This is a genomic window from Salmonella sp. SJTUF15591, from assembly GCF_043356435.1.
GTDB classification, from domain to species: Bacteria; Pseudomonadota; Gammaproteobacteria; order Enterobacterales; family Enterobacteriaceae; genus Salmonella; species Salmonella enterica.
This window is the reverse complement of sequence record NZ_JBEUJO010000013.1, coordinates 1-90517: the sequence shown is the minus strand read 5'-3', so window position 1 is coordinate 90517 and position 90517 is coordinate 1. Positions and strand designations below refer to the sequence as shown.

Genomic DNA, 90517 nt, shown 5'->3' with positions numbered 1-90517 from the left:
ACCTCCTGCCTGTACACTGACCAGGATAACCAGCCAGAACGCGTTGCTTACTTCGGTCAGATGATGAAAACCGCGCGTATCCTGATCAACACCCCGGCCTCTCAGGGTGGTATCGGTGACCTGTACAACTTCAAACTCGCACCTTCCCTGACGTTGGGTTGTGGTTCCTGGGGTGGTAACTCCATCTCTGAAAACGTTGGTCCGAAACACCTGATCAACAAGAAAACCGTTGCTAAGCGAGCTGAAAACATGTTGTGGCACAAACTTCCGAAATCTATCTACTTCCGCCGTGGCTCTCTGCCCATCGCGCTGGATGAAGTGATTACTGATGGCCACAAACGTGCGCTCATCGTGACTGACCGCTTCCTGTTCAACAACGGCTATGCAGACCAGATCACCTCTGTGCTGAAAGCGGCTGGCGTTGAAACCGAAGTCTTCTTCGAAGTTGAAGCCGACCCGACGCTTTCCGTTGTTCGCAAAGGCGCTGAGCTGGCGAACTCCTTCAAACCGGACGTGATTATCGCGCTGGGCGGCGGTTCCCCGATGGACGCCGCGAAAATCATGTGGGTCATGTACGAACATCCGGAAACTCACTTTGAAGAACTGGCGCTGCGCTTTATGGACATCCGTAAACGTATCTACAAGTTCCCGAAAATGGGCGTGAAAGCGAAAATGATCGCCGTCACCACCACTTCCGGTACCGGTTCTGAAGTCACACCGTTTGCGGTTGTGACCGACGATGCAACCGGTCAGAAATATCCGCTGGCTGACTATGCCCTGACCCCGGATATGGCGATTGTCGACGCCAACCTGGTGATGGATATGCCGAAGTCCCTGTGTGCGTTCGGTGGTCTGGATGCGGTGACTCACGCCCTGGAAGCTTATGTTTCCGTACTGGCTTCTGAGTTCTCTGACGGTCAGGCTCTGCAGGCTCTGAAACTGCTGAAAGAAAACCTGCCGGCGTCTTACCACGAAGGGTCTAAAAACCCGGTTGCGCGTGAACGTGTTCACAGTGCAGCGACTATCGCCGGTATCGCGTTTGCCAACGCCTTCCTCGGTGTATGTCACTCCATGGCGCACAAACTGGGCTCTCAGTTCCACATTCCGCACGGTCTGGCGAACGCCCTGCTGATTTGTAACGTTATCCGCTACAACGCGAATGACAACCCGACCAAGCAGACCGCTTTCAGCCAGTACGATCGTCCGCAGGCACGCCGTCGTTACGCTGAAATTGCTGACCACCTGGGCCTGAGCGCGCCGGGCGACCGTACCGCCGCTAAGATTGAAAAACTGCTGGCATGGCTGGAAAGCATTAAAGCTGAGCTGGGCATTCCTAAGTCTATCCGTGAAGCTGGCGTGCAGGAAGCTGACTTCCTGGCACACGTTGACAAACTGTCTGAAGATGCCTTCGATGACCAGTGTACCGGCGCTAACCCGCGTTATCCGCTGGTATCGGAACTGCGCCAACTGCTGCTGGCAAGTTTCTACGGCGAGGCGTTTGCTGAACAATAACGCATGGATCTCCGTCGCGGGGCGTCATTTCCCCGCGGCTCACCGTAAGGATAATTTATGCGCCGCATCACAAAAACTGCTACACTCCGCCCCTTCATGACACTGTGGTTTTTGTCATTCCAAATTTGAGCATCTCCCTGAAAACTACACCGGCAACGGTCGGGGCGGTCCGGAGTAGTTATGTCTTTTGATTCCCTGGGATTAAACCCTGATATCCTGCGCGCCATTGCCGAGCAGGGTTACCGTGAACCTACCCCTATTCAGCAACAGGCGATTCCCGCCGTGCTGGAAGGCCGCGATCTGATGGCCAGCGCCCAGACCGGAACCGGTAAAACGGCGGGTTTTACCCTGCCATTGTTGCAGCATCTGATTACCCATCAGCCGCATGCTAAAGGTCGTCGCCCGGTGCGTGCGTTGATCCTCACGCCAACCCGCGAGCTGGCGGCGCAAATTGGCGAAAACGTCAGAGATTACAGTAAATATCTCAATATTCGCTCGCTGGTGGTATTTGGCGGCGTAAGCATCAATCCGCAGATGATGAAACTGCGCGGCGGCGTGGATGTGCTGGTGGCGACGCCGGGACGTCTGCTCGACCTGGAACATCAAAATGCCGTGAAGCTGGATCAGATTGAGATTCTGGTACTGGATGAAGCCGACCGTATGCTGGATATGGGCTTCATTCACGACATTCGTCGCGTGCTGGCGAAACTGCCGGCGAAGCGTCAGAATCTGCTGTTCTCCGCCACGTTCTCCGACGACATCAAAGCGCTTGCCGAAAAGCTGTTGCGCAACCCGCTGGAAATCGAAGTGGCGCGCCGCAACACGGCCTCAGAGCAGGTGACGCAGCACGTGCACTTTGTCGATAAAAAACGCAAACGTGAACTGTTGTCGCAGATGATTGGCCAGGGCAACTGGCAGCAGGTGTTGGTCTTCACCCGCACCAAGCATGGCGCGAACCATCTGGCGGAACAGCTTAATAAAGACGGTATTCGCAGCGCGGCGATCCACGGTAATAAATCGCAGGGCGCACGTACCCGCGCGCTGGCCGATTTTAAATCCGGCGATATTCGCGTGCTGGTGGCGACGGATATTGCGGCGCGTGGTCTGGATATTGAAGAACTGCCGCACGTGGTCAACTATGAACTGCCGAACGTGCCGGAAGATTATGTACACCGTATTGGCCGTACCGGTCGCGCGGCGGCAACTGGCGAGGCGCTGTCGCTGGTCTGTGTTGACGAACATAAATTGTTGCGTGATATCGAAAAGTTGCTGAAAAAAGAGATCCCACGCATTACGACGCCGGGCTATGAGCCGGACCCGTCGATTAAAGCGGAGCCGATTCAGAATGGTCGTCAGCAGCGCGGCGGCGGCGGTCGTGGACGCGGACAAAATCAGGGGGGAGCGGGGCGCAGTCAGCAGCCGCGACGTCAGGATAGCGGGGCGGCGAAGGCGAAACCAAAACCGCGCACAGGCGAGGGGAAACCCGCTGGCGACAAAGCACGTCCGCCGCGTCGCCCGCGCAGAATCACGCCTGCCCAGTAAATTTTATCCGGCAACATGCCCGGTAGCGCGACGCTTACCGGGCCTACGGACTATGCAAATACGTAGGCCGGATAAGGTGCTTGCACCGCCATCCGGCAAAATACACATCGCGTTGCGAGCCGCCTTCCAGAACCGGTAAAAAAGGTACTTCCCGCCCCTGAAATGTGACACAATAGTGGCTGTTTATACAGTACTTCAGGTTTTCTCATGGCATTGACCGCTGCGCTGAAAGCGCAAATCGCCGCCTGGTATAAGGCGCTTCAGGACCAGATTCCCGACTTTATTCCCCGTGCGCCGCAGCGGCAGATGATTGCTGACGTCGCCAGAACGCTGGCCGGGGAAGAAGGGAGACATCTGGCTATTGAAGCGCCGACCGGCGTCGGGAAAACCCTCTCCTATCTTATTCCCGGTATCGCCATTGCCCGGGAAGAGCAAAAAACACTGGTGGTCAGTACCGCTAACGTGGCGTTACAGGATCAGATCTTTAGCAAAGATTTGCCGCTGCTACGAAAAATCATCCCCGATCTGCGCTTTACCGCCGCCTTTGGCCGCGGGCGTTACGTGTGTCCGCGAAACCTGGCGGCGCTCGCCAGTAGCGAGCCTACGCAGCAGGATCTGCTCGCCTTTCTTGATGACGAACTGACGCCTAACAACCAGGAAGAGCAAAAGCGTTGCGCCAGGCTGAAAGGGGATCTTGACGGTTACAAATGGGATGGTCTGCGGGATCATACCGACATTGCTATTGACGACGATCTGTGGCGGCGATTAAGTACCGATAAAGCCAGTTGTCTGAACCGCAACTGTCACTATTACCGCGAATGTCCATTCTTTGTCGCCCGACGTGAAATACAGGAAGCGGAAGTCGTGGTGGCGAATCACGCGCTGGTAATGGCGGCGATGGAAAGTGAAGCCGTACTGCCGGAACCAAAGCATCTGCTGTTGGTACTGGATGAAGGTCATCATCTGCCCGATGTCGCGCGCGATGCGCTGGAGATGAGCGCGGAAATTACCGCCTCCTGGTATCGCTTGCAACTGGATCTGTTCAGCAAACTGGTGGCGACCTGCATGGAGCAGTTTCGCCCTAAAACCACGCCGCCGTTAGCGAACCCTGAGCGACTTAACGCCCATTGCGAGGAGGTATACGAACTGATCGCCTCGCTCAATGCCATTCTTAATCTGTATATGCCCGCAGCGCAGGAGGCGGAGCACCGTTTTGCAATGGGCGAGTTGCCTGATGAGGTCATGGAAATCTGCCAGCGACTGGCGAAGCTGACCGAGACGCTGCGTGGGCTGGCGGAGTCCTTTCTCAACGATCTCAGCGAAAAAACCGGGTCGCACGATATTGTGCGTTTGCATCGGGTGATTTTACAGATGAACCGGGCGCTGGGAATGTTCGAGGCGCAAAGTAAATTATGGCGGCTGGCTTCGATGGCGCAGTCTTCAGGCGCGCCGGTGTCCAAATGGGCGACGCGTGAAATACGCGAAGGGCAACTCCACGTCTGGTTCCATTGTGTCGGTATCCGCGTCAGCGATCAGCTGGAAAGATTGTTATGGCGCAGCGTACCGCACATTATTGTCACCTCGGCGACACTGCGCTCGCTCAATAGCTTTTCGCGCCTGCAGGAAATGAGCGGCTTAAAAGAAAAAGCCGGCGACCGCTTTGTGGCGCTGGATTCGCCGTTTAATCATGTGGAACAGGGGAAACTGGTGATTCCTCAAATGCGCTACGAACCCACTATTGATAACGAAGAGCAGCATATTGCCGAAATGGCGGCCTATTTTCGCGAGCAACTGGAGAGCAAAAAACATCATGGTATGCTGGTACTGTTCGCCAGCGGGCGGGCGATGCAGCGTTTTCTGGAGCATGTCGCTGATGTACGCTTACTCCTCCTGGTCCAGGGCGACCAGCCGCGTTACCGGCTGGTGGAGCTGCACCGTAAACGGGTGGAGAGCGGCGAACGTAGCGTGCTGGTTGGGCTTCAGTCTTTTGCCGAAGGGCTGGATCTTAAAGGCGAGCTGCTGACGCAAGTCCATATCCATAAAATTGCCTTTCCGCCGATCGACAGCCCGGTCGTGATCACCGAAGGCGAATGGCTAAAAAGCCTGAATCGTTATCCGTTTGAGGTACAAAGCTTACCAAGCGCGTCTTTTAATTTAATTCAGCAGGTAGGGCGATTGATCCGTAGCCACGCCTGTCGGGGAGAAGTGGTCATTTATGATAAGCGTTTGTTGACCAAAAACTACGGACAGCGTTTACTGAATGCCTTACCTGTTTTTCCGATAGAGCAGCCTGCCGTGCCAGACGTTATAGTAAAACCAAAAGCAAAACCTGCACGCCGCCGACGGCGTTAATGCTGTGAGCACACTTCAAGGAGCTTTCAATGGATTATCGCAAGATCATCAAAGAGATCGGGCGAGGTAAAAATCACGCCCGCGATCTGGATCTGGATACCGCGCGCGGTTTGTATACCCGAATGCTGAATGGCGACATCCCCGACCTGGAAATGGGCAGTATATTGATGGCGCTGCGTATTAAAGGCGAAGGCGAAGCCGAAATGCTGGGCTTTTATGAGGCCATGCAGAATCATACCATCAAACTGACACCGCCCGCAGATAGGCCGTTGCCGGTCGTTATTCCCAGCTATAACGGCGCGCGTAAACAGGCGAATTTAACGCCGCTGCTGGCTATCCTGCTGCATAAATTGGGCTTCCCAGTCGTAGTACACGGCGTCAGTGAAGATCCGACCCGTGTACTGACGGAAACTATATTTGAGCTGATGGGGATTATCCCCACCCTACACGGTGGACAAGCGCAGGCCAAACTGGACGGGCGCCAGCCGGTGTTTATCCCGGTGAGCGCGCTCTGCCCGCCGCTGGAAAAACAGCTGGCGATGCGCTGGCGGATGGGCGTGCGTAACAGCGCGCATTCACTGGCCAAGCTGGCGACGCCATTTGCTGAGGATGCCGCGCTGCGCTTATCAAGCGTTTCTCATCCTGAATATGTTCCGCGTGTGGCGACCTTTTTTAGCCGCATTGGCGGGCGGGCTTTGCTGATGCATGGTACCGAAGGCGAAGTCTATGCCAACCCGCAACGCTGTCCGCAAATTAGCCTGATTGATAGCCGCGGCGTGCAGGTACTGCATGAGCGCCAGAGCGACACGTACGACGAGCCGCTTTCACTGCCTGCGACTAAAGATCCTGAAATCACCGCGCGCTGGATTGAGCGCTGCCTTGCCGGCCACGAGCCGGTGCCGCAATCATTAAAAACGCAAATGGCCTGTTGTCTGGTTGCGACGAGAGAGGCGGCGACGTTAGAAGACGGGCTTGCGCGCGTCGAACAGGCTTTTAGCGAATAAAAAAAACCCGTCCAGTGACGGACGGGCAAATAAGGGTAACAAACAGGGTTAATGAGGGTTGGAGCAGTGGGTCTGTTGGCAAACAGACGAGGGTAATACCCGTCAGAATTCAAACAACAGCGATGTTACAGCCTGAAATCTGGCGGACAGGTAAATTATTTATAAATCACCGCAGTGCCGCTCATTTTGTCATTACCCACGGCGGAGGTGATGTTATAAGCGCTTGCGCCAGCAGCGGCGGCTTTTTCAGCCAGTTTAGCTTCCAGGCCATCCAGCGTGGTGGCGCCATCGGCAGACACTACGCCGATTTTATGCAGGTTTTGCGTCTGAGACGCGCTAACCGGTTCTGCGGCAAAAGCGCCAAAAGAAAGGGTGGAAAGCGCGATGGCTGCAACAGCATATTTAATGGTTTTCATGATTAATCTCTCGCAGGTTATTCTGTTTATGGGACGATGTTCCGTCGATGTGATGAGTATCACGGTTTTTTGCGAAAGATAAAATCGAATAGAATTGACGGCCTTGCTCAAAATTTTTGAATGACAAATAACCTATTGATTATTAATTAATTCAACAGTGGAATTTACCGTTCTTGTCATCTGGCTTTACAGAGTCGAGGTTAACGGCACATTCTGCGACGCAGAACGCTAAAAAGCATGAGCGTAAAGGAATGGATGATACTGGCGGTTTCGGTAAAGAAAAGTCAGCGTAACTGGCTGTCTTTTGAACCTCTGCGATTATATCCTGAAAATGTTGCGTTATGTAAATCTTTCTCCTGTTGGCAGGATATGCATAACCGAACGCCCGGTACGGCTTTACGCCGCGCTTCAGGGATAGGGTCGCCGCAAGATTCGCATTCATCGCGACTTTCGCCGTGAGGAAGTTCGCCGCGAGCGCGGGCAACGGCATCTTCAATGGTATTGTTGATTTGTTCATTCACTGCGTCGTCATTTGCCCAGCCGGATGCCATCACGCTCTCCTGATTTTAGGGTACCTGAGGTTAAGTGTAGCGCCGTCAGGTGAAAAAATCGCATCGCGCGATCTTTTCAGACCATGAGCAGAACCAATGTCATTCAGATATCCGATCAAACGAGCGAGGCAGGGAATTCGCGGTGGTATATTTACCCCGTGGCGTTATACGGGTATCTTACGCCGCTGCTAAAAGGAGAATGCCATGTCCGCCCAGAAACCGGGGTTACACCCGCGCAACCGCCACCAACACCGTTATGATCTCGCCGCACTGTGTCAGACCACGCCGGAATTGACGTCCTTTCTTATCCGCACGCCCGCCGGTGAACAGAGCGTTGATTTTGCTAATCCGCAAGCGGTAAAAGCGCTCAATAAGGCGTTGCTGGCGCATTTTTATGCCGTCACACACTGGGACATTCCGCCAGGGTTTTTATGTCCGCCAGTGCCTGGTCGTGCGGATTATATCCATCATCTGGCGGATCTGCTTGGCGAAACGACAGGGAGTATTCCGGCGCAGGCAACTATTCTGGACGTGGGCGTGGGCGCCAATTGTATTTATCCGCTTATCGGCGTCCATGAATATGGCTGGCGATTTACCGGTAGTGAAGTCAGCGACGCAGCGATGTCCAGCGCGCAGGCTATCATTCAGGCTAATACGGGGTTAAGCCGCGCCATTCGTCTGCGTCGGCAAAAAGATCCGGCGGCCATTTTTACCGGTATCATTCATAAAAATGAATTTTATGACGCAACGCTTTGTAACCCACCTTTTCACGACTCCGCCGCCGCAGCCCGCGCGGGCAGCGAGCGTAAGCGCCGCAATTTGGGGCAGAATAAAGATGATGCGCTGAACTTTGGCGGTCAACAGCAGGAGCTATGGTGTGAAGGCGGCGAAGTCGCCTTTATTAAAAAAATGATTGCTGAAAGCCAAACCTTCCGCCGTCAGGTGTTGTGGTTTACGACGTTGGTGTCGCACGGCGAGAATTTACCGCCGCTTTACCGGGCGTTGACGGAGGCTGGCGCGGTGAAAGTGGTGAAAAAAGAGATGGCCCAGGGGCAAAAGCAAAGCCGCTTTATTGCCTGGACCTTTATGGATGGCGACCAGCGTCGCCGTTTTATCACCCGTAAACGCTAAATCGTCGGTTCGCGCGGCGGCAGTGAATCAGGCGACGGGCCGCCGGCGGGGGCGGGTAGAACCTGATACGTTTGCACCGGCGCGCGCACATTGGCCAGATCAAAATGCTTTTTCACCTGGCTATCAAGGGCAAAACGCACCGTCCACTGCTTGAGCGGTAGGGTGGTGAACGATACGCGTAAAGTAAACGCCGTGTTCGTTAAACCGACAATACCGGCGAACGTGGGTTCGCCGATAATCAGCCCGCGAATATCCTCCGTCTCCATCAGCGCCGTTACCGCGTCTTTCAGCGCCTGATTCGCTTTATCCGCATCCTCATGGCGATCCACGTCATAGTTGGCGACAACAGAGCCGATACCGCGCACAAAGTTGGCGAAAGTGGTGATCGAGGACCACGGGATAATATGGTATGCCCCGGTATCCTGCCGCACGCCGACGGAACGAATCGACATTCTTTCGACCGTCCCCGTCAGCGGGCCTATGGTGACTAAGTCGCCGGTATTCATCCCGTTTTCAAACTGAATAAAGACGCCGGTAATAATATCTTTCACCAGGGTTTGCGAACCGAAAGAGATAGCCAGACCTAACGCCCCCGCGCCAGCCAGCAATGGCGCGATATTGACGCCGATTTCCGATAACACGATCATGATGGTTATGGTACTGATAATCACTGCCAGCGCATTGCGGAACAGCGTCAGCAGCGTGCGCGTGCGGGCGCTGGGTAGCGGGCGACCATGAATATCGGAGGCCAGGCGATTCTCAATCAGACTGGCGAGAATCGTCCATCCCACGGCGGAGAAGAATAAGATTAACGCGATACGGATGAGGATATCGACCATCTTTTCCCCCGCGCCATAATGTAGCCAGTGCCAGAAATCGAATAATCCCCAGGCGTTGAGCAACAGCATGACGGCGACGCAGACGGTCAAAAAGCGTGCGACTTTTAGCGCCGAGGAGAGCCAGCCGTTAAGCCGCTTTTGTAATTCCGGGTAATTGCGCTGCGTATGGGGCGACAGGGTGATGGTTTTCGCTATCCAGCGGGTAAACATACCGGAGATAAACGCCGCGATGCCAATAATCGCCAGACTGCGCACGGTCGCGCCCATCATAAACTTCAGACTATTGCCTGGGTCGAATAACGAGAAGAAAAACAGCACGATAAAGTAGGCGCTGGCCAGCCAGTGCCACACCAGCGCAAAGGCGCGGATAAACAGGCTAAAAAAGGCTAATGATCGTTCCGCCAGACTTAATAAATGTTGCGTAATCTCCGCTTTGTTTTTAAAGATTAGGTACAGCGCCCAGATGGTGATGCAGAGCATGATCGCCACATTCGCCATCGCGCCAACCTGAACATTCACCTGGTTGGAAATAATCGGAACGGCAACAATCAGCCCGTAGCCAATCAAACTGCTAAGCGAACTCATACGGCGATTCCAGTAACGCGCTGTCGCATCCTGAATCGCGAATGGGCGTAACTCCGGTACATTAGGGCAAAAAATAAGCCGCAGAATCGCTTTAAAGAACTCTATCAGCGCGAAGGCATTCAGGAACAGGCTTTGCTGAAAAGCGATAGTTCGACTTCCCGCATGGAAATTATCACTGAGCATCTGACCGATAAATAAGGTGAGCGCCAGTAGCAGCAGGTCGATAATAAACGCGCCGACGATCATCGCCGGGAGCTGTAACCAGTTGCTGCGTTCACGGTTTTTCTTGCGCGCCCACAGGCCCATTTTTCGATATAACGGCAGGGCGCAAAGCCGTATCACGCTATAAAAACCAAATACCGCGACGGCCAGAAATAAAAAGTGGGTTAACGCGTTGGTGAAGGTTTGCGAGTTAAACGGCTTGTGCGGCGCATCGGTGATGTTGCGATAAAGCTGGGCGAAACGGGTAGCGAAAGCATCGCCGTACTGACGGGTAACGGTGGTGACGTTCTCCAGTACCGTTTTCTCATCTTTGGCCGCAGGCGGCGCAAGCGCTGGCGCCGGCTCGGTCGGCGGCGTGGTTGAGGCTTCGCGGAGTTGCGCTATCAATTCGTTACGTGAAGCCTCGTTCTCCAGTACGTCAGCCAGGGCCGCATAGGCCGCTTTTTTTTGTTCAGGACTGGGCTCTGGCGCTGCTTGCTGGCTGGTTGATGTCCCTGTGGTCACGCCGGGTATGGCGACCGCATGGGCAGGCGCGCCCAGTAGACAAAAAAGGATGAACAGGGTCCACCGCATGACTCCTCCAGTGAGAAAAGAGATGCAAAACACTAAGTATAGATGGCGCAGGGGAGGGAAAATGAAATGGGACTATTCCATGATGCCCTCCCTGCCGCAGGGCAGGAAGGGCGATATCTCAGGAGACGTGCTGTAAAAATTCCTGTAAACGTGGGCTTGGCGGATTTTCGATCAACGCCTGCGGACTGCCATCTTCGGCAATACGGCCTTTATCGATGAAAATCAGCCGTGAGGCGACTTTTTCGGCAAAGCCGATTTCGTGAGTGACAATGACCATGGTCATGCCTTCTTCCGCGAGATCCTGCATGACTTTCAGCACTTCATGGCGCAGTTCAGGGTCCAGAGCGGAGGTTGGCTCGTCAAAGAGCATCATTTTCGGCTTCACTGCCAGCGCTCGGGCAATGGCGACGCGCTGTTGTTGACCGCCGGAAAGCTCGGAGGGGTAGTGGTGCGCCCGTTCCGCCAGTCCAACTTTCGCTAATAGTGCTTTCGCCTGTTTTTCCGCTTCTTCTTTCTTTACGCCGCGCACGCGCAGAGGACCGAACATCACGTTTTCGAGCGCGGTCAGATGCGGGAACAGATAAAACTGTTGAAACACCATGCCGGCTTCCTGGCGAATCAGCCGTTCGTCTACTTTAGGATCGTTGACTTTCAGACCATCGACAATCAGATCGCCGGAAGTGATCTCTTCCAGTTTATTGATACAGCGTAATAACGTGGATTTACCCGAACCGGAAGGGCCGATAATCACAACCACTTCGCCCTGACGGATGTTTAAATCAATGTTATGCAGCACCTGGGTGGGGCCAAAGTGCTTGGAGACGTTTTTAAATTCAATCACAGGATTTTCATCCTTCTTTCAAGACGACGCAAAATAAAGCTCAGCACCAGCGTAATGATCAAATAGAAGACGGCCACGGCGCTCCAGATTTCCAGGGCGCGAAAGTTACCGGCAATAATTTCCTGGCCCTGACGGGTCAGCTCGGCTACGCCGATAACAATAAACAACGAGGTGTCTTTGATGCTAATGATCCACTGGTTGCCTAGCGGCGGCAGCATACGGCGCAGAGCAAGCGGTAAAATAACATGGCGGATGGTTTCCCGGCGCGAAAGACCCAGCGCCAGACCCGCTTCGCGAAAACCTTTGTGAATGGATAGTACTGCGCCGCGAGTAATTTCCGCGATATAAGCGCCGGAGTTAATCATAATTGTCACGACCGCTGCGCTGAACGGATCAATACGCAAATCATTAAATGCCATCGGCAGGGCAAAGTAGATAAACATGACCTGGACAACGATGGGCGTGCCGCGAATAATTTCAATGAAAACCAGGGCGATGTGGTTGGCGAACCAGCCGCCAAACGTACGGGCAAAACCTGCCGCCAGTCCAATAACCAGGCCGCCAGCCAGACCGAGGACCGAGATCCACAGGGTCATTTTAGCGCCCTCAAGCAAAAGCGGAATGGCGGGCCAGATGGCGCTCCAGTCAAACTGCATATGTCGTTCCTGTTACCGTGGTGTAAATAGTCAAATGCTCTATCCGGCGCGGAAATGGCGTGAAAGTGTCTTATCCGTCACGGAAAAGAGCTGTAGGCCCGGTGAGCGTCCTCACTACCGGGCCACAAGCCAACATCAGGTCGTTTTATTTAGGTTCTGTACCGAACCATTTTTTGTAGATTTCGTTATAGGTGCCATTCTCACGCAGCGTTTTTAGCGCGCCGTTGACTTTCTCGCGCAGTTCATCGCTGCCTTTCGGGAAGGCAACTCCGTATTGCTGTGCTTCCAGCGATTCGCCTACCGCCTTGAACTGGCCGTTGCCTGCGGTTTTGATAAAGTACAGGATGTTCGGCGTATCGTGCAGAACGGCGTCTGCGCGGTTAGTGCCTAATTCCATGTACGCGTTATCAATGTTCGGGAACTGACGCAGGTCTTTGGTTTTGATATTCGCTTTCGCGTAATCCACCGACCCGGTTCCGCTCTTCACGGCCACGACTTTGCCATCGAGGTCTTTCACGCTTTTAATGTCGTTATTGTTGGCTTTCACCATCACGAGCAGACCGCTTTTGTAATAGCCATCGGAAAAGTCGATCGCTTTTTTACGCTCGTCCGTAATCGTAATACCCGCCAGCGCCAGATCGATATTTTTGGTTTGTAATGCCGGAATAATGCCGCTGAAATCCATCGGTTTCAGGGTGTAGTCCAGCTTCAGTTCTTTCGCGATAGCGTCCCACAGATCAACATCAAAACCGACGTACTTGTCGCCCTGTTTAAATTCAAACGGAACGAACGCCGTATCGGTTGCCACCACGAGTTTCTTATCCGCAGCGTGCGAAGACACCGCAAAAGCCAGGGTAAGTGCAGCCAGTGAAACTTTTAATAGAGACTTCATAGCATTTCCTTTTCTATCCACGGGGCGATCCCCTGCGAGAACATGTAGCGTAATGAAAAAATCATGCCAATTATGTAACTCATTGTTTTAACAGAAGCGTCAATCATTCCTGTGCACAATAAGTCGGGCAAAACCAGTATGCCGCACCGTTTTGGGGCACTGATTTAGTGCATGAATAACAACGTAGAGATACAGGGTCTATTTAGCGTAAAAATTGTTGTTAAAACAATCTTTAATTAACGATTGTGTGATGTAATTATTACAAATGATTCACTTTTATCGGAGGGGAGTACAAGACGTGTGCACTATTTAAGTGCAAAACCCCTGTGACAGGCAGGGGTATAGGGATGACTTATATACCTGTGTACATCAAGTTGCAGGTGCGTTCGCTTCAGTGACCGACGGAAGTCAGGCTTCTGCGGATTCGCTGCGTTTGTACCTTCCTGCAACTCGAAGTATTCAGGGTAGAGATAGATTTATTCGATGTTGGATTCGATAAACCACAGGAATTTATCGAGGTCGCGTGATGCGGCGGTAAAGATATCGGCAGTGTCTTCATCTTTGGCTTCACCGATAGCTTTGCGAACATCATTAGCGACAACAGCGTAGCGATCGGCCAGTTCTTTTAAGTGATCCTGCACGTTATGGATATCGAGCGGATAGCTTTTCAGCGGTGTTTTGCTGTTGATAACTTGCGTGGTGCCTAACGCCACACCGCCAAGCTGTACGGCGCGCTCGGCCATAGTATCCAGATGATCGGTCAGTGCGGTACGGAAGCCATCCAGCATCTCATGAACGGCAATAAAGTTAGCACCGCGCATGTTCCAGTGGGCCTGTTTCGTGATCAGCGACAGGTCAATGAACTGGATCACCTGACGATTAAGCAACTCAACCGTCGCTTTTTTATCGCTCTCTGATACATCGTTACGGGTATAAAGCAGATTAGACGCTTTTGTTTTTACCAGTTTAGCGGTACTCATAATCTCATATCCTCTTGATGTTTGTGTCCCAGGTAATTAACGAAAATAAGTATAGCACCGGTTTTTAACTTTGCTTTTTTGAATTTACCTATCACTTTAATAGTACAGACAAGATTTAATATTTGTTTTTATTAAAAATCAATTGGTTAGGCGAGTTTGCTGTTTGGTGGGTAATAATTCTCATTTTAATGTAAAAAATGAGAAAAAATATGACAAAAAATGACGAAGTAATAGCGCAATAATAAAAGGTGAATAACGAGGTGATATTCTGCATGATTATGCACATCATGCAGAATAAGAAACTATTTTACGTCAACTTGTTTAATTTGCGGTTCGCGTCGAATCGTTAGGGTAGAACCCATTGAGGCGGCAATGATGGCGCACAGGGCCAGGATTTGTATGCCCGTAAGCGTTTCGCCCAGAAAAATCATCCCGGAAACGGCGGCCAGCGCGGGTTCCATGCTCATCAGCGTACCGAAGGTGCGGGTTGGCAGGCGCGTCAGCGCAATCATTTCCAGTGAATAAGGCAGCGCCGTAGAAAGCACAGCGACCGCTAACCCTAAGGGAAGAATCGACCAGTGCCATAGCGCGTCGCCAGCCTGAACTGCGCCAATCGGCACGAAAATGATGGCGGCAATCAGCGAGCCTACCGCCACCGTGGCCGGACCATGTTCCGCGCCTGCTCGCTGGCCGGTAAGAATATAGACAGCCCAACAGGCGCCAGCGCCGAGCGCTAACGCGGCCCCGGTAAGATCGACGTGAGACATATCTTGCCCTAATGGCAGCAGGAACCAGAGCCCAAGCACAGCCAGTACGACCCAAATAAAATCTACCGGCCGCCGGGATGAAAACAGCGCGACCGCCAGAGGACCGGTAAATTCCAGCGCGACCGCAATACCCAACGGCACCGTCTGAATCGACAGATAGAATAGATAGTTCATCCCGCCCAGCGACAGACCATAAAACAATAAAGGCAGCCGCTGCTCTTTGGCAAAACGCAAACGCCAGGGTTTGAAAAAGGCGATAAGGATAAGCGTTCCCAACGCCAGACGAAGCGCCGTTACGCCCGGCGCGCCGACAAGAGGAAATAACGATTTCGCCAGTGAAGCGCCACTCTGAATAGAGGACATGGCAATGAGCAAAACCAAAATGGGCAACCAGACTGGTAGTTTACGTGTTGACCCCGGCATCCTTTCTCCTGTCAAAAAATGTCAGTACGAGTAAAGGTGGCAGTGTAATGGAAATTCCCCGTGGCGGTTGAGGATTCGTTGAAAAAAAATTTCCAGGATTCCATAAAATGAACTTAAATTGATGGATAAATAGACTGTTAGTTTAGGAATAATCTGGATGAATGTATCGCGTCGCACGCGCATTATTGGTGCAATCAGCCGGAAAAGTGATGTTAATTGAATAAGATAGCGCGATATGGAAACGTTCTGTTACATGAAAGGCGCCCTTAGACACCGTGAATCGCAAAGAGTTTCCCATTAATTTTTGATATATTTAAAACTTAGGACTTACTTGAAGCACATTTGAGGTGGTTATGAAAAAAATTGCATGTCTTTCAGCACTGGCCGCTGTTCTGGCTTTTTCCGCAGGTACTGCAGTAGCTGCTACTTCTACCGTTACCGGTGGTTACGCTCAGAGCGACGCGCAGGGCGTAGCGAATAAAATGAGCGGTTTCAACCTGAAGTATCGTTACGAGCAGGACGACAACCCGCTGGGCGTAATCGGTTCCTTCACCTACACCGAAAAAGATCGTACTAACGGTGCGGGCGATTACAACAAAGGTCAGTACTACGGCATCACTGCCGGCCCGGCTTACCGTCTGAACGATTGGGCGAGCATCTACGGTGTAGTCGGTGTGGGTTACGGTAAATTCCAGACGACCGATTACCCAACCTACAAGCATGACACCAGCGATTATGGCTTCTCCTATGGCGCTGGTCTGCAATTCAACCCGATGGAAAATGTTGCTCTGGACTTCTCTTACGAGCAGAGCCGTATTCGTAGCGTTGACGTTGGCACCTGGATTGCTGGCGTGGGTTACCGCTTCTAATCACGTCGGTGAAAATGAAAAATCCGCCTTTCGGGGCGGATTTTTTTTGCCTGAAACATGCATTATTTTAGTGAAAAAATATCGCTGCCCAGATGGTTATAGTCCACTTTTTGTAATTTGAAATTGGTGATATAAACGGGCCCGGCTTTCTGTTCCGAAATAAATCGATAGCGATTTTTGATCTCTTTAGCGCTAATTCCTGTCCATTGCGAGAAAAAACTCAGGAAATCGTTCGCAGAACGGCGAGCTTTAATGATCCGATGCGCTTTACTGTCGCTGGATAGCACCATAAACGGCACCTGGAAGTTTTGCTGGAATTTGTCGTCATGCGCCAGGTACTGTACCGCTTTGCCGCGCTCTTTAAACGCCAGCCCGTGATCGGAGAAATAGACGAGCGAAAAACTGTCGCCGCTATGACGAAGCTGAGTATAGAGCTGACGGAGTAAATCATCGGTTTGCGTCATGGTGTATAAATAACAAGACGTCTCTTTCGACTGGACAAACGTCGCGTATTTTCCCTGAGTACGGTCGCAGGCCTGGGGATGCGACCCCATTAAATGCAACACAATCAACTGCGGTTGCGTGCGTTCTGTCGCCAATACCTGCGCCGTCATGGTTAACAGCGCGTCGTCGCGAGTATTTTTATCTGCTTCAAAATCGCCGTTTTTCAGGAAATGCGCTTCATCGGCGCGTTTGGCGATACTGGCGATGGCCGTGTCGTATTCGCCGATTTGCCCCTGATTGGAAAACCACCATGTCTGAAAACCGGCGCGGTTAGCCAGCGTGACGAAGTTATCCTGATACTGCGGTTTGTTATCCACCACGCGATTGAGCGTTAAACCGAGCGATTTTTGCGTTGAGCCGCTGGCGGCGATGCAATCCATAAAGAAGTCGCCATTCACATGGCTGGCGAAGGGGGTATTATCCCAGTGGCCGCCGAAAGCGCCCATGGCATCCCGTCGCGCGCTTTCACCAATCACCACGACATAGATGTGATATCTGGGTTTCACCGCAGTAACCGTCCAGCTATCTTTTATGCCGGATAGCTGCGCCATACGGTGCTGCTCTTCAATGACTTCGTTGTTATTGACGATAACGTCTTTGGCGAAGCGAAAAACCGGATAGCCGGTATCAATAACCTTAAAAACGCCGCCCCACGCCAGATTTTGTACCGGCGCGACGAAAAATGCCGCGACGCTGATCAGCAGGCACAGGCTGTCGAGGCTATTCCAGCGCGGCCTGACCTCTTCTTTTCGGCGACGAAGCGCAATAATACCCAGCGCAAAAATAAAAAGTCCGGTCAGGTAGCTATACCACGGGAAGATGGTCAGGATTTCGCTCGACTCTTCCATATTGGTGGAGTGCAGCGCCAGCAGCGTATTAAAGTTCGGCGCGCCGTAAGCCTGTCCAAAGGGAAAATAGCAAGCGGCTACCAGCGAACAGATGCCGAGCAGCGCTTTTTGTCCGCGGGGCAGGTAGCGCCAGAGCAGCAGCAGCAGGCAGGTAAACGCCGCGGTATAAAGCAGGCTAAAGGGGTAGCCGAGCGCGAGGTTAATCAGCAGCGACTGTAAAAAGTAGAGGCCCGCCCATGGGCTTACAGCCCGACGACGGGCCAGAAGTGAATCGATAAGGGTTGAATTCATATGCCACTATTGCAAAAACGCCATGTGCTAACCCTGGCGCGAAGGGTCATTACCTGCCTGATTATGCGTAAAAAAGGTATTGGGTTCGCAACGGCGAGTCGCAAAATATTCAGGGCTGCCAGAAGATAGAGCGTGCGGGTAAGAAGGTCAACCGCCGGAAAGAAAATGTTTTGCGAAGAGAATAGCAAAACCACAAAAAAACAGGGGAAATGGGCGCCATTTCCGTTGAGGATGCAAAATAAAGCGGCGTACCGCACCGCCGCGTTATTTCGTGGATGGGTTATCCTGCTCCGGTTTGCCGTTGATCATATCGCACAACATAGAGAGCAGCATTAACCGGACTTTAAAGGGAGAGTGACTGAACACGCGTATACACCTCTTAAATTCGTTCATATAAACCTCCTGATGTTTCTATCCCATCGATCCGTGAGGGATGTCTGCATTACATACAGATATAGCACAGGCTATGTTTTATAGCTATTGCTAAAACGTTAATTTTTTGTGCCCGGACAACTCTGGTTTACAATGAGCGCTCTGTCAGCTGACGCGTTAACGCGTCACAGAAACGAGGAAGCAAAATGGGTCGTCGCGCAGGTACGCCAACAACAAAAAAAGTGACGCAATTGGTGAACGTAGAAGAACACGTTGAAGGATTTCGTCAGGTCAGAGAGGCGCATCGCCGTGAGTTGATAGACGATTACGTTGAGCTGATTTCCGATTTAATTATTGAGGTAGGGGAAGCGCGTCAGGTGGATATGGCGGCGCGGCTCGGCGTCTCCCAGCCGACTGTGGCCAAAATGCTTAAACGCCTGGCATCGTTAGGATTTATTCAAATGATCCCCTGGCGCGGCGTTTTTCTGACGCCGGAAGGGGAGAAGCTGGCGCAGGAAAGCCGCGAGCGGCATCAAATTGTCGAAAATTTTTTACTGGTATTAGGCGTAAGCCCGGAAATCGCGCGTCGTGATGCGGAAGGGATGGAACACCATGTCAGCCAGGAGACATTGGATGCCTTTTTGGCCTTCACGCAACAGCATGGAACATCTGCAGAATGAATCTGGCCTTTTTACGGGCGCTGCGGCGTGACCGTTTTTTTCAGTTGTTGATCATTGTGGGGATGGCGTTAAGCCTGTTTGTTCCTTTTGCGCCTCGCGCCTGGCCTGGCGCGATTGACTGGCACACCATTATTACCCTCAGTGGGTTAATGTTGCTCACTAAAGGCGTTGAGCTGAGCGGCTATTTTGATGTGCTGGGACGCAAGATGACGCGCCGATTTCATACCGAGCGGCAACTGGCGATGTTCCTGGTGCTGGCTGCGGCGGTGCTGTCGACCTTTCTGACAAACGATGTCGCGCTGTTTATCGTTGTGCCGCTGACGATAACATTAAAAAAACTGTGCGCGATTCCGGTCAACCGATTGATTATTTTTGAAGCGTTGGCGGTGAACGCCGGTTCGCTGCTGACGCCTGTCGGTAATCCGCAAAATATTCTGTTATGGGGACGCTCCGGCTTAAGCTTTGCTGAATTTAGCGGGCAAATGGCGCCGCTTGCCGTCATGATGATGCTGACGTTACTGCTCCTGTGCTGGTTTTGTTTTCCGGGTAGGGCGTTACAGTATCATACCGGTACGCGTTCGCCGCAGTGGCAGCCCCGTCTGGTGTGGAGTTGCCTGGCATTATATGTCGTTTTTCTTACCGCGCTGGAGCTCAGGCAAGAGTTATGGGGACTGGTGTTGGTGGCGGCTGGGTTTATTGTGCTGGCGCGCAGGGTGATAGTCAGCGTGGACTGGACGCTGCTGCTGGTATTTATGGCGATGTTTATTGATGTCCATCTGCTAACGCAATTGCCGGCGTTGCAGGGCGTTTTCAACCAGGTTGGCGCACTGTCTCACCTGGGACTTTGGCTAACCGCTATCGGCCTGTCGCAGGTTATCAGTAATGTGCCCAGTACCATTCTCCTGCTGAACTATGTACCGGCCTCGACGCTGCTGGCGTGGGCGGTGAATATCGGCGGGTTTGGTCTGCTGCCGGGGTCGCTGGCAAATCTTATTGCTTTACGGATGGCGAACGATCGCCGAATCTGGTGGCGATTTCATTTCTATTCGCTGCCGATGCTGGCATGGGCGGCGCTGGTGGGATATGGATTATTGCAACTGATGCTGTAAGAGAAGCCCGATAGTATCTATCGGGCTTCGCAGGCAGAGTCTGTCAGTTCAGACGAACCGGCATCCCGGAACGATCCTGAACTGCCTGTTGTACGACGGTCTGATCAACGTCAGGCTCGTTGGTGACGGCCAGGATACTCTTATTAAGCGTGATCGGCACCGCTTCCTTACCTTCAAACTGCGCTTCCGTCGTTGACAGCGGGTTATGCACCTCAATGTAACGGCTACCGTCCGGTTCGGTGGTGGCTTTTACCGGTTCATCGATAAACTGCACGCGGGTACCGACCGGCACATTTTCAAACAGGAATTTGATATCGTCGTTGCGCAGACGTACGCAGCCGTGGCTCACGCGAAGCCCGATGCCGAAGTTGGCGTTGGTGCCGTGAATAGCATACAGGCGACCGATGTACAGTGCGTACAGGCCCATCGGGTTATCCGGGCCCGCAGGCACGACGGCAGGCAGCGGCTCGCCGGCGGCGCGATATTCAGCGTGCATTTTTGCCGTAGGCGTCCAGGTCGGACCGGCTTTTTTACGTTCAACTTTGGTCGTCCAGTTGATAGGCGTGTCTTTACCTAACTGACCGATCCCAATCGGCAGGACGATAACGGTGTTTGTGCCTTTCGGGTAGTAATAGAGGCGCATTTCCGCGCTATTGATGATAATGCCTTCGTGTACGGTATCCGGCAGGATCAGCTGCTGCGGAATATTCAGCACGGTACCGCCCTTCGGCAGGAAGGTATCCACGCCCGGGTTGGCTTCCAGCATGTTGGACAGCCCCATCTGATACTCCGCGGCAAAATACTCCAGCGGCTGGGTATTGCCCTCCGGAACGGTGATGACCTGATTTTGCCCAATTAAACGGCTACCATCGGTAGGCAGCGGGTAAGTGACTGCTGAGGCTGTTTTACAAAAACCAACTACAGCGAAAGCCGCCGCGAAAAGCGTTGTTAATTTCATATTCATGTTATGCGAGATTCTGTGCCAAGCAGGCTAGTAGGTTGAGAATTCTGTCATGTTGGGAGCGCATTATAGGTGCATTCCAGTAAACAGGGAATTCAGATGTGTACGAAATCACGTTTTTTTCCCTTACGGTTCAGTGTAGCCCTTTGTACAGGGCGCGATCTTATTTCAGACTTGTGGCATAATAAGCGGTTTGTCACATCTTTTTTCAGGATAAGCCTGTGTTAGTTTCCAGCAACGTTACCATGCAGTTCGGCAGTAAGCCGCTGTTCGAAAACATTTCCGTCAAATTTGGCGGCGGCAACCGTTACGGCCTGATCGGCGCCAACGGTAGCGGAAAGTCCACTTTTATGAAAATCCTCGGCGGCGACCTGGAGCCGACGCTGGGCAATGTTTCCCTCGATCCGAATGAGCGCATCGGTAAGCTGCGTCAGGACCAGTTCGCTTTTGAAACATTCACCGTTCTTGATACTGTCATTATGGGGCATGGCGAACTGTGGGAAGTCAAGCAGGAGCGCGACCGTATCTATGCCTTGCCGGAAATGAGCGAAGAAGACGGCTATAAAGTCGCCGATCTGGAAGTAAAATACGGCGAGATGGACGGTTATTCCGCTGAGGCGCGCGCGGGCGAACTGCTGTTGGGGGTGGGCATCCCGCTGGAGCAGCATTACGGTCTGATGAGTGAAGTCGCGCCAGGCTGGAAATTGCGTGTGCTGCTGGCGCAGGCGTTATTCTCTAACCCGGACATCCTGTTGCTCGACGAACCGACCAACAACCTGGATATTGATACTATCCGTTGGCTGGAGCAGGTGCTGAACGAGCGCGATAGCACGATGATTATCATTTCGCACGACCGTCACTTCCTGAACATGGTTTGTACGCATATGGCGGATCTGGATTACGGCGACTTGCGCGTCTATCCGGGTAACTATGATGAGTATATGACGGCGGCGACTCAGGCGCGTGAACGTCTGTTGGCCGATAATGCGAAGAAAAAAGCGCAAATTGCCGAGCTGCAATCTTTTGTTAGCCGTTTTAGCGCCAATGCCTCTAAATCGCGTCAGGCAACGTCGCGCGCGCGGCAGATTGATAAAATCAAGCTGGAAGAGGTGAAAGCCTCCAGCCGTCAGAACCCGTTCATCCGTTTTGAGCAGGATAAAAAACTGTTCCGTAACGCTCTGGAAGTGGAAGCGCTGACGAAAGGTTTTGATAACGGTCCGCTGTTTAAAAATGTCAATTTGCTGCTCGAAGTCGGCGAGAAGCTGGCGGTACTCGGCACCAATGGCGTGGGTAAATCTACGCTGCTGAAGACGCTGGTTGGCGATCTGGACGCCGATCACGGCACCGTTAAATGGTCGGAAAACGCGCGTATTGGTTACTACGCGCAGGACCACGAATATGAATTCGAAAATGACCTGACGGTGTTTGAATGGATGAGTCAGTGGAAGCAGGAAGGCGACGACGAGCAGGCAGTGCGCAGTATTCTGGGCCGCCTGCTATTTAGCCAGGATGATATCAAAAAGCCTGCGAAAGTCCTTTCCGGTGGCGAGAAGGGCCGTATGCTTTTCGGCAAACTGATGATGCAAAAGCCGAATATCCTGATTATGGACGAACCGACTAACCACCTGGATATGGAGTCGATCGAATCGCTGAATATGGCGCTGGAGCTGTATCAGGGCACGCTGATCTTTGTTTCGCACGACCGTGAGTTCGTCAGCTCGCTGGCAACCCGCGTCATTGAAATTACGCCGGAGAGCGTGGTGGACTTCAGCGGCAACTACGACGATTATTTGCGTAGTAAAGGGATCGAGTAAGTTATTGTCTGTAACCCCGATAGCGTCGGGGTTACAGAATGTTAACAAGGTAATTTTTATTTTTTCCGAATGCAATGTAAAAATTATATATATTCTTAATATTCGATTTTAAAATTAAATGAAAGAAGAGGATCTATCATAAAAATTGCGAATATATTTTGTGGTAAACATATTGTAATGTTATTTTCTTTATAAGAATTCAAGTGCTATTTTATATTCCTTTATTGTTCAACAAAAGGAATGAATATGAGCATTTTGGAACGCTTTTTTGGCCGTAAAGAAAAAAACGCATCTAATATACAAGGTGTTTTAGTAGCGAATGCTGAAATTGATAACCCACTAAGTTTAGTTGTTGTATTTGATACTCTCCCGGAAAATAATTCAAAAGAACTCACCCGCTTGTTGCGTAATTATCATTCCAGTATGAAACAAGCAACGTGTGAACTTGTCCCTGAACTGGATTTTTTTGGTTTAGCAGGATGGGGTAAGCATGTAATATCGATGGTTGGATTTAAAACGCCTTACCCTCAGGAATCAATCGAACAATGCGTCGCGCCAGCTCATTATCCCCAGGAAGTAAAAGAGCAAGTACGGGCAACCAGTGCAAATATTATTTTATATTATAAGGGGTATGATACTTCACCTTTAGAGCAATATGTTGCGTTGGCTGTGGTTGCAGGTGCATTAAGTAACATGGGGGCTGTCGCTGTATTAAATGAATCGGCTCACACTTCATTACCTGCGGGGGTATTTAAGTCTCAGGAGTTGGGTAAGCATAGTCTGGAAATGTTGCGTGAAGGTTTCCCGCTGACCTCTCTATTTTGTGGATTTGTGAAATATGAAGTTGAGGATATCGAAGGCGTATGGATGCGTACCTATGGTGCTGATTGCTTTGGGCTACCAGATTTCGCAGCACACGCACAAGGCCATCACGAAGGGCAAAAATATTCTGATATTTTCAATAATGTTCTGCGTTACCTGCTTGAAAGTGGAGCAGAAATGGCTGCCGGGCATACCATGCAAGTCGGTAAAACGACATTTATGAAACTGCGCGATCCCCTTGACGATGAATATTACTTACAGGGGCCTGGAACCACATTAGTGGTTGAACTGATTGAAGAAGATGAGTGTAATGCTCATTGAGAAATCGGGGCAATTGCCCCGACTCTCGTTAAAGTGTAAACGGCACTTTATTTTCCAGCACCGCCTGAATCACATTCAGTGCGCCTTCATGCTTATTATTATCGGTAGCGTAACGGGCGATTTGTTTAATGTTTTCTGCGGCATTGTCCATCGCAAAGGAATAATGCGCCATTTTAAGCATCTCTGCGTCATTGCCGCTGCCGCCAATCGCTACCACATTTTGTGGCGACAGATCCCAGCGTTTCAGTAACCGCGAAATACCGTTTGCTTTATGCAGGCCGGGAATAATCAGATCGATAAAGCCAAAACCACTTGTGACGGGCTTCATAATGCCATCGAGCGTAACGTGTAGTTTGTCGATCACTAACGGGATTTGTTCATCCGGTAGGTTGAGCGAAAACTTGAACAGTACGTCATCAATCTCCTGATAATCTTTTACAGGTTTCAGGCGATGGTAGTGTTTTGCCATCAGGGTAACGAATGCTTCTGGCGCATTTTCGCTGACATATGCACTTTGCAGACCGCAGGCGACAAAATTAAGTTGCTTATCTTTCAGCAACTCGCCAATAACAATCCGCGATTCATGTCAGGTCAGTTCGCCGTGGAACAGTTGCTTGCCATGTTCGTAAACCAGTGCGCCGTTTTCCGCGACAAAAGAGATCTCATCCTTTAGCTCAGGAAAGAATGAAATAAGCTGGTAATTACGAAGATCACCTGCGTAGTAAAGGGATTGAAAGCTAAACACTGACGCCCGGTGGCGCTGCGCTTACCGGGCCTACGTATCCTGGCGCGTAGATCCGGTAAGACGGGTGCGCCCAGACAAAGGGCACACCGCAGTTGAGCGGGCAGGGCGGTACGACCGTCAAACGTCCATACCTAATGCCCGTTTACCGTGAATATTCAGATCGCGCAGCGTGAAGCGCCCTTCCCAGGTGGTTTCATAGTCCTCGCGCGGGAAATCGCCCGGTGATGCGCCTGTCTCCAGCGCCGCTTTCACCTTACGCGCATAGGCCAGGTTTTTCTCACACATTGGCGCGGCAGGAATGTACATCACATTGCCCCAGCCCTGCTGATTTTCGACGGGGGCGACGGAGTGGATGACATCGCAATGCCACCACACGGAATCCCCGGCTTCCAGCGGCGGAATGCTGGTTAACGCCGCCATCAGTAAAGGATGCCACTGTTCAGAAATCGGTAGCACCCGGCCCGGCGCGACGCCGCATAATTCATCTTCCGGGACATCATCCAGCAGCGGGCGCAGCAGAATATACGCCATCGCCTCCGGGATAGGGACGACATGAAGCAACCCCTGACCGGGCAGCATATCGGAGAGCGCGGTCCAGCCCTGGAAGGTGCGAAATACCGAGCATTTTGTGGTGTTATCCACCGTGTACTCTTCAACGTCGGTACGGTGCGCCGCATTCCACGGATCGTACTGCTCGACGTTGCCGTTAAACACACTGGCGAATACCCGCTGATAGGCTGGCAGAAGCCAGCGCTCCAGCGCGCCGGAGTCGGTATGCGCTCCCAGTCCTTTGGATGTGGTGCCTGGCGGGCGGCGACGGATGCGATCCGGATAAATGATGCTGATATCCGGATTAAACCATCGCTTGCCGTCGTGCTCTACCTGCCACAGACGGTTGAGGAACGACTGCGCCAGCGCCATCTCTTCACTTTGGCGGGCCTGCATTTGCGCCTGCGACCAGTAGACAGGATAGATTTCAGGCCGGGAGGCGCTCAGCGTACCGAAAAAATTATCCCCCGGTCCTTTATACACCTCGTCAAAATGGTTCTTGTCCAGATAGTCGAGCATCGACTGGTCCCACGCCAGCGCCTGTTCGCGTGGAAAATGACCTTTAATCACCGCGCACCCACGGCGCTTAACCTCGGCGCGGGTGGCATCGCTAATGTTGCCCATCGCCAGTTCGCTAAAAGGGATAATTGGCCATACCGGCTGTCCCTGCGCTTTCAGAGCGTTAATTTCCGCCACCCGGGCTGCTATGGTGGCACTCAAACGGTCGAACACCGCCTGTACGTCGCCGATTTGCGCGCGTAGCGCCTGCTTCATCTGACGAATGGCCGCTTTTGGGTCGGTGGGCAGCGTTTCGTGGGTAAAAGGAGTCGTCATATCAACCTCATCGTCTTTCGTTCGAAAGTAAAATTAGTTATATGTGATACTTTAAGTTAAAATAAGGTTAATGCAAGTTTAAAATATTGCAGGGGAACACAAAGAGGGAAGCGAGAGGAAAACGTAAGGTGGCCAGGACGCCTTAATGTCTTATGCGGCTATTCCTTTCGTTCAGCCACTTTTCATTCGAAATAAATTTGTGGTTCTGCTCACATTGTTATTAAAATGTTTCTGGTCGCAGTTACAGCCAGGAGCTTAAGTATGACCGTTAACGTTGTCGTTACCGATATGGACGGCACTTTTCTCGACGATGCCAAGCAGTACGATCGTGTACGCTTCATGGCGCAATACCAGGAACTGAAAAAACGTAATATCGAATTTGTGGTCGCTAGCGGTAATCAGTACTACCAGTTGATCTCCTTCTTCCCCGAGCTGAAAGACGAAATTTCCTTCGTCGCAGAAAATGGCGCGCTGGTGTATGAACATGGCAAACAGTTGTTTCACGGGGAGCTAACCCGGCATGAATCGCGTATTGTGATTGGCGAACTGCTGAAGGATAAGCAGCTTAACTTCGTCGCCTGTGGTCTGAAAAGCGCTTATGTCAGCAAAAACGCTCCCGAGGCTTTCGTGGCGCTGATGGCCAAACATTATCACCGTCTGCAGCCGGTAAACGATTATCACGACATTGACGATATCCTGTTTAAGTTCTCCCTGAATTTGCCTGATGAACAAATTCCGCTGGTTATCGACAAACTGCACGTATCTCTGGATGGCATCATGAAGCCCGTCACCAGCGGCTTCGGTTTTATCGACCTGATTATCCCGGGACTGCATAAAGCGAATGGCATCAGTCGTCTGTTAAAGCGCTGGAACAGATCGCCACAGAATGTCGTCGCCATTGGCGACAGCGGTAATGATGCGGAAATGTTGAAAATGGCGCATTACTCTTTTGCCATGGGCAATGCCGCAGACAATATCAAAGCGCTTTCACGTTATCACACTGATGATAATAACCATCAAGGCGCGCTCAACGTCATTCAGGCCGTGCTTGACGGCACCGATCCCTTCTGATTAACAGGCCTGCGCAGGCCTGTTAAACGTAGCGCCATCAGGCAGTTCGGACATATTGCCGATGGCGCCAGGGCAAATTACAGCATATGTTCGGTACGGGCGATGATATCGTCCTGCGCATCCGGCGACAGCGCGGTGAAGAAGGCGGAGTAGCCTGCCACACGCACGACCAGATCGCGGTACTGGTCCGGATGTTTTTTCGCATCCAGCAGCGTTTCGCGTGACACGATGTTGTACTGGATATGCCAGCCTTTATGCACCTCAAAGAACGTCCGTAGCAGAACCATCAGTTTCTGTTTGTCGGATTCGTTTTCCAGCGTCGTTGGGTTCAGTTTCTGATTGAGCAGCACGCCGCCGAGAATGGAACCGGTAGGTAATTTGCCTACGGAACCAATCACCGCCGTTGGGCCGAGATGATCCGTACCCGATGCAGGGCTTGCGCCTTCCGCCAGCGGCGTATGCGCTTTGCGACCATCCGGGGTAGCCATAGTCGCGGCGCCAAATGGCACGTTTGCTGAGATAGAGGACGTACCGGCGTAATAGTTGCCGCCCACAGGGCCACGACCGTAGCGCGGGTTATGGTACTGCTTCAGCTCATCAATATAGGTCTGATAAGCGCGAGCCAGCAGGGTATCGACACTGTCATCGTCGTTGCCGTACTTCGGCGCGCCGTTAATCAGACGCTGGCGCAACTGCTCGTGAGTCAGCCCGTCAAAGTCATCGGCCAGCGCGGCGGCAAGCTGCTGTTGACCGATAACGCCCTGTTCGAAGACCAGTTTTTTCACGGCGGCGAGGCTGTTGCCCAGGTTGGCGATACCGACCTGCAGACCGGATACCCAGTCATATTTCGCGCCGCCTTGCTTGATACTCTTCGCTCGCTCAATACAGTCATCTACCAGCGCTGAGCAGAGAATATCGTGTACATTCTCTTCCAGCATGGTGTCGACCACATACTCAATTTCGATCGATTTGCGCGTGTAGTAGCGAATTTGGGTATCCCAGGCGGCCATCACTTCGTCAAAATTGTTAAAGTTGCCTGCGGAGAGCGCCTTTTCCTGCGGCAGAAATACTTTGCCGCTGGTGGCGTCGCGACCGCCTTCCAGCGCCGCCAGCATGACGCGGGCGAAGTTAATAAAGCTCATGCCGGTGCAGCGATAACCCCATTTCCCGCCGACGGCGGTTTCGATACAGCCGATCGCCGCGTAATCGTAAGCGTCCTGCGGTTCGATCCCCAACTTGATAAATTCCGGGATGACGATTTCATCATTGTTAAACGCCGGCATCCCAAAGCCGCAGCGGATGACCTGGACGCAGGCGTCAAGGAAATCGTTACTCATTCCGGCGTGATAACGCACACTGAGGTTGGGCTGGGTAGAACGCAGACGTCCACAGGACTCCAGAATGGCGTAAGACAGCGGATTCACTGCGTCCATTGGCTGACCGTTGATGAGATTCTGACCGCCAATGGTGACGTTTTGATACAGCGGGCTGCCTGCGGAAGCTTTAGAGTGCGAACCGGAGCGGATCTTGTTTACTTCCAGCAGTTTCAGCCAGCAGCTGTGCAGCAGTTCAATGGCGTGCTCACGATCCAGCGTCTGGTTTAGTTCGACATCGCGACGATAATAGGGGTAAAGATACTGGTCCATACGACCAAATGACACCGAGTGACCGTTAGACTCAATTTGTAGAATCAGCTGGATGAAGTAGCACAATTGCAGTGCTTGCCAGAAGGTCTGCGGCGGTTGGTGGGCGATCACCTCGCAGTTTTCCGCGATGGTAAGTAGCTCTTTACGACGGCTTTCACGGGACTCTTCGCCTGCCATCTGGCGCGCCAGAGCGGCAAAGCGCGTGATGTGCTGGCTTACCGCGTCCAGCACAATATCAATCGCCTTCAGGAACTGCTCGCCATGCAGATCTTCCAGCACGGTCAGGTTGATGCGTGAGCGGCGCTCGGCGACTTTATCGCGCAGGCCATCAAGCCCTTTTTCCAGCAGTAGCGGGAAGTTCACCGCCAGGTGCGCGTCACCGGAGGTCATATTGCCTTCGGCTTTGATAATGCCAGTCGCCAGAAGCCCTTTTTGTTCATCGGTAAACATGCCGTAGCAGCGATCCTGGACGGTTTGACCGCGCCACCACGGACAGACGTCGTGCAGAATACGTTTGTTTTCTTCACTTACGGAAAAACCTGCGCCGGGCCGGTCTGCCAGGTCGTCGATCTCTTTTTCAATCCATGAGACGGTATATTCCGGGAAAATCGGCGCGGCGCGGACTTCACTTGCCTGGTTGCCGACGATCAGTTCATCGTGTTTTATCCAGATAGTGCGTTCCGCCAGGTGATGGGCCAGCGCCAGCGCACGGCGTACCGGAATCGGTTTATCCAGATGCTGCTGATACATTTCGGTATAATGCTGCGCGCGTTCGGTACAGACCGGCGGTTTCACGATATGTACCAGCGCGGTTTTGTGCGCCTTAATGCGGTCACTGAGCGTGTCCAGTTTCAGTTGGGTCATGATAATTATCCTCGTAGGGTCGCGGTTAAACCTTTTTGGCAGGCGTACTTCTGGGCAAAATCAAGTAACGCCGGCGCATCCAGTGGTTTATCCGGGGCATGATAGGGTTGACTGAGTAAGTGGTATTTATTGATGCCCAGCGTGTGGTAGGGCAGAAAATGAATTTCCCCGACGTGCAGTTCGTCGGCGGCAAAGTCGGTAATGGCTTTAATGGCCTCCTCATCGGCATTAAATCCCTGAATCATCGGGACGCGAATCACCATTTTTTTGCCCGCGGCGGCGAGTTTCCTGAGATTTTCCAGCACCCGCGAGGCGCTGCCATCGGTCCACTGCTTAAACGGCCCGTCGGCGACATGTTTCAAATCAGCCAGAAACAGATCGATATAAGGCAGTGAGGGCGCAATGTATTTCCATGGAACATGCAGACAGGTCTCAACCGCTGTATGAATACCGGCGTCATGGCTGGCTTTAAACAGCTCTGCCGCCAGTTCCGGCTGCATAAACGGTTCGCCGCCGGAAAGCGTAAGACCGCCGCCGCTGCGATCGTAAAAAGGTTTATCGCGCAGTACCGTCGCCATGATCTCATCCACGCTTTTTATTTCGCCGCACACGGTTAACGCCTGTGTGGGGCAGCAATGCGCCAGGACTGAAAAATGGGCGTCGGTCAGTTTCTCGCGATGGATGAGCAGGCCGTTTAGCGCGCGCTCAATGACGTCCGGCGCGGCTTGCGCGCACAGGTCGCATCCTTCGAGACACAGCCGCGCGTCGTATAACAGATCCTGAGCGCGGGCGCGGCTTTCCGGGTTCTGGCACCAGCGACAGCCCAACGAACAGCCTTTGAGAAATACTACGGTACGGATACCGGGGCCATCGTGGGTAGAATAGCGCTGAATATTGAAGATCATAAACGGCCTCTCTTATTTCATATAAAGATTAAATTACTTTCGAATGAAAGTTATCTTGATGTGCGTCAACGAATGGAGAGGTTCTGACAAAGAGGCGTTAAATGAGGTACAACATCACGGTTTGAGGCTGTGATATGGCGTTTAAGATGATGCCGCGCTGCTTGAGCCGATCGTCAGTCGGAGCTTGGGTAAGCTGGCTTTGCGTCTGATGACAGTAATTATCTGTTGATACAGCACGGCCATAAACCGTGCTTCGGTATGTTTATTCGTAAAGTGGCTACTGTCCGCAGACTTCACAGCCGGGGTTGCGCATTAACTTCATTTCGCGGAACTGACAGGTCATCGCATCGTACATGACGATTTTTCCGCTGGCAGGCTGACCGTAATGCGCCAGTAGCTTAATGGCCTCCATTGCCTGTAGCGAACCGATCACGCCAATCAGCGGCGCCATCACCCCTGCCTCTACGCAGGTCAGAGCGTTTTCGCCAAACAGACGGCTCAGGCAGCGGTAACAGGGTTCGTTTTCCCGATACGTAAAGACGGTAACTTGTCCTTCCATACGAATTGCCGCGCCGGAGATTAGCGGCACTTTCGCGGTATAGCATCCGGCGTTAAGTTGATTACGTACGCTAACGTTATCGGTACAGTCCAGTACCAGCGAATGCCCGGCAATCAGGCTGGTCATAGCGTCGTCGTCCAGCCGCGCGTTAACGGGCGTAATGGTAATATGCGGGTTGATTCGCGCCAGCGCGTCGCGGGCGGACTCTACCTTTGGCTGCCCGACCGTCGCGTCGCTGTGCAAGATTTGACGCTGGAGATTGGAAACGGAAACGGTATCAAAATCGAGTAGCGTCAGTTGCCCGACGCCAGCGCCGGCCAGATACTGCGTTGCCGCGCAGCCGAGTCCGCCCAGCCCGACCACTAATACCCGCGCATCTTTTAACGCTTCCTGCCCTTCAAAATCGAAGCCGCGCAGAATAATTTGTCGGTTATAGCGCAGCATCTCCTGGTCGCTAAGTTCCGCCATTACAGGCCTCCGAACAGAGCATTAAACGGCTCGACTTCCACCCATTCTCCCGGCTCAACATTGCCGCGTTCACGCTCCAGCACAATAAAGCAGTTGCCCAGACTAAACGAGCTGAAAATATGTGAACCCTGGTGTCCGGTGGTCGTGACCTCCAGTTCGCCGTTGGCGCTACGTTGCAGAATGCCGCGCTGGAAATCGAGACGCCCCGGCGTTTTCTTTAGGCGAGATGTTGTGCGTACACGCTGGCGCGGCGGTACAGCGCTTGCCGTGTTGCCGCCAAGCTTCGCCAGTAAAGGCTGAACCAGTTGATAAAACGTGAGCGCCGCAGAGACTGGATTCCCCGGCAGGCCACAGAACCAGCTATTACGGAGCTTGCCGAAGGCAAACGGTTTGCCTGGCTTGATAGCCAGCTTCCAGAAGGCGATTTCGCCCAGCTCCTCAAGGATGGTTTTGGTATAGTCCGCTTCACCAACCGAGACGCCGCCGGAGCTTATCACTACATCGGCCTGGCTGTCGGCGTCGATAAATGCGGCGCGAAGCTTATCGGGATCGTCAGGAATAATGCCTAAATTGATCACTTCGCAGCCAAGCTGTTGCAGCATCAAATGTATAGTTAGACGGTTAGTGTCATAAATTTGTCCCGCCTCCAGCGGCTGGCCCGGAAGCTGGAGCTCGTCGCCGGTCGAGAACAGCGCTACGCGCACTTTACGTACAACCTGCGCATCGGCAATTCCCAGCGACGCCAGCACTGGCAGTTCGGCAGTAGTCAGGCGCGTACCGGCCGGAAAGACCACCGCATCCTGGCGAATATCCTCGCCGCGGCGGCGGATGTTTTGTCCGCAACGAACATCGGCGGTAAAACGCACGCCGTCATCGGTTTGTTCCGTCTGCTCTTGCATGACTACCGCCTCGCAACCTGCCGGTACCGGGGCGCCGGTCATAATGCGAATGCAGGTTCCCGCAGGCCACTCTCCCTGGTAGGGCTGACCGGCAAATGCTTTGCCGGCGACGGGCAGCGGCTTATCGGCGGACAAATCCGCCACGCGTACCGCATAACCATCCATAGCTGAATTATCAAAGCCGGGGACATCGAGGGGAGAAACGATATCGGTCGCCAGGATGCGGCCAAAGCAGTTCACTAGCGGCGACGTTTCTACAGCGGTGAGCGGGGTAATACGTGAAAGCATCTGGGTCAGCGCCGTTTCAAGCGGCATCAATCCGGCGGAAAATTCCATGAACATACTCCTGCGAGGCAAAATCGAATCCGGCTATTATGTCAGAAAACAGTGTCGGGCAGTATGCTACCTCGGTCTTAGAGACGGCCTTGCGCCTTTACATACCTTACGCATCTTTCTATATTCAAAAATCGAATGAATAACTCACAACAATTCTGATAGTTATAGTAAAAGTTGTGTGCCACCGTTAATGGACCCTAAAAATGAATAAAGCAGTGATTGCGATTCACGGCGGCGCAGGCGCGATTGCTCGCGCGCAAATGAGCCATGAGCAGGAGCTACGCTATATCCAGGCGCTGTCAGAGATTGTCGAAAGCGGGCAAAAGATGCTGGAAGCAGGTGACAGCGCGCTTGATGTAGTGACGGAAGCGGTGCGCCTGCTGGAAGCGTGTCCGCTCTTCAATGCGGGTATCGGCGCGGTCTATACCCGAGACGGAACTCATGAACTGGATGCCTGCGTGATGGACGGCAATACCCTGAAAGCCGGAGCCGTCGCGGGCGTGAGTCATGTTCGCCATCCTGTGCTCGCCGCCAGACTGGTGATGGAGCGTAGCCCGCATGTACTCATGGTGGGGGAAGGGGCGGAAAACTTTGCCTTTTCACAGGGGATGGCGCGCGTTTCGCCGGATATCTTTTCCACCCCGGCGCGTTACGAGCAATTGCTGGCGGCGCGTGCGGCGGGTGAAATGGCGCTCGATCACAGCGGCGCGCCGCTGGACGAAACGAAAAAAATGGGTACAGTCGGCGCGGTAGCGCGGGATAAATTCGGTAATCTGGCGGCGGCAACGTCTACCGGCGGGATGACCAATAAATTGCCCGGGCGCGTCGGCGACAGCCCGCTGGTCGGCGCCGGGTGTTATGCCAACAACGCCAGCGTCGCCGTTTCCTGTACCGGAACGGGAGAGGTCTTTATTCGCACGCTCGCGGCTTACGATATCGCCGCATTGATGGAATATGGCGGACTCAGCCTTGCCGACGCCTGTGAGCGCGTGGTGATGGAAAAATTACCGGCGCTGGGCGGCAGCGGTGGATTAATCGCCGTTGATCACGAAGGTAATGTCGCGTTGCCGTTTAACAGCGAAGGGATGTATCGCGCCTGGGGATATGCCGGGGATACGCCTACCACAGGAATTTACCGGGAATAAGGAGCCGCAGGTGCCGCACAGCGATGAACTGGATAGCCGCGATGTTCTGTCCGTCAGTGGCCTGAATATCGCGTTTCACCACGAAGGGCAACAGGTAGACGCCGTGCGTAATGTGTCATTACGCCTGAAGCGTGGAGAGACTCTGGCGATTGTCGGCGAGTCGGGATCGGGAAAATCGGTGACGGCGCTGGCGTTAATGCGGCTGATTGAGCAGTCGGGCGCGAACGTGCGCTGCGGCGAAATGCTGTTGCGTCGGCGTAATCGCCAGGTGATTGAGCTGTCTGAGCAGAGTGACGCGCAGATGCGGCGTGTGCGCGGCGCGGATATCGCCATGATTTTCCAGGAGCCAATGACCTCGCTCAACCCGGTATTTACCGTTGGCGAGCAAATTGCCGAATCTATTCGTTTGCATCAGGGGGCCAGCCACGAAGAGGCGCTGGCGGAAGCGAAACGTATGCTCGATCAGGTACGGATCCCGGAGTCGCAGGCGATTTTATCGCGTTATCCGCATCAGCTTTCCGGCGGGATGCGCCAGCGAGTCATGATCGCGATGGCGCTATCCTGCCGTCCGGCGGTATTGATTGCCGATGAACCCACCACGGCGCTGGATGTCACTATCCAGGCGCAAATTCTGCAACTTATCAAAGTGTTGCAGCAAGAGATGTCGATGGGTGTGATTTTTATCACCCACGACATGGGCGTCGTGGCGGATATTGCCGATCGCGTGCTGGTGATGTATCAGGGCGAGGCCGTGGAAACCGGCAGCGTAGAGCAGATTTTCCATGCGCCGACGCATCCTTATACCCAAACGTTACTGGCCGCCGTCCCTCAGCTTGGCGCGATGCGCGGCCACTCGCTGCCACGCCGTTTCCCGTTGATTTCCGCTGACGAACCGGCCCTTTATGAATCGCAGATTGAGCAAGACACGGTGGTGGAAGGCGAGCCTATTCTCCAGGTTCGGGGGCTGGTGACGCGATTCCCGCTGCGTAGCGGTCTCTTTAACCGCGTTACGCGTGAAGTTCATGCCGTTGAGAATATCAGTTTCGATCTCTGGCCGGGCGAAACGCTATCGCTGGTGGGCGAGTCCGGTAGCGGAAAATCGACGACCGGACGCGCGCTGCTGCGGTTGGTTGAATCACGGCAGGGGGAGATTATCTTTAACGGCCAGCGCATTGACACGCTGTCTGCGGGTAAACTCCAGCCGTTGCGCCGCGATATTCAATGTATTTTCCAGGACCCTTACGCCTCGCTCGACCCGCGCCAGACCGTGGGGTATTCCATTATGGAACCTTTACGGATTCATCGCCTGGGGCAGGGGGACGCTGCGGCAAAGCGCGTGGCCTGGTTGCTTGAGCGTGTCGGATTACGTCCTGAACATGCCTGGCGTTATCCGCATGAGTTTTCCGGTGGTCAACGTCAGCGCATCTGCATTGCTCGCGCGCTGGCATTGAATCCTAAAGTGATTATTGCTGATGAGGCGGTCTCCGCGCTGGATGTTTCCGTTCGCGGGCAGATCATTAATTTATTGCTCGATTTACAACGGGAAATGGGGATCGCCTACCTGTTTATTTCGCATGATATGGCGGTCGTGGAGCGAATTAGCCATCGCGTGGCGGTGATGTATCTTGGTCAAATTGTTGAGATGGGGCCGCGGCGCGCCGTTTTTGAAAATCCGCAGCATCCTTATACGCGTAAATTGATGGCGGCGGTGCCGGTTGCTGATCCCTCCAGACACCGGCCGCGGCGCGTTCTGCTATCAGATGATATACCCAGCAATATTCATAAACGTGGCGAAGAGACGCCCGCCGTTTCATTACAGTTGGTCGGGCCGGGACATTATGTCGCGCGGCCGCTGCAGGATAATGCGCTCTCGCGCTTATAACATTCAGACAGGCAGGGTTTCAGGAGAACAACATGACGCAATTTATTACGCATAAATGGCTGGCGGCGCTGGGACTGGCCTCATCCATTGCGGCTTTTCCGGCCCTGGCGGCCAAAGATGTGGTGGTGGCGGTAGGGTCTAATTTCACCACGCTCGATCCGTATGACGCCAACGATACACTCTCGCAGGCGGTGGCGAAGTCATTTTATCAGGGGCTGTTTGGCCTGGATAAAGACATGAAGGTAAAAAACGTCCTGGCGAAAGGCTATACCGTTTCTGATGACGGTCTGACCTACACCATTACCCTACGGCAGGGGGTGAAATTTCAGGACGGCGCGGATTTTGATGCGGCGGCGGTGAAAGCGAATCTCGATCGCGCCAGCAATCCGGATAACCACCTCAAGCGTTATAACCTGTATAAAAATATCGCAAAAACGGAGGTTGTCGACCCGGTAACGGTAAAAATTACCCTGAAACAGCCGTTCTCCGCTTTCATTAATATTCTGGCGCACCCGGCGACGGCGATGATCTCGCCGCAAGCGCTGGAAAAATATGGCAAGGATATTGGTTTTCATCCGGTCGGTACCGGTCCATACCAGCTTGAAACCTGGAATCAGACCGACTTTGTCAAAGTGAAAAAGTTCGCCGGTTACTGGCAGCAGGGCTTACCCAAGCTGGATTCTATTACCTGGCGTCCGGTTACTGACAACAATACCCGCGCGGCGATGCTGCAAACTGGCGAAGCGCAATTTGCTTTTCCTATCCCTTATGAGCAGGCCGCGTTACTGGCGAAAAATAAAAACCTCGAACTGGTCGCCAGCCCGTCCATTATGCAGCGTTACATCAGTATGAATGTGACGCAGAAGCCGTTTGATAATCCTAAGGTGCGTGAGGCGTTGAATTACGCTATCAATCGTCAGGCGCTGGTTAAAGTGGCGTTTGCCGGATACGCCACGCCGGCGACGGGCGTGGTGCCGCCGTCGATAGCCTATGCGCAAAGCTATCAGCCGTGGCCCTATGATCCGGCTAAAGCGCGCGAACTGTTGAAAGAGGCGGGGTATCCAGACGGTTTCAGTACCACGCTGTGGTCATCGCATAACCATAGCACCGCGCAAAAAGTGTTGCAGTTTACCCAACAGCAACTGGCGCAGATTGGCATTAAAGCCCGGATAACCGCGATGGACGCCGGCCAGCGCGCCGCGGAAGTTGAGGGCAAAGGGCAAAAAGAGAGCGGCGTGCGAATGTTCTATACCGGCTGGTCGGCGTCGACGGGCGAAGCTGACTGGGCGTTATCGCCGCTCTTCGCATCACAAAACTGGCCGCCGACGCAGTTTAATACCGCTTTTTACAGCAACAAGCAGGTCGACAGCGATTTAGCGGCGGCCTTAAAGACCAACGATCCGCAGGAGAAAACACGATTGTACAAAGAGGCGCAGGATATTATCTGGAAAGAGTCGCCCTGGATACCGTTGGTGGTGGAGAAATTGGTTTCTGCGCACAGTAAAAATTTGACCGGTTTCTGGATTATGCCGGATACCGGTTTCAGCTTTGACGATGCGGATTTGAAGTAAGTAATGCGATGGGGCTGGATGGCGCGCGCGTTGTCCGCCATCCGGTAAAAGGTTCGTGTGATGCTTAACTATGTTCTCAAGCGCCTGCTGGGATTAATTCCTACGCTGTTGATTGTGGCAGTGCTGGTGTTTTTATTTGTTCATTTGTTGCCCGGCGACCCGGCGCGGCTGATAGCCGGACCGGAAGCCGACGCGCAGGTGATCGCGCTGGTTCGTCAGCAGCTGGGGCTTGATCAGCCGCTTCATGTCCAGTTTTGGCGTTACATCACCCATGTTTTACAAGGCGATTTCGGGACGTCAATGGTTTCCCGCCGCCCGGTTTCTGAGGAGATCGCCAGCCGCTTTTTGCCGACGCTGTGGCTGACGATAACCAGTATGATATGGGCGGTGCTGTTTGGCATGGCGATCGGCATCGCCGCCGCCGTGTGGCGTAATCGCTGGCCTGACCGGTTAGGAATGACGCTTGCCGTGACCGGCATTTCTTTCCCGGCTTTTGCGCTGGGAATGTTGTTAATGCAGATTTTTTCCGTGGATCTGGGCTGGCTACCGACCGTGGGGGCGGATAGCTGGCAACATTATATTTTACCCTCCCTGACGCTTGGCGCGGCGGTGGCATCCGTCATGGCGCGTTTTACGCGCTCCTCGTTTGTCGATGTCCTGAGCGAGGATTACATGAGGACCGCGCGGGCGAAAGGCGTCAGTGAAACGTGGGTGGTGTTAAAACATGGCCTGCGCAATGCAATGATCCCGGTCGTCACCATGATGGGACTGCAATTTGGCTTTTTGCTTGGCGGCTCGATCGTCGTTGAAAAAGTGTTTAACTGGCCGGGGCTTGGGCGATTACTGGTCGACTCCGTCGACATGCGCGACTACCCCGTGATTCAGGCAGAAGTGCTGCTGTTTTCTCTGGAATTTATTCTTATCAACTTAGTGGTGGATGTCCTCTATGCCGCCATTAATCCGGCTATCAGGTATAAGTAAGGATGCGATTATTTAACTGGCGCCGTCAGGCGATTTTACATGCTATGCCGGTGGTAAAACCCGACCAGATACGCACGCCGTGGCGGGAGTTCTGGCGTCGTTTTCGCCGCCAGCATGTCGCGTTGGTCGCCGGGGGATTCGTACTGGCGTTAATTCTGGTGGCGATTTTTGCCCGTTGGCTGACGCCCTACGATGCGGAAAACTATTTTGACTACGATAGCCTGAACAATGGCCCCTCTTTGCAGCACTGGTTTGGCGTTGACTCGCTGGGAAGAGACATCTTTAGCCGGGTTCTCGTTGGGGCGCAGATCTCACTGGCGGCGGGCGTGTTCGCGGTATTTATCGGTGCGATAATTGGCACGGTGTTGGGATTACTGGCGGGATATTATGAAGGCTGGTGGGATCGTTTTATTATGCGCATTTGCGATGTGCTGTTCGCCTTCCCCGGCATTTTGCTGGCGATTGCCGTTGTGGCGGTGTTAGGCAGCGGTATTGCTAATGTGATCGTTGCGGTGGCGATTTTCTCTATTCCGGCGTTTGCTCGTCTGGTGCGCGGAAATACCCTGGTCTTAAAACAGCAGACGTTTATTGAGTCAGCCCGCAGTATCGGCGCCAGCGACACGACGATTTTGTTTAGCCATATCTTGCCGGGAACGGTCTCGTCAATTGTGGTTTTCTTTACGATGCGTATCGGTACGTCAATTATTTCCGCGGCAAGCCTGTCATTTCTCGGATTAGGCGCGCAGCCGCCAACGCCGGAGTGGGGAGCGATGCTCAATGAAGCGCGGGCGGATATGGTCATCGCGCCGCACGTAGCGCTCTTCCCGGCGGTGGCGATTTTCCTGACTGTGCTGGCGTTTAACCTGTTAGGCGACGGGTTGCGCGATGCGCTGGACCCGAAGATTAAGGGGTAAGCCAGCCCGGTGGCGTTGACGCCTGGCGGGCCTGGAACGGGCTCGTCAGGCGGGATAACACATCCGGCACCCGCGCCGGGGGAGGTGGCGTTAAACCCGACTGCCCCACAAATCATATTCGTCGGCGTTTTCCACTTTCACGCGCACGATATCGCCCGGCTTGACGTTGGTTTCGCCGTTCAAATAGACCGCGCCGTCAATTTCCGGCGCATCCGCCATGCTACGCCCGATAGCGCCTTCTTCGTCAACCTCATCGACGATCACCAGAATTTCGCGGCCCACTTTTTCCTGCAAGCGCTCAGCGGAGATTTGCTGTTGCAGTTGCATAAAGCGGTTCCAGCGCTCTTCTTTCACCTCTTCCGGCACCTGATCCGGCAGGTCATTCGCGCCTGCGCCTTCCACCGGGCTGTACTTGAAGCAGCCTACACGATCGAGGCGCGCCTCTTTCAGGAAGTCGAGCAGCATCTGGAAGTCTTCTTCCGTTTCGCCGGGGAAGCCGACAATAAAGGTGGAGCGTAGGGTCAGTTCCGGGCAGATTTCGCGCCACTGCTTAATGCGCGCCAGCTGGCGGTCAACGGAACCGGGACGTTTCATCAATTTAAGAATCCGCGGGCTGGCATGTTGCAGCGGAATGTCCAGATAAGGCAGGATTTTGCCTTCCGCCATTAGCGGAATCACATCATCAACGTGTGGGTAGGGGTAGACGTAGTGCAGACGTGTCCAGACGCCCAGTTTTGATAACTGCTCGCACAGGCTCACCATACTGGTTTTCACCGGTTCGCCATTATGGAATCCGGTGCGGTGCTTCACATCTACGCCGTAGGCGGAGGTATCTTGCGAAATCACCAGAATCTCTTTGACCCCGGCATCAACCAGACGTTTCGCTTCGCTTAATACGTCGCCAATCGGACGGCTGACCAGATCCCCGCGCATCGACGGGATGATGCAGAACGTGCAGCGGTGATTACAGCCTTCAGAAATTTTCAGATACGCATAATGGCGCGGCGTCAGTTTTACACCCTGTTCCGGTACGAGGCTTAAAAATGGATTGTGCTTCGGCTTCGGTACGTAATGATGTACGTGCTGCAGAACTTGCTCATAGCTATGCGGCCCGGTGATTTCCAGTACTTTCGGATGCACTTCGCGGATCTGATCTTCTTTTGCGCCCAGGCAGCCGGTGACGATTACCTTACCGTTTTCGTTTAGCGCTTCGCCAATGGCTTCCAGCGACTCTTGTACCGCGCTGTCAATAAAGCCACAGGTATTAACGATAACCATATCCGCATCGTCATAGCGTGGCACAACGTCATAGCCTTCGGTACGCAGCTCAGTCAGGATGCGTTCCGAATCAACGAGGTTTTTCGGACAGCCCAGGGAAACGAAGCCGATCTTTGGCTGGTGGGTTACATTACTCATAGCTTAAAAAGTGTTCATTTATTGGAATGGTCAGGGCAGGGATTCTACAGATATCCGAACAAAAATTGTATCGCAATCTCATCAGGAGCGGCGGCATCAACCGTTGTGGTTATCAGCAAAAGGTGAAAAAGGGCAATTCTAAGAAAATTCTTGATCTCTGACACCCCTTTGTCTAAAAAACGACCATACTATTAAGTTGAACCCTGGTAGAAAAGAGGAGGAAAAAAGGTATGGTCGTTGACAGACTGAGAACCGATCTTCTCAACAAGCTGATAAACGCGCGTATCGATCTTGCCGCTTATCTGCAATTGCGAAAAGCGAAGGGGTATATGTCAGTCAGCGAAAGTGACACTCTGCGTGACAATTTTTTTGAACTGAATCGCGAGCTCCACGATCACGCTTTACGGCAGGGACTGCATCTCGATCAGGAAGAGTGGAACGCGCTGCGCCGTGCCGAAGGCGCGCTTGCAGCCGCCGCCGTTTGTTTAATGAGCGGACACCATGATTGTCCGACCTTTATTGCCGTCAACGCAGATAAACTTGAAAACTGTCTGACAACTTTGACGCTGAGTATTCAGAGTCTGAAAGCACATTCACCGCTTACACAGGTCTGAATAAGGGGGAGGCGACTCCCCCTTTTTACCGGACCGCGCCGCTTAATGTTTTGTAAAAATAAACCGACCTCTTGCGATGCTGACTACGCTTTAACGCAGAGCCCTGAAGGAGGCGGTATGCGTCGAATACTTCTCGCGATAGTTTCATTCTCTCTTTTCTCGTCATGGGCGAACGCCAATCTTGCGCCGGTGAACGTTGAGGTGCTGCAAACCCGACTCGATCACCCGTGGTCGCTGGCTTTTTTGCCGGATAACCGTGGGATGCTCATTACCCTGAAAGGGGGACAACTGCGCCACTGGCAGGCGGGGAAGGGACTTTCCGATCCGCTGGCCGGCGTACCGAAAGTGTGGGCAAACGGGCAGGGAGGTTTGCTGGACGTCGTGCTGGCGCCTGACTTTGCCCAGTCGCGCCGCGTCTGGCTGAGCTATGCTGAAGCTGACCGCGAAGGAAATGCCGGTACGGCAGTCGGTTTTGGACGACTGAGCGACGATCTTCAGCGTCTGGAGCATTTTCGTACCGTGTTTCGCCAGATGCCTAAGCTGTCTACCGGCAACCATTTTGGCGGACGTATGGTATTCGATGCGCAAGGATCTCTTTTTATTGCCCTGGGTGAAAATAACCAGCGCGCTACCGCGCAGGATTTGGATAAATTACAGGGTAAGCTGGTGCGCCTGACCGGACAGGGCGAAATTCCGCCGGATAATCCGTTTGTGCATCAGGCGGGCGCGCGTCCGGGAATCTGGTCTTACGGTATTCGTAATCCGCAGGGGCTGGCCATCAATCCCTGGAGCGGCGCGCTATGGCTGCATGAACACGGTCCGCGCGGCGGCGATGAAATTAACATCCCGGAAAAAGGCAAAAATTATGGCTGGCCGCTGGCCACATGGGGCGTCAACTATAGTGGTCTAAAAGTGCCGGAAGCCAAAGGTGAAATTGTCGAGGGAACGGAGCAACCGGTTTACTACTGGAAGGATTCTCCGGCGATCAGCGGGATGGCTTTTTATGCCAGCGACGTTTTTGCGCCGTGGCGGCACAAACTGTTTATCGGCGCGCTAAAAGATAAAGAGGTCATTGTGATGCGCGTCGATGGCAATACGGTGACGGAAGAAGGCCGTATTCTGGGTGACAGAAAGCAGCGTATTCGGGATGTGCGTGTCGGACCTGACGGCTACTTATATGTGTTAACCGATGAGTCCGACGGGCAGTTACTCAAGGTAAGTCCTGCAGCCACGCGTTAGGTCACCGGGATCATCACCACTTTGCGAAAAGCAGGGCGCTCGGTAAGCTGCTGATACCAACGCTCCAGATTCGGGCGCGGCGTCCATTTCAGACCCACGTTCAGCAGGTTATAGACGAAAGGCGCAATAGCGATATCGCCGGTGCCAAAGTTATCCCCGGAAAACCACGGCTGGTGGGCCAGAGCATCATCAAGAAGCGCAAACAGGCCATCACACTTTTCGATACCGGCTTCAATTGCCGCCTGGTCGCGTTTTTCCGGCGGGGTTCTGACCAGTCCCATCAGGATCACACGGTGCGCCGGGCTTAACGTTTGATTCGCCCAGTCCATCCATTTTTCGCCCTCCGCACGCCGCGCCGGATTATCAACCCATAGCCGGTTCTGGCCGTATTGCGCCGCCAGATAGCGGACAATGGCATTGGATTCCCACAATAACAGGTCGGTTTCATCATCTTTAAGCAGCGGCACCAGCCCATTGGGATTCATCGCCAGATAGTCGGCATCCTGGTTAACGCCGAATTTTCCGCCTGCCAGAATTTGATCGTATGGCAGTTCCAGCTCTTCAAGCGTCCATAACACTTTTTTAACATTAGTCGAGTTGTTCCGGCCCCACAGCGTAATCATATTAACCCCTTCCGTTTTATCAGGATGATGACAGTAATCGGCCTACCGTGAGATAAACCTAACATTTACACAATGGTCTGTAAAAAAATCGTTATGAAGGAAGCGTAACGGGATGTTATTGCATAAACTTTAAAAACTTTACCAAGTTACGGTTTCTTTAACGTCGTGAGTGCGTTATTACTCACCGCACTTATTACACGGTGGTGTGACGTGTGTTTTTGGAATGGATACTCGGGTGGTACTATGACGCAATACGCTTCTTCCCTTCGTAGCCTCGCGGCAGGTTCGGTTCTCTTATTCCTTTTCGCTTCGCCTGTAAAGGCAGAGGAACAAACGATCGCGCCGCCGGGCGTTGATGCGCGAGCCTGGATCTTAATGGATTACGCCAGCGGTAAAGTACTGGCGGAAGGCAATGCCGATGAGAAACTCGACCCTGCCAGTTTGACAAAAATTATGACCAGCTACGTGGTGGGCCAGGCGCTGAAGGCAGGGAAAATCAAGCTGACCGATATGGTGACGGTGGGCAAAGATGCCTGGGCGACGGGGAACCCGGCGCTACGTGGGTCGTCGGTGATGTTTCTGAAGCCAGGCGATCAGGTGTCGGTGGCGGATCTTAATAAAGGCATCATCATTCAGTCAGGTAATGATGCCTGTATCGCGCTTGCCGACTACGTCGCCGGAAGCCAGGAGTCCTTTATCGGCCTGATGAACGCCTATGCGAAACGACTGGGATTAACGAATACAACCTTCCAGACGGTACACGGTCTTGATGCGCCAGGGCAGTTCAGTACCGCTCGCGATATGGCGTTGCTCGGCAAGGCCTTGATTCACGATGTGCCTGACGAATACGCCATTCATAAAGAGAAAGAATTTACTTTTAATAATATTCGTCAACCAAACCGCAACCGCCTGTTGTGGAGCACCAATCTGCATGTCGACGGCATGAAAACGGGGACAACGGCAGGCGCTGGGTATAACCTTGTCGCCTCCGCCACCCAGGGCGATATGCGCCTGATCTCTGTCGTGCTGGGGGCGAAAACGGACCGTATTCGTTTTAATGAGTCAGAAAAACTGTTGACCTGGGGTTTCCGTTTCTTTGAAACGGTCACGCCGATTAAACCTGACGCGACATTCGTGACGCAACGGGTCTGGTTTGGCGATAAGCGTGAGGTCAATTTAGGGGCGGGCGATGCGGGGTCAGTGACGATTCCACGTGGGCAGCTTAAAAACCTGAAGGCCAGCTTTACGTTGAACGAACCACAGCTCACGGCGCCGTTGAAGAAAGGGCAGGTTGTCGGCACCATCGATTTCCAGCTTAACGGAAAATCCATTGAGCAACGCCCGTTAATGGTGATGGAAAACGTCGAGGAGGGGGGATTTTTCAGCCGGATGTGGGATTTTGTGCTGATGAAACTCCATCAGTGGTTTGGCAGTTGGTTCTCGTAAAATAACCCCATTGCCGGGTGCGCGTCGCATCCGGCAACGGGCGGTTAATACATCAGAGTAATTTGTTGCGCTTTAGCGTAGGCCACAAAGGCCTCATCGGGACGGCGGTCGCTGATAATCGTATCAAAGCGTGATAATTCCCCCATCCGCGCCGGACGTACCTTGCCGAATTTACTGTGATCCACCACCAGTACATGGCTCTGTGCCATTGTCATTGCCCAATGTTTTACCGGCAGCTCTTCCAGATTAAAGCAGGTAGCGCCTTTACTGGTATGAACGCCGGCGGCGGAATAAAACGCGATATCCGGACAAATATTGTTTAACGTTTCATGGAAATCAAGCGGCTTGAAAATGGCGTTGCTGGCGTGAAACTCCCCGCCGCTCAGGATGGCGCGGCAATGGGGTTTGTCCTGCAGCGCCAGAAAGGTATTAAGTGAATAGCACACCGCCGTAAAGGGAAGGTCATTATCAATGGCTTCAATGATCCACGGCGTGGTGGTGCCGCAGTCAATAAATACTGTCTGATGCGCTTGTACCAGGCCCGCAGCCAACTGAGCGGCTCGGCGTTTTTCTTCCACCAGACGAGATTTTTGATCGCTTAACAGATAATGACTGGCGCTGCGGGGCTCCAGTACGATATAGCCGCCCAGCAATACGACAGGCGCGCTTTTATGGTTCAGGTCGCGACGAATGGTCATTTCAGAGACGCCCAACAGGGTCGCGGCTTCTTTTAGATGAAGTTTATCGCTGCGTTTTAAGGCCTGCAGCAATTGACCAATACGCTCGTCGCGTCGCGTTTCCATAGTTCCCCTGGAGAGTTAAATAAGCGCTCCGCACCATACAGAGCGCTTAATATTACTCTTTTTTTCGCTATTTAGTCACGTACCCAGCCTTTTCGAATGGGCAATGCGAAACAGAAACGGTGACAACGTTGCAGCGCCTGGTAGAGCGGCGCGCCGTACCATTGCCAGATCAGCTGTGCGCTCAGGCAGCCAAGCATCGCTACCAGCAGCGCGCCAATCATATCTAACGGCCAGTGTACGCCGAGATAGACGCGCGACCAGGCGATGGTCATGGCTATCGCCATCATCACGATGCCTGACCAGAGGCGGTGCCAGAACAAAAACGCCAGCGCAAAGGTAAAAATCACCGTACCGTGATCGCTGGGGAACGAGTCATCGGCGGCATGATGCAGGAAGTTATAGCCGATATGATCGACAAACGGACGGTCGTGCGGGAAAAGGTGTCCCATTGTCCAGGAGACCGCCAGACTGATAATCAGCGCGATGCCGATTTTAACGATCAGCTGACGCTGGGCGCAGACCCGATCGCGGGGACCCCACAGCCAGAGTACCACGGCTAAGAGCGGGACGATGTTGATGACATCTTTGGCGATAAAGATAGCGAGCGAAATCGTCCACTGCGCGGAATCAGGCGTGGCATTAATAAAATAAAACAGCGAGTTGTTAAGGTTTTCCAGCATAACATCCAGGCTCGGAGCAATGAAATCAAAAGGGATAGCCAGCTCATCCCCGTGCAAACTGAGCATAAATGCAGCGTAACAGGGAGGAAAAGCAGTATTGTCTTATTTGGCGGCAACATGAAGAGATTTAAGACAATGGCATAAAATAACGTTGATGATAACGGCGCAAACTTAAATTAACCTTAAAGTACGCAAGCGCTAAGCGGCTTTCTGTAAAAATGTGCGCTATTTCCCTTGCAGCCTCATAATTCGCTATCTCAGTTCCTCGACTTTCATTACACTCTGCGCGGTTTTTATTGGCGAAGAGATGGTATGCAGAATCGTTTACAATCAGGCGGCAGGCTGGGACGTCAGGCGCTGCTTTTTCCTCTCTGTCTGGTGCTGTACGAGTTTTCTACTTATATTGGCAACGACATGATCCAGCCGGGTATGCTGGCGGTGGTTGAGCAGTATCAGGCGGGCCTGGACTGGGTTCCGACGTCCATGACCGCTTATCTGGCGGGCGGTATGTTCTTACAATGGCTGCTTGGCCCGTTGTCTGACCGGATTGGCCGTCGTCCCGTGATGCTGGCGGGCGTCGTGTGGTTTATTGTCACCTGCCTGGCGACGTTACTGGCGAAAAACATCGAACAATTTACATTCCTGCGTTTTTTGCAAGGGATTAGCCTGTGTTTTATCGGCGCTGTAGGGTATGCCGCGATTCAGGAATCCTTTGAGGAAGCGGTGTGTATAAAAATTACCGCGCTGATGGCGAACGTGGCGTTAATCGCGCCGCTACTGGGACCACTGGTTGGGGCGGCATGGGTGCATGTTCTGCCGTGGGAGGGGATGTTTATTTTATTTGCCGCACTGGCCGCTATCGCCTTTTTCGGGCTACAGCGCGCAATGCCGGAGACCGCCACGCGGCGGGGCGAAACGTTGTCATTTAAGGCGCTGGGCCGTGACTATCGGCTGGTGATAAAAAATCGGCGGTTCGTCGCAGGGGCGTTAGCGCTGGGATTTGTCAGCCTGCCGCTGTTGGCCTGGATTGCGCAGTCGCCGATTATCATCATTAGCGGCGAACAGCTCAGCAGCTATGAATATGGTCTGCTGCAGGTGCCCGTTTTTGGCGCGCTCATTGCCGGTAATCTGGTGTTGGCGCGTTTAACCTCCCGGCGTACGGTTCGCTCGCTGATCGTGATGGGCGGCTGGCCTATCGTCGCGGGGCTGATCATCGCCGCGGCGGCGACGGTGGTTTCATCCCATGCTTATTTATGGATGACGGCGGGATTAAGCGTATACGCTTTTGGCATTGGGCTGGCGAATGCCGGACTGGTGCGTCTGACGCTCTTTTCCAGCGATATGAGTAAAGGAACGGTCTCGGCGGCGATGGGAATGCTACAAATGCTGATTTTTACCGTTGGCATTGAAGTCAGTAAACACGCTTGGTTAAGCGGCGGCAATGGGCTATTTAGCCTGTTTAATCTGGCAAACGGTATTCTTTGGCTACTGCTGATGCTGGTCTTCTTAAAAGATAAGCGGACGGGGAATTCGCAAACAGTCTGAGAGAGCGGCTACGCCTGATAAGCTTTCTGTTATCAGGCGTAGAGAGGCATCCGCTAGACGTTGAACGGCGGCTCGTTGTTTAATACGCTGTCGATAATATCCAGCACGCCTTCCTGGTTGTTCGATCCGGCGCGGTATTTCGCCGCCGCCGCGACCGCCTCGCTGGCGTGCGACATGGCAAAACTAAACCCGGCCTGACGCAGCATCTCAATATCGTTGCCGCCGTCGCCGAATACCACCACTTCACTATCATGAATGCCCCAGCGCTGCTGTAACAGACGCAGGCCGTTGGCTTTATGCACGCCGGGAATAATTAAATCAATACTGCCATAGCCGGTATGAACGGGGATCATGATATCGCCAATGGCGTCGTGCAGCGCCGCCTGTACTTCCGGTATCCGTTCATCGGTAATATTAAGGCCGAATTTGAAAAAAACATCGTTGATGTTGTTAAAATTATCCACAAACTCCAGACGATGATAATACATTGCCGCAACGGCTTTTAACGCATCGTTGTACCGTTTCAGCGTATAGGCGCTGTTTTTTCCACAGGCGATAATCTCCACATCGGCGCGTGTGAGCAGGTGTTCGACAACCGTCTGGAAGTCGGCTTTTGTCAGCTCGCCGTTAAAAATATCCTCTCCTTCGCTGACCACCCAACCGCCGTTTTCCGCGACAAAAGCGATTTCGTGCGCAATTTCCGGAAAGAACGAGATTAACTGGTAATACTGGTTGCCGCTGGCCACGACAAAGCGAATGCCTTGCCGCTTCATTTGTTGGTACTGCGCCATAAACCGGTCACGGTTATAGGTTTTTTGATCGCTCAGAAACGTGCCGTCCATGTCGACGGCGATTAATTTAATACTCATGCGTTATGCTCCATCACCGGTTGCGGAGTCGATACAGGTTTGGCGACGGCCTTCGCCACCAGCGCCGCCAGAATAACCAGCGCCAGCACAACCATCATGGCGCTGCGTAATCCATAATGTTCTCCCAGATAGCCCAACAGCGGCGGCCCGACCAAAAACGCCAGATAGCCGGTCGTGGCGACAACGCTCACGCGCGTCGGCGCGTCGGGACCGGTATCGCTGGCGGCGGAAATAGTCAGCGGGAAGCCGAGCGAAGCGCCTAAGCCCCAAAGAATGACCGAGACGCCGGCAACCCAGTCGCTATCGACAAAAATAATCAGGCCAATGCCCAGCGCTCCCATCAACGCGCTGGCGCGAACAACCGTCACCCGGCTATAGCGGTCAATAAACCAGCCGCCGGTAAAGCGGCCAACGGTCATACCAAGCGTGAAACCGGCGTAGATCAGAGAGCCGGAGGTTGGGCTAAAACCGTGTCCGTCTACCATCAGTAGCGGCAGCCAGTCATTCGCAGAGCCTTCGGCGAATGCCATTGCCAGCACCACCACGCCAATAAGCAAAAGCTGGATGTCCCGATAAAAAGGTAATCCTTTTTCCTGAAGGTGAGCATCTTCCGATGCGTTTTTACCCGTACCGTCAGGGATCGCCCGAATGGCGATAAAAATGGGCGCGATCGCCACGGCAGCCGCGAGGATGATATGGATGTTAGCCGGGACGCTTAATGCGGTTAACGCCATGCCGACACCAGCGCCCGCCAGCGTGCCGAAACTGTAAAAACCATGCATCATCGGCAGAACGGTTTTATTCAGCTCGCGTTCGACCGCCGCGCCTTCGACATTAATCGCCACTTCGGCGGCGCCAAAACTGGCGCCGAAAACGGCTAATCCAAGGGCAAAAATCAGCGGCGAGGCGCACCACAGCGCGACGCTAAGAATAACCATCCCGGTTACTGCGCAGGTCATCGTCGTGCGAATAACCTTCCGGGTGCCAAATCGTTTCACCAGCCAGGCGGAACAAAGAATACCGCTCATTGAACCGATAGAAAGCCCGAATAAGACCGCCCCCATTTCCGCGGTAGAGACGGAAAGAATATCCCGAATAGCAGGCGTTCGGGTTGCCCAGGAGGCCATCAGCAGTCCGGGTAAAAAGAAGAACATAAACAGCGCCCAGGTACGGCGTTTTAAGGCGTTACGTGAGGAGAGGACGGTCATAGCGTCAGGCCAGAAAATAGAAGCGAGAGGTAAACATTAGCAAGCTTGTGTACATTTGTACATATCGTCGTCATACTTCGTTGTGCAGACAGTTTTTACTGTCTGTTTTTTCAGCGTAAGCGGCAGGCTACTATCGCCTGCATCCTGAATGAGATGTGGAACTCATCATGAAAGAAAATGCCGTAAGACGCGCCAATGATCCTAAGCGACGGGAAAAAATAATTCAGGCCACACTGGAAGCGGTAAAGACCTATGGCGTTCATGCCGTGACGCACCGGAAAATCGCCGCTATCGCTCAGGTGCCGCTTGGCTCGATGACCTACTATTTTGCCGGTATGGATGCGTTATTGAGTGAAGCTTTTACACTTTTCACCGAGAATATGTCGCGTCAATACCAGGACTTTTTTGCGCAGGTGACGGATGCGGAGGGGGCGTGCCAGGCGATAACGGAAATGATTTACGGCTCGCAGGTTACGACGCCGGATAATATGGCGTTAATGTATCAGTTATATGCCTATGCCAGCGATAAGCCAGCGTTAAAAATAGTCATGCAAAACTGGATGCAGCGTAGCCAGAATACGCTGGCGCAGTGGTTTGACGCACAGACCGCCCGCGCGCTGGATGCGTTTATCGAGGGGATGACGCTGCATTTTGTAACGGATCGAACGCCGCTGGCGCGTGAAGCGATTTTACAGATGGTAAAGCGAATCGCCGGAGAGTCAATGTCGTGTCACTCTGCGTCAGGCAACAAAAAACCCACCAACCTTGAACCGAAATGGCGGGGTTGATGGGCTCCACAAAATGGGGACATCAAAGAAAAGCAGTGGCAATAGGTATGACTGATGCTTTAACGAAAAGTTCGACCTATTGGCAAAATTTTTTCACTTAAAGGCAAACTTCAGTTTTATCCTAACCCCGGCCAGATGATGACAATAAGCGTCCCCGCCAGCGTTAGCAGAACGTTGGCGATGGCGTAAGTCCCCGCATAACCCAGCGCTGGAATATTGCTGCGCGCCGTATCGCTAATGATTTCCATCGCCGGGGCGCAGGTACGCGCGCCCATCATGGCGCCGAACAGCAGCGCCCGGTTCATGCGCAGCACATAAGCGCCAAACAAGAAGCAGATCACCACCGGTACCAGGCTGACGACAAGCCCGGCGATCAGCATTTGTCCGCCGACCGCGCCCAGACCGTTGTTGATACCGCTGCCGGCGCTTAAACCAACGCCTGCCATAAATACCATCAAGCCGAATTCTTTCACCATGTTAAGCGCGCCCTGCGGAATATAACCAAAGGTAGGATGGTTAGCGCGCAGGAAACCGAGCATGATCCCGGCGAACAGCAATCCGGCCGCGTTGCCGATGCCGAAACTAAAATTGCTGAACTGGAAGGTAATCATCCCGATCATTAACCCGATGATAAAAAAAGCGCAGAAGGCGAGCAGGTCCGTCACCTGGCTATGGATCGAAATAAAACCAATGCGATCGGCGATGGTTTTTACGCGTCTGGCGTCGCCGCTCACCTGTAACACGTCGCCTTTATTCAGCACGACGTTATCGTCGATAGGCATTTCGATCTGGCTGCGGATGACGCGGTTAAGGAAGCAGCCATGATCGGTCAGCTTGAGCTGAGCGAGGCGGCGACCGACCGCATTGTGGTTTTTCACCACAATTTCTTCCGTCACGATGCGCATATCAAGCAGATCGCGATCAAACACTTCCTTACCATTACGGAAGCTGGGATCGAGCCTGGCGTGCGCGTCCGGATAGCCGACCAGCGCAATCTCATCGCCCATTTGCAGCACCGCATCGCCATCCGGGTTCGCCAGAATACCGTTACGGCGAATACGTTCGATATAGCAGCCTGTCTGGCGGTAAATACCCAGCTCGCGCAGGTTTTTGCCGTCAGTCCAGGCCACCAGTTCCGGACCAACCCGATAGGCGCGGATAACCGGCAAATAAACTTTGCGATTAGCATCGGTATCCAGACCGCGCTCGCGAGCAATTTGCTGGGCGCTGGTTTGCAAATCCTGATGCTGTAGTTTAGGCAAGTAGCGCGCGCCCACGATCAGACTGACTAGCCCAATCAGATAGGTCAGGGCATAACCCAGGCTCAGATTATCAAGAGCGGAGGAGAGTTGCGTGCTGGCGATGCCGGAATGTCGCAGGGTATCGCCTGCGCCAACCAGCACGGGCGTGGAAGTCATTGAGCCGGCCAACATACCGGCCGTCAGGCCGATATCCCAGCCGAATAGCTTACCAAGGCCTAAGGCGATTAGCAGAGCGCTACCGACCATGACCAGGGCAAGCATCAGATAATTTTTACCGTCGCGAAAAAAAATCGAAAAAAAGTTGGGGCCAGCCTCGACGCCGACACAAAAAATAAACAGCATAAATCCCAGATTTAGCGCGTCGGTGTTAATACTGAAGTGTTGCTGCCCTAATAATAGAGAGACCACTAAAACGCCAATGGAATTACCAAGTTGGACTGAACCCAGACGTAACTTGCCAAGACACAGGCCAAGAGCCAGGACCACAAATAATAACAGGATGTAATTCCCATTTAACAAATCTGCGACGTTTATATTCACGGAGACTAACTTCTTGTTTACGAGTAAGCTGTTGAAAGAAATGGTAATTTACGCTACTGTTTTTATCATGAATTAAGGGTGCAATCGTATTGCATACAGCATCCAAATAAAAACAACACAACAATATATCCTGCTAGTTTAATCTTATTGCGTACTAACGGCTATAAGAATCGTGCAGGTGTGTTTTTGGCATGGAATGCCACATGACTTTATCTGACTGGATGCCTCACGGCGGAAAGCGTGTTCGATAGAGAGTGTCAGGAGGAACGATTGAAACATAAACACGGGTGGGCAAGCGTTGTCTGCTGCTTTGTACTCTTTATTGTGGTGTGTCTTTCATTAACTATGCATGTACAAGGCGCTTTTCGCGCGGCAGGGCATCCTGAGATTGGACTGTTATTTTTTACGTTGCCTGGTGCGGTGGCCAGTTTTTGTTCTCACCGGCGCGAGGTGATCCGACCGCTGATCGGGGCGATGCTGGCGGCGCCGTTTTGCCTGGTGTTAATGCGCGTGGTATTTATGCCTACCCGATCGTTTTGGCAAGAACTGGCGTGGTTATTTAGCGCCGTATTCTGGTGTGCGTTAGGCGCGCTCTGTTATTTGTTTATTAGCAGCCTGTTTAGCCACCGGCGAAAAAAACGCCAATAGCGCCCTCCGGCAGAGGGCGTTGCCAGAGCAATCAGGCGAAAAGATTCAGATTTTCTTTTGCCCATGCTTCAAAATCCGTACAGCCGCCGATATGTTTTTGATCGACAAAAATCTGCGGTACGGTTTCTACAGGTTTACCTACGGTTTTTTCCAAATCCGCTTTAGTAATGCCTTCAGCATGGATATCAATATAGCGGTAGTTGAAATCGTCGCGTTCTTTGCTCAGTTTTTCCGCCAACTCTTTTGCACGCACGCAATAAGGGCACCCTGGGCGGCCAAAAATAACAGTAAACATATCTCTCCTCGAACATAAAGCCAGACGGCGAACAGGTGTTATCATGCCGCGATTTACGGCAGATGAAAAGCAGGTTACGCCTGTTCCTTTGATAACCCAGGGCTATATCTGTTAAGCACGCCGGACCAGAACGTTCTACACTGTGCGTCAGTTAACCGGGAGGCTTGATATGCGCACGATTGGCGTGTTACCCAAAAGCGTACTGATACTGGAATACCTCGGTATGATTTTGCTGGCGCTTGCTCTGCTATCGCTTAATCATTACCTTACGCTGCCCGCGCCGTTCAATACACCGCTGGCTGGCGTATTGATGGTTTTCCTCGGCGTCGTGTTGATCCTCCCCGCCGCGGTGGCGATGATGTGGCGTATTGCGCAGTTACTGGCGCCGCAGTTGATGAAACGTCCACCCGACATTTCTTCCCGTTCAGATAGAGAAAAGCATAATGAGTCCGACCATTGAACTTCTTTGTGGCCATCGTTCTATTCGCCATTTCACCGATGAACCCGTGACTGACGCGCAGCGAGAGGCCATTATTGCCGCCGCGCGCAGCACGTCCAGTTCCAGTTTTTTACAGTGCAGCTCTATTATCCGTATTACCGATCGGGCGCTGCGCGAGGCGTTAGTGCCCCTGACGGGCGGGCAAAAGCATGTGGCGCAGGCCGCTGAGTTCTGGGTATTTTGCGCCGATTTTAATCGTCATTTGCAGATCTGTCCTGACGCGCAGCTGGGGCTTGCCGAACAACTGCTGCTCGGTGTCGTCGATACGGCGATGATGGGGCAAAACGCGCTGACGGCGGCGGAGTCACTGGGGTTAGGCGGCGTGTATATCGGCGGCATCCGTAACAATATTGAGTCTGTTACCGAACTATTAAAATTGCCGAAGCATGTATTGCCGCTCTTTGGCCTGTGTTTGGGATGGCCTGCGGATAATCCGGATTTGAAACCGCGCCTGCCTGCCGAGCTTGTGGTTCATGAGAACCAGTATCAACCGCTTGATGAAAAGCTGCTGGCGCGCTATGACGAGCAGTTGGCTGAGTATTATCTGACCCGCGGCAGTAATACGCGACGCGATACCTGGAGCGATCATATCCGCCGCACCCTGATTAAAGAAAATCGCCCATTTATCCTTGAATATTTGCATAAACAGGGCTGGGCGACGCGCTAAAACCTGCGGGCCAGTGTATGATACGCGGGCTTTTCAGGGTTTTCAGCGAGGTGCAGGGTGAAAATTGCCATATTGTCCAGGGATGGAACGCTCTATTCTTGCAAACGTCTGCGCGAAGCGGCGATGCGGCGCGGCCATCTGGTCGAGATACTCGATCCTCTTTCCTGCTATATGAATATTAATCCGGCAGCGTCGTCGATCCATTACAAGGGGCGTCGTCTGCCCCATTTTGACGCCGTTATTCCCCGTATTGGTTCGGCCATTACCTTTTATGGTACCGCTGCGCTACGTCAGTTTGAGCTACTGGGTAGCTATCCGCTGAATGAATCCGTCGCTATTACCCGCGCGCGCGATAAGCTGCGATCGCTACAACTTCTGGCGCGCCAGGGGATCGATCTCCCCATTACCGGGATCGCCCATTCGCCGGATGATACCAGCGATCTTATTAAGATGGTTGGCGGGGCGCCGCTGGTCGTGAAGCTGGTAGAAGGCACGCAAGGGATCGGCGTGGTATTGGCGGAGACGCGTCAGGCTGCTGAAAGCGTTATTGATGCGTTTCGGGGGCTCAATGCCCATATCCTGGTTCAGGAATACATTGCCGAAGCTAAAGGATGCGATATTCGTTGTCTGGTCGTCGGCAATGAGGTTGTGGCGGCGATTGAGCGGTGCGCGAAAGCCGGTGATTTTCGCTCCAATCTTCATCGTGGCGGGGTGGCCAGCATCGCGACGATCACGCCTCGTGAACGGGATATCGCCATCAAAGCCGCACAAACGCTGGGGCTGGATGTGGCGGGCGTCGATATTTTACGCGCCGCGCGCGGGCCGCTGGTGATGGAGGTGAATGCCTCGCCGGGACTGGAAGGTATCGAAAAGACTACGGGCGTGGATATCGCGGGGCGAATGATTCAGTGGATAGAACGTCACGCTACGCCTGAATTTTGCCTTAAAATCGGCGGCTAATCGCAATCGTGGATTCCGCCGTAGTACGAAGCACGCTTTTTGCGTAAGCTGTGCCGGTAATTTTTTCATCGTCATCGTAAGAGGTAGCACATTATTATGATATCACTGGTCGTTCCCACTCTGGATACGTTGCGTCAATGGCTCGACGACCTGGGCATGAATTTCTTCGAATGTGATACCTGCCAGGCGCTGCATTTGCCGCATATGCAGAATTTTGACGGCGTCTACGATGCTAAAATCGATTTGGTGGACAACACCGTTCTTTTTTCCGCGATGGCGGAGGTCAGGCCTTCCGCGTTGCTGCCGCTGGCGGCCGATCTCTCTGCTATCAACGCCAGTTCGTTGACGGTAAAAGCCTTTCTCGATATGCAGGATGATAATCTGCCAAAACTGGTTGTGTGCCAGTCTTTATCCGTTATGCAAGGCGTCACCTACGAACAGTTCGAATGGTTTGTTCGCCAAAGTGAAGAGCAGATTTCTATGGTGATCCTTGAGGCCGGGGCGCATCAGCTTCTGTTTAACGCGGAAGAAGACGCGCAAAAAACCAGCGTGGTTGACCATTTTCTTCACTGATCCCTCCCGATAATCAGGCAGTCGCTGCCAGCGCGGCTGCTGTTTACGTTTTTTTATGCTACCGTTAACCTTTATTTAAAGAATTATTCACCTCCTTTCTGACCATTTCGCTTTATCACATAGACAAAACCTGCATAAAAAATTGATAAAAGGCGTTTTTTAATCTGGGCTATAGCCTCAAACCTTAGCTAAAGTTATTCTTGCGAAGCTTCTATAGCGAGCTTGATGGCAGGGAGGGCGACCTCTCTTCTTCATTTGTATCAAATGAAAAGGTATGCACATTTCAGGCATGTTTTAAACCACGCCTAATGGGTTCATTTGTTAACGGATTTCAGAAGGAAAGCGATGATGACCGCCTTAAAGAAAAAATGGCTATCGGGTCTGGTTGCGGGTGCTCTGATGGTCGTCTCTGTCGGCACGCTCGCTGCCGAACAAAAAACGCTGCACATTTATAACTGGTCAGATTATATCGCGCCGGACACGGTGGCGAACTTTGAAAAAGAGACCGGGATTAACGTTATCTATGATGTCTTTGACTCTAACGAAGTGCTGGAAGGCAAGTTAATGGCAGGCAGCACCGGGTTCGATCTGGTGGTGCCATCGGCCAGTTTTCTTGAGCGCCAGCTCACCGCGGGCGTTTTTCAGCCGCTGGATAAAAGCAAACTTCCCGGCTGGAAAAACCTCGATCCTGAACTGCTGAAACTGGTAGCGAAGCACGATCCTGACAACAAATACGCCATGCCCTATATGTGGGCCACGACGGGCATTGGCTATAACGTTGATAAAGTGAAAGCGGTGCTGGGGGATGATGCGCCAGTGAATAGCTGGGATTTAGTCCTCAAGCCGGAAAATCTGGAGAAGCTAAAAAGCTGCGGTGTCTCTTTCCTTGATGCGCCTGAAGAAGTTTTTGCCACCGTGCTGAACTATCTGGGTAAAGATCCGAATAGCAGCAAAGCGGATGACTACACCGGCCCGGCAACCGATCTGTTGTTGAAGCTACGGCCAAACATTCGCTATTTCCACTCCTCGCAATACATTAACGATCTGGCTAATGGCGATACCTGTGTAGCCATTGGCTGGGCGGGCGATGTCTGGCAGGCCGCTAACCGGGCGAAAGAGGCGAAAAATGGCGTCAATATCTCTTTCTCGATCCCCAAAGAGGGGGCAATGGCGTTTTTTGATGTGTTTGCCATGCCGGCTGACGCCAAAAATAAAGACGAGGCCTACCAGTTCCTTAATTATCTGCTGCGCCCTGATGTGATTGCCCATATTTCCGATCACGTTTTCTACGCCAATGCGAATAAAGAGGCGACGGCGCTGGTCAGCCAGCAGGTGCGCGATAACCCGGGAATTTATCCGCCGGCGGATGTGCGGGCCAAGTTGTTTACCCTGAAAGTGCAGGAGCCGAAGATTGATCGCGTCCGCACCCGCGCATGGACGAAGGTGAAAAGCGGTAAGTAATTTATTAACGGTATGGCCTGATAAGCGTGCGCTATCGGGCATTCCACCGTTTGTATCGTTTGATTGTGTTATGCCGGAGAGCGCCTTGTGAATGATGTCCCCCACCGCCCGCAGGTGAAAACCCGTAAAGCGCTGACGCCGCTTCTGGAAATTCGCAACCTGACGAAGTCATTCGACGGGCAACATGCTGTCGATGATGTCAGTCTGACTATCTATAAAGGCGAGATTTTTGCCCTGCTGGGCGCGTCAGGTTGTGGAAAATCGACTCTGCTACGGATGCTGGCAGGTTTTGAACCGCCGAGCAGCGGGCAAATTATGCTCGACGGCGTCGATCTGGCGCATGTTCCGCCGTATCAGCGTCCGATTAATATGATGTTTCAGTCCTATGCGTTGTTTCCGCATATGACGGTAGAGCAGAACATCGCTTTTGGTCTGAAGCAGGACAAACTGCCGAAGGCGGAGATTACCAGCCGCGTCAATGAGATGCTGGGTCTGGTGCACATGCAGGAGTTTGCAAAACGTAAGCCGCATCAGCTTTCCGGCGGTCAGCGCCAGCGCGTGGCCCTGGCGCGCAGCCTGGCGAAACGTCCTAAGCTGCTCTTGTTGGATGAACCGATGGGCGCGCTGGATAAAAAATTACGCGACCGGATGCAGCTTGAAGTGGTGGATATCCTTGAGCGCGTCGGCGTGACCTGCGTCATGGTGACGCACGATCAGGAAGAAGCGATGACGATGGCGGGGCGCATTGCCATCATGAACCGTGGAAAATTTGTGCAAATTGGCGAACCGGAGGAGATTTACGAGCATCCGACGACCCGCTACAGCGCCGAGTTTATCGGATCGGTAAATGTTTTTGAGGGCTTACTGAAAGCGCGTGAAGAGGACGGTCTGGTCATTGACGCGCCCGGTTTGGTTCATCCGTTAAAAGTCGATGCAGATGCCTCTGTCGTTGATAATGTGCCGGTATATGTGGCGCTACGTCCGGAAAAAATCATGCTCTGTGAGTCGCCGCCTGCCGATGGCTATAATTTCGCCGTCGGCGAAGTGGCGCATATTGCGTATCTCGGCGATCTGTCTATTTATCATGTGCGGCTAAAAAGCGGGCAGATGATCAGCGCTCAACTGCAGAATGCGCACCGTTACCGGAAAGGGTTACCGACCTGGGGCGATGAAGTGCGTTTGTGCTGGGAAGCGGATAGCTGCGTGGTCCTGACGGTATAAGGGGGAAACATGAGCACACTTGAACCTCCGGCACGCATCAGTAAACCTGGCGGCGCGGCGCTATGGTTGGCGCGAATGCAAATGAAACATGGGCGTAAGCTGGTTATTGCTTTGCCTTATATCTGGCTCATTCTGCTGTTTTTACTGCCGTTTCTTATCGTCTTTAAGATAAGCCTGGCGGAAATGGCGCGGGCGATCCCGCCGTATACCGATCTGCTGGAATGGGCTGACGGTCAGTTGTCGATTACGCTCAATCTCGGTAATTTTTTGCAACTGACCGACGATCCGCTTTATTTCGAAGCCTATCTGCAATCGTTACAAATTGCCGGTATTTCCACAATCTGCTGCCTGCTGCTGGGCTACCCGCTGGCGTGGGCGGTGGCGCACAGCAAGCCCTCCACGCGCAATATCCTGCTGCTGTTGGTGATCCTGCCCTCGTGGACGTCTTTTTTAATACGCGTCTATGCCTGGATGGGCATTTTGAAAAACAACGGTGTGCTGAACAATGTGTTGCTGTGGCTAGGGGTTATCGATCAGCCGCTGACGATCCTGCACACTAACCTGGCCGTCTATATCGGCATTGTTTATGCGTATCTGCCGTTTATGGTTCTGCCCATTTATACCGCATTAACGCGCATTGATTATTCGCTGGTGGAAGCGTCGCTGGATCTCGGCGCCCGACCGCTGAAAACATTTTTTAGCATCATTGTCCCGCTCACCAAAGGCGGAATCATCGCCGGCTCGATGCTGGTTTTTATCCCGGCGGTGGGAGAGTTCGTGATCCCGGAACTGCTTGGCGGGCCGGACAGTATCATGATTGGTCGCGTTCTGTGGCAGGAGTTTTTCAATAACCGCGACTGGCCGGTGGCTTCTGCGGTCGCCATTATTATGTTGCTGCTGCTGATCGTGCCGATCATGTGGTTCCATAAACATCAGCAAAAAAGTGTGGGGGAGCACGGATGAATAACTTACCGGTCGTTCGCTCGCCCTGGCGAATTCTGATTCTGGTGCTGGGGTTTACTTTTCTCTATGCGCCGATGTTAATGTTGGTGATTTACTCGTTTAACAGTTCGAAGCTGGTGACGGTGTGGGCGGGATGGTCGACGCGCTGGTATGGCGAGCTCTTTCGGGATACCGCCATGATGAGCGCAGTGGGACTAAGCCTGACAATTGCCGCCTGCGCGGCGACGATGGCGGTGGTGCTCGGCACTATCGCTGCGGTGGTGATGGTGCGATTTGGACGATTTCGCGGCGCAAACGGCTTTGCGTTTATGATCACCGCGCCGCTGGTGATGCCGGATGTGATTACCGGGCTGTCGCTGCTGTTGCTGTTTGTCGCGCTCGGTCATGCTATCGGCTGGCCCTCCGATCGCGGGATGCTGACCATCTGGTTGGCGCACGTCACGTTCTGTACCGCCTACGTGGCAGTGGTGATCGCTTCGCGATTACGCGAACTGGATCGTTCGATTGAAGAGGCGGCGATGGATCTTGGCGCGGCGCCGTTGAAGGTCTTTTTTGTCATTACGTTACCGATGATCATGCCCGCGGTGATCTCGGGCTGGCTGTTGGCCTTTACGCTTTCCCTTGACGATCTGGTGATTGCCAGCTTCGTTTCCGGTCCCGGCGCCACCACGCTACCGATGCTGGTTTTCTCCAGCGTGCGCATGGGCGTGAACCCGGAAATCAACGCGCTGGCGACGTTAATCCTCGGCGTGGTAGGAATCGTCGGATTTATTGCCTGGTACCTGATGGCGCGAGCGGAAAAACAGCGGATTCGCGATATCCAGCGTGCAAGACGCGGCTGAAGCCACTAAAATCTTCCACTATGGCAATGCGTTGCCGCGCGGGTCGCGGCATCATTTTCAGGGAAGACATTCATTGGGATTTATAAAGCAATCAACCTCATCACATGCCCGTTTAAATGTGCCTACGCTGGTGCAGGTTGCGGCTATGGCGATTATTTTGATTCGCGGTCTCGATGTGCTGATGATTATGAATACCCTCGGCATACGCGGGATGGGCGAGTTTATTCATCGCAGCGTGCAGACGTGGAGCTTAACCCTTGTCTTTCTGGCCAGCTTAGTGCTGGTCTTTGTTGAAATTTATTGTGCGTTTTCGCTGGTGAAAGGCCGTAGCTGGGCGCGCTGGGTGTACCTGGCGACACAAATTATTGTGAGCGGATATCTGTGGGCGGCGTCGTTAGGCTACGGGTATCCGGAGTTGTTTAGCATCGCGGGAGAATCGAAGCGTGATATCCTGCATTCCCTGGTCATGCAAAAACTCCCCGATCTTTTAATTCTGTTTCTGCTGTTTATTCCCGCTCCCAGCCGTCGGTTCTTCCGGCTGCAATAATGTGTATAATCGTCGCCCCGGATAATATGAAGGTTTTTTGGTATGCAGTGCGCACTCTATGACGCGGGTCGCTGCCGTTCCTGTCAATGGATTACGCAGTCGGTTAACGAACAACTTTCCGCAAAAACAGCCGATTTACATCGTTTGCTCGCCGGGCTGCCTGTTGAACAGTGGTGCGCGCCGATTGGCGGCCCGGAACAGCATTTCCGCAACAAAGCGAAAATGGTCGTGAGCGGTAGTGTAGAAAAACCGCTCTTCGGGATGCTGCATCGCGACGGTACGCCGGTCGATCTTTGCGGCTGCCCGCTGTATCCCGCCTCCTTTGCCCCCGTATTCAGCGCGCTAAAACCTTTTATTGCCCGTGCCGGACTCACGCCTTATAACGTGGCGCGAAAACGCGGCGAACTGAAATACCTGTTGCTGACGGAAAGCCAGTTCGATGGCGGTATGATGCTACGCTTCGTGTTGCGTTCAGAAACCAAACTTACGCAACTGCGCGCGGCGTTACCGTGGCTGCGCGCGCAACTGCCGCAGCTCAGAGTGATCACCGCAAATATCCAGCCGGTACATATGGCGATTATGGAAGGGGAGACGGAAATCTACCTGACGGATCAGCAGGCGCTGGCGGAACGTTTTAACGATGTGCCGCTGTGGATTCGCCCGCAAAGTTTCTTTCAGACCAACCCTACGGTCGCCAGCCGATTATATGCGACGGCGCGCGACTGGGTAGGGCAACTGCCGGTACGCCATATGTGGGATCTTTTTTGCGGAGTGGGCGGATTCGGCCTGCACTGCGCGACGCCGCAGATGCAATTAACCGGTATTGAGATCGCGCCGGAGGCGATTGCCTGCGCGAAGCAATCCGCTGCCGAGCTGGGATTGACCCGCCTTCATTTCCAGGCGTTGGATTCCACCCAATTCGCCACCGCACAAGGTGAAACGCCCGACCTGGTGTTGGTGAATCCTCCCCGCCGCGGCATTGGCAAGCCGTTGTGCGATTACCTTGCACAAATGGCGCCGCGTTTTATTATTTATTCAAGCTGTAACGCGCAGACGATGGCGCAGGATATTCGTCATCTGCCGAACTACCGTATTCAACGTGTTCAGCTTTTCGATATGTTCCCGCATACCGCGCATTATGAAGTGTTAACACTGCTTTGCAGGCTGTAGCGCCAAAAGCCAGACATACAAAATATCTATATTAACTATCTAATTATCCATAAATAATAATAACCATGATCGATCGATAAAAAACTCCGATCGATCGTGGTTATATATTACCCTATTTTTGCAAATCAAATCACAAATAATCACTTTAAATCTTTTAATGACTAATTTTGATTATTACAGTGCGTGTAAGGCAAAATTAGACAAGGTGGTTTATCGGGTAACTTTCAATAGCATCAGCGAAGCAATACGTAACGTCAGTAAAGGGGTCAATCATGACAACGAATAGGCACGCTTATGGAGGGCGTTCAGACGATGTTTGCCAAATTTATAGATGTTATTCAAACGTTTTTAACTGAACCGGCAATATTAATTGGGATATTAGTCGGTGTTGGCTATGCGCTGGATAAAAAGACGCCTATAAAAATTATCACCGGTATGATCAGCGCGATGGTCGGTTTGATGATGGTGTTATTTGGCGGCTTTCAATTTTCAGCCACTTTTAAACCGGTTGCAGAGGCAGTCAGCAAGGCTTATGGCGTGCATGGATACTTAATGGATTCATACGCCATGAAAGCCGCCACGCAAATAGCGCTGGGCGATAATTTCGGCTATGTAGGATACGTTTTTGTACTGGCGTTTTTTACTAACCTGTTATTAGTTTTATTTGGCCGTTATACCGGCGCAAAAGGTATATTTCTTACCGGTAATACCGGGGTCTCTCATTCACAGGCAGTACTGTGGTTAATCGTCTTCTGGCTGGGGTTCGGTTGGGTACAATCCATTGTAATTGCCGGGGTATTGACCGGGGTCTTTTGGGCGTTTTCAACTACACTTATTGTTAAACCCATCGCCAAAGTGACCAATAACGCCGGTTTTACCATTGCGCATAACCAGATGCTGGGACTGTGGTTTTTCTCGAAATTCGCGCATAAATTCGGCGATCCGGAAAAGCATGACGCCGAAAACCTGAAACTTCCCGGTTGGTTAGCCATTTTTAACCACAACGTGACGGCAATCGCCATTGTGATGACGCTCTTCGTTGGCGGTTTTCTATTGGCGACAGGGATCGATAACGTACAGTTAATGGCGAAAGGCAAACCCTGGTATATCTATATCATCAATCTGGGCCTGCAATTCTCTATGTATATGGTCATCTTGCTGCAGGGCGTGCGGATGATGGTAGGTGAAATTAACGGTTCGTTTAAAGGATGGCAGGATCGCTTTATTCCTAACGCTATACCGGCTGTGGATGTTGCTGCTTTATTACCTTTTTCGCCGAACGCGGCCACGCTGGGATTCGTCTTTTGTACCTTCGGCACGATTTTTTCCATGGGCATTCTGCTGCTCATCCATAGCCCTATTATGGTATTGCCTGGTTTTGTTCCGCTCTTCTTTTCCGGCGGTCCCATCGGCGTATTAGCCAACCGAATGGGGGGATATCGTTCCGTTATTATTTGTACTTTCCTGTTAGGGATTATTCAGACTTTCGGTACGGTATGGGCCATTCCTTTAACCGGGCTGGCAAAAGAAGGTGTGGGCTGGACGGGAATATTTGACTGGGCGACTCTGTGGCCTGCAATTTGTGAATTACTGAAATTTATTGCTTCAACGTTCCATCTTGGTCCTTATTCCATTTAATTGATTCGGTTTATATATAAAGGATTTTATTATGAAAGATTCTGTAAATATTTTATTCGTATGCGGTTATGGTGTAGGCAGTAGCGTAATGTTACAGACTGTTGTTAAAAAAGCGTTAGCAAAATATGACTTCTCTTTTGATATGGAGCATACGGCAGCGGGAGAGGTCGGTGGATTTACCGACTGGGCAGATATTTATGCGATTTCGAAAAAATTGCTTGATGTTGTTAGCCTCGATCCTAAACACGGACAATATCTCATTCCCATTGAAAATATCATGGATGGCGAATCAATAGGCAAACAGATTTACGATGTGGTAGAGAAAAATTTTCCGCACCTGCTCAACAAATGAGGGTGAGTCATGAAAGCGATTATTCTGCTGTTTGACAGTCTGAATAAAAACTATTTGCCGCCCTATGGTGATTTGCTAACGAAAGCGCCTAACTTTCAACGCCTGGCGGCACATGCCGCCACCTTTGACAATAGTTATGTCGGCAGTATGCCCTGTATGCCAGCCCGTCGGGAACTGCACACCGGGCGCTATAACTTTCTGCATCGTGAGTGGGGGCCGCTGGAACCCTTTGATGATTCCATGCCGGAATTATTGAAAAAAGCGGGGATCTACACCCATCTTATCAGCGATCATCTGCATTACTGGGAAGACGGCGGCGGTAACTACCATAACCGCTATAGCTCCTGGGACGTAGTACGCGGTCAGGAGGGCGATCACTGGAAGGCGAGCGTTGGCGAGCCGCCCATTCCGGAAGTACTGCGCGTTCCACAAAAACAAACCGGAGGCGGCGTTTCCGGGCTATGGCGTCATGACTGGGCGAACCGCGAATACATCCAGCAGGAAGCCGATTTTCCCCAGACAAAAGTTTTTGACGCCGGGTGCGATTTTATCCATAAAAATCATGCCGAAGATAACTGGTTATTGCAGGTTGAGACGTTCGATCCGCATGAGCCGTTTTATACCACCGAGGAATATTTATCGCTCTATGACGATGAGTGGCAAGGCCCGCATTATGACTGGCCGCGCGGCAAAGTCAGTGAAAGTGAGGAGGCGATAGCGCATATTCGCTGTCGTTATCGGGCCCTGGTTTCCATGTGCGACCGTAATCTTGGACGTATCCTTGATCTGATGGATGAACACGATCTCTGGCGCGATACGATGCTGATTGTCGGTACCGATCACGGCTTCTTGCTGGGGGAGCACGGTTGGTGGGCTAAAAATCAAATGCCCTATTATAACGAGGTGGCGAATAACCCGCTGTTTATCTGGGACCCGCGCAGCGCGGTATGCGGAGCGCGACGGCAGTCGCTGGTGCAGATGATTGACTGGGCGCCAACGCTACTGGATTATTTTCAGCAACCTATTCCCGCAGATATGCAGGGCCAGCCGCTGGCGAAAGTCATTGCCAGTGATGAACCCGTCAGGGAAGGCGCGCTGTTTGGCGTGTTTAGCGGACATGTTAATGTTACCGACGGACGCTATGTTTATATGCGGGCCGCGCAGCCGGGGCGTGAGCATGACATTGCGAACTACACGTTAATGCCGATCAAGATGAATGCGCGTTATGATGTGGATGAACTGGGAAAATTATCTCTGGCACCTCCGTTTAACTTTACTAAAGGGCTTCAGGTATTACGTATTCCGGCCAGGGAAAAATATAAAGGTGTGAATAGCTTTGGTCATCTCTTGTTTGATCTCAGAGACGATCCGCAGCAGCAACATCCTATTCATGATGAGGCCATCGAAGCAAGGATGATCAACTTACTTATCCGTTTGATGAAAGAAAATGATGCTCCGGCGGAGCAGTATCGCCGTCTGGGTCTGGATGTTATCTAAAAACGTAACAATGTTGTAAGCCGGGTACGCGTCAGCGTCACCCGGCAAGTATTAGTCCGAATCGCCTGTTGATGCAGGCGTTTGAGACTGATGACAAACTGTAGAATGCTCAATGGCGCTGCGCTTATCAGGCCAGGATGATTTCGTGGTCTGAATAAGGTATTTATACTGCCATTTCGCAACACGGTGGGCTAATCACATACGTCTTACTGCGGGAACCACTGATCGCTGATTTTCTGATAAGTGCCGTCCGCTTTAATGGCGGCCAGCGCATCATTCAGTTTTTCCAGCAACGCCTTATTGTCCGGGCGCACCGCGATGCCAAGTCCGGTACCGAAGTATTGCGGATCGGTCACTTTCTCTGTTGCCGGACCCAGTTGCGGATTCGTTTTCAGCCACTCATTGACCACTGCGGTATCGCCAAAGACGCCGTCAATACGGCCATTTTTCAGGTCGATAATCGCATTCTGGTAGCTGTCGTAGGCCACGGTTTTGACCTCCGGATGTTTATCCTGGAGATATTTTTGATGCGTGGTGCCATTTTCCATACCGATACGCTTACCTTTTAGATCGGTAAAGGTTTTATAGGTGTCTTTTTTGGCAATCACCAGCGCGGAGTTCGCATAATAGGGATTGCTAAAGGCGACCTGCTTACTGCGCTCCGGGGTAATGTCCATTCCGGAAATGACGGCATCATATTTTCTGAATTTCAGCGCCGGGATAAGACTATCGAAAGCATGATTGGTAAAAGTACATTCTGCCTGCATTTGCTTGCATAATGCGGTTGCCAGATCGATATCGAAGCCCACAATTTTATTACTCGCATCCAGGGATTCAAACGGGGGATAGGTGGCGGAAACCCCGAAATTGATTTTTTCAGCGGCGATGCTGCCAGTGGCGAAAGAGGCGAGTAATGCGGCCAGAACTAACTTTTTCATGATGTCACTCCCGTAATCTTATGATTATGCGCCGTGTCTGCGGCATAGATTTACAATGCCATTAATTGAATTTATATGCAATAAAAATGATTAAATATTTTAAAATGGATAAAAAAAGACGGACAAGTTAACCATTTGTCCGTCGGGTTTATTCAATATTATGCATCGTAGGCTTGATAAGCGCAGCGCCATCTGACCATTGTCGAACGGCGGCGAGAATGCCTTATCCTGCCTGGTTAATTGCGCCGCTCAAACGCCAGGGCTTTACGCTCAATCAAACGCATCATCAGCGTCAATAGACCGTTGACGACCAGATAAATTACGCCTGCCGCGCCAAATACCATCACATCGTAGGTACGACCATAGAGCAACTGACTGTACCCCATGACCTCCATCAAGGTGATGGTATAGGCCAGAGAGGTACTTTTGAAGACCAGTACTACCTCATTAGAATAGGAGGAGAGGGCGCGTTTAAACGCATAGGGCAACAAAATCGCCAGCGTATCTTTCTTACTCATCCCCAGCGCGCCGCAGGACTGCCACTGACCTTCCGGAATCGCGCGAATCGCGCCATAAAATAGCTGCGTGGTATAAGCGGCGCTGTTTAGCGACAACGCGATCAGTGCGCACAGCCACGGTTCAGACAGTAGATGCCAGAGTAGCGGATACTCTTGCAGTGTCGGGAATTGACCGGGTCCGTAGTAGATCAGGAAAATTTGCACCAACAACGGCGTACCGGTAAACAACGTGATATAGCCGCGCACCAGCCACACCACGAACGGCGTTTTTAGCGTCAGGATAATGGTAAAAACTAACGCCAGCACCAAAGCGACGGCAATAGAAGCCACGGTCAGCGTCAGGCTGGTGTGTAGCCCTTTTAGCAGTTCAGGTAAGTACTCAAGCATTAGTCTGGCCTCCGCTCAAAACGTGTCGCGCGCAGGTCTATGCGTTTGAGAATGTACTGACTGATCAGCGTAATGACCAGGTAAATAGCCGCCGCAATAATGTACCAGTTAAACGGTTCCTGGGTGCGTGTGGCAATACTTTTGGTCTGTAACATCAGATCGTTAACGCTGATAAGGCTGACCAGAGCCGTATCTTTTAGCAACACCAGCCACTGATTACCCAGCCCTGGCAGGGCGTGACGCCACATCTGCGGCATCACCAGACGGAAAAAAATCGCCGTCTTTGATAATCCCAGTGCCTGACCCGACTCCCACTGACCAGACGGAACGGCTTTCAGCGCGCCGCGTAGCGTCTGCGACGCATAGGCCGCATACAGCAGGGACAACGCAATCACGCCGCACAGGAACGGACTGACGTCAAAGTTCTCAATCTCCATTTGCACCGGGATCTGCGTAAAGCCGAGATGGAGGGTAAACCCGTCAGACAGCGTAAGCAGGAGTTGCGAGGAGCCGAAATAGATAAACAGCACCACCAGAATTTCCGGCAGGCCGCGTAAAATAGTGACCAGCGCGGAGCCTATCCAGGCAATCGGGCGCCATTTTACGGACTCCCAGACGGCAAAGAACATGGCTAACGCGAGGCCAATGATCAGCGCGCAGACGGCAAGGCCGACGGTCATCCCGGCGGCGCTTGCTAAAGGAAAAAATTCGTTCATCAAAGATTACTTCTGGAACCATTTGTTATAGATGGTCTCGTAAGTCCCATCTTTCTTCACTTTTTCCAGCGCAGTATTGAATTTCTGCTGCAGCTCGGTGTTGCCCTGACGTACCGCGATACCCAGGCCGGTGCCGAAATAATCTTTATCGGTGACTTTATCGCCGACCGGTGCCAGCTTAGGATTGGCTTTCAGCCATTCGGTCACGACCGCCGTGTCGCCGAAAACAGCGTCGATACGGCCATTTTGTAGATCCAGCTTCGCGTTCTGATAGCTGTCATACGGTACGGTGGTGATTTCCGGATGCTTATCCATGATGAATTTCTGGTGCGTCGTACCGTTCTGTACGCCGACTTTCTTGCCTTTCAGTTGATCGACGCTGGTGTATTTGCCCTGCTGACCCACGAACAGCGCGGAGTTGTCGTAATATGGCGTGGTAAACAGCACCTGCTTTTCACGTTCCGGCGTGATATCCATTCCCGCCATTACAGCGTCGAAGCGGCGGAATTTCAGGCTGGGGATCAGGCTGTCGAACGCCTGATTGGTAAAGGTACAGGAGGCGTCGATCTCTTTACATAGCGCGTTGGCCAGGTCGACGTCAAAGCCGACAATCTTGTTATTAGCATCCATCGATTCGAACGGCGGATAGGACGCTTCGGTCGCAAAACGAATGGTCTGGGCTGCTGTAGCGGAAAGGCTAAAGCCTGCAATTAGCGCGGCAATCAGAACTTTTTTCATTGTCATTGTCCCGAATCTTAGTGAGAGAGATAGTTTTTGAACGCTTCGGTCTGAGGGTGGGCAAAGCAACCCGCATCACCGTGCTCGACGATGTGACCATTTTCCATATAAATCACACGACTGGCGGTCTTACGCGCCACTTCGACTTCATGCGTAACGATCACCTGAGTAATGTTCGTTTCCGCCAGCTCATGAATAATGCTGACGATTTGAGCGGTAATTTCCGGGTCCAGCGCGGCGGTCGGTTCATCAAACAGCAGCACCTGCGGCTCCATCATCAGCGCGCGGGCAATCGCGACGCGCTGCTGCTGACCGCCGGAAAGATGCAACGGATAACGATCGCTATAGGGCTTCAGACGTAAACGCTCCAGCAGCTTTTCTGCGCGCGCCAGCGCCTGATCTTTTGTCAGACCCAGTACGCGGCAGGGCGCTTCAATCAGATTCTGCACAACGGTGAGATGCGGCCAAAGATTATATTGCTGAAAGACCATTCCGACATTTTGACGTAGCTCACGAATCGCCTTATCGGACGGCGTTTTCGTAAAATCAAAATGGTTCCCGGCGATAGTCAGAGTGCCGGAGCGCGGCATCTCAAGCAGATTGAGTACACGCAGCAGCGAACTTTTACCCGCCCCGCTTGGGCCAAGCAACACCAGCGTTTCGCCTTCGGGGCAATCCAGCGTGATATCGAACAGCGCCTGATGCGCGCCGTAAAAGCAATTAATGCCGTTTAATTGAATACTCATTGACACTCGTATACAGGCAGTCTGATAGCTATTGAAGCCGCAGATAGTACCTTTCGCAGAATAGTTATGCAATATTTATGCGTTAAAAGTTAAATATATCCCACATTCTTCCCTAAACATAGCACAAAATAGCAGGAGGAATAGTAGGTAAGAAGAATTGTCGGCATCCCGGGCAGAATGCCAGACAATTTACGGGGTTATGGGTGCAAAAGCGGGGAATACTGGCTGTTAACGGTTTTCTATCGACTGGCGCAGCGTACCGGCAGGGGCATGGACATCTCCGCCCAGATAGCGAACGTCGTCAATCACCCAGCATGAGCCTTCGTGAATCATAAGGACCTCATCCTGCCAGCTTTGATCGCCCTGTTTTAACGCTACCCGCAGAGGAATGTTGCGCGCATCTCGGTTCGGAATGGTTGATGCGCTGGCGACGTTGGCGCTATCCGGCAGCGTAGCGCGGCTGGAGAACAGATCGCCGCTCATCAACTGGCGGTGCTCCGTATCGCGGCTGGCGTCGGTCAACAATTTCGCCAGGTTATCACTCAAGTAGGGGCGAAGCGCGGCGATATCATTGCTGTGGTGTTGAATACGGTAGTCGTAAAATTGTTGAGCCACGCTGTCCGGGCCGCCTTCCACACACGCGCCGATACGCGGGCCATTATCTTTGTAGGCGGGAGTGACGGTCGTACAGGCGCTAAGCAGAAGCGCGCACGGGATGAGCAAAGAGAGTTTAGAATAGCGCATGATGATTTCCTTATAGGCGATCGAGCAAAAACCGATCTACGATAATCAATTATATCCTTTCAATGATAGCGTATCAGCTTGATAATGCGTTTGAGATCGTGTGCTTAGCTAACCTGGGAGATTCACTATGCAGTTTTCAACAACCCCAACGCTGGAAGGACAAAGCATCGTGGAGTATTGCGGTGTGGTAACGGGCGAAGCCATTTTAGGTGCCAATATTTTCCGCGATTTTTTCGCCGGCATTCGGGATATCGTCGGCGGACGTTCCGGCGCGTATGAGAAAGAGCTGCGTAAAGCGCGTGAAATCGCTTTCCAGGAACTTGGCGAGCAGGCTAAAGCGTTGGGCGCCGATGCGGTGGTAGGCATCGATATTGATTACGAAACTGTCGGCAAGGATGGCAGTATGCTGATGGTCAGCGTCAGCGGAACGGCGGTGAAAACGCGCCGATGAGAGCGCTACTGTGGCTGGTGGGTCTCGTGTTGCTGTTAACAGGCTGCGCGAGCGAAAAAGGAATTATCGATAAAGAGGGATATCAGCTTGATACCCGACATCGGGCGCAGGCGGCCTATCCGCGCATTAAAGTTCTGGTGATTCACTATACGGCGGAAAACTTTGACGTTTCGCTGGCGACGTTAACGGGTCGCAACGTCAGTTCGCATTACCTGATTCCCGCAACCCCGCCATTATATGGCGGTAAACCGCGCATCTGGCAACTGGTGCCGGAACAGGATCAGGCCTGGCATGCGGGCGTCAGTTTCTGGCGAGGCGCCACGCGTCTCAATGATACGTCTATTGGCATTGAGCTGGAAAATCGCGGCTGGCGAATGTCCGGCGGGGTGAAATCTTTCGCGCCGTTTGAATCCGCGCAAATTCAGGCATTGATTCCGTTAGCGAAGGACATTATCGCGCGCTATGACATCAAACCGCAGAATGTGGTGGCCCATGCGGATATCGCGCCGCAGCGTAAAGACGATCCCGGCCCGCGCTTCCCGTGGCGCGAGCTGGCGGCGCAGGGGATTGGCGCCTGGCCTGACGCCCAGCGTGTGGCGTTTTATCTGGCTGGACGCGCGCCGTATACGCCAGTCGATACCGCAACGGTGCTTGCGTTACTCTCGCGCTATGGTTATGAAGTCAAAGCCGATATGACGACACGCGAGCAGCAGCGGGTGATTATGGCGTTCCAGATGCACTTCCGTCCGGCGCAATGGAACGGTATCGCAGATGCCGAAACGCAGGCGATTGCCGAAGCATTACTGGAGAAGTACGGCCAGGATTAACGCGGTAAATTTCCGTGATCGCGTAGCCAGGCGGCGGTGCGTTCAATGCCTTCGTCCAGCGTGACGATGGGCTGGTAGCCCAGCTCTTCCTGCGCGCGAGTCGTATCGAGCGTAAAATCAAAATTCAGTTTTGACACGCCGTAATGCGTTAGCGGGGGCTCTTTGGCGGATTTTTTGCCGAAGCGCTCCATACTGCGGGCGATCATATCCAGCATCGGGTAAGGCACAGAGCGAATGCGGCAGTCGATAGTCAGTTCATCTATTAACTTTTGTACGATGCTGCGTAAGGTGCGGTTTTCGCCGTTAGTGATGTTATAAGCGCGGCCAGAAGGCAGATGATCGCAGCCCGGCTGGCTGGCCAGCCACATGGCGTGGATCGCATTTTCATAGTAGGTCATATCGACCAGCGCGCTGCCCCCGTGCGGTAATAAGACGCTACCGTAATGGTGCATCATATGCGCCAGACGTGGGATAAATACTTTATCGTGCGGGCCAAACAGGCTTTGCGGACGCAACACCGTAAAACGTGTTTGCGGATTAGCCTGCGCCAGCAGATTAATCACCTCTTCACCGGCGGCTTTACTGCGGGCGAACTCATTGGCAAACCGATGCGGACGGAAATCTTCTTTGATATCACGGTGATGGTGGTAATCAAAATAGAGTGAGGGAGAGGAGATATGAATAAAATTGCGTACGCCCCAGGCGACCGCCCATTCTCCCAGGCGGCGGGTGGCGCGAACATTCGCCAGATCGAAAGCTTGTTGGGTTCCCCAGGGCGAGGTAAAGCTGGAGCAGTGCCACAACGTGTCGATCCCGGCGAGCATCACTTTAGCCTGCGAGGAGACCAGTTCGGTTAAATCCGCATGGACGAATTCCGCGCCCATTTTTTCAAGCAGCTTGCCCATCGCTTCATTGCGACCCGTCGCTCTGACGCTGATGCCTTTATTGCGCAAAAATTCAACCGCGTTTCGACCTAAGCCGCTGGTGGCGCCGGTAACCAGTACCTTCATATCAATCCACTGTGTTTAATAAACCGTCGTGCGCATTCTTCCGTGAATTACGTCGGTATGCAATGGGAAACACGAAAGAATACAGCAACTTTTTCTCATTTTTCTGTGATTTGTTCTGCAAGTCGGGCAATACGCCTTGCCATTCCCCGGAAAATAAACAGGTGCGCCGGGATCATCAGTAGCCAGTAAATCAGGCCCGGCATTCCGTGTGGATGCCACCAGGCGCGCACGTCAATTTCGCGGTAGCGACCTTTATCGTGCAGCGTGAAGCTAAGCCGCCCCAGACCCGGCGCTTTCATGCCAAACAAGAGCGTGAGCTGTTTTTCTGGTTCGACAATGATCACTTTCCAGCTATCTACCGTATCGCCAGGCTTGAGCAAAGTATGCGACGGGCGGCCTTTCGCCAGTTTATGCCCCACCAGACGATCCATCGCGGCGCGCGTCTGCCACAAAATATTGCCGAAAAAATAGCCCTCTTTGCCACCCAGCCGATTTACGACCTGCCAGAGCGCCGATAGGCTGGCCGGGGTCTGCGCGGTAAAGCCCGCCTGCTTTGGAAAATAGCCGTATTCGGGACGCCAGCGGGCGAAGGCCAGCGCGTCGTAGCCCCAGTCGCTGGAGTTCACCAGTTTTTCTTCTTCTTTCAGCGTGCGGCGAACGGCGTCGTCAAAGGTGATAAGCGTTTGGGGGATCAACTTTTTTAACGCGGCGTCATCGGCCAGCAAATCGTGCCTTAACCCCTGGATTAAGGCTTTTGCGGTAGTCGGCGGCACGGAGGTAATGACGTTTAAAAACCAGACCGAAATCCAGCGGGTCGGAAAAGGCACCGGGATCAGCGGACGCCGTTTACCGCTGACGGCCATAAAACGTTCAAACTGCTGCTGATAGCTTAATACCTGCGGCCCGGCGGCTTCCAGGATACGATGCTTGTGCGCAGGGTGGTCCAGCAAGCCGACCAGGTAGTAGAGTAAATTTTCCAGAGCGATGGGCGTGGTGCGCGAACGCACCCAGCGCGGCGGCGTGAGTATTGGCAGGTTGTAAACCATGTCACGCATGACTTCGAAGGCGGCGGAGCCTGCGCCGACGATGATCCCGGCGCGTAATTCCGTCACCGGTACGCCTGCGTCGCGCAGCGTGTCAGCCGTAAGCTGGCGGGCGCGCAGGTGATCGGATTGCTCATGCGTCGGCGCCTGCAATGAACTGAGGAAAATAAGTTGTTTAACCGGCGTCTGGCGCAGCGCATCGCGCACGTTGAGCGCCGCCTGACGTTCATGGGCGATAAAATCGCCGCCTTCGCCCATGCCGTGTACCAGATAGTAAACGGTATCAACGTCGCGAAGCAGCGCGGGTAAATTTTCCGGCCAGTGCAGATCGACCTTATGACAACTGACGTTGGCGAGGCGCTGCTTTTCCAGACGTTCGACGCGCCGCGCCGCCGCCCGCACCTGATGCCCTTGCTGACTTAGCGCAAAGACCAGGTGCTGGCCGATATAGCCGCTGGCGCCGAGAACCAGAATGCGTTGCGCCACGTTGCTCTCCTTAGCGGGCTAAAAAGGCGCGCCAGTGGGCGACGACGTCGGCAAGCTGTTCGCGAGAGACATCCAGATGCGTCACCAGACGCACAATCGGCGCGGCGTTAATCAGGATATTCCGTTCCCGCAAATAGTCGCCAAGCGCGGCGGCCTGTGCTTCGCCAACGCGAACAAACAGCATATTCGTTTCGTGGCGCATGACCTCCGCGCCCGCTTCGCGAAGCTGCTGCGCCAGCCAGGCGGCGTTATCATGGTCCTCTTGCAGACGCGCCACGTTATGCTTCAGCGCATACAGTCCGGCCGCTGCCAGAATCCCGGCCTGACGCATTCCGCCGCCGACCATTTTACGCCAGCGCGTCGCGCGTTTAATGTAGTCGCGGTTGCCGACCAGCAGCGAACCGACCGGCGTTCCGAGACCTTTTGACAGGCAGATGGTAAAAGAGTCGCAATACTGCGTAATCTCTTTTAACTCACAGCCGTAGGCAACCACCGCGTTAAAAATTCGGGCGCCGTCAACGTGCAGCGCCAGTCCACGTTCGCGGGTAAATGTCCAGGCGTCTTTCAGATACGCGCGCGGCAGCACTTTCCCGTTATGCGTATTTTCCAGACTGAGCAAGCGCGTGCGCGCGAAGTGGATGTCATCCGCTTTAATCTTCGCCGCCACGTTCTCCAGCGGCAGCGTACCGTCCGCGGCGGCGTCGATGGGCTGCGGCTGAATGCTGCCGAGCACCGCAGCGCCGCCAGCTTCATAGAGATAATTATGCGCGCCCTGACCAACGATATACTCTTCGCCGCGTTCACAATGGCTAAGCAGCGCGACCAGATTGGCCTGGGTGCCGGTGGGTAAAAAAAGCGCCGCTTCTTTACCGGAAAGGTCGGCGGCGTAGCGCTGAAGGGCGTTAACGGTAGGGTCATCGCCGTATACGTCGTCCCCGACCGGGGCGGTCATCATCGCCTCGAGCATGGCGCGGCCCGGTCGGGTAACGGTATCACTGCGTAAATCAATCATGGCACATCCCTGGATTTTAAAAGGTGATGTGCACTGTTTTACCTTAGCCAGTTCGTTTTCGCTAGTTCGATCACTTCATCGCCGCGGCCGCTAATAATGGCGCGTAGCATGTACAGGCTAAAGCCTTTCGCTTGTTCCAGTTTGATCTGCGGCGGGATCGCCAGCTCTTCTTTTGCCACGACCACGTCAACCAGTACCGGGCCATCAATGGAAAACGCGCGCTGTAGCGCTCCGTCCACGTCTGCGGCTTTTTCCACGCGAATACCGGTAATGCCGCAGGCTTCGGCGATACGCGCGAAATTGGTGTCGTGCAGTTCGGTACCGTCGGTAAGGTAGCCGCCGGCTTTCATTTCCATCGCCACAAAGCCCAGCACGCTGTTATTAAAGACGACGATTTTTATCGGCAGCTTCATCTGTACCACCGAGAGAAAATCGCCCATCAGCATACTGAAGCCGCCATCACCGCACATCGCGATAACCTGCCGACCCGGCGCGGTGGCCTGAGCGCCGAGCGCCTGCGGCATGGCGTTGGCCATTGACCCGTGGTTAAACGAGCCCAGCAGGCGGCGCTTGCCGTTCATTTTTAGATAGCGGGCCGCCCAGACGGTCGGCGTGCCGACATCGCAGGTAAAAATAGCGTCGTCAGCGGCGAAATGGCTAATTTGTTGCGCCAGATATTGTGGATGGATGGCTTTATCGCTGAGTTTGGCTAAGTCATCAAGTCCCTTACGGGCGTCCCGATAGTGCTCCAGAGCTTTATCGAGGAATTTACGATTGCTTTTTTCTTCCACCAGCGGCAGCAGGGCGCGAAGCGTGGCTTTAATATCGCCCACCAGCGCCATGTCGACTTTGCTGTGTGCGCCAATACTGCCCGGGTTGATGTCAATCTGAATGATTTTGGCATCGCTCGGATAAAAGGCGCGGTAGGGGAACTGGGTGCCGAGCAGGATCAGCGTATCGGCGTTCATCATGGTGTGGAAGCCAGAAGAGAAGCCAATCAGGCCGGTCATTCCCACATCATAAGGGTTATCGTACTCAACGTGCTCTTTGCCGCGCAGGGCATGAACGATTGGCGCTTTTAGTTTTGCCGCCAACGCGACCAACTCCTCATGCGCGCCCGCGCAGCCGCTACCGCACATCAATGCGATATTGCTGGAGTAGCGCAGCAGTTGCGCCAGTTTTTTCAGCTCTTCCTCCGCCGGCGTGACGACGGGGAGCGGGGCATGGTACCAATGGGTGACGGCGTTTTCAGGCGCGGGTTTCAGCGCCACGTCACCCGGCAGTACGACCACGGAGACGCCGCGATTTAACACCGCTTTGCGCATGGCGATGGCGAGTACCTGCGGGATCTGCTCCGGGCTGGAAACCAACTCGCAATAGTGGCTGCATTCACGGAACAACTCCTGCGGGTGGGTCTCCTGGAAATAACCGCTGCCGATTTCACTGGACGGAATATGGGCGGCGATCGCCAGAACAGGGACGTGGTTACGGTGGCAATCAAACAGGCCATTGATCAGGTGCAGGTTGCCCGGTCCACATGAACCGGCGCACACTGCCAGCTCGCCGGTAAGCTGCGCTTGTGCGCCGGCGGCGAAAGCGGCGACCTCTTCGTGGCGGGTTGGCATCCATTCAATGGTTCCCATACGATTAAGACTATCGCTCAGGCCGTTCAGGGAATCGCCAGTGACGCCCCAGATTCGTTTTACGCCAGCCTGTTCCAGCGTTTTGGCGATAAAAGCAGCAACGGTTTGTTTCATGGTTCTCCATCTCCTTAAATGTGATAACGGTTACAAGTTTAGTTGAAGATGACGATGACGTTTTTCTTTGGCGAAGAGAGGGGCGAAAGGATGAAGCGAGTGGTAAATCGCCCGGTGGCGCTAACGCTTACCGGGCCTACGATGGAACGTTTACCGATTATGCGAGAACAAGATCGCCCTGCGGATGGCAGGAGCAGGCCAGTACGTAACCTTCGGCAATCTCCGCCTCGCTCAGCGTCATGGTGCTGCTCACCGTATAGTCGCCGGAAACGACTTTGGTTTTACAGCAGCCGCAAACACCTGCCCGACAGGCAGCGGCAACCGGTACTTTATTACTCTCCAGCGCCTCCAGCAGCGTCGTACCGATCGGAGCATAGAATTCCTGCGCTGGCTGTAGTTTGGTGAATTTCAGGCCGCTGGTTGCCGTTTCCGCCACCGGCGTGAAGAACTTCTCTTTAAAGAAGCGCGTTACGCCAAGCGCTTTCACTCCCTGTTCGACGAAATCCATATAGGGCGCCGGGCCGCAGGTCATGATGGTGCGCGATGTCAAATCCGGTACGCTCTGTAACAATTCCGTGGTCAGACGGCCCGCGACAAAACCTTCCGTGGCATGATTTTCCGCCACTAGCGTGACCGGATACTGTCGCCACTCGTCGGCAAAAATCACATCATCCGGCGAACGGACGTTAAAGATGACCTGCACATCGGCCTGCGGGCGGTATTTTGCCAGCCAGCGACGCATCGACATGATTGGCGTTACGCCACAACCGGCGGCGAGCAGCAGAAACTTATCTTCTGTTTTATCGTCACAGGTAAAATCGCCCATTGCATCAGACAGCCAGATGTAATCGCCGCGCTTGATGTCATGGGTCAACCACTGTGAACCCGTGCCATCTTCAATCCGACGAACGGTCAGCGTGATATATTCACTGACGCCCGGCGTAGACGAAAGGGTGTAGGCGCGCAGCGTTTCCGCTGAATTACGCACGCTCACCAGCGCATACTGCCCGGCGCGGTAAGGGTAGTAATCATGGCATAATAGCGCAATTGTCCATACATCCGGCGTCTCCTGACGGATGTGATGCACCTGCATTCGCCAGGGACACTGTGAGGTTGGCATCGTCATCATTGACCTCCTTACGCGCTCAGCAATTGCTTCATGTCTTCTTCAACGGTGGTCACGGAGCGCAGACCGAACTTCTCGTTGAGGATAGCCAGCAGATCCGGCGTGAAGAAGCCCGGCGCGGTCGGCCCGGTGACAATATTTTTCACGCCTAATGACAGCAGCGTTAGCAGAATCACGATCGCTTTCTGCTCAAACCAGGAGAGCACCAGCGATAGCGGCAGATCGTTGACGCCGCAGCCCAGTTTTTCCGCCAGCGTCACCGCCAGGATAATCGCGGAGTAAGCATCATTACACTGACCGGCATCGACCAGACGCGGCAGCCCTTCGATGTCGCCGAACTCCAGTTTATTGAAACGGTATTTACCGCACGCCAGGGTCAGGATCAGGCAGTCATCCGGTACGCTGGTGGCGAAATCGGTAAAGTAGTTACGCTCGCCGCGCGCGCCGTCACAGCCGCCGACCAGGAAGATGTGGCGCAGTTTTTCACGACTGACCAGATCGATGAGCGTATCGGCAGCGCCGAGCAGGGTCTGACGGCCAAAACCGACGGTGATGAGATGCGGAATTTCGCTATACGGGAAGCCCGCCATTTGCTGCGCCTGGGCAATGACCGGCCCGAAGTCATCGCCTTCAAGATGGCTAACGCCCGGCCAGCCGACGATGCTACGGGTCCAGATACGGTCGTCATAGCTGCCCACGGTCGGGTCGATAATGCAGTTAGAGGTCATCACGATTGGGCCAGGGAAGCGGGCGAATTCGACCTGCTGATTCTGCCAGCCGCTGCCGTAGTTACCGACCAGATGCTTGAATTTACGCAGTTCCGGATAGCCATGTGCGGGCAGCATTTCACCGTGAGTGTAGACGTTAACGCCGGTGCCTTCGGTCTGCTCCAGCAGGTTGTAGAGATCTTTCAGATCGTGACCGGAGATCAGAATGCACTTGCCTTCAGTCGCTTTGACGTTGACCTGAGTCGGCGTTGGGTGACCGTATTTGGTGGTTTCACCGGCATCCAGAATGCTCATCACTTTGAAGTTCATCTGGCCGATTTCCATTGCGCACTCCAGCAGCGCGTTCATGTCAGCAGGCCAGGTGCCCAGCCAGGCCATGATTTTGTGGTACTGCGCGTAAATGTCGTTGTCGTATTGACCGAGAACGTGCGCGTGCTCCATATACGCCGCCGCGCCTTTCAGACCGTACAGGCACAGCAGACGCAGGCCGAGGATGTTCTCGCCAATGGCGGCTTTGTCTTTATTCGGGGTAAATTCCGCCGCCTGACGTTGCAGGTCGCCCAGATCGTCGCTGACCAGTTGCAGATCGGCCATCGGATTGTCGCAATGCGCATTGGCATCCACGCTCAGGCACTGCGCTTTCAACGCTTCACGCAAGGCAATCGCTTCACGGGCGTAGCCGACGATACGCGGAGAGTCGAAGTTAACATTGGTCAGCGTGGAGAAAAACGCGCGCGGCGCAAAGTTATCAACGTCGTGATTAATGATGCCATATTCACGGGCCTTCACCGCCCAGGCAGACAAACCTTGCAAAGCCGCAATCAGCAGATCCTGCAGATCGGACGTTTCAGCTGTTTTACCGCACATTCCCTGCGCGTAGGAGCAGCCGTTTCCGGCTGGTGTACGAATGGTTTGTTCACATTGCACACAAAACATGGTCACACCTTTTAAAGTTATATTTGATATACATGTTTAAGGTTATGCCTGTGAACAAAGGGATAAAAGGGATTTCTGCCATAATGTGCAAGGAGATTGATTTAGCGCAATTTTGGCGGCAGATGCCTACCGCCAAAGAGGTATCAGGCCGAGAAGAACGCCATTAAGAGGGGGACCAGCAGGCTGAGGATAAAGCCATGTACGATAGCCGCCGGAACAATCTCTACGCCGCCGGAGCGCTGTAATACCGGCAACGTAAAGTCCATTGAAGTCGCTCCGCACAGGCCCAACGCCGTTGAACGGCTGCGGCGAACCAGGCCGGGAATAAGCATAATGGCTAAGAGCTCGCGGGCCAGATCGTTAAAAAATGCCGCGCTGCCGATAACCGGTCCAAACGACTCCGTCAGCAAAATACCGGAAAGAGAGTACCAGCCGAAACCTGACGCCATCGCCAGGGCGGTTTTTAGCGGTAAGTCCAGGATAAACGCATTAATCACGCCGCCCAGTAATGAGCTTGCCACGACAACGACCGCGACCATCATTCCCCGGCGGTTAAGCACAATTTGCTTTAAGGTCATGCCGCTATTTCGTAGCTGAATCCCCACCAGGAACAATAAAAAGATCAGCGTATATTCACTGGCTTCGGTGGCGTGCTGTAAAACAGAGAGTCCGCTCAGACCGATAACAAACCCCAATACCACTACGCCGCACAGTTGCAGCGACTCCAGCGCCATGGCAATACGCGAAGGCAGTTTTTCCTGCTGATGATGGTGACGCCACGGGAGGATACGTTCCAGCCACAATAAGGCGGCGATATTACACAATAAAATAATCGTAATACTGACGGCGGAATAATGAAAAATCGCCACCAGATTACTGGCGAGGTTATCCAAAAACGCCAGGCTTATTCCCATAAAAAAGAGAATAAGATACACGATCCAGCTCAGTAGCCGGTTAATGAGTTGTAATGCGGCTTTATGTCGCAGTGGAATGAGATAGCCCACAATCAGTGGAACCAGAATGATTAAAAGTCCTGAAAACATGAACAGCCGGGCCCTTTTTTATTGTTTGAATAGCGTACATGACACTACCGAATTCCAGACTATCAGTAAAGCGACACCGTCAGCCGTACATTTATCAGACATTTGCCCCAGGCAAAGGGGGGGAATATCACGCCAGGCGGACGCATTTGCCGTTATACTGCGGTGAATTTTATGGAGTGATGACGTTTTTCTGGAGGAAGCATGATTCTCGAACGCGTTGAAATAGTAGGATTTCGCGGTATCAACCGACTGTCGTTGATGCTGGAGCAAAACAACGTGCTGATTGGGGAAAACGCCTGGGGAAAATCCAGCCTGCTGGATGCGCTGACTCTGTTATTGTCGCCGGAACTCGATCTTTACCATTTTGTCCGTGAGGATTTCTGGTTTCCGCCTGGCGACATAAAAGGACGCGAGCATCACCTGCATATTATTCTGACTTTTCGCGAAACGCAGCCAGGGCGGCATCGGGTACGTCGTTATAGAGCGCTGGAAGCATGCTGGTCGCCTTGCGAGGATGATTTTCACCGTATTTTTTATCGGCTAGAGGGCGAATGCGGCGCCGATGGCAGCGTGATGACGTTGCGCAGTTTTCTCAATAGCGATGGGCAGCCATTGCCGGTGGAAAATATTAACGATCAGGTGCGCCACCTGGTTCGTTTGATGCCAGTGCTACGTTTGCGCGATGCGCGTTTTATGCGACGTATTCGCAACGGTACGGTGCCCAATGTGCCGGATGTTGAAGTCACGGCCCGGCAACTGGATTTTCTGGCGCGTGAGCTGGCGACCCGGCCGCAAAATTTAACCGACGGGCAGATTCGCCAGGGACTGTCCGCGATGGTGCAACTGCTTGAACACTATTTCTCAGAGCAGGGCGCAGGACAGGCGCGTCACCGACTCATGCGCCGACGTTCGCAAAATGAGCAGCGTAGCTGGCGCTATCTGGATATTATTAATCGGATGATCGACAAACCGGGCAGCCGGTCGCATCGGGTGATCCTGCTGGGGCTTTTCTCCACGCTGTTACAGGCGAAAGGGACGCTGCGGTTACATAAAGACGCGCGACCATTACTGCTGGTGGAAGATCCGGAAACCCGTTTACATCCCATTATGCTTTCAGTCGCCTGGCAATTGCTCAATCTGTTACCGCTACAGCGGATAGCGACAACCAACTCAGGCGAATTGCTCTCGCTAACGCCGGTGGAGCATGTCGTACGGCTGGTGCGCGAATCTTCCCGCGTCGCCGCCTGGCGTCTGGGCCCGGGCGGGTTAAGCGCGGAAGATGGACGGCGCATCGCCTTTCATATCCGCTTTAATCGCGCATCGTCGCTGTTTGCGCGTTGCTGGCTACTGGTGGAAGGCGAGACGGAAACCTGGGTTATTAATGAGCTGGCGCGTCAGTGTGGTCATCATTTTGATGCGGAGGGCATTAAAGTCATTGAGTTTGCTCAGTCTGGCCTGAAACCGCTGGTGAAGTTCGCCCGCCGTATGGGAATCGAGTGGCATGTCCTGGTGGATGGCGACGAAGCGGGGAAAAAATATGCCGCGACGGTCCGCAGTCTGCTTAATAACGATCGGGAAGAAGAACGCGAACATCTCACGGCGCTGCCTGCGCTGGATATGGAACATTTTATGTATCGTCAGGGCTTTGCCGATGTTTTTCACCGGGTTGCGCAGCTTCCGCCTAATGTGCCGATGAATACCCGGAAAATTATCACTAAAGCTATCCACCGCTCGTCAAAGCCGGATTTGGCGATTGAAGTCGCGATGGAAGCCGGGCGGCGGGGAATTGACGCCGTGCCGCCGCTGTTCAGAAAGATGTTCTCGCGCGTGGTTTGGCTGGCGCGGGGCCGGGCGGATTAACGTTTGAATGTGGCCGGAACCTGTTCGACGACGCTATCGAGTAACGCATAGCGGCGGCGATACTCGGCCCGTTTTTTACTGGCGATCTCCGCTTCGCTTTTTCGGGCGATCGCCAGCGGCAGCGCATAGTAATTCCCTTTAATTCTTTCACCGCCTAACGATTCCCAAAACGCGTCATAGTCGGCATGCATTTGCGTCTTTTTATCCATGTATCGCCAGCTACGGTAAACGTGCGCATCGTTACTCACAGCTATAATCTTTTCTGCCTGAAAGACTTGCGCAAACTGACAGAGAGCCTCCATCACGATGCGTTTGGGAAAAAGACCATGGCAGGCTTTGGTCGCCTGCTGGATAATTTCGTGAGGGACGTCGTTTGCCGCGCCCTGTAATCCGCCGATAAATAGTGTGCGTTGTTGGTTAAAGCGACACAGAGTAAATGTGATCTCTGCCAGAATACGTAACTGTGCGTCGCGAACAACAACAGTGCTTTCACCTTCTTTATCCAGTGAGACCAGACTGACTAAATCAAGTTGAAACAACTCGCCGGTTTTAGTTTCAAATTTAGCAAGATTCAGGCCATACTGACTTAAATAGCTAACTTGTTGTTCCCGCGATAAAAGTTGGCGCATCTGTTGATAATGAAAACACAGCGCATCTAAGGCGAAATCGCGTTTAATATTTACAGCCATATAAGGACGATGTAGCCGAATAGGCAAACGCGGCTGACGAGCAAGTAACGTATTTAACTCCGGCCATTGGGTGAGATTGGTCAGTAATTGGCTGGTCGCACGCGGCATGACTAATGAGCGGATTAAAAACTTGCGACGAAAGCTGGCTTTACGCCAGAATTTTCCTGGCTGTAATTGCCCGCGCGTCAGACGAATAAATAATTGTAAAGGAGAGATGTAATCTGAGGTGTACCAGGTATTATCTGTAAGCTGTGTCATGATCGTAATCCGCGACATAAGATTGTCGAGATTGAACCACAGGAAACATTAACCAATCGTCAATACAGCCGACGCTATCTTTATTGCGTCAGCTTTGTTTAGATACGGTTTACTTTCTGGTTGAAATTTTGCCGTCAGGGTTTCTATGCGTGCTAAGGGAAAGAAATTTAAAAAGCGTTATCTGGTCATTATTTTAATTCTTTTAGTGGGGGGGATGGTTAGCTGGCGAATGATAAATGCGCCGCTGCCAACTTATCAGACATTAATCGTGCGGCCAGGCGATCTTGAACAGAGTGTACTGGCGACTGGAAAACTGGACGCGTTGCGTAAAGTGGATGTCGGCGCGCAGGTGAGCGGCCAGTTGAAAACGCTGCTGGTCTCCATTGGCGATAACGTTAAAAAAGATCAGCTACTCGGCGTGATTGATCCGGATCAGGCGGAGAACCAGATAAAAGAGGTCGAGGCCACCCTGATGGAGCTGAACGCAGAGCGTCAGCAGGCAGCCGCTGAGTTAAAGCTGGCGCGGGTTACGCTGGCGCGCCAGCAGCAGTTAGCTAAGACTCAGGCGGTATCGCAACAGGATCTGGATACCGCGGCGACGGAGATGGCGGTTAAACAGGCGCGTATTGGCACCATAGATGCCCAGATCAAACGTAATCGGGCCTCGTTGGACACCGCGAAAACCAACCTGGAATATACCCGTATTGTTGCTCCCATGGCGGGGGAAGTGACGCAAATCACTACCCTGCAAGGACAAACGGTGATTGCAGCTCAGCAGGCGCCCAATATTCTGACGCTGGCGGATATGAGCACTATGCTGGTAAAAGCGCAGGTCTCGGAAGCGGACGTGATCCATCTTCGGGCGGGGCAGAAAGCATGGTTCACCATTGCAGGCGATCCGCAAACGCGCTATGAAGGCGTTTTAAAAGATATTCTGCCGACGCCGGAAAAGATCAACGATGCTATTTTTTATTACGCCCGGTTTGAAGTGCCGAATCCCAAAAGAATCTTGCGTCTTGATATGACCGCACAGGTTTATATTCAACTCATGGATGTCAAAAATGTGTTGATTATTCCTCTCGCCGCGCTTGGCGAACCGGTGGGCGGCAATCGTTATAAAGTGGCGCTGTTGCGTAACGGCGAAAAACGTGAGCGCGAAGTGATCATTGGCGAGCGTAACGATACAGACGTGGAAGTGGTTAAAGGTCTGGAAGCGGGCGATGAGGTGATCATCGGTGAGAGCAGGCCAGGAGCGACGCCATGACGGCATTGCTTGAACTGCGCAATGTGAGTCGCAGCTACCCCTCCGGAGAAGAGCAGGTGGCGGTGTTGAAAGATATCTCCCTGCAAATCCACGCCGGGGAGATGGTGGCGATCGTCGGCGTTTCCGGTTCTGGAAAATCAACGCTGATGAATATCCTCGGGTGCCTGGATAAACCGACCAGCGGCACTTATCGGGTGGCGGGGCGGGACGTCTCGACGCTGGACCCGGACGCGCTGGCGCAGCTGCGGCGTGAGCATTTTGGCTTTATCTTTCAGCGCTACCATCTATTGTCGCATTTAACGGCAGCGCAAAATGTTGAAATCCCCGCCGTCTACGCCGGCATTGAACGCAAAAAACGCCAGACGCGCGCCAGAGAGTTGCTTTTGCGGCTGGGATTAAGCGATCGCGTCGATTACCCACCTTCACAGCTTTCTGGCGGACAGCAGCAGCGTGTCAGTATTGCCCGCGCGCTGATGAACGGCGGACAGGTGATTCTGGCGGATGAGCCGACCGGCGCGCTGGATAGCCATTCCGGCGAAGAGGTGATGGCGATTTTGCGCCAACTGCGCGATCGCGGACATACGGTGATCATTGTGACGCACGATCCGCTGATTGCCGCCCAGGCGGAGCGGATTATTGAAATTCACGATGGCAAGATTGTCCATAATCCGCCCGCGCAGGAAAAGAAACGCGAACAGGGCGTTGACGCTGCCGTAGTTAATACGGCTCCCGGCTGGCGGCAATTTGCCAGCAGCTTTCGCGAAGCGCTGTCGATGGCGTGGTTAGCGATGGCCGCTAACAAAATGCGTACTTTACTGACCATGCTGGGAATTATTATCGGTATTGCGTCGGTGGTGTCGATTGTGGTGGTCGGCGACGCCGCAAAACAGATGGTACTGGCGGATATCCGCGCTATGGGCACTAACACGATTGATATTCATCCAGGCAAAGATTTTGGCGACGACAACCCGCAGTATCGACAGGCGCTGAAATATGACGATCTGGTCGCTATTCAGAAACAGCCGTGGGTTAACTCTGCGACGCCCAGCGTTTCAAAGAGCTTACGTCTTCGCTATGGCAATATTGATATTGCCGTAAATGCTAATGGCGTCAGTGGCGATTATTTTAACGTTTACGGCATGTCCTTTAGGGAGGGGAACACCTTCAATGCTGTACAGCAACAGGATCGCGCGCAGGTGGTGGTGCTGGATGCCAACACGCGACGCCAGCTATTTCCAAATAAAGCGAATGTCGTAGGGGAAGTGGTGCTGGTGGGTAATATGCCGGTTATTGTTATTGGCGTGGCGGAAGAGAAACCGTCCATGTACGGCAATAGCAATCTGTTGCAAGTTTGGTTGCCCTATAGCACGATGTCAGATCGCATAATGGGACAGTCATGGCTTAACTCGATCACCGTTCGTGTGAAAGATGGCGTTGATAGCGATCAGGCTGAACAGCAGCTTACCCGCCTGCTCACCTTACGCCACGGTAAAAAAGACTTCTTCACCTGGAATATGGACAGCGTCCTGAAAACAGCTGAAAAAACCACCTATACTCTTCAGTTATTTCTGACGCTGGTGGCCGTCATTTCGCTGGTTGTCGGCGGCATCGGCGTTATGAATATTATGCTGGTTTCCGTCACCGAGCGAACGCGTGAAATCGGCATCCGTATGGCGGTAGGCGCGCGCGCCAGCGATGTGCTACAGCAGTTTCTTATTGAAGCGGTGCTGGTTTGCCTGGTTGGGGGAGCGCTGGGGATTAGCTTGTCGATGTTCATCGCATTTATGCTACAGCTTTTCCTGCCCGGCTGGGAGATCGGTTTTTCACTGACTGCTCTGGCGAGCGCGTTTTTATGTTCGACGTTTACCGGGATACTGTTTGGCTGGCTACCGGCGAGAAACGCGGCGCGACTGGACCCGGTGGATGCGCTGGCAAGGGAGTAATCTTGCTGACGTCATTTGTCGGCCTGATAAGATGCAACGGTGTTGCTATCAGGCACTGGCGTTAAATAAAAATGCCAGCCGATCGGGCTGGCATTTTGCCTCCTGGATGTACACAATGAGACAGAGGAGCTATGCAACGGCCTCTGCTTCGATGGGCACGATGACGCTGGCGTGATTGCCTTTTGGCCCCTGGTGGACATCAAACCGGACAGACTGTCCGGCTTTAAGCGTTCTGTAACCATCCATTTGAATGGTGGAATAATGGGCGAAAATATCCTCGCCGCCGCCTTCAGGGCAGATGAAACCAAACCCTTTGGCATTGTTGAACCACTTTACAGTACCCGTTTCCATGCTTCGACATCCTTCGTAAATCTTATATAAGTAAGATGGAATGAACCGGTGACGGAGTGGGGGCTGTTCAAAACCTCACCAACTCTCGACATTACAATTTAGAGAAATCAGGCGAGGCGTCAAGCATCAGGCAGGGGGGATCGGGTAAAAATGAATCAAAAATTTGAAGCAGTTAACGCTATTGCCGGGAATGTGACAGATGTCGCGGATGGTACTGATAGATGTTAGTTATCTATCAATTGAGGTAGATTGATTGTGTGCATAGACTCTGGTCAGCGGCAGATTTTTCTGCCGACAACCGTAACCGATAATGACGACTGACAATGGGTAAGACGAACGATTGGCTGGATTTTGACCAGTTGGTGGAAGATAGCGTGCGCGACGCGCTAAAACCGCCATCTATGTATAAAGTGATATTAGTCAATGATGACTACACTCCGATGGAGTTTGTTATTGACGTGTTACAAAAATTCTTTTCTTATGATGTAGAACGTGCAACGCAATTGATGCTTGCAGTTCACTATCAAGGCAAAGCCATCTGCGGCGTGTTCACCGCCGAGGTGGCGGAAACCAAAGTGGCGATGGTGAACAAGTATGCAAGGGAGAACGAGCATCCGTTGCTGTGTACGCTGGAAAAAGCCTGAATGCAGGTATAAAAATTGGGGGAGGTGCCTATGCTCAATCAAGAACTGGAACTCAGTTTAAACATGGCTTTCGCCAGAGCGCGCGAGCACCGTCATGAGTTTATGACCGTCGAGCATCTGTTGCTGGCGCTGCTCAGCAACCCATCGGCTCGCGAAGCGCTGGAAGCATGCTCCGTGGATCTGGTGGCGCTCCGTCAGGAACTCGAAGCCTTCATTGAACAAACCACACCCGTACTGCCTGCCAGTGAAGAAGAGCGTGATACGCAGCCGACGTTAAGTTTCCAGCGTGTCCTGCAACGTGCCGTCTTCCACGTTCAGTCTTCCGGGCGTAGTGAAGTGACTGGCGCGAATGTGCTGGTGGCTATCTTTAGCGAACAGGAATCACAGGCGGCTTATCTGCTGCGTAAGCATGAAGTGAGCCGTCTGGATATCGTGAACTTTATTTCTCACGGGACGCGAAAAGACGAACCGAGCCAATCTTCCGATCTCGGCAATCAGCCAACTGGCGACGAACAAGCTGGCGGGGAGGAACGTATGGAAAACTTCACGACGAATCTTAACCAACTTGCTCGCGTGGGCGGCATCGATCCGCTGATTGGTCGTGAAAAAGAACTGGAACGCGCGATCCAGGTCTTGTGTCGTCGCCGTAAAAATAACCCGTTGCTGGTAGGGGAATCCGGCGTCGGCAAAACGGCGATTGCCGAAGGGTTGGCCTGGCGTATCGTGCAGGGCGATGTGCCGGAAGTGATGGCCGATTGCACCATTTACTCTCTGGATATCGGTTCGCTGCTGGCGGGCACCAAATACCGCGGCGATTTTGAAAAACGGTTTAAGGCGTTGCTGAAACAGCTTGAGCAGGATACCAACAGCATCCTGTTTATCGATGAAATCCATACCATTATCGGCGCTGGCGCGGCGTCGGGCGGACAGGTGGATGCGGCAAATCTGATTAAACCGCTGCTTTCCAGCGGTAAGATCCGGGTGATCGGCTCAACGACCTATCAGGAATTCAGCAATATTTTTGAGAAAGACCGCGCATTAGCGCGCCGTTTCCAGAAAATTGATATTACCGAGCCTTCGGTGGAAGAGACGGTGCAAATTATCAACGGCTTGAAACCTAAGTACGAAGCGCACCACGACGTGCGTTATACCGCGAAAGCGGTGCGTGCGGCGGTCGAGCTGGCGGTAAAATATATCAATGATCGCCATCTGCCGGATAAAGCCATTGACGTGATTGACGAAGCGGGCGCTCGGGCGCGTCTGATGCCGGTGAGCAAACGTAAGAAAACGGTCAACGTGGCGGATATTGAGTCCGTAGTGGCGCGAATTGCGCGAATTCCTGAAAAGAGCGTCTCGCAGAGCGATCGCGATACGCTGAAGAACCTGGGCGATCGTCTGAAAATGCTGGTCTTCGGCCAGGATAACGCGATTGAGGCGCTGACCGAAGCTATTAAGATGAGTCGTGCGGGTCTGGGCCATGAGCATAAACCTGTCGGCTCATTCTTGTTCGCCGGGCCAACTGGCGTAGGGAAAACTGAAGTTACGGTACAGCTTTCAAAAGCGCTGGGTATTGAGCTGTTGCGCTTCGATATGTCTGAATATATGGAGCGTCATACGGTGAGCCGTTTGATCGGCGCACCTCCGGGATACGTCGGTTTCGACCAAGGCGGGCTGCTGACGGATGCGGTGATTAAGCATCCTCATGCGGTGCTGTTGCTGGATGAGATCGAAAAAGCGCACCCGGATGTCTTTAACCTGCTGCTGCAGGTGATGGATAACGGTACGCTGACCGATAACAACGGCCGTAAGGCGGATTTCCGCAATGTGGTGCTGGTGATGACCACCAACGCCGGCGTGCGAGAAACCGAACGTAAATCTATTGGTCTTATTCATCAGGACAACAGTACCGATGCGATGGGCGAGATCAAGAAAGTGTTTACGCCGGAGTTCCGTAACCGTCTCGACAACATTATTTGGTTCGATCATCTGTCTGGCGAGGTGATTCATCAGGTTGTCGATAAGTTTATCGTCGAGTTGCAGGCTCAGTTGGATCAGAAAGGCGTCTCCCTGGAAGTCAGTCAGGAAGCGCGCGACTGGCTGGCGGAAAAGGGCTATGACCGGGCAATGGGCGCACGACCAATGGCGCGTGTGATTCAGGATAACCTGAAAAAACCGCTGGCCAATGAGTTGTTGTTTGGATCGCTGGTTGACGGCGGACAGGTCACCGTCGCGCTGGATAAAGAGAAAAATGCGTTGACGTATGGCTTCCAGAGTGCGCAAAAGCACAAGCCGGAAGCCGCGCATTAATCTTCGTTTCACTGCCGTACAAACCGGGCCTTAGCGCCCGGTTTTTTTATGCCGGCTAATAGTTAGCCTGATGGCGTTGTGCTCGCGGTAGGCGGATAAGGCGCTTGTAAATTGCGTCATCATCCGGTAATCGACGGGTCACATATAAGCAAAAAGCCCGTACTTCTGTACAGGCTCTCAACTTAAATATGGCGGTGAGGGGGGGATTGACTCGCTTTGCTCGCCCCTTCGGGGCAGCCCGTTCGCTGTGCGCCCGGTCTGTCCAACTGGCTGCGCCAGTTGTCGAACCCCGGTCGGTGGTTCTCATCCCCCCTTGGTTTGGGGGATACATATAAGCAAAAAGCCCGTACTTCTGTACAGGCTCTCAACTTAAATATGGCGGT

The 90517-nt window shown here is 53.0% G+C and carries 82 protein-coding genes and 1 pseudogene; 43 read left to right on the top strand and 40 right to left on the bottom strand.

What is annotated here, in order from left to right:
- From ABVM99_RS22060 to ybiB, 4 genes are all read left to right on the top strand, one after another.
- On the top strand, positions 1-1512 hold a 1512-nt coding region (locus ABVM99_RS22060), incomplete at its 5' end, for an iron-containing alcohol dehydrogenase (protein WP_149865581.1).
- Positions 1513-1692: 180 nt separating this feature from the next.
- Positions 1693-3054 (top strand): ATP-dependent RNA helicase RhlE, encoded by a 1362-nt coding sequence (gene rhlE / locus ABVM99_RS22055; RefSeq protein ID WP_000007065.1) that lies wholly within the window; start codon positions 1693-1695, stop codon positions 3052-3054.
- Between the two features lie 207 nt (positions 3055-3261).
- Positions 3262-5406, top strand: coding sequence for an ATP-dependent DNA helicase DinG (gene dinG / locus ABVM99_RS22050; RefSeq protein WP_001218630.1), 2145 nt, complete (start codon positions 3262-3264; stop codon positions 5404-5406).
- Between the two features lie 29 nt (positions 5407-5435).
- A complete protein-coding gene (gene ybiB, locus ABVM99_RS22045) occupies positions 5436-6410 on the top strand; it encodes a DNA-binding protein YbiB (protein ID WP_023195880.1) in 975 nt (324 codons plus the stop codon).
- A 155-nt stretch (positions 6411-6565) separates the two neighbouring features.
- On the opposite strand, the gene ybiJ is transcribed toward ybiB, so the two are convergent.
- Both ybiJ and ABVM99_RS22035 read right to left on the bottom strand, forming a co-directional pair.
- Positions 6566-6826, bottom strand: a complete 261-nt coding sequence (ybiJ, locus tag ABVM99_RS22040) for a DUF1471 family protein YbiJ (RefSeq protein WP_000849089.1) — start codon at positions 6824-6826, stop codon at positions 6566-6568.
- A gap of 284 nt (positions 6827-7110) precedes the next feature.
- Entirely contained in the window at positions 7111-7377 is a 267-nt protein-coding gene (locus ABVM99_RS22035; protein ID WP_000146332.1) for a DksA/TraR family C4-type zinc finger protein, read from the bottom strand.
- Positions 7378-7581: 204 nt separating this feature from the next.
- Between ABVM99_RS22035 and rlmF the strand changes: the two genes are divergently transcribed.
- Positions 7582-8508, top strand: coding sequence for a 23S rRNA (adenine(1618)-N(6))-methyltransferase RlmF (rlmF, locus tag ABVM99_RS22030; RefSeq protein ID WP_023195881.1), 927 nt, complete (start codon positions 7582-7584; stop codon positions 8506-8508).
- Here the strand turns inward: rlmF and ybiO are convergent.
- The 6 genes from ybiO to rhtA form a co-directional block, all read right to left on the bottom strand.
- A complete protein-coding gene (gene ybiO / locus ABVM99_RS22025) occupies positions 8505-10727 on the bottom strand; it encodes a mechanosensitive channel protein (RefSeq protein WP_001267702.1) in 2223 nt (740 codons plus the stop codon). The two genes, rlmF and ybiO, sit on opposite strands and share 4 nt — an antisense overlap.
- Positions 10728-10845: 118 nt before the next feature.
- Entirely contained in the window at positions 10846-11568 is a 723-nt protein-coding gene (glnQ, locus tag ABVM99_RS22020; RefSeq protein WP_000569093.1) for a glutamine ABC transporter ATP-binding protein GlnQ, read from the bottom strand.
- Complete coding sequence (glnP, locus tag ABVM99_RS22015; RefSeq protein WP_001159076.1) at positions 11565-12224, bottom strand: glutamine ABC transporter permease GlnP; 660 nt, start codon at positions 12222-12224, stop codon at positions 11565-11567. The genes glnQ and glnP overlap by 4 nt, the downstream gene beginning before the upstream one ends.
- A 145-nt stretch (positions 12225-12369) precedes the next feature.
- Positions 12370-13116, bottom strand: a complete 747-nt coding sequence (gene glnH, locus ABVM99_RS22010) for a glutamine ABC transporter substrate-binding protein GlnH (protein ID WP_000838671.1) — start codon at positions 13114-13116, stop codon at positions 12370-12372.
- A gap of 476 nt (positions 13117-13592) precedes the next feature.
- Entirely contained in the window at positions 13593-14096 is a 504-nt protein-coding gene (gene dps / locus ABVM99_RS22005) for a DNA starvation/stationary phase protection protein Dps (RefSeq protein WP_000100805.1), read from the bottom strand.
- 302 nt (positions 14097-14398) lie between these two features.
- Positions 14399-15286: a threonine/homoserine exporter RhtA gene (rhtA, locus tag ABVM99_RS22000; protein WP_001119554.1), complete on the bottom strand. Its 888-nt coding sequence runs from the start codon at positions 15284-15286 to the stop codon at positions 14399-14401.
- A 353-nt stretch (positions 15287-15639) separates the two neighbouring features.
- On the opposite strand from rhtA, the gene ompX reads away from it, so the two are divergent.
- Positions 15640-16155, top strand: a complete 516-nt coding sequence (ompX, locus tag ABVM99_RS21995; RefSeq protein ID WP_000716763.1) for an outer membrane protein OmpX — start codon at positions 15640-15642, stop codon at positions 16153-16155.
- Positions 16156-16217: 62 nt separating this feature from the next.
- Here ompX and ABVM99_RS21990 read toward each other — a convergent pair whose 3' ends face one another.
- Together ABVM99_RS21990 and mntS are read right to left on the bottom strand one after the other, a co-directional pair.
- On the bottom strand, positions 16218-17798 hold the full coding sequence (locus ABVM99_RS21990; RefSeq protein ID WP_058799599.1) for a phosphoethanolamine transferase: 1581 nt from the start codon (positions 17796-17798) through the stop codon (positions 16218-16220).
- Between the two features lie 264 nt (positions 17799-18062).
- Positions 18063-18191: a manganase accumulation protein MntS gene (gene mntS, locus ABVM99_RS21985; protein ID WP_001001755.1), complete on the bottom strand. Its 129-nt coding sequence runs from the start codon at positions 18189-18191 to the stop codon at positions 18063-18065.
- A gap of 185 nt (positions 18192-18376) precedes the next feature.
- Here mntS and mntR point away from each other — a divergent pair, with 185 nt between their 5' ends.
- Both mntR and ABVM99_RS21975 read left to right on the top strand, forming a co-directional pair.
- A complete protein-coding gene (mntR, locus tag ABVM99_RS21980) occupies positions 18377-18850 on the top strand; it encodes a manganese-binding transcriptional regulator MntR (protein ID WP_000533542.1) in 474 nt (157 codons plus the stop codon).
- Complete coding sequence (locus ABVM99_RS21975) at positions 18847-19959, top strand: anion transporter (RefSeq protein WP_023195884.1); 1113 nt, start codon at positions 18847-18849, stop codon at positions 19957-19959. The genes mntR and ABVM99_RS21975 overlap by 4 nt, the downstream gene beginning before the upstream one ends.
- Positions 19960-20002: 43 nt before the next feature.
- On the opposite strand, the gene ldtB is transcribed toward ABVM99_RS21975, so the two are convergent.
- A complete protein-coding gene (ldtB, locus tag ABVM99_RS21970) occupies positions 20003-20923 on the bottom strand; it encodes a L,D-transpeptidase (protein WP_001056404.1) in 921 nt (306 codons plus the stop codon).
- A gap of 218 nt (positions 20924-21141) precedes the next feature.
- Between ldtB and ABVM99_RS21965 the strand changes: the two genes are divergently transcribed.
- Both ABVM99_RS21965 and ABVM99_RS21960 read left to right on the top strand, forming a co-directional pair.
- Positions 21142-22734, top strand: a complete 1593-nt coding sequence (locus ABVM99_RS21965; RefSeq protein WP_052938236.1) for an ABC-F family ATPase — start codon at positions 21142-21144, stop codon at positions 22732-22734.
- A gap of 399 nt (positions 22735-23133) precedes the next feature.
- The gene (locus ABVM99_RS21960; protein ID WP_010988985.1) at positions 23134-23877 is read left to right on the top strand and encodes a DUF4261 domain-containing protein; all 744 of its coding nucleotides are present in this window, start codon (positions 23134-23136) and stop codon (positions 23875-23877) included.
- Between the two features lie 28 nt (positions 23878-23905).
- Here ABVM99_RS21960 and ABVM99_RS21955 read toward each other — a convergent pair.
- Positions 23906-24577, bottom strand: a pseudogene (locus tag ABVM99_RS21955) (Cof-type HAD-IIB family hydrolase); the annotation flags it as partial.
- 162 nt (positions 24578-24739) lie between these two features.
- Positions 24740-26005 carry a DUF1479 domain-containing protein gene (locus tag ABVM99_RS21950; protein ID WP_023195596.1) on the bottom strand — a complete coding sequence of 422 codons (1266 nt, stop codon included), beginning with the start codon at positions 26003-26005 and terminating at the stop codon, positions 24740-24742.
- A 261-nt stretch (positions 26006-26266) separates the two neighbouring features.
- On the opposite strand from ABVM99_RS21950, the gene ABVM99_RS21945 reads away from it, so the two are divergent.
- Positions 26267-27076, top strand: coding sequence for a Cof-type HAD-IIB family hydrolase (locus ABVM99_RS21945; RefSeq protein ID WP_000217907.1), 810 nt, complete (start codon positions 26267-26269; stop codon positions 27074-27076).
- A gap of 77 nt (positions 27077-27153) precedes the next feature.
- Here ABVM99_RS21945 and ABVM99_RS21940 read toward each other — a convergent pair whose 3' ends face one another.
- The 4 genes from ABVM99_RS21940 to moeA all read right to left on the bottom strand — a co-directional run bounded on the left by ABVM99_RS21940 (position 27154) and on the right by moeA (position 32753).
- Positions 27154-29586, bottom strand: coding sequence for a glycyl radical protein (locus ABVM99_RS21940; RefSeq protein ID WP_000192661.1), 2433 nt, complete (start codon positions 29584-29586; stop codon positions 27154-27156).
- A gap of 5 nt (positions 29587-29591) precedes the next feature.
- Positions 29592-30491 carry a glycyl-radical enzyme activating protein gene (locus ABVM99_RS21935; RefSeq protein WP_023195751.1) on the bottom strand — a complete coding sequence of 300 codons (900 nt, stop codon included), beginning with the start codon at positions 30489-30491 and terminating at the stop codon, positions 29592-29594.
- Positions 30492-30768: 277 nt separating this feature from the next.
- Positions 30769-31518, bottom strand: coding sequence for a molybdopterin-synthase adenylyltransferase MoeB (moeB, locus tag ABVM99_RS21930; protein ID WP_000829271.1), 750 nt, complete (start codon positions 31516-31518; stop codon positions 30769-30771).
- Positions 31518-32753, bottom strand: a complete 1236-nt coding sequence (gene moeA / locus ABVM99_RS21925) for a molybdopterin molybdotransferase MoeA (RefSeq protein ID WP_052938235.1) — start codon at positions 32751-32753, stop codon at positions 31518-31520. The genes moeB and moeA overlap by 1 nt, the downstream gene beginning before the upstream one ends.
- A 203-nt stretch (positions 32754-32956) precedes the next feature.
- On the opposite strand from moeA, the gene iaaA reads away from it, so the two are divergent.
- Genes iaaA through gsiD form a run of 5 tightly spaced genes read left to right on the top strand, consistent with a single transcriptional unit; the run spans position 32957 to position 39246 of the window.
- Positions 32957-33898 (top strand): beta-aspartyl-peptidase, encoded by a 942-nt coding sequence (iaaA, locus tag ABVM99_RS21920; RefSeq protein WP_001030503.1) that lies wholly within the window; start codon positions 32957-32959, stop codon positions 33896-33898.
- A 10-nt stretch (positions 33899-33908) separates the two neighbouring features.
- Entirely contained in the window at positions 33909-35780 is a 1872-nt protein-coding gene (gene gsiA / locus ABVM99_RS21915) for a glutathione ABC transporter ATP-binding protein GsiA (protein WP_052938234.1), read from the top strand.
- Between the two features lie 32 nt (positions 35781-35812).
- Positions 35813-37351, top strand: a complete 1539-nt coding sequence (gene gsiB, locus ABVM99_RS21910) for a glutathione ABC transporter substrate-binding protein GsiB (RefSeq protein ID WP_023195537.1) — start codon at positions 35813-35815, stop codon at positions 37349-37351.
- 60 nt (positions 37352-37411) lie between these two features.
- Positions 37412-38332 carry a glutathione ABC transporter permease GsiC gene (gsiC, locus tag ABVM99_RS21905; RefSeq protein ID WP_000936067.1) on the top strand — a complete coding sequence of 307 codons (921 nt, stop codon included), beginning with the start codon at positions 37412-37414 and terminating at the stop codon, positions 38330-38332.
- Between the two features lie 2 nt (positions 38333-38334).
- Positions 38335-39246 carry a glutathione ABC transporter permease GsiD gene (gene gsiD / locus ABVM99_RS21900; protein WP_001236024.1) on the top strand — a complete coding sequence of 304 codons (912 nt, stop codon included), beginning with the start codon at positions 38335-38337 and terminating at the stop codon, positions 39244-39246.
- Positions 39247-39336: 90 nt separating this feature from the next.
- Here gsiD and rimO read toward each other — a convergent pair whose 3' ends face one another.
- On the bottom strand, positions 39337-40662 hold the full coding sequence (gene rimO, locus ABVM99_RS21895; protein ID WP_000073314.1) for a 30S ribosomal protein S12 methylthiotransferase RimO: 1326 nt from the start codon (positions 40660-40662) through the stop codon (positions 39337-39339).
- A 230-nt stretch (positions 40663-40892) separates the two neighbouring features.
- Here rimO and bssR point away from each other — a divergent pair, with 230 nt between their 5' ends.
- Together bssR and ABVM99_RS21885 are read left to right on the top strand one after the other, a co-directional pair.
- Entirely contained in the window at positions 40893-41276 is a 384-nt protein-coding gene (gene bssR / locus ABVM99_RS21890) for a biofilm formation regulator BssR (RefSeq protein WP_000259651.1), read from the top strand.
- A 117-nt stretch (positions 41277-41393) separates the two neighbouring features.
- Positions 41394-42515, top strand: coding sequence for a PQQ-dependent sugar dehydrogenase (locus ABVM99_RS21885; RefSeq protein WP_023195538.1), 1122 nt, complete (start codon positions 41394-41396; stop codon positions 42513-42515).
- On the opposite strand, the gene ABVM99_RS21880 is transcribed toward ABVM99_RS21885, so the two are convergent.
- On the bottom strand, positions 42512-43138 hold the full coding sequence (locus ABVM99_RS21880; protein ID WP_000631902.1) for a glutathione S-transferase family protein: 627 nt from the start codon (positions 43136-43138) through the stop codon (positions 42512-42514). The two genes, ABVM99_RS21885 and ABVM99_RS21880, sit on opposite strands and share 4 nt — an antisense overlap.
- A gap of 243 nt (positions 43139-43381) precedes the next feature.
- Here ABVM99_RS21880 and dacC point away from each other — a divergent pair, with 243 nt between their 5' ends.
- Complete coding sequence (dacC, locus tag ABVM99_RS21875) at positions 43382-44584, top strand: serine-type D-Ala-D-Ala carboxypeptidase (RefSeq protein WP_000195712.1); 1203 nt, start codon at positions 43382-43384, stop codon at positions 44582-44584.
- A gap of 44 nt (positions 44585-44628) precedes the next feature.
- On the opposite strand, the gene deoR is transcribed toward dacC, so the two are convergent.
- Positions 44629-45387: a DNA-binding transcriptional repressor DeoR gene (gene deoR, locus ABVM99_RS21870; RefSeq protein ID WP_000450106.1), complete on the bottom strand. Its 759-nt coding sequence runs from the start codon at positions 45385-45387 to the stop codon at positions 44629-44631.
- A 71-nt stretch (positions 45388-45458) separates the two neighbouring features.
- On the bottom strand, positions 45459-46067 hold the full coding sequence (ybjG, locus tag ABVM99_RS21865; protein ID WP_023195540.1) for an undecaprenyl-diphosphate phosphatase: 609 nt from the start codon (positions 46065-46067) through the stop codon (positions 45459-45461).
- Between the two features lie 312 nt (positions 46068-46379).
- Here ybjG and ABVM99_RS21860 point away from each other — a divergent pair, with 312 nt between their 5' ends.
- A complete protein-coding gene (locus ABVM99_RS21860) occupies positions 46380-47612 on the top strand; it encodes an MFS transporter (protein ID WP_001181285.1) in 1233 nt (410 codons plus the stop codon).
- Positions 47613-47665: 53 nt separating this feature from the next.
- Here the strand turns inward: ABVM99_RS21860 and ABVM99_RS21855 are convergent, their stop codons facing one another.
- Together ABVM99_RS21855 and ABVM99_RS21850 are read right to left on the bottom strand one after the other, a co-directional pair.
- Positions 47666-48481, bottom strand: a complete 816-nt coding sequence (locus ABVM99_RS21855; protein ID WP_023195541.1) for a Cof-type HAD-IIB family hydrolase — start codon at positions 48479-48481, stop codon at positions 47666-47668.
- Positions 48478-49689 (bottom strand): MFS transporter, encoded by a 1212-nt coding sequence (locus tag ABVM99_RS21850; protein ID WP_000217430.1) that lies wholly within the window; start codon positions 49687-49689, stop codon positions 48478-48480. The genes ABVM99_RS21855 and ABVM99_RS21850 overlap by 4 nt, the downstream gene beginning before the upstream one ends.
- Positions 49690-49856: 167 nt before the next feature.
- On the opposite strand from ABVM99_RS21850, the gene ABVM99_RS21845 reads away from it, so the two are divergent.
- Complete coding sequence (locus ABVM99_RS21845) at positions 49857-50477, top strand: TetR/AcrR family transcriptional regulator (RefSeq protein WP_000661873.1); 621 nt, start codon at positions 49857-49859, stop codon at positions 50475-50477.
- A gap of 116 nt (positions 50478-50593) precedes the next feature.
- Here ABVM99_RS21845 and ABVM99_RS21840 read toward each other — a convergent pair whose 3' ends face one another.
- Positions 50594-52279, bottom strand: a complete 1686-nt coding sequence (locus tag ABVM99_RS21840; RefSeq protein ID WP_001024852.1) for an aspartate:alanine antiporter — start codon at positions 52277-52279, stop codon at positions 50594-50596.
- A 270-nt stretch (positions 52280-52549) separates the two neighbouring features.
- On the opposite strand from ABVM99_RS21840, the gene ABVM99_RS21835 reads away from it, so the two are divergent.
- Positions 52550-52927: an inner membrane protein YbjM gene (locus ABVM99_RS21835; RefSeq protein ID WP_000680849.1), complete on the top strand. Its 378-nt coding sequence runs from the start codon at positions 52550-52552 to the stop codon at positions 52925-52927.
- A 31-nt stretch (positions 52928-52958) separates the two neighbouring features.
- Here ABVM99_RS21835 and ABVM99_RS21830 read toward each other — a convergent pair whose 3' ends face one another.
- Positions 52959-53222, bottom strand: coding sequence for a GrxA family glutaredoxin (locus tag ABVM99_RS21830; protein ID WP_000495513.1), 264 nt, complete (start codon positions 53220-53222; stop codon positions 52959-52961).
- Positions 53223-53391: 169 nt separating this feature from the next.
- On the opposite strand from ABVM99_RS21830, the gene ABVM99_RS21825 reads away from it, so the two are divergent.
- The 13 genes from ABVM99_RS21825 to ABVM99_RS21765 all read left to right on the top strand — a co-directional run bounded on the left by ABVM99_RS21825 (position 53392) and on the right by ABVM99_RS21765 (position 65612).
- On the top strand, positions 53392-53682 hold the full coding sequence (locus ABVM99_RS21825) for a YbjC family protein (RefSeq protein WP_001259137.1): 291 nt from the start codon (positions 53392-53394) through the stop codon (positions 53680-53682).
- Positions 53666-54388 carry a nitroreductase NfsA gene (gene nfsA / locus ABVM99_RS21820; protein WP_000075300.1) on the top strand — a complete coding sequence of 241 codons (723 nt, stop codon included), beginning with the start codon at positions 53666-53668 and terminating at the stop codon, positions 54386-54388. Before ABVM99_RS21825 ends, nfsA begins: the two co-directional genes overlap by 17 nt.
- 57 nt (positions 54389-54445) lie before the next feature.
- A complete protein-coding gene (gene rimK, locus ABVM99_RS21815; RefSeq protein WP_000684361.1) occupies positions 54446-55348 on the top strand; it encodes a 30S ribosomal protein S6--L-glutamate ligase in 903 nt (300 codons plus the stop codon).
- Between the two features lie 96 nt (positions 55349-55444).
- Complete coding sequence (locus ABVM99_RS21810) at positions 55445-55921, top strand: YbjN domain-containing protein (protein WP_001578844.1); 477 nt, start codon at positions 55445-55447, stop codon at positions 55919-55921.
- A gap of 348 nt (positions 55922-56269) precedes the next feature.
- Positions 56270-57382 (top strand): spermidine/putrescine ABC transporter substrate-binding protein PotF, encoded by a 1113-nt coding sequence (gene potF / locus ABVM99_RS21805; protein ID WP_023195490.1) that lies wholly within the window; start codon positions 56270-56272, stop codon positions 57380-57382.
- An 87-nt stretch (positions 57383-57469) separates the two neighbouring features.
- Positions 57470-58603 carry a putrescine ABC transporter ATP-binding subunit PotG gene (gene potG, locus ABVM99_RS21800; protein WP_001000698.1) on the top strand — a complete coding sequence of 378 codons (1134 nt, stop codon included), beginning with the start codon at positions 57470-57472 and terminating at the stop codon, positions 58601-58603.
- Positions 58604-58612: 9 nt separating this feature from the next.
- On the top strand, positions 58613-59566 hold the full coding sequence (potH, locus tag ABVM99_RS21795) for a putrescine ABC transporter permease PotH (protein WP_000105453.1): 954 nt from the start codon (positions 58613-58615) through the stop codon (positions 59564-59566).
- Positions 59563-60408: a putrescine ABC transporter permease PotI gene (potI, locus tag ABVM99_RS21790; RefSeq protein ID WP_001061629.1), complete on the top strand. Its 846-nt coding sequence runs from the start codon at positions 59563-59565 to the stop codon at positions 60406-60408. The genes potH and potI overlap by 4 nt, the downstream gene beginning before the upstream one ends.
- A gap of 73 nt (positions 60409-60481) precedes the next feature.
- Positions 60482-60955 carry a YbjO family protein gene (locus ABVM99_RS21785; RefSeq protein ID WP_000505788.1) on the top strand — a complete coding sequence of 158 codons (474 nt, stop codon included), beginning with the start codon at positions 60482-60484 and terminating at the stop codon, positions 60953-60955.
- 42 nt (positions 60956-60997) lie between these two features.
- Positions 60998-62125 carry a 23S rRNA (uracil(747)-C(5))-methyltransferase RlmC gene (rlmC, locus tag ABVM99_RS21780; protein WP_001623325.1) on the top strand — a complete coding sequence of 376 codons (1128 nt, stop codon included), beginning with the start codon at positions 60998-61000 and terminating at the stop codon, positions 62123-62125.
- A 294-nt stretch (positions 62126-62419) separates the two neighbouring features.
- Positions 62420-63763, top strand: a complete 1344-nt coding sequence (locus tag ABVM99_RS21775; RefSeq protein WP_000399323.1) for a PTS sugar transporter subunit IIC — start codon at positions 62420-62422, stop codon at positions 63761-63763.
- 31 nt (positions 63764-63794) lie between these two features.
- Positions 63795-64115: a PTS sugar transporter subunit IIB gene (locus tag ABVM99_RS21770; RefSeq protein ID WP_000655399.1), complete on the top strand. Its 321-nt coding sequence runs from the start codon at positions 63795-63797 to the stop codon at positions 64113-64115.
- A 9-nt stretch (positions 64116-64124) separates the two neighbouring features.
- Complete coding sequence (locus ABVM99_RS21765) at positions 64125-65612, top strand: sulfatase (protein WP_000644019.1); 1488 nt, start codon at positions 64125-64127, stop codon at positions 65610-65612.
- 206 nt (positions 65613-65818) lie between these two features.
- Here the strand turns inward: ABVM99_RS21765 and artJ are convergent, their stop codons facing one another.
- The 6 genes from artJ to ABVM99_RS21735 form a co-directional block, all read right to left on the bottom strand.
- Entirely contained in the window at positions 65819-66550 is a 732-nt protein-coding gene (gene artJ / locus ABVM99_RS21760; RefSeq protein WP_000737537.1) for an arginine ABC transporter substrate-binding protein ArtJ, read from the bottom strand.
- 236 nt (positions 66551-66786) lie between these two features.
- The gene (artM, locus tag ABVM99_RS21755; RefSeq protein WP_000895393.1) at positions 66787-67455 is read right to left on the bottom strand and encodes an arginine ABC transporter permease ArtM; all 669 of its coding nucleotides are present in this window, start codon (positions 67453-67455) and stop codon (positions 66787-66789) included.
- Positions 67455-68171, bottom strand: a complete 717-nt coding sequence (gene artQ / locus ABVM99_RS21750) for an arginine ABC transporter permease ArtQ (RefSeq protein WP_001001677.1) — start codon at positions 68169-68171, stop codon at positions 67455-67457. The genes artM and artQ overlap by 1 nt, the downstream gene beginning before the upstream one ends.
- A gap of 6 nt (positions 68172-68177) precedes the next feature.
- On the bottom strand, positions 68178-68909 hold the full coding sequence (gene artI / locus ABVM99_RS21745) for an arginine ABC transporter substrate-binding protein ArtI (RefSeq protein WP_000756586.1): 732 nt from the start codon (positions 68907-68909) through the stop codon (positions 68178-68180).
- Positions 68910-68926: 17 nt separating this feature from the next.
- Positions 68927-69655, bottom strand: a complete 729-nt coding sequence (gene artP, locus ABVM99_RS21740) for an arginine ABC transporter ATP-binding protein ArtP (protein WP_000027186.1) — start codon at positions 69653-69655, stop codon at positions 68927-68929.
- A 228-nt stretch (positions 69656-69883) separates the two neighbouring features.
- Positions 69884-70399 (bottom strand): lipoprotein, encoded by a 516-nt coding sequence (locus ABVM99_RS21735; protein WP_001270724.1) that lies wholly within the window; start codon positions 70397-70399, stop codon positions 69884-69886.
- 127 nt (positions 70400-70526) lie between these two features.
- Here ABVM99_RS21735 and ABVM99_RS21730 point away from each other — a divergent pair, with 127 nt between their 5' ends.
- Together ABVM99_RS21730 and ABVM99_RS21725 are read left to right on the top strand one after the other, a co-directional pair.
- Positions 70527-70850 carry a heavy metal-binding domain-containing protein gene (locus ABVM99_RS21730; RefSeq protein WP_001160725.1) on the top strand — a complete coding sequence of 108 codons (324 nt, stop codon included), beginning with the start codon at positions 70527-70529 and terminating at the stop codon, positions 70848-70850.
- On the top strand, positions 70847-71677 hold the full coding sequence (locus tag ABVM99_RS21725) for an N-acetylmuramoyl-L-alanine amidase (protein WP_023195432.1): 831 nt from the start codon (positions 70847-70849) through the stop codon (positions 71675-71677). The genes ABVM99_RS21730 and ABVM99_RS21725 overlap by 4 nt, the downstream gene beginning before the upstream one ends.
- Here ABVM99_RS21725 and ABVM99_RS21720 read toward each other — a convergent pair.
- From ABVM99_RS21720 to ABVM99_RS21690, 7 genes are all read right to left on the bottom strand, one after another.
- The gene (locus ABVM99_RS21720; RefSeq protein WP_000866907.1) at positions 71674-72687 is read right to left on the bottom strand and encodes an NAD(P)-dependent oxidoreductase; all 1014 of its coding nucleotides are present in this window, start codon (positions 72685-72687) and stop codon (positions 71674-71676) included. The genes ABVM99_RS21725 and ABVM99_RS21720 overlap by 4 nt on opposite strands.
- Positions 72688-72782: 95 nt before the next feature.
- Positions 72783-74216 carry an SDR family oxidoreductase gene (locus ABVM99_RS21715; protein ID WP_023195431.1) on the bottom strand — a complete coding sequence of 478 codons (1434 nt, stop codon included), beginning with the start codon at positions 74214-74216 and terminating at the stop codon, positions 72783-72785.
- Positions 74217-74226: 10 nt separating this feature from the next.
- Entirely contained in the window at positions 74227-75228 is a 1002-nt protein-coding gene (gene ltaE, locus ABVM99_RS21710; protein WP_000566346.1) for a low-specificity L-threonine aldolase, read from the bottom strand.
- 38 nt (positions 75229-75266) lie between these two features.
- On the bottom strand, positions 75267-76985 hold the full coding sequence (poxB, locus tag ABVM99_RS21705) for a ubiquinone-dependent pyruvate dehydrogenase (protein WP_001728981.1): 1719 nt from the start codon (positions 76983-76985) through the stop codon (positions 75267-75269).
- Between the two features lie 157 nt (positions 76986-77142).
- The gene (gene hcr / locus ABVM99_RS21700) at positions 77143-78111 is read right to left on the bottom strand and encodes an NADH oxidoreductase (protein WP_023195430.1); all 969 of its coding nucleotides are present in this window, start codon (positions 78109-78111) and stop codon (positions 77143-77145) included.
- A gap of 11 nt (positions 78112-78122) precedes the next feature.
- On the bottom strand, positions 78123-79775 hold the full coding sequence (hcp, locus tag ABVM99_RS21695) for a hydroxylamine reductase (RefSeq protein WP_000458776.1): 1653 nt from the start codon (positions 79773-79775) through the stop codon (positions 78123-78125).
- 143 nt (positions 79776-79918) lie between these two features.
- Positions 79919-80818: a lysine exporter LysO family protein gene (locus ABVM99_RS21690; RefSeq protein WP_000491118.1), complete on the bottom strand. Its 900-nt coding sequence runs from the start codon at positions 80816-80818 to the stop codon at positions 79919-79921.
- Between the two features lie 201 nt (positions 80819-81019).
- Here ABVM99_RS21690 and ABVM99_RS21685 point away from each other — a divergent pair, with 201 nt between their 5' ends.
- Positions 81020-82678: an ATP-dependent endonuclease gene (locus ABVM99_RS21685; protein WP_000599770.1), complete on the top strand. Its 1659-nt coding sequence runs from the start codon at positions 81020-81022 to the stop codon at positions 82676-82678.
- Here the strand turns inward: ABVM99_RS21685 and ABVM99_RS21680 are convergent.
- Complete coding sequence (locus tag ABVM99_RS21680) at positions 82675-83625, bottom strand: VirK/YbjX family protein (RefSeq protein WP_042949789.1); 951 nt, start codon at positions 83623-83625, stop codon at positions 82675-82677. The genes ABVM99_RS21685 and ABVM99_RS21680 overlap by 4 nt on opposite strands.
- 145 nt (positions 83626-83770) lie before the next feature.
- Between ABVM99_RS21680 and macA the strand changes: the two genes are divergently transcribed.
- Complete coding sequence (gene macA / locus ABVM99_RS21675) at positions 83771-84889, top strand: macrolide transporter subunit MacA (RefSeq protein WP_001201760.1); 1119 nt, start codon at positions 83771-83773, stop codon at positions 84887-84889.
- Positions 84886-86832 (top strand): macrolide ABC transporter ATP-binding protein/permease MacB, encoded by a 1947-nt coding sequence (gene macB, locus ABVM99_RS21670; protein ID WP_023194682.1) that lies wholly within the window; start codon positions 84886-84888, stop codon positions 86830-86832. The genes macA and macB overlap by 4 nt, the downstream gene beginning before the upstream one ends.
- Positions 86833-86961: 129 nt before the next feature.
- Here macB and cspD read toward each other — a convergent pair whose 3' ends face one another.
- Positions 86962-87183 (bottom strand): cold shock-like protein CspD, encoded by a 222-nt coding sequence (cspD, locus tag ABVM99_RS21665; RefSeq protein ID WP_000447499.1) that lies wholly within the window; start codon positions 87181-87183, stop codon positions 86962-86964.
- 150 nt (positions 87184-87333) lie between these two features.
- Here cspD and ABVM99_RS21660 point away from each other — a divergent pair, with 150 nt between their 5' ends.
- The 3 genes from ABVM99_RS21660 (at position 87334) to clpA (ending at position 90134) form a co-directional block, all read left to right on the top strand.
- Complete coding sequence (locus ABVM99_RS21660; RefSeq protein WP_212742690.1) at positions 87334-87411, top strand: hypothetical protein; 78 nt, start codon at positions 87334-87336, stop codon at positions 87409-87411.
- A gap of 95 nt (positions 87412-87506) precedes the next feature.
- Complete coding sequence (clpS, locus tag ABVM99_RS21655; RefSeq protein WP_000520789.1) at positions 87507-87827, top strand: ATP-dependent Clp protease adapter ClpS; 321 nt, start codon at positions 87507-87509, stop codon at positions 87825-87827.
- Between the two features lie 30 nt (positions 87828-87857).
- Entirely contained in the window at positions 87858-90134 is a 2277-nt protein-coding gene (gene clpA, locus ABVM99_RS21650; RefSeq protein WP_000934064.1) for an ATP-dependent Clp protease ATP-binding subunit ClpA, read from the top strand.
- Positions 90135-90517 lie beyond the last annotated feature (383 nt).

Bases quoted from the DNA above. Each gene is read 5' to 3' on its own strand.
- rhlE (WP_000007065.1), top strand. From the start codon at position 1,693: ATGTCTTTTGATTCCCTGGGATTAAACCCTGATATCCTGCGCGCCATT.
- dinG (WP_001218630.1), top strand. From the start codon at position 3,262: ATGGCATTGACCGCTGCGCTGAAAGCGCAAATCGCCGCCTGGTATAAG.
- ybiB (WP_023195880.1), top strand. From the start codon at position 5,436: ATGGATTATCGCAAGATCATCAAAGAGATCGGGCGAGGTAAAAATCAC.
- ybiJ (WP_000849089.1), bottom strand. From the start codon at position 6,826: ATGAAAACCATTAAATATGCTGTTGCAGCCATCGCGCTTTCCACCCTT.
- ABVM99_RS22035 (WP_000146332.1), bottom strand. From the start codon at position 7,377: ATGGCATCCGGCTGGGCAAATGACGACGCAGTGAATGAACAAATCAAC.
- rlmF (WP_023195881.1), top strand. From the start codon at position 7,582: ATGTCCGCCCAGAAACCGGGGTTACACCCGCGCAACCGCCACCAACAC.
- ybiO (WP_001267702.1), bottom strand. From the start codon at position 10,727: ATGCGGTGGACCCTGTTCATCCTTTTTTGTCTACTGGGCGCGCCTGCC.
- glnP (WP_001159076.1), bottom strand. From the start codon at position 12,224: ATGCAGTTTGACTGGAGCGCCATCTGGCCCGCCATTCCGCTTTTGCTT.
- glnH (WP_000838671.1), bottom strand. From the start codon at position 13,116: ATGAAGTCTCTATTAAAAGTTTCACTGGCTGCACTTACCCTGGCTTTT.
- dps (WP_000100805.1), bottom strand. From the start codon at position 14,096: ATGAGTACCGCTAAACTGGTAAAAACAAAAGCGTCTAATCTGCTTTAT.
- rhtA (WP_001119554.1), bottom strand. From the start codon at position 15,286: ATGCCGGGGTCAACACGTAAACTACCAGTCTGGTTGCCCATTTTGGTT.
- ompX (WP_000716763.1), top strand. From the start codon at position 15,640: ATGAAAAAAATTGCATGTCTTTCAGCACTGGCCGCTGTTCTGGCTTTT.
- ABVM99_RS21990 (WP_058799599.1), bottom strand. From the start codon at position 17,798: ATGAATTCAACCCTTATCGATTCACTTCTGGCCCGTCGTCGGGCTGTA.
- mntS (WP_001001755.1), bottom strand. From the start codon at position 18,191: ATGAACGAATTTAAGAGGTGTATACGCGTGTTCAGTCACTCTCCCTTT.
- mntR (WP_000533542.1), top strand. From the start codon at position 18,377: ATGGGTCGTCGCGCAGGTACGCCAACAACAAAAAAAGTGACGCAATTG.
- ABVM99_RS21975 (WP_023195884.1), top strand. From the start codon at position 18,847: ATGAATCTGGCCTTTTTACGGGCGCTGCGGCGTGACCGTTTTTTTCAG.
- ldtB (WP_001056404.1), bottom strand. From the start codon at position 20,923: ATGAATATGAAATTAACAACGCTTTTCGCGGCGGCTTTCGCTGTAGTT.
- ABVM99_RS21950 (WP_023195596.1), bottom strand. From the start codon at position 26,005: ATGACGACTCCTTTTACCCACGAAACGCTGCCCACCGACCCAAAAGCG.
- ABVM99_RS21945 (WP_000217907.1), top strand. From the start codon at position 26,267: ATGACCGTTAACGTTGTCGTTACCGATATGGACGGCACTTTTCTCGAC.
- ABVM99_RS21940 (WP_000192661.1), bottom strand. From the start codon at position 29,586: ATGACCCAACTGAAACTGGACACGCTCAGTGACCGCATTAAGGCGCAC.
- ABVM99_RS21935 (WP_023195751.1), bottom strand. From the start codon at position 30,491: ATGATCTTCAATATTCAGCGCTATTCTACCCACGATGGCCCCGGTATC.
- moeB (WP_000829271.1), bottom strand. From the start codon at position 31,518: ATGGCGGAACTTAGCGACCAGGAGATGCTGCGCTATAACCGACAAATT.
- moeA (WP_052938235.1), bottom strand. From the start codon at position 32,753: ATGGAATTTTCCGCCGGATTGATGCCGCTTGAAACGGCGCTGACCCAG.
- iaaA (WP_001030503.1), top strand. From the start codon at position 32,957: ATGAATAAAGCAGTGATTGCGATTCACGGCGGCGCAGGCGCGATTGCT.
- gsiB (WP_023195537.1), top strand. From the start codon at position 35,813: ATGACGCAATTTATTACGCATAAATGGCTGGCGGCGCTGGGACTGGCC.
- gsiC (WP_000936067.1), top strand. From the start codon at position 37,412: ATGCTTAACTATGTTCTCAAGCGCCTGCTGGGATTAATTCCTACGCTG.
- gsiD (WP_001236024.1), top strand. From the start codon at position 38,335: ATGCGATTATTTAACTGGCGCCGTCAGGCGATTTTACATGCTATGCCG.
- rimO (WP_000073314.1), bottom strand. From the start codon at position 40,662: ATGAGTAATGTAACCCACCAGCCAAAGATCGGCTTCGTTTCCCTGGGC.
- bssR (WP_000259651.1), top strand. From the start codon at position 40,893: ATGGTCGTTGACAGACTGAGAACCGATCTTCTCAACAAGCTGATAAAC.
- ABVM99_RS21885 (WP_023195538.1), top strand. From the start codon at position 41,394: ATGCGTCGAATACTTCTCGCGATAGTTTCATTCTCTCTTTTCTCGTCA.
- ABVM99_RS21880 (WP_000631902.1), bottom strand. From the start codon at position 43,138: ATGATTACGCTGTGGGGCCGGAACAACTCGACTAATGTTAAAAAAGTG.
- dacC (WP_000195712.1), top strand. From the start codon at position 43,382: ATGACGCAATACGCTTCTTCCCTTCGTAGCCTCGCGGCAGGTTCGGTT.
- deoR (WP_000450106.1), bottom strand. From the start codon at position 45,387: ATGGAAACGCGACGCGACGAGCGTATTGGTCAATTGCTGCAGGCCTTA.
- ybjG (WP_023195540.1), bottom strand. From the start codon at position 46,067: ATGCTGGAAAACCTTAACAACTCGCTGTTTTATTTTATTAATGCCACG.
- ABVM99_RS21860 (WP_001181285.1), top strand. From the start codon at position 46,380: ATGCAGAATCGTTTACAATCAGGCGGCAGGCTGGGACGTCAGGCGCTG.
- ABVM99_RS21855 (WP_023195541.1), bottom strand. From the start codon at position 48,481: ATGAGTATTAAATTAATCGCCGTCGACATGGACGGCACGTTTCTGAGC.
- ABVM99_RS21850 (WP_000217430.1), bottom strand. From the start codon at position 49,689: ATGACCGTCCTCTCCTCACGTAACGCCTTAAAACGCCGTACCTGGGCG.
- ABVM99_RS21845 (WP_000661873.1), top strand. From the start codon at position 49,857: ATGAAAGAAAATGCCGTAAGACGCGCCAATGATCCTAAGCGACGGGAA.
- ABVM99_RS21830 (WP_000495513.1), bottom strand. From the start codon at position 53,222: ATGTTTACTGTTATTTTTGGCCGCCCAGGGTGCCCTTATTGCGTGCGT.
- ABVM99_RS21825 (WP_001259137.1), top strand. From the start codon at position 53,392: ATGCGCACGATTGGCGTGTTACCCAAAAGCGTACTGATACTGGAATAC.
- nfsA (WP_000075300.1), top strand. From the start codon at position 53,666: ATGAGTCCGACCATTGAACTTCTTTGTGGCCATCGTTCTATTCGCCAT.
- ABVM99_RS21810 (WP_001578844.1), top strand. From the start codon at position 55,445: ATGATATCACTGGTCGTTCCCACTCTGGATACGTTGCGTCAATGGCTC.
- potF (WP_023195490.1), top strand. From the start codon at position 56,270: ATGACCGCCTTAAAGAAAAAATGGCTATCGGGTCTGGTTGCGGGTGCT.
- potH (WP_000105453.1), top strand. From the start codon at position 58,613: ATGAGCACACTTGAACCTCCGGCACGCATCAGTAAACCTGGCGGCGCG.
- potI (WP_001061629.1), top strand. From the start codon at position 59,563: ATGAATAACTTACCGGTCGTTCGCTCGCCCTGGCGAATTCTGATTCTG.
- rlmC (WP_001623325.1), top strand. From the start codon at position 60,998: ATGCAGTGCGCACTCTATGACGCGGGTCGCTGCCGTTCCTGTCAATGG.
- ABVM99_RS21775 (WP_000399323.1), top strand. From the start codon at position 62,420: ATGGAGGGCGTTCAGACGATGTTTGCCAAATTTATAGATGTTATTCAA.
- ABVM99_RS21770 (WP_000655399.1), top strand. From the start codon at position 63,795: ATGAAAGATTCTGTAAATATTTTATTCGTATGCGGTTATGGTGTAGGC.
- ABVM99_RS21765 (WP_000644019.1), top strand. From the start codon at position 64,125: ATGAAAGCGATTATTCTGCTGTTTGACAGTCTGAATAAAAACTATTTG.
- artJ (WP_000737537.1), bottom strand. From the start codon at position 66,550: ATGAAAAAGTTAGTTCTGGCCGCATTACTCGCCTCTTTCGCCACTGGC.
- artM (WP_000895393.1), bottom strand. From the start codon at position 67,455: ATGCTTGAGTACTTACCTGAACTGCTAAAAGGGCTACACACCAGCCTG.
- artQ (WP_001001677.1), bottom strand. From the start codon at position 68,171: ATGAACGAATTTTTTCCTTTAGCAAGCGCCGCCGGGATGACCGTCGGC.
- artI (WP_000756586.1), bottom strand. From the start codon at position 68,909: ATGAAAAAAGTTCTGATTGCCGCGCTAATTGCAGGCTTTAGCCTTTCC.
- artP (WP_000027186.1), bottom strand. From the start codon at position 69,655: ATGAGTATTCAATTAAACGGCATTAATTGCTTTTACGGCGCGCATCAG.
- ABVM99_RS21735 (WP_001270724.1), bottom strand. From the start codon at position 70,399: ATGCGCTATTCTAAACTCTCTTTGCTCATCCCGTGCGCGCTTCTGCTT.
- ABVM99_RS21730 (WP_001160725.1), top strand. From the start codon at position 70,527: ATGCAGTTTTCAACAACCCCAACGCTGGAAGGACAAAGCATCGTGGAG.
- ABVM99_RS21725 (WP_023195432.1), top strand. From the start codon at position 70,847: ATGAGAGCGCTACTGTGGCTGGTGGGTCTCGTGTTGCTGTTAACAGGC.
- ABVM99_RS21720 (WP_000866907.1), bottom strand. From the start codon at position 72,687: ATGAAGGTACTGGTTACCGGCGCCACCAGCGGCTTAGGTCGAAACGCG.
- ltaE (WP_000566346.1), bottom strand. From the start codon at position 75,228: ATGATTGATTTACGCAGTGATACCGTTACCCGACCGGGCCGCGCCATG.
- poxB (WP_001728981.1), bottom strand. From the start codon at position 76,985: ATGAAACAAACCGTTGCTGCTTTTATCGCCAAAACGCTGGAACAGGCT.
- hcr (WP_023195430.1), bottom strand. From the start codon at position 78,111: ATGACGATGCCAACCTCACAGTGTCCCTGGCGAATGCAGGTGCATCAC.
- hcp (WP_000458776.1), bottom strand. From the start codon at position 79,775: ATGTTTTGTGTGCAATGTGAACAAACCATTCGTACACCAGCCGGAAAC.
- ABVM99_RS21690 (WP_000491118.1), bottom strand. From the start codon at position 80,818: ATGTTTTCAGGACTTTTAATCATTCTGGTTCCACTGATTGTGGGCTAT.
- ABVM99_RS21685 (WP_000599770.1), top strand. From the start codon at position 81,020: ATGATTCTCGAACGCGTTGAAATAGTAGGATTTCGCGGTATCAACCGA.
- ABVM99_RS21680 (WP_042949789.1), bottom strand. From the start codon at position 83,625: ATGACACAGCTTACAGATAATACCTGGTACACCTCAGATTACATCTCT.
- macA (WP_001201760.1), top strand. From the start codon at position 83,771: ATGCGTGCTAAGGGAAAGAAATTTAAAAAGCGTTATCTGGTCATTATT.
- macB (WP_023194682.1), top strand. From the start codon at position 84,886: ATGACGGCATTGCTTGAACTGCGCAATGTGAGTCGCAGCTACCCCTCC.
- cspD (WP_000447499.1), bottom strand. From the start codon at position 87,183: ATGGAAACGGGTACTGTAAAGTGGTTCAACAATGCCAAAGGGTTTGGT.
- ABVM99_RS21660 (WP_212742690.1), top strand. From the start codon at position 87,334: ATGAATCAAAAATTTGAAGCAGTTAACGCTATTGCCGGGAATGTGACA.
- clpS (WP_000520789.1), top strand. From the start codon at position 87,507: ATGGGTAAGACGAACGATTGGCTGGATTTTGACCAGTTGGTGGAAGAT.
- clpA (WP_000934064.1), top strand. From the start codon at position 87,858: ATGCTCAATCAAGAACTGGAACTCAGTTTAAACATGGCTTTCGCCAGA.